General features: G+C 38.4%; 92 protein-coding genes, 2 pseudogenes and 1 riboswitch (1 of these 95 running past the window's edge). Of the genes and pseudogenes, 32 read left to right on the top strand and 62 right to left on the bottom strand.

Annotated elements, in window-relative coordinates:
• Positions 1-1,843 carry the 3' portion of a DNA helicase RecQ gene (gene recQ, locus ACLIBH_RS01680; protein ID WP_439314935.1) on the top strand. Its footprint begins 293 nt before the window's first position, so 1,843 of the gene's 2,136 nt are visible here — the last part of the coding sequence; its start codon lies off the left edge, out of view; it ends in the stop codon at positions 1,841-1,843.
• 528 nt (positions 1,844-2,371) lie between these two features.
• Here the strand turns inward: recQ and ACLIBH_RS01685 are convergent.
• The 3 genes from ACLIBH_RS01685 to cls all read right to left on the bottom strand — a co-directional run bounded on the left by ACLIBH_RS01685 (position 2,372) and on the right by cls (position 5,694).
• On the bottom strand, positions 2,372-3,610 hold the full coding sequence (locus ACLIBH_RS01685) for an aminopeptidase (RefSeq protein ID WP_439314936.1): 1,239 nt from the start codon (positions 3,608-3,610) through the stop codon (positions 2,372-2,374).
• A gap of 38 nt (positions 3,611-3,648) precedes the next feature.
• Positions 3,649-4,170: an acyl-CoA thioesterase gene (locus tag ACLIBH_RS01690; protein ID WP_439314937.1), complete on the bottom strand. Its 522-nt coding sequence runs from the start codon at positions 4,168-4,170 to the stop codon at positions 3,649-3,651.
• Between the two features lie 72 nt (positions 4,171-4,242).
• Positions 4,243-5,694, bottom strand: a complete 1,452-nt coding sequence (cls, locus tag ACLIBH_RS01695) for a cardiolipin synthase (RefSeq protein WP_439314938.1) — start codon at positions 5,692-5,694, stop codon at positions 4,243-4,245.
• Positions 5,695-5,960: 266 nt separating this feature from the next.
• Here cls and ACLIBH_RS01700 point away from each other — a divergent pair, with 266 nt between their 5' ends.
• Positions 5,961-6,479: a hypothetical protein gene (locus tag ACLIBH_RS01700; RefSeq protein WP_439314939.1), complete on the top strand. Its 519-nt coding sequence runs from the start codon at positions 5,961-5,963 to the stop codon at positions 6,477-6,479.
• A gap of 210 nt (positions 6,480-6,689) precedes the next feature.
• On the opposite strand, the gene megL is transcribed toward ACLIBH_RS01700, so the two are convergent.
• Complete coding sequence (gene megL / locus ACLIBH_RS01705; protein ID WP_439314940.1) at positions 6,690-7,874, bottom strand: methionine gamma-lyase; 1,185 nt, start codon at positions 7,872-7,874, stop codon at positions 6,690-6,692.
• A 671-nt stretch (positions 7,875-8,545) separates the two neighbouring features.
• On the opposite strand from megL, the gene rarD reads away from it, so the two are divergent.
• The 4 genes and pseudogenes from rarD (at position 8,546) to ACLIBH_RS01725 (ending at position 13,647) form a co-directional block, all read left to right on the top strand.
• Positions 8,546-9,454, top strand: a complete 909-nt coding sequence (gene rarD / locus ACLIBH_RS01710) for an EamA family transporter RarD (protein ID WP_439314941.1) — start codon at positions 8,546-8,548, stop codon at positions 9,452-9,454.
• 69 nt (positions 9,455-9,523) lie between these two features.
• A riboswitch (SAM riboswitch) is annotated at positions 9,524-9,642 on the top strand.
• A 134-nt stretch (positions 9,643-9,776) separates the two neighbouring features.
• Positions 9,777-11,090 (top strand): annotated as a pseudogene (locus ACLIBH_RS01715) (O-acetylhomoserine aminocarboxypropyltransferase/cysteine synthase family protein); the annotation flags it as partial.
• Positions 11,091-11,990: 900 nt separating this feature from the next.
• Complete coding sequence (locus ACLIBH_RS01720; protein ID WP_439315029.1) at positions 11,991-13,037, top strand: SGNH/GDSL hydrolase family protein; 1,047 nt, start codon at positions 11,991-11,993, stop codon at positions 13,035-13,037.
• On the top strand, positions 13,018-13,647 hold the full coding sequence (locus ACLIBH_RS01725; protein ID WP_439314942.1) for a YpmS family protein: 630 nt from the start codon (positions 13,018-13,020) through the stop codon (positions 13,645-13,647). The genes ACLIBH_RS01720 and ACLIBH_RS01725 overlap by 20 nt, the downstream gene beginning before the upstream one ends.
• 230 nt (positions 13,648-13,877) lie before the next feature.
• Here the strand turns inward: ACLIBH_RS01725 and ACLIBH_RS01730 are convergent, their stop codons facing one another.
• Positions 13,878-14,504, bottom strand: a complete 627-nt coding sequence (locus tag ACLIBH_RS01730) for a hypothetical protein (RefSeq protein WP_439314943.1) — start codon at positions 14,502-14,504, stop codon at positions 13,878-13,880.
• A 393-nt stretch (positions 14,505-14,897) separates the two neighbouring features.
• On the opposite strand from ACLIBH_RS01730, the gene ACLIBH_RS01735 reads away from it, so the two are divergent.
• Positions 14,898-16,520, top strand: a complete 1,623-nt coding sequence (locus ACLIBH_RS01735; protein WP_439314944.1) for an ABC-F family ATP-binding cassette domain-containing protein — start codon at positions 14,898-14,900, stop codon at positions 16,518-16,520.
• 102 nt (positions 16,521-16,622) lie between these two features.
• Here the strand turns inward: ACLIBH_RS01735 and ACLIBH_RS01740 are convergent, their stop codons facing one another.
• From ACLIBH_RS01740 to ACLIBH_RS01750, 3 genes are all read right to left on the bottom strand, one after another.
• Positions 16,623-17,387, bottom strand: coding sequence for a LysM peptidoglycan-binding domain-containing protein (locus ACLIBH_RS01740; protein ID WP_439314945.1), 765 nt, complete (start codon positions 17,385-17,387; stop codon positions 16,623-16,625).
• Between the two features lie 747 nt (positions 17,388-18,134).
• Positions 18,135-19,676 (bottom strand): MFS transporter, encoded by a 1,542-nt coding sequence (locus ACLIBH_RS01745; RefSeq protein ID WP_439315030.1) that lies wholly within the window; start codon positions 19,674-19,676, stop codon positions 18,135-18,137.
• A 285-nt stretch (positions 19,677-19,961) separates the two neighbouring features.
• Entirely contained in the window at positions 19,962-20,882 is a 921-nt protein-coding gene (locus ACLIBH_RS01750) for a DUF1002 domain-containing protein (protein ID WP_439314946.1), read from the bottom strand.
• A gap of 464 nt (positions 20,883-21,346) precedes the next feature.
• Here ACLIBH_RS01750 and ACLIBH_RS01755 point away from each other — a divergent pair, with 464 nt between their 5' ends.
• The 3 genes from ACLIBH_RS01755 (at position 21,347) to ACLIBH_RS01765 (ending at position 24,895) form a co-directional block, all read left to right on the top strand.
• Positions 21,347-22,552, top strand: a complete 1,206-nt coding sequence (locus tag ACLIBH_RS01755; RefSeq protein WP_439315031.1) for an MFS transporter — start codon at positions 21,347-21,349, stop codon at positions 22,550-22,552.
• An 85-nt stretch (positions 22,553-22,637) separates the two neighbouring features.
• Complete coding sequence (locus tag ACLIBH_RS01760) at positions 22,638-22,883, top strand: DUF1450 domain-containing protein (protein ID WP_439314947.1); 246 nt, start codon at positions 22,638-22,640, stop codon at positions 22,881-22,883.
• A gap of 560 nt (positions 22,884-23,443) precedes the next feature.
• A complete protein-coding gene (locus ACLIBH_RS01765) occupies positions 23,444-24,895 on the top strand; it encodes a CPBP family intramembrane glutamic endopeptidase (RefSeq protein ID WP_439314948.1) in 1,452 nt (483 codons plus the stop codon).
• Between the two features lie 97 nt (positions 24,896-24,992).
• Here ACLIBH_RS01765 and ACLIBH_RS01770 read toward each other — a convergent pair whose 3' ends face one another.
• The 6 genes from ACLIBH_RS01770 to ACLIBH_RS01795 form a co-directional block, all read right to left on the bottom strand.
• Positions 24,993-26,165, bottom strand: a complete 1,173-nt coding sequence (locus ACLIBH_RS01770) for an iron-containing alcohol dehydrogenase (protein WP_439314949.1) — start codon at positions 26,163-26,165, stop codon at positions 24,993-24,995.
• Positions 26,166-26,212: 47 nt separating this feature from the next.
• The gene (locus ACLIBH_RS01775) at positions 26,213-26,593 is read right to left on the bottom strand and encodes a RidA family protein (RefSeq protein ID WP_439314950.1); all 381 of its coding nucleotides are present in this window, start codon (positions 26,591-26,593) and stop codon (positions 26,213-26,215) included.
• A 271-nt stretch (positions 26,594-26,864) separates the two neighbouring features.
• Positions 26,865-27,494, bottom strand: a complete 630-nt coding sequence (locus tag ACLIBH_RS01780; protein WP_439314951.1) for a lysozyme family protein — start codon at positions 27,492-27,494, stop codon at positions 26,865-26,867.
• 28 nt (positions 27,495-27,522) lie between these two features.
• The gene (locus ACLIBH_RS01785) at positions 27,523-27,966 is read right to left on the bottom strand and encodes a hypothetical protein (RefSeq protein ID WP_439314952.1); all 444 of its coding nucleotides are present in this window, start codon (positions 27,964-27,966) and stop codon (positions 27,523-27,525) included.
• 40 nt (positions 27,967-28,006) lie between these two features.
• Positions 28,007-29,356, bottom strand: coding sequence for an MATE family efflux transporter (locus ACLIBH_RS01790; RefSeq protein ID WP_439314953.1), 1,350 nt, complete (start codon positions 29,354-29,356; stop codon positions 28,007-28,009).
• A 160-nt stretch (positions 29,357-29,516) separates the two neighbouring features.
• Positions 29,517-29,699: a helix-turn-helix domain-containing protein gene (locus tag ACLIBH_RS01795; RefSeq protein WP_439314954.1), complete on the bottom strand. Its 183-nt coding sequence runs from the start codon at positions 29,697-29,699 to the stop codon at positions 29,517-29,519.
• A gap of 296 nt (positions 29,700-29,995) precedes the next feature.
• On the opposite strand from ACLIBH_RS01795, the gene ACLIBH_RS01800 reads away from it, so the two are divergent.
• Positions 29,996-31,444, top strand: coding sequence for a SulP family inorganic anion transporter (locus ACLIBH_RS01800; protein ID WP_439314955.1), 1,449 nt, complete (start codon positions 29,996-29,998; stop codon positions 31,442-31,444).
• A gap of 43 nt (positions 31,445-31,487) precedes the next feature.
• The gene (locus ACLIBH_RS01805; RefSeq protein WP_439314956.1) at positions 31,488-31,907 is read left to right on the top strand and encodes a universal stress protein; all 420 of its coding nucleotides are present in this window, start codon (positions 31,488-31,490) and stop codon (positions 31,905-31,907) included.
• Positions 31,908-32,125: 218 nt separating this feature from the next.
• On the opposite strand, the gene ACLIBH_RS01810 is transcribed toward ACLIBH_RS01805, so the two are convergent.
• The 12 genes from ACLIBH_RS01810 to ACLIBH_RS01865 form a co-directional block, all read right to left on the bottom strand.
• Positions 32,126-33,469 (bottom strand): aspartate aminotransferase family protein, encoded by a 1,344-nt coding sequence (locus ACLIBH_RS01810; RefSeq protein WP_439314957.1) that lies wholly within the window; start codon positions 33,467-33,469, stop codon positions 32,126-32,128.
• Positions 33,470-33,567: 98 nt separating this feature from the next.
• Positions 33,568-35,028 (bottom strand): CoA-acylating methylmalonate-semialdehyde dehydrogenase, encoded by a 1,461-nt coding sequence (locus tag ACLIBH_RS01815; protein WP_439314958.1) that lies wholly within the window; start codon positions 35,026-35,028, stop codon positions 33,568-33,570.
• 142 nt (positions 35,029-35,170) lie between these two features.
• A complete protein-coding gene (locus ACLIBH_RS01820; RefSeq protein ID WP_439314959.1) occupies positions 35,171-35,839 on the bottom strand; it encodes a GNAT family N-acetyltransferase in 669 nt (222 codons plus the stop codon).
• A 14-nt stretch (positions 35,840-35,853) separates the two neighbouring features.
• A complete protein-coding gene (locus tag ACLIBH_RS01825) occupies positions 35,854-36,174 on the bottom strand; it encodes a DMT family transporter (RefSeq protein ID WP_439314960.1) in 321 nt (106 codons plus the stop codon).
• Positions 36,175-36,302: 128 nt separating this feature from the next.
• Positions 36,303-37,550 carry an MFS transporter gene (locus ACLIBH_RS01830; RefSeq protein WP_439314961.1) on the bottom strand — a complete coding sequence of 416 codons (1,248 nt, stop codon included), beginning with the start codon at positions 37,548-37,550 and terminating at the stop codon, positions 36,303-36,305.
• Between the two features lie 144 nt (positions 37,551-37,694).
• Entirely contained in the window at positions 37,695-39,143 is a 1,449-nt protein-coding gene (locus ACLIBH_RS01835) for an aldehyde dehydrogenase family protein (protein ID WP_439314962.1), read from the bottom strand.
• A 372-nt stretch (positions 39,144-39,515) separates the two neighbouring features.
• Complete coding sequence (locus ACLIBH_RS01840) at positions 39,516-40,664, bottom strand: saccharopine dehydrogenase C-terminal domain-containing protein (RefSeq protein ID WP_439314963.1); 1,149 nt, start codon at positions 40,662-40,664, stop codon at positions 39,516-39,518.
• Positions 40,665-40,705: 41 nt separating this feature from the next.
• Positions 40,706-42,205 (bottom strand): aldehyde dehydrogenase family protein, encoded by a 1,500-nt coding sequence (locus ACLIBH_RS01845; protein WP_439314964.1) that lies wholly within the window; start codon positions 42,203-42,205, stop codon positions 40,706-40,708.
• A gap of 205 nt (positions 42,206-42,410) precedes the next feature.
• A complete protein-coding gene (locus ACLIBH_RS01850; RefSeq protein ID WP_439314965.1) occupies positions 42,411-43,991 on the bottom strand; it encodes a PucR family transcriptional regulator in 1,581 nt (526 codons plus the stop codon).
• Positions 43,992-44,368: 377 nt separating this feature from the next.
• On the bottom strand, positions 44,369-47,530 hold the full coding sequence (locus ACLIBH_RS01855) for an SNF2 helicase associated domain-containing protein (protein ID WP_439314966.1): 3,162 nt from the start codon (positions 47,528-47,530) through the stop codon (positions 44,369-44,371).
• 90 nt (positions 47,531-47,620) lie between these two features.
• Complete coding sequence (locus tag ACLIBH_RS01860; RefSeq protein WP_439314967.1) at positions 47,621-48,823, bottom strand: MFS transporter; 1,203 nt, start codon at positions 48,821-48,823, stop codon at positions 47,621-47,623.
• Between the two features lie 169 nt (positions 48,824-48,992).
• Positions 48,993-49,604, bottom strand: coding sequence for a superoxide dismutase family protein (locus ACLIBH_RS01865; RefSeq protein WP_439314968.1), 612 nt, complete (start codon positions 49,602-49,604; stop codon positions 48,993-48,995).
• 271 nt (positions 49,605-49,875) lie between these two features.
• Between ACLIBH_RS01865 and ACLIBH_RS01870 the strand changes: the two genes are divergently transcribed.
• From ACLIBH_RS01870 to ACLIBH_RS01890, 5 genes are all read left to right on the top strand, one after another.
• Complete coding sequence (locus ACLIBH_RS01870; RefSeq protein WP_439314969.1) at positions 49,876-50,589, top strand: hypothetical protein; 714 nt, start codon at positions 49,876-49,878, stop codon at positions 50,587-50,589.
• Positions 50,590-50,737: 148 nt separating this feature from the next.
• Positions 50,738-51,457 carry a hypothetical protein gene (locus ACLIBH_RS01875; protein ID WP_439314970.1) on the top strand — a complete coding sequence of 240 codons (720 nt, stop codon included), beginning with the start codon at positions 50,738-50,740 and terminating at the stop codon, positions 51,455-51,457.
• 22 nt (positions 51,458-51,479) lie between these two features.
• Complete coding sequence (locus ACLIBH_RS01880; RefSeq protein WP_439314971.1) at positions 51,480-51,869, top strand: GntR family transcriptional regulator; 390 nt, start codon at positions 51,480-51,482, stop codon at positions 51,867-51,869.
• Positions 51,870-51,897: 28 nt separating this feature from the next.
• Positions 51,898-52,755, top strand: coding sequence for an ATP-binding cassette domain-containing protein (locus tag ACLIBH_RS01885; RefSeq protein ID WP_439314972.1), 858 nt, complete (start codon positions 51,898-51,900; stop codon positions 52,753-52,755).
• Between the two features lie 646 nt (positions 52,756-53,401).
• Positions 53,402-56,446, top strand: coding sequence for an efflux RND transporter permease subunit (locus ACLIBH_RS01890; protein ID WP_439314973.1), 3,045 nt, complete (start codon positions 53,402-53,404; stop codon positions 56,444-56,446).
• An 865-nt stretch (positions 56,447-57,311) separates the two neighbouring features.
• On the opposite strand, the gene ACLIBH_RS01895 is transcribed toward ACLIBH_RS01890, so the two are convergent.
• The 6 genes and pseudogenes from ACLIBH_RS01895 to ACLIBH_RS01920 form a co-directional block, all read right to left on the bottom strand.
• Positions 57,312-57,542 (bottom strand): hypothetical protein, encoded by a 231-nt coding sequence (locus ACLIBH_RS01895; RefSeq protein ID WP_439314974.1) that lies wholly within the window; start codon positions 57,540-57,542, stop codon positions 57,312-57,314.
• 154 nt (positions 57,543-57,696) lie between these two features.
• Positions 57,697-58,740: a ribonucleotide-diphosphate reductase subunit beta gene (locus ACLIBH_RS01900; protein ID WP_439314975.1), complete on the bottom strand. Its 1,044-nt coding sequence runs from the start codon at positions 58,738-58,740 to the stop codon at positions 57,697-57,699.
• Complete coding sequence (locus tag ACLIBH_RS01905; RefSeq protein WP_439314976.1) at positions 58,721-59,155, bottom strand: flavodoxin; 435 nt, start codon at positions 59,153-59,155, stop codon at positions 58,721-58,723. The genes ACLIBH_RS01900 and ACLIBH_RS01905 overlap by 20 nt, the downstream gene beginning before the upstream one ends.
• Positions 59,152-61,371 carry a ribonucleoside-diphosphate reductase subunit alpha gene (locus ACLIBH_RS01910; protein ID WP_439315032.1) on the bottom strand — a complete coding sequence of 740 codons (2,220 nt, stop codon included), beginning with the start codon at positions 61,369-61,371 and terminating at the stop codon, positions 59,152-59,154. Before ACLIBH_RS01910 ends, ACLIBH_RS01905 begins: the two co-directional genes overlap by 4 nt.
• Before the next feature lie 1,019 nt (positions 61,372-62,390).
• A pseudogene (locus ACLIBH_RS01915) lies at positions 62,391-62,610 on the bottom strand (IS5/IS1182 family transposase); the annotation flags it as partial.
• A 10-nt stretch (positions 62,611-62,620) separates the two neighbouring features.
• Positions 62,621-63,526, bottom strand: coding sequence for a LysR family transcriptional regulator (locus tag ACLIBH_RS01920; RefSeq protein WP_439314977.1), 906 nt, complete (start codon positions 63,524-63,526; stop codon positions 62,621-62,623).
• Positions 63,527-63,687: 161 nt separating this feature from the next.
• On the opposite strand from ACLIBH_RS01920, the gene gdhA reads away from it, so the two are divergent.
• The 5 genes from gdhA (at position 63,688) to fdhD (ending at position 71,429) form a co-directional block, all read left to right on the top strand.
• Entirely contained in the window at positions 63,688-65,070 is a 1,383-nt protein-coding gene (gdhA, locus tag ACLIBH_RS01925) for an NADP-specific glutamate dehydrogenase (RefSeq protein WP_439315033.1), read from the top strand.
• Positions 65,071-65,161: 91 nt separating this feature from the next.
• Positions 65,162-65,908: an NAD-dependent protein deacylase gene (locus ACLIBH_RS01930; protein WP_439314978.1), complete on the top strand. Its 747-nt coding sequence runs from the start codon at positions 65,162-65,164 to the stop codon at positions 65,906-65,908.
• A 962-nt stretch (positions 65,909-66,870) separates the two neighbouring features.
• Positions 66,871-68,169, top strand: a complete 1,299-nt coding sequence (locus tag ACLIBH_RS01935) for an L-lactate MFS transporter (RefSeq protein ID WP_439314979.1) — start codon at positions 66,871-66,873, stop codon at positions 68,167-68,169.
• A gap of 95 nt (positions 68,170-68,264) precedes the next feature.
• Positions 68,265-70,616, top strand: a complete 2,352-nt coding sequence (locus tag ACLIBH_RS01940; RefSeq protein ID WP_439314980.1) for an FdhF/YdeP family oxidoreductase — start codon at positions 68,265-68,267, stop codon at positions 70,614-70,616.
• A gap of 15 nt (positions 70,617-70,631) precedes the next feature.
• Complete coding sequence (fdhD, locus tag ACLIBH_RS01945) at positions 70,632-71,429, top strand: formate dehydrogenase accessory sulfurtransferase FdhD (protein ID WP_439314981.1); 798 nt, start codon at positions 70,632-70,634, stop codon at positions 71,427-71,429.
• Between the two features lie 30 nt (positions 71,430-71,459).
• Here fdhD and ACLIBH_RS01950 read toward each other — a convergent pair whose 3' ends face one another.
• From ACLIBH_RS01950 to ACLIBH_RS01970, 5 genes are all read right to left on the bottom strand, one after another.
• Positions 71,460-71,906, bottom strand: a complete 447-nt coding sequence (locus ACLIBH_RS01950; RefSeq protein WP_439314982.1) for a hypothetical protein — start codon at positions 71,904-71,906, stop codon at positions 71,460-71,462.
• Between the two features lie 440 nt (positions 71,907-72,346).
• Positions 72,347-74,221, bottom strand: coding sequence for an asparagine synthase (glutamine-hydrolyzing) (asnB, locus tag ACLIBH_RS01955; protein WP_439314983.1), 1,875 nt, complete (start codon positions 74,219-74,221; stop codon positions 72,347-72,349).
• Positions 74,222-74,301: 80 nt separating this feature from the next.
• A complete protein-coding gene (locus ACLIBH_RS01960) occupies positions 74,302-75,186 on the bottom strand; it encodes a hypothetical protein (RefSeq protein ID WP_439314984.1) in 885 nt (294 codons plus the stop codon).
• A complete protein-coding gene (locus ACLIBH_RS01965) occupies positions 75,173-75,718 on the bottom strand; it encodes an RNA polymerase sigma factor (protein WP_439314985.1) in 546 nt (181 codons plus the stop codon). The genes ACLIBH_RS01960 and ACLIBH_RS01965 overlap by 14 nt, the downstream gene beginning before the upstream one ends.
• 303 nt (positions 75,719-76,021) lie before the next feature.
• Positions 76,022-76,693, bottom strand: a complete 672-nt coding sequence (locus tag ACLIBH_RS01970) for a histidine kinase (protein WP_439315034.1) — start codon at positions 76,691-76,693, stop codon at positions 76,022-76,024.
• 438 nt (positions 76,694-77,131) lie between these two features.
• On the opposite strand from ACLIBH_RS01970, the gene ACLIBH_RS01975 reads away from it, so the two are divergent.
• The 7 genes from ACLIBH_RS01975 (at position 77,132) to ACLIBH_RS02005 (ending at position 83,128) form a co-directional block, all read left to right on the top strand.
• A complete protein-coding gene (locus ACLIBH_RS01975) occupies positions 77,132-79,528 on the top strand; it encodes a Na+/H+ antiporter subunit A (protein ID WP_439314986.1) in 2,397 nt (798 codons plus the stop codon).
• Positions 79,518-79,943: a Na(+)/H(+) antiporter subunit B gene (locus tag ACLIBH_RS01980; RefSeq protein WP_439314987.1), complete on the top strand. Its 426-nt coding sequence runs from the start codon at positions 79,518-79,520 to the stop codon at positions 79,941-79,943. Before ACLIBH_RS01975 ends, ACLIBH_RS01980 begins: the two co-directional genes overlap by 11 nt.
• Positions 79,944-80,282 (top strand): Na(+)/H(+) antiporter subunit C, encoded by a 339-nt coding sequence (locus ACLIBH_RS01985; RefSeq protein ID WP_439314988.1) that lies wholly within the window; start codon positions 79,944-79,946, stop codon positions 80,280-80,282.
• Positions 80,275-81,753, top strand: coding sequence for a Na+/H+ antiporter subunit D (locus ACLIBH_RS01990; RefSeq protein ID WP_439314989.1), 1,479 nt, complete (start codon positions 80,275-80,277; stop codon positions 81,751-81,753). The genes ACLIBH_RS01985 and ACLIBH_RS01990 overlap by 8 nt, the downstream gene beginning before the upstream one ends.
• A gap of 268 nt (positions 81,754-82,021) precedes the next feature.
• On the top strand, positions 82,022-82,504 hold the full coding sequence (locus ACLIBH_RS01995) for a Na+/H+ antiporter subunit E (protein WP_439314990.1): 483 nt from the start codon (positions 82,022-82,024) through the stop codon (positions 82,502-82,504).
• Entirely contained in the window at positions 82,504-82,788 is a 285-nt protein-coding gene (locus ACLIBH_RS02000; protein WP_439314991.1) for a Na(+)/H(+) antiporter subunit F1, read from the top strand. The genes ACLIBH_RS01995 and ACLIBH_RS02000 overlap by 1 nt, the downstream gene beginning before the upstream one ends.
• Positions 82,766-83,128, top strand: a complete 363-nt coding sequence (locus tag ACLIBH_RS02005; RefSeq protein WP_439314992.1) for a Na+/H+ antiporter subunit G — start codon at positions 82,766-82,768, stop codon at positions 83,126-83,128. The genes ACLIBH_RS02000 and ACLIBH_RS02005 overlap by 23 nt, the downstream gene beginning before the upstream one ends.
• Before the next feature lie 20 nt (positions 83,129-83,148).
• On the opposite strand, the gene ACLIBH_RS02010 is transcribed toward ACLIBH_RS02005, so the two are convergent.
• The 9 genes from ACLIBH_RS02010 to motA form a co-directional block, all read right to left on the bottom strand.
• Entirely contained in the window at positions 83,149-83,631 is a 483-nt protein-coding gene (locus tag ACLIBH_RS02010) for a small multi-drug export protein (RefSeq protein WP_439314993.1), read from the bottom strand.
• Complete coding sequence (locus tag ACLIBH_RS02015; RefSeq protein WP_439314994.1) at positions 83,625-84,062, bottom strand: hypothetical protein; 438 nt, start codon at positions 84,060-84,062, stop codon at positions 83,625-83,627. Before ACLIBH_RS02015 ends, ACLIBH_RS02010 begins: the two co-directional genes overlap by 7 nt.
• Positions 84,062-84,277: a helix-turn-helix transcriptional regulator gene (locus tag ACLIBH_RS02020; RefSeq protein ID WP_439314995.1), complete on the bottom strand. Its 216-nt coding sequence runs from the start codon at positions 84,275-84,277 to the stop codon at positions 84,062-84,064. The genes ACLIBH_RS02015 and ACLIBH_RS02020 overlap by 1 nt, the downstream gene beginning before the upstream one ends.
• Before the next feature lie 349 nt (positions 84,278-84,626).
• The gene (locus ACLIBH_RS02025; RefSeq protein ID WP_439315035.1) at positions 84,627-85,559 is read right to left on the bottom strand and encodes a DMT family transporter; all 933 of its coding nucleotides are present in this window, start codon (positions 85,557-85,559) and stop codon (positions 84,627-84,629) included.
• A gap of 148 nt (positions 85,560-85,707) precedes the next feature.
• Complete coding sequence (rlmN, locus tag ACLIBH_RS02030) at positions 85,708-86,769, bottom strand: 23S rRNA (adenine(2503)-C(2))-methyltransferase RlmN (RefSeq protein ID WP_439314996.1); 1,062 nt, start codon at positions 86,767-86,769, stop codon at positions 85,708-85,710.
• Positions 86,770-87,130: 361 nt separating this feature from the next.
• Entirely contained in the window at positions 87,131-88,288 is a 1,158-nt protein-coding gene (locus ACLIBH_RS02035; protein ID WP_439314997.1) for a M24 family metallopeptidase, read from the bottom strand.
• Between the two features lie 414 nt (positions 88,289-88,702).
• Complete coding sequence (locus ACLIBH_RS02040) at positions 88,703-89,164, bottom strand: chemotaxis protein CheX (RefSeq protein ID WP_439314998.1); 462 nt, start codon at positions 89,162-89,164, stop codon at positions 88,703-88,705.
• Positions 89,165-89,499: 335 nt separating this feature from the next.
• Complete coding sequence (gene motB / locus ACLIBH_RS02045) at positions 89,500-90,258, bottom strand: flagellar motor protein MotB (protein ID WP_439314999.1); 759 nt, start codon at positions 90,256-90,258, stop codon at positions 89,500-89,502.
• Positions 90,236-91,036 (bottom strand): flagellar motor stator protein MotA, encoded by an 801-nt coding sequence (motA, locus tag ACLIBH_RS02050; protein WP_439315000.1) that lies wholly within the window; start codon positions 91,034-91,036, stop codon positions 90,236-90,238. Before motA ends, motB begins: the two co-directional genes overlap by 23 nt.
• A 295-nt stretch (positions 91,037-91,331) precedes the next feature.
• Here motA and ACLIBH_RS02055 point away from each other — a divergent pair, with 295 nt between their 5' ends.
• A complete protein-coding gene (locus ACLIBH_RS02055) occupies positions 91,332-92,348 on the top strand; it encodes an LLM class flavin-dependent oxidoreductase (protein WP_439315001.1) in 1,017 nt (338 codons plus the stop codon).
• Between the two features lie 46 nt (positions 92,349-92,394).
• Here ACLIBH_RS02055 and ACLIBH_RS02060 read toward each other — a convergent pair whose 3' ends face one another.
• Positions 92,395-93,342: a carbohydrate kinase family protein gene (locus tag ACLIBH_RS02060; RefSeq protein ID WP_439315002.1), complete on the bottom strand. Its 948-nt coding sequence runs from the start codon at positions 93,340-93,342 to the stop codon at positions 92,395-92,397.
• A gap of 603 nt (positions 93,343-93,945) precedes the next feature.
• Here ACLIBH_RS02060 and ACLIBH_RS02065 point away from each other — a divergent pair.
• Both ACLIBH_RS02065 and ACLIBH_RS02070 read left to right on the top strand, forming a co-directional pair.
• Complete coding sequence (locus ACLIBH_RS02065; protein ID WP_439315003.1) at positions 93,946-95,175, top strand: MFS transporter; 1,230 nt, start codon at positions 93,946-93,948, stop codon at positions 95,173-95,175.
• 209 nt (positions 95,176-95,384) lie between these two features.
• Positions 95,385-96,446 carry an NAD(P)/FAD-dependent oxidoreductase gene (locus ACLIBH_RS02070; RefSeq protein ID WP_439315004.1) on the top strand — a complete coding sequence of 354 codons (1,062 nt, stop codon included), beginning with the start codon at positions 95,385-95,387 and terminating at the stop codon, positions 96,444-96,446.
• Between the two features lie 50 nt (positions 96,447-96,496).
• Here ACLIBH_RS02070 and ACLIBH_RS02075 read toward each other — a convergent pair whose 3' ends face one another.
• From ACLIBH_RS02075 to ACLIBH_RS02145, 15 genes are all read right to left on the bottom strand, one after another.
• Positions 96,497-97,498, bottom strand: a complete 1,002-nt coding sequence (locus tag ACLIBH_RS02075) for a metallophosphoesterase (protein WP_439315005.1) — start codon at positions 97,496-97,498, stop codon at positions 96,497-96,499.
• Positions 97,499-97,532: 34 nt separating this feature from the next.
• Positions 97,533-99,326, bottom strand: coding sequence for an ABC transporter ATP-binding protein (locus ACLIBH_RS02080; protein WP_439315006.1), 1,794 nt, complete (start codon positions 99,324-99,326; stop codon positions 97,533-97,535).
• Positions 99,323-100,504, bottom strand: coding sequence for a nucleotidyltransferase domain-containing protein (locus ACLIBH_RS02085; RefSeq protein ID WP_439315007.1), 1,182 nt, complete (start codon positions 100,502-100,504; stop codon positions 99,323-99,325). The genes ACLIBH_RS02080 and ACLIBH_RS02085 overlap by 4 nt, the downstream gene beginning before the upstream one ends.
• Positions 100,488-100,955 carry a lasso peptide biosynthesis B2 protein gene (locus ACLIBH_RS02090; RefSeq protein WP_439315008.1) on the bottom strand — a complete coding sequence of 156 codons (468 nt, stop codon included), beginning with the start codon at positions 100,953-100,955 and terminating at the stop codon, positions 100,488-100,490. Before ACLIBH_RS02090 ends, ACLIBH_RS02085 begins: the two co-directional genes overlap by 17 nt.
• 1 nt (position 100,956) lies before the next feature.
• Complete coding sequence (locus ACLIBH_RS02095) at positions 100,957-101,190, bottom strand: lasso peptide biosynthesis PqqD family chaperone (protein WP_439315036.1); 234 nt, start codon at positions 101,188-101,190, stop codon at positions 100,957-100,959.
• Positions 101,191-101,218: 28 nt separating this feature from the next.
• The gene (locus ACLIBH_RS02100) at positions 101,219-102,169 is read right to left on the bottom strand and encodes an aldolase (protein WP_439315009.1); all 951 of its coding nucleotides are present in this window, start codon (positions 102,167-102,169) and stop codon (positions 101,219-101,221) included.
• 97 nt (positions 102,170-102,266) lie between these two features.
• On the bottom strand, positions 102,267-102,404 hold the full coding sequence (locus ACLIBH_RS02105; RefSeq protein ID WP_439315010.1) for a hypothetical protein: 138 nt from the start codon (positions 102,402-102,404) through the stop codon (positions 102,267-102,269).
• A gap of 26 nt (positions 102,405-102,430) precedes the next feature.
• Positions 102,431-103,363, bottom strand: coding sequence for an aldolase (locus ACLIBH_RS02110; protein ID WP_439315011.1), 933 nt, complete (start codon positions 103,361-103,363; stop codon positions 102,431-102,433).
• Between the two features lie 653 nt (positions 103,364-104,016).
• The gene (locus ACLIBH_RS02115) at positions 104,017-104,727 is read right to left on the bottom strand and encodes a metallophosphoesterase family protein (RefSeq protein WP_439315012.1); all 711 of its coding nucleotides are present in this window, start codon (positions 104,725-104,727) and stop codon (positions 104,017-104,019) included.
• Between the two features lie 19 nt (positions 104,728-104,746).
• On the bottom strand, positions 104,747-105,904 hold the full coding sequence (locus ACLIBH_RS02120; protein WP_439315013.1) for an SAF domain-containing protein: 1,158 nt from the start codon (positions 105,902-105,904) through the stop codon (positions 104,747-104,749).
• A gap of 57 nt (positions 105,905-105,961) precedes the next feature.
• Positions 105,962-107,017: an NAD-dependent epimerase/dehydratase family protein gene (locus ACLIBH_RS02125; protein WP_439315014.1), complete on the bottom strand. Its 1,056-nt coding sequence runs from the start codon at positions 107,015-107,017 to the stop codon at positions 105,962-105,964.
• A gap of 12 nt (positions 107,018-107,029) precedes the next feature.
• Complete coding sequence (gene lhgO / locus ACLIBH_RS02130; protein ID WP_439315015.1) at positions 107,030-108,262, bottom strand: L-2-hydroxyglutarate oxidase; 1,233 nt, start codon at positions 108,260-108,262, stop codon at positions 107,030-107,032.
• The gene (rfbC, locus tag ACLIBH_RS02135) at positions 108,249-108,833 is read right to left on the bottom strand and encodes a dTDP-4-dehydrorhamnose 3,5-epimerase (protein ID WP_439315016.1); all 585 of its coding nucleotides are present in this window, start codon (positions 108,831-108,833) and stop codon (positions 108,249-108,251) included. Before rfbC ends, lhgO begins: the two co-directional genes overlap by 14 nt.
• 89 nt (positions 108,834-108,922) lie before the next feature.
• The gene (rfbA, locus tag ACLIBH_RS02140) at positions 108,923-109,825 is read right to left on the bottom strand and encodes a glucose-1-phosphate thymidylyltransferase RfbA (protein ID WP_439315017.1); all 903 of its coding nucleotides are present in this window, start codon (positions 109,823-109,825) and stop codon (positions 108,923-108,925) included.
• A gap of 604 nt (positions 109,826-110,429) precedes the next feature.
• A partial coding sequence (locus ACLIBH_RS02145) for a hypothetical protein (protein ID WP_439315018.1) occupies positions 110,430-111,066 on the bottom strand: 637 nt, incomplete at its 5' end.

Genomic DNA, 111,066 nt, shown 5'->3' on the forward strand with positions numbered 1-111,066 from the left:
TTGGAAAATGGCTAAAGGAGCGTATACGTTTGTGTACGTTGCTCCTGAACGGTTTAATTCTTATTCCTTTATAAAAAGTCTTCAACGACTCACCATCTCTTTGATTGCTTTTGATGAAGCACATTGCATTTCTCAATGGGGGCATGATTTTCGACCTAGCTACCGTTCGATTATCCCGAGCTTGCAAAAATTAGCACATGTACCTACCATTGTTGCACTTACAGCAACTGCAACAGAACAAGTAATTGAGGATATTTGTTCGCTTTTGCAAATCGAACACATTGTTAAAACGGGGTTCGAAAGGAAAAACTTATCCTTTCACGTCGTAAAAGGAAAAGATAAATCGTCTTATATTCGAGACTACTTGCCCACACAAGAAGAAAAGTCTGGAATTATTTATACTGCAACCCGAAAACAGGCCGACCATTTATACGACCAACTGCAAAAACGAGGCTATCGAGCCCTTAAATACCACGCGGGGTTATCCGAGACCGAACGAAAAAAAGCGCAATCCGCTTTTACATATGAAGATAATGCTCTAATGATTGCTACGAACGCTTTCGGAATGGGGATTGATAAATCGAATGTCCGTTTTGTTATTCATTATGCTATGCCTATGAATATTGAATCGTATTATCAAGAAGCGGGACGAGCCGGAAGAGATGGAGAGCCTAGTGATTGCGTGCTTTTATTTTCGCCACAGGATATTCAATTGCAAAAATTTTTAATTGAACAATCGACCATGGATGAAGCGGCAAAGCAATTGGAATATCAAAAGCTGCAAGCAATGACTAATTATTGTTATACACACGGTTGCTTAACGAACTTTATTTTGGATTATTTTAATGATGCCAACGAACATACGCCTTGTAATCGATGCAGCAATTGCGTAGACCGACAAGAGAAAACCGACATAACAGAAGAAGCACAGATGATTTTATCGTGTGTAAAACGTATGGGGGAGCGGTATGGAGTCAGTATGACAGCAAAAGTATTAAAAGGCTCGAAGGATAAAAGAATCGACAGCTTTCAACTGAATAAACTATCAACGTATGGTATTTTATCGAACTATACAGAAAAAGAACTTACAGAATGGATTCATTTTCTAATAGCGGAGCAGCTATTAGATACCGAGGAAGGCAAATATCCTGTTTTAAGGCTAAATAAACAATCGGTTAACGTGTTAAAAGGAAAACAATCGGTATGGATATACACTGCGCCGATGCCAACAAATGAAGTAATTGATTACAATGAGGCGCTGTTTTCAGGCATGCGGAAGCGACGAAAGGAAATTGCCGATGCCGAACAAGTTCCACCCTATGTTCTTTTCTCGGACGCTACATTAAAAGACTTGTGTCGCTATCTTCCAACATCAAAAGAAGCGATGTTATCAATTAAAGGGATTGGAAATAAAAAATACGAACAATACGGAGAGCCTTTCCTTCAATTAATACATGAATGGAAAGAACAACATCCGGAAGCAAAGCCAAAAATTCAAATTTCCACGAATCGACTCGACAATTCAACGAGAAAAAAACAACAAAAGGAAGAGCCGAGTCACATAGTAAGCTATCAGCTCTTTCAAGCTGGCAAGTCAATATCTGCCATCTCTGTAATTAGAAATATGAGCCATCAGACGATTGAAGGTCATTTATTTAAAGCATTTAAAGCTGGATACCCGATTGCATGGGAAATATTTTTCACCGACATGGAAGAACGTGTCGTTCTTGACGCATATGAACAAAGTGATGATAAGCGATTAACTCCGGTAAAAGACATATTGCCTGAGGAATACACCTTTACGAAGATTAAAGCCGTTCTCGTAAAAAACAATCTTCTTTAAAATAAGCGATGAAGCTTGCGTTCTGAAAAACATAAATAAGGTACAAAAGATGAAGGCTGTGACAACGGCCTACTCGATATGTAAAGGAATGCAGTTTAAACTGAATTCCTTTTGACATTTTAATAAGAAATCCGAATAATGCTTCTACACAAAACATGTTATACAGTGTGTTGTTCATCGCTTTTATTTTTAGTTCAAGTGGGCGCTTTTTCGCGGGCATCGCCTCATCTTTTATAGCTCTCATTCGTGACCGCTATAAAGATTTTCGAACGCATGCTTTTCCCGCCAGTGTCGCTACCTTCCGTTACAATCAACTAGATTTGAGCATTCATATCTCTATGATTAGTAAATGATTTCAAAAAAACTGAAAGCAAAAAGAGCACCTTTTCGTAGGATTAAAGTAACATATACTAACCTACAGAGGTACTCTTATGTTTAAACAGGATACATAGATGTTGAGCCAGATTTTGGATTTTTCGTATATCGCCTCGTATGTACGTATGAGGCCATTCAGAAGTGCATTCGGTTTTAGCTTATATCGAATGCCCATGTTCCGTTACGAAATACAGCTTCTATCGTTCCATCCGTCTTCACACCGTCAATTGATAACTTATTTGATCCAATCATAAAATCAACATGAACAAGGCTGTCATTGACTCCATGGGCATCTAATTCTTTTTCATTCAATGATGCTCCGCCCTCCAAGTTCGTCGGATATGCTTTACCTAACGCTATATGACACGATGCATTTTCATCAAACAACGTGTTATAAAATATTAAGCCAGATTGGGAAATCGGTGACTCATCTGGAACTAACGCTACCTCTCCAAGGCGGCGTGCGCCTTCATCAGTCTCTAGCAAGTGCTTTAACGTCTCTTCCCCTTGCTCCGCTTTAAAATCAATCACTTTTCCATCTTTAAAGGTTAAGCTAAAGCGGTCAATTACGCTACCGCCATAATTTAATGGCTTCGTACTTGCGACCGTGCCGTTCACTTGGTATTTATGCGGAACAGTAAACACTTCTTCTGTTGGCATATTCGGATTAAATGGAATACCCTTTTCGGATTGTGCAGAACCGCCCTTCCATATATGGCCTTTTGGCAAGCCGATCTCCAAGTCCGTTCCTGGCCCTTTGAATATTAATTTGTCATAATTACGTTCATTTAATGCTTCTCTCGCTATTTTCAATGTATTGTTAAGCGTTTCCCAAGCAGCAATTGGGTCATCTTGATCCACGCGAACAATTTTCGCAATCGCCTGCCATAGCTTTTCAATAGCACCTTCTCTCGAATCGTCCGGAAAAATCTTTTGAGCCCAATCCCCAGTTGGAATTGAAATAATCGACCACGTAATTTTATCGTTCATAATATAGCGGCGGAAATTTGTTAATGCTTGGGCAGCAGCTTTATTTGCTGTTGCAATTCGATTTGGATCAATATTTTCCAGCAAATCTGGATTCGTTGAACGTATCGACAATACCGCCCCACCGTTAGTAGCAAATGATTCTTGCATCTTCACACTCCACTCTGGATAGGTAGCGAACACTTCTTCTGCTGCATGCTCATACTTTAATAATGTTAATTCATCGTCTACCCAGCTTACGTGCACATCTTTTGCACCTAATTCATACGCCTTCCGTACAACGATTCGAGTGAAATCAGCTCCTTCTATCGGTGCATTAATTAATAGCGCTTGGCCTTTTTGTAAATTAACGCCTGTACGCAAAGCTAACTCCGCATATTTCTCTTTTGTTTTTTGATCAATCATTTTGTCGCCTCCATTACTTTTAAACTACTAAAGATTTGTTACCTTTCGGAATCCCACGGAAAATCGGTGCCGAACGTTGCTGCCATCTTTTTAGATTGCTTTCTTCTTTCGTTTCGATGTTTTGCTCGAATTGGTGCACCTTCGTGTAGCATTTTTTCTATTTCGGAAACCGGATAAACAGATGGTACCTGTGTCGGCTTGCCTGCATCATCAATCGCAACAAAAGTTAAGAAAGCTGTGGAGCATACTTTGCGATCGCCCGTCAGTAGGTCCTCCGTTACCGCTTTTACAAAAACCTCCATAGATGTGTGATGTGTCCACGTCACAAACGCCTCTACACAAATGGAGTCGCCTTCTTTAACAGGCTCCAAAAAATCAACAGAATCCGTTGAAGCTGTTACGACCGTTTTTCTCGCATGTCGTGCAGCGGCTATTGCAGCAACATCATCTATGTGCGCCATAAGTCTTCCACCAAAGAGTGTGCCATGTGTATTGGCATCTGGTGGTAATACGTGAGCCGTTTTTACGGTTAGCGAATTAGAACAAGGTTTTCTTTCCATATGTCATTCCTCCTTAATTGTAAAGGTGCTTTATACGTCCATTGCTTTTAAGAACGGCGTTTTTTCATCAATTTAAAGAATCGGTGACAGCAAACGCGAGATTGACTCTCTGAACCGAATACCTAACGAGCGTTTTTTATACAGCTCCTTTGTCATCTGCGTTGATAGTGTAATGTCCTGTTGGAACACTTTAACAAGCTCTTTAGCAATATCTTTATCATATAAAAAGGCATTTACTTCAAAGTTAAGCCGGAAGCTTCGCACATCAATATTTGTCGTTCCAACAGATGAAACATTTCCATCAACGACAATTGTCTTCGCATGTAGGAAACCGTTTTGGTACAAATAAACTTCTGCTCCTTCGTTTAATAACTCTCCTATGTACGATAAAGTAGCCCAATACACGAAAGGATGATCTGGTTTATTTGGGATCATAATTTTAATTTTAACGCCGGACAGTGCCGCAATTCTAAGAGCATCCATTAAACTTTCATCGGGAATAAAGTATGGTGTCTGAATATATACATATTCCTTTGCCGTCAAGATCATTTTTATGTATCCATATTTAATTTGTTCCCAATCGGAATCTGGCCCACTGGAAACAATTTGCACACCAACATCTCCTGCTGCTTTCCCTACGTAAAATCGTTCTTCATATGGGATATGATTCCTTGAAGCTTGGTTCCAATCCAATATAAAACGCGTTTGCATATTACGAACGGCATCCCCAGAAATACGTAAATGCGTGTCTCGCCAATACCCAAACCGTTCATTTTTACCTAAGTATTCATCTCCAATATTGAAGCCACCAATGTAGCCGATTTGTCCATCGATAATCGCAAGCTTGCGGTGGTTACGGAAGTTAATTTTAAAATTTACTTTCGGTATTTTCGGTGGAAAAAATGCATCGACGTGAATTCCTTCTGCCTTTAAACGCTGTATGTACTTTCTACTTAGTAAGCGCGAGCCCATATCATCATACAGCAGACGAACTTCAACCCCTTCATGAGCTTTTTTTATAAGGACATCGGCAATTCGAGTACCGAGCTGATCGTGTCTAATAATATAATATAATAAATGAATATGGTCTTTCGCTTGTTCTAAATCCGTAATTAATGAAGAAAACTTAGCAACTCCATCTGTAAAAATATCTACTTCATTATCTTGCGTATAAATTGCATCGTTGTTTTTTAAATGCAAATAATACAAGTCCTTATATTGCATTAATACATCTTGTTTAAAATAAACCGTTTTCTCTTCTAATGTTCGTAACTGAGCTTGAACTTCTTTTAACACACCGAGTCTACTTTTCGTATCCCATGTAAAAATGCGTTTATGACTTAACTTCCTGCCAAAAATCAAATATAAAATAAAACCAAGAATGGGAATAAAAAAAAGTACCATTAACCATGCCCAAGTTGAGCTAGGGTTTTTTCGTTCTAAAAAGATAATCGTAAAAGCCAACACAAAGTTAAAAATCATAATAAGACTAATCAAATATGGTATTAATTGAGCTGCCTGCATGTAACAACACTCCTTCATTCAACCGAACAACTAACCCGAAAGAAATAAGACTTAATAGCTTTCTGTAAAAAAAGCATGATACAGATACTTTATCATACCCTTATCGAGCCAACTAAAACAAAACTGTTTCTACTAACTAATATAGCATAGAACGAAATCGTTCGATAACTTCCGAAACTGCTTTTGAACGACAAAATCAGACTATTTGCTGAATATTTCAGATAATGATATATTTGACCATATGATGAAATGGAGGACGTATTCAATTGAAAAAAGTATTTGCTATTCTAACTAGTTTACTGTTCGTTTTTTCTATGCAAAGCTATGTACAGGCAGAAGATCGGGCAGCAGCATCGAGCACTTTTGAAATGTCCGCAGCAATGAAGGACACACTTGCAATTTCTCTTATTTTAATTGTGACACTGCTATCTTGGATATTAGCCAAAAACTATAATAAGAGCCGGCACAATCCGGCAAGCTTTGATCCGGCCATCGGTATTGAAGAAAAGGCGCAAGCGCAAGGAGATATACGTGCGAGCAAAGCAAGCGAACAAGCCGTTAAAAGCACGCCTGTAACGACGATTTCGTCACCTCCAGCTAAACAGTCAGGAACCCTAGCCATTTCAGCAACAGAGCAAGGGAAAACAAACAAGGAGCTTATAAAGGCGAATGAGGCACCAAAGCAGGAAAAGAAAAGCGGTGTAAATTTATTTACGATTATCGCCCTTGTTTTACTAATTGGCAGTGCCTTTCTTAAAGGACCGAATCAAGATAGCAAAAAATAAGCATACTCACTAGGCACAATCATGTAACTTTCTATTTTGAGTTAAAAATGAACGAATGAAAATGGGTTCGGTTATCAAAGAAGATAATCGAACCCAATTTGTTTGCTTATCCAATGCGTTTTAAAGCACAAATTAATTGCACATATATTATTGCTGAAGCAAATCATATGTACTACATTCATGTGGACTTAATTTTCATACAAACGATTTTTATAGTTTATTTAACGCTTGCTCTAAATCTTCCCAAATATCTTCCCATGCCTCTAGTCCGACAGAAAGACGAATTAACTGATCGGTTATTCCCATAAGCAGACGCTCGTTTTCTGGAATTACTGCATGTGTCATTGTTGCCGGATGTTCGATTAAGGTTTCTGCATCGCCTAAACTGACCGCTACTTTTAGAAATGCTAAATCATTTAACAATGCTTGAGCTGCTTCTTTCGTGCCACCAATTTCAAAAGCGATCACACCACCGCCACGCTTCATCTGCTTTTTAGCAATCGGATAATTCGGATGATTTGTATCATGTGGATAATAAATAGCCTTTATTTTTGGATGCTTGCGCAGCTTTTCAAATATTCTCTCTGCATTATCGCTATGGCGATCCATGCGTAGTGGCAATGTTTTCATTCCTCTAAGCAAAAGCCAAGCGTCAAAAGGCCCTATTACGCCACCGATATCCTTTTGTGTAGTTGCAGCAACTTCGTCTAAAAACTCTCTTTTACCAACTGCCAACCCAGCGATTACATCCCCATGACCGTTTAAGTACTTCGTTGCACTATGAACAACTACATCGCAGCCTAATTCTAGTGGACGTTGTAAATATGGCGAGGAAAATGTGTTGTCCACTACTACAGGTATGTTATATTCTTTAGCTACCTCTGCGACCATTTGTAAATCAATTAACTTCATTGTCGGATTAATCGGTGTCTCCACATAAATACAAGACGTTTCTGGCTTAATTTGCGCGCGTATTTCTTCCTTTGTATCCATCGAAATAAAATCAAAGGACATATTATACTTTTCCTTCATCATCGTCAAAAGTCCAAATGTACATCCATAAATGCCCGATGAACATAAAATATGATCGTTAGCCTTCGTTAATGCGATTAATACAGCTGAGATCGCACCCATTCCAGAGCTAAATGCAAGTCCACGCTCTCCGTTTTCCATTGCAGCGATGCGCTTTTCCAATACAGTTACTGTTGGATTGCCAATTCTAGAATAAATATATCCTTCCTCTTCACCAGCAAATCGGCGCTCACCTTGTTGCGCCGATTCAAATTCATATGTAGATGTTTGAAATAGTGGCGTTGAAATACTTCCGTGCATACCTTTAGCATTATAGCCTTCATGTATAGCAGTAGTTTCAAATCGTTTGTTATCGTTTCCCATGCTTAATCCTCCCTGTAAAAATTGTTTATCTAACTTTTAATCCATTATAAAGGATTCGCGATTGACTTGAAAGCGAAGCTTCTTTACTGATTGAGTCTCGTTTTTATCGTTCTTATTTCAATACGTTAAAAAGCTTCTATTGATCACATCTACTTCCATTTTACGCGGTCTTGATTATGTACAATTGTTATTGCAAGACGATTACGAAAGACGTATGAGTAAAATGTTTGTGGGGGAACAGATGCACGAATCTAATTAGATAATATGTGATCAATTTTACTTCGAACGATATACACATGAATAACACCGTTGATTTTCACTGCAGGTGGATGCTTTCCGCGGGCACGGCTTCAGCCTCCTCGGAAAGCGTAGTGTATATCTACTGCGGTCGGTAGGAATCAATACTAATAGTAACGAATACAAAGAGAGTTTTTTTAACTTCTTAAAATAACACCCACAAATACTTGACTCAATCACGAAAGACGCGGTAATTGCTTTTACGTATAATCCCTTCTAAAATTGTATATGTTTCATGCAACCGTTGATTTTCAATATATTTTTGTTGAAAAATCCTTGCTTGACGAAACAATTGCCGTACACCGAAGGAATTAATTCGCAGCGCGCTTTTAATCGTCACGAACTGTACTTTTATTGGAAAAGAGGGAAACATCATGACAAGTAATAGCAAATCAGGGATTATATATGCATTGGCTGCTTATATATTATGGGGGTTCCTCCCTATTTATTGGAAGCTCGTGAATAACGTTCCAGCAGATACCGTATTAGCGCACCGTATTATTTGGTCTTTTGTACTTATGATGGCCGTAATTCTACTTTTACGAAAAGGATCTTCATTCTTGCAGACGTGCAAGCAATTAATCGCTGATCGAAAAAAATTAATTAGCATCCTATCAGCATCCTTTATCATTAGCTTTAATTGGCTAATTTTTATTTGGGCGGTTAACAGTGATCATGTCATTCAAGCAAGCCTCGGCTATTATATTAATCCGCTCGTTAGTATTTTACTCGGTATTATTGTGCTAAAAGAAAGGCTGACGAGAAGGCAATTATTTTCTATAATTCTTGCAAGTATCGGCGTTTTAAATTTAACAATTAGTTTCGGTGTTTTCCCGTGGGTTTCCCTTCTACTCGCTATAACATTCGCTTTATACGGCCTTTTTAAAAAAATGGTTAATCTTAGCTCCCTCTTTGGCCTTGCAATTGAAACAATGATTGTTATGCCGATTGCACTTATTTATGTATTGTTTTTTTCTAGTGGGTCAACACCCGCTCATACAGCGGATTCTTTAACCGTACTATTGTTAATTGGTACGGGGGTAGCAACAGCTGTACCGCTCCTTTTATTTGGAAGCGCTGTGCGTACGATTCCGTTGTCAATGGTCGGGTTTTTGCAATATATTGCGCCAACAATAATGTTACTTCTCGGTGTGTTCTTGTACGGAGAAACCTTTTCACAAGCGCATCTCCTTTCATTTATTTTTATATGGATTGCCCTCTTTCTTTATATGGGCAGTTCTTTAAGGCACCGTCCTATTCGTAAAGAAAAACAGCAACATTGAATTTTTCAAATCTTTTGTTGACAAATGTATTTTCTTCATGTAACATACATTTTAATCTAATAGTTATATCTCTTATCAAGAGCGGCGGAGGGAATAGGCCCGATGAAGCCCAGCAACCTAAAAGCATTTCGATATGCTTTTGATGGTGCCAAATCCTACAGGTCATCTCTTGATCTGGAAGATAAGAGGAGGAACGGTAGCATTTAACGCCCTCTTCTTATGAAGAGGGCTTTTTGTATCCCTACCCCTTCTCAATCCAGATTCCTGCTTCAAAGCATACGTGCGTTCAGCGCACTACGTGCAAATCTCACAAGGCGGTTAAATGGCCGGCTTAAAAATCCAAGGAGGAATTATTTTGACAAACTTTAATTACGAAGACAAAGAAACAATTTTATTACATGGAGGGCAGTCTGTTGACCCAACGACAGGTTCTCGTGCTGTTCCAATTTATCAAACAACATCGTATGTCTTTAACGACACGGAGCATGCACAAAATTTATTCGGTTTAAAAGAGCCGGGAAATATTTATACGAGAATAATGAATCCAACAGTTGATGTATTTGAACAGCGAGTTGCTTTATTAGAAGGTGGCGTAGCAGCAGTTGCAACCTCATCAGGAATGGCCGCTATTACATATGCTATCTTAAACATTGCTAGTGCTGGCGATGAAATTGTTGCAGACAGCAATTTGTATGGTGGAACGTACAACTTATTTGTACATACATTACCGCGCTATGGCATTAATGTAAAAATTGTTGACGGAACCGATCCTGAAGCAATTCGAGCTGCGATAACTGATAAAACTAAGGCAGTTTTTGGTGAAACAATTACGAACCCTAGCTTAAACGTTTTTGATGTAGAAAAAGTAGCGGAGATTGCCCATGAAAATAACATTCCATTAATTATTGACAATACATTTGCTCCATATTTTGCAAATCCAATCCAATGGGGTGCTGACATTGTCGTCCACTCAGCGACTAAATGGATTGGCGGACATGGGACGACAATTGGCGGGATCGTAGTAGATGCTGGCAGGTTTGATTGGAGTTCAGGGAAGTTCCCTGGCTTTACAGAACCAGATGAAAGCTATGGCGGGATTCGATTTGCTGATCTAGGTGAACCAGCATTTGCCTTAAAGTTACGTGTTCAGCTTTTACGCGATACAGGGGCATGCTTAAGTCCACAAAATGCATTTTTACTTATCCAAGGCCTGGAAACATTGCATTTACGAATTGAGCGTCATAATCAAAATGCTCAAGAAGTTGCAGCGTTTCTACAAGAGCATCCAGCAATAGAGTGGGTCAACTTTCCAGGTCTAGAGGATCATCCATCACATAAACTAGCGAAAAAGTACTTCAAAGATGGATACGGCTCCGTTATTACTTTTGGAATTAAAGGTGGACGTGAAGCAGGCAGACAGCTAATTGACAATGTACAATTATGGTCTCACGTGGCGAATGTAGGAGATGCAAAGTCATTAATTATTCATCCTGCTTCCACTACACACCAACAATTAAGTGCGGAAGACTTAAAGAAAAGTGGCGTTTCTGAGGAACTTGTTCGTCTTTCTGTTGGAATTGAATCAACTAAGGATATTTTAAAAGATTTAGATGAAGCTATTACAAAAGCTGTCGGTAAATAATTAGCACAAAAACATGAACGCTTGCGCTCTGATCTTGCTGACTTGCACTACAGCCGACAGGCTTGCCGCGGTTACTGCCTCCGCTTCTGTAGCTCCTCTAACTGAGTCGCTACAGTGATCTTCGGACGCGTGCTATTTCCGCAGGAGTCCGTCGACTTCCGTTCCAGTCATCTTTAAGAGTGGGAATGTCATAATTGCACACACTTCAATGCTGTTTCATTTGTATTGGAGTGTGTTTCTTTATGTTTTGTATTGTATTTTGTTTCTACAGAGAAATTCATTTGTTTTTTAATATGAAATCAAAATGACGTCCGTAAATTTCCTTCACAGTTCCCTACCAAATAGTAATGTGATTTTTCTTCACCAACGTCCTATATTGTACAACCCATTGAGTTCGCCTTCTTTTGGGGGCGAACTTTAATAATTTGTGTACCGTTCTCGTTCATTTTACTCTTTTTAAAGCTGCTCTCAATTCCTTCTATCCATGAAAATTATCCAATCTGTAAGTTATTGGAACGCCCTAGTAAAACTATCCGATCGAACGAGCAGATAGTCTCGCTATGCCATTTTCTAAAGTAAACGAAAGAACTTTAATATGTGACGAGGAGTTCACCATTCGATTACAAAATCATCGTTCATGTTTACATGGCTGAATTAACGTGTAAAATATATATACACTATTTTTTAATGTCTTATAAGCAAGAATCGGATTCCATGCTTATAATAAATATATCTAAAAGACCTTGTAACGCTACTTAAATAATCAAACGAGTAATTCAATTCCTTTAAATATAAAATACTTTTTTAAACGAACGAGCGGATTATGAACGTAGCTATGCAATGTTAGAAATAACGAAGAAAATTAGTCTTTGTAAGAGCTTATAATTGATTCATGTGCATATATTGACATTTATTAAGAAGTGGATTTTTCAGAAACGGATCGCTTTACGTTCAATTCGGTCGTTGTTAAAGAACATTTGTATAGGTGTGGTTCAAATTAAACAGTTTGCATTTATTATTTTTATTTTATTTCTCGCCGTTGGCATTGGAGCCATTTTTATCATAACGAACGAAAAGAAACCGACCTCTTCCACCGAAACAAACACAAAAAAACAAATACCAATAGTGACAGAACTTGAAGAACAGACCCCGCGTAAAGAAACCGACCCAAGTGCCGAAGTAGTTGAAAACAAGCCAAATTCAGGAGATGAGGTCGTACGTGAACAAGTAAAGGAATTCATTGTTGAATCTGTAAAGGGTGCGATCGATTTCTTTTTTAATAAGGAAACCAAAATCGTAGCGATAGGTGACTCTTTAACCCAAGGTGTTGGAGATCGTACTGGTAAGGGTGGATATGTTGGCATTCTTGATCGGTCTTTAAATGAAACGGAATCCATCGTCCAATTTGATAATTACGGAAAAAGAGGAAATCGTTCAGATCAACTGCTCAAACGTTTGGATGAACCAGAAATATCGGCGTCCTTAAAAAAGGCAGATATTGTACTCATTACAATTGGGGCAAACGATATTATGCAAGTATTCAAGGAAAATTTTACAAATTTAACATTACGCGAATTTGAACACGAACGACTTCAATACGAAAATAGACTTGAAATGATTTTCACTAAAGTTCGTGACATCAACCCTACCATTTCTATTTATTTGCTCGGTTTTTATAACCCATTTGATAAATATTTTAAAGATATTAAAGAGCTTAATATGATTGTTGATGGTTGGAATCGAACTGGCGAGCAAGTAACACAAGCATTTGATCAATCATATTTTATTCCAACGAATGACCTATTTAACGACAAGACGGTGCATTTGCTTGCGGAAGATAATTTTCACCCTAATTACTTAGGGTATCAACGGATTGCCGAACGGGTACTTACGTATTTAACAGAACGAGAAGGTGACATGCATGAAAAACAAACAGAATGATAAACAAATTTGGAAACGACGTTTTTATTGGTTGTTCTTCATTAATGCAAGCATTTTTTTGCTATTCATTTTATTTCTATTATGGCCGGTATCTAGCAATGAGCATCTTCCTTCTGAATCAGCACAAGATGAGGACAGTTCTGAATTCACCGTGCGAACGACAAAAAAGAATTTAAATGAGCTGGCCAATGCGTACATTGATAAATTACTGCAAGGGACAAACCATCATTACCAAATTATATTGGATGAGGATGTTCAATTGTTAGGCGAGCTGCCCGTATTTTCAACGACCGTACCACTCGTTATCCACTTTAATCCATCTGTTCAGGATAATGGGGACATCATCTTAGAGCAGGAGTCAATATCAGTCGGCCTTTTGCAATTACCAAACAAAAAAATTATGGAATATATGAATAAATATTTGCCGATGCCAGAGTGGGTTACTGTCAACCCAAAAAAAGAGGAAATATATGTGGCTGTAACCGAAATGGAAATAAAAAGTAACTTTCGCGTCCGTGTCGAACAATTTGATTTACAGTCGAATCATTTAGCTTTTAAAATAAAAGTACCTTATGAGACGCTCGGGATTGAATCTGCTAAAGAGCATTAGAGCTTAAAGCTACATAACGGAACACTATCCAAGCAATAATAAACACTGCCGCTATAGTTACAAAAAACAGCTCATTACAGACAGAAAAATAAGCAAAATGATAGGAGCTTGGGCTACCCACGCTCCTTTTGTACTAAATTTATTTTAATTTCTTATTTGAAGATGTTAGTGTAGCGCTTTACTAATTTGTCCTTTAAAGAGAAGTGCACTGTTGAATATGCTGTAGTTTTTTAGCGTATAACAAATCGTTTCACTTTTTTTGTTAACAAAATAAAGAATGATTGCCGTCGTTGAATCGGTTTATAAATAAAAACGTTATTGGCACTTTTTCGATCAGTTGTATAATCGCCGAGCCTTCCATGGTAAATAAGCTGCATTCCGATATGATTCCGTATATCTGTTGGCGTTACAAAGCATTCTGGCTTTGGAAAGCGGAAAGAATTCGCATTACTTAACACCGTTGCTACAAATTGAGAACAAAACAGTGCATGCTTTCGGTCAAATTCAATCTGAAGCACAAAACCAATGAGTCCTAAAAAATTATATTTATATATATCTTTTTTCGCTTCGATTTCTTTCGTTTTTAGCACTATATTGTCAAACTCCGCTTGCGTTAATGAATAAGAATAAATAGCGCAGCTCGCATTTTGCAGAAAAGAGCTTTTCGTATCCTCCCGAACAAATCCCCCGCTAAATGGATTATTCGGATTTTTACGCCCGAAGCTATACATTTCATTTAGTTGGTCATCAAAAGCAATGGATACATGGTTTAATGGTTGCCTAGTATATAAGTTTATAAGACGAGATAAATAGGTGCCTGTATTCGTGAACACAAAATAAATCGTTGTTTCCTGCATCTCATCCCCCCATGTGATCATTTGTTTTATTGTTGCATATTTCTTCATATATTCATAGACTTTTCTTTTGCAATGCGCAATTCTTTTTTGCAAGACTGGATCAAATGTACGAGATTGTATTCCTATACTGTATGCAGCGAACGATGGATGCGACTATCGTTGATGAGCAAAAACCCTGCAAATACGAAACCCTTTTTTCGGTAGCGATCACAAGGTAGCGAATATCGTTAATAATCATCAATATGGTCATAAAAATACGTTAGACAAAAATTGGGGGGACAAAGGTGTAAAAGGGGGCGTATACGTGAGTCCCCATCGGAAGTTCTGCATTGACGAAACAGAATAAATCCCGTAAGCTAACGATGATTACTAATTTTGGAGGAAATACTATATATGATTACCGTTACGAATGTAAGTTTACAATATGGCGATAAAAAATTATTTGAAGATGTTAACTTGAAGTTTAATCCGGGGAACTGCTACGGAGTAATTGGAGCGAATGGTGCGGGTAAATCAACATTTCTTAAGGTTTTATCAGGAGATGTTGAGCCACAATCTGGTCATGTATCCATCGGAGCCGATAAAAGACTTGCCGTTTTAAAACAGGATCATTTTGCTTATGAAAATGAGCAAGTGTTAGAAACCGTGCTAATGGGGCATGAAAAACTATATCGTGTAAAACAGGAAAAAGATGCGATCTACACAAAGGAAGATTTTTCAGAAGCGGATGGTATGCGTGCTGCGGAATTGGAAGGTGAATTTGCGGAGCTCAACGGCTGGGAGGCTGAATCCGATGCTGCTGTCTTACTAAAAGGATTAGGAATAGATGAAACATACCATTATATGACAATGGCCGATTTATCAGGCGAACAAAAGGTTAAAGTGTTACTCGCCCAATCATTGTTCGGTAATCCCGATATTTTATTGCTAGACGAGCCGACAAACGGACTTGACATTCAGGCAATCCAATGGCTAGAAGACTTTCTCATTAACTTTGAAAACACAGTAATTGTCGTTTCACACGACCGACACTTTTTAAACAAAGTATGTACGCATATTGCTGATGTAGACTTTGGAAAAATTGAAATTTATATCGGAAATTATGACTTTTGGTATGAGTCAAGTCAGCTAGCAGCTAAAATGGCGAAAGAGGAAAATAAGAAAAAAGAAGAAAAAGTGAAAGATTTACAAGCATTTATTGCACGTTTTAGTGCAAATGCTTCTAAATCAAGACAGGCGACTTCACGCAGGAAGCTATTGGAAAGCATCACACTTGATGACATTAAGCCCTCTTCACGTCGTTATCCATACGTGTCCTTTACACCGGGTCGAGAAATTGGTAATGATTTGCTCCGAGTGGAAGGGTTAACGAAAACAATCGGAGGAAAAAAAGTACTAGATAATGTTAGCTTTACCATTAATAAAGATGACAAAGTAGCCTTTGTAGGTAAAAACGACATTGCTAAAACAACTTTATTTCAAATTTTAATGGGAGAAATTGAGCCGGATGCTGGCACGTTCCACTGGGGAGTTACTACATCGCAATCTTATTTCCCTAAGGATAACTCGGCATTTTTTGAAAACAATGATCTTCCATTGGTTGATTGGCTACGACAGTATTCTCCAGAAGATCAAACAGAGACATTTCTTCGAAGCTTCTTAGGGAGAATGTTATTTTCAGGTGAAGAAGCTCTCAAAAAAGCAAATGTGCTGTCCGGTGGTGAAAAAGTTCGTTGTATGCTATCTAAAATGATGTTAAGCAATGCCAATGTACTTCTATTTGACGAACCGACAAGTCACTTGGATCTTGAGTCAATTACATCACTAAACAATGGGCTTATTAAATTTAAAGGGTCCATTTTATTCACCTCTAGTGATCATCAGTTCGTAAATAGTATTGCTAATCGATTAATCGAGATGACACCTAGCGGAATAATTGATAAAGAAATGAGTTATGACGAATACGTACGCGATCAAAAGTTACAAAAACAAATAAAAGCAATGTACGCGGTATAATCAATTTCTGTAAATATATATTGAATATAAAAAATAAAAAGCACTTGCTCCTTTATATAAGGGCAAGTGCTTTGTTTGGGTGGGTATACAGCTGGTAAATTGTTAATCCATTATTGTTACATTTACAGTTCTTACGCCCCAGCTGTATGCTTGGTCTTTTGTTGGTACATGTATATCAATTTTGTTTCCTTTAATTGCTCCCCCAGTATCTGCAGCGATTGCTTCTCCATAACCTTCTACATATACTTTTGAACCGAGAGGGATAACGTTCGGATCTACTGCGATTACCTTAGCATTCGGATTGCTGTTTAAGTCAACGCCGGTAGCAGTAATTCCCGAGCAACCTGTACACTTAGCTGTATAGGCTGTGGCTGACACAGAAATTGTTTTTCCTTCTGCTTTCTTTTTTGCTGTACTTTCTGCACGCTGTTTATTTTGCTTAACTTGTTTTTCTTTAGGAGCTGTGGCAGTCTGTTCTGCTCGCGCCTTGTCCGCTTGGACCTCTGTTTTTTCTTCATCAATTGTTACATGAATTTCCAACTCTTGTCCAACTGTAATTATGGAGTCTTCCAATTCATTCCACTCTTTAACATCTTCTATCGTTACATCAAATTTATTTGCTATATAAGATAGTGTATCTCCTTCTTCAACAACGTATACTTCGTTAATCAACAGCATTTGCTTTGGCTGAATAACGGTCGTATTTAACTGATTTAGTTCAACTAATACATCAACAGTTGTATCATGTTCTTCTGCTATATTCCAAAGGTTGTCTCCTTCTTGTACTTCATATTCTGCTGCTGAAACATGCGTTACAGCTGTGCCAGCGATCATTCCACCCAGAATAATTCCTGCTAACTTTTTCATAGGTAGCTTCCTCCTTCAAATTCTGACATTGCCTATCGTATCACAGGGATACAGACATTGCAGTTACAGACAAGTTAAGTGTCTGTTACAAGCATTACCAAATTAGGGTAGATATATTACAAGTTTTATAGAATTGTAATATTGGAGGCCTACGTATGTTCGCCATTGACAAAATATGTATATTTTTTATAGAAAACAAGTGGATTTCCCTGTAGAATAAAACTCGTCGAAAACATATCCAGGAGAGAAATCACTTGTCGAGTCGCTTATGGGTACAGAAGCTTCACGAATGATAAGAATCAAATCACGCTTTATTTCAAGCGAAAACCTGTAAAAAAAATTACAAAACATAAAGAAACACTCCAATGCGACTTAAACAGCATTGAAGTGTGTACAATAAGGCTATTAGACCTCTATAAGCTGACTGGAACGGAAGTCGACGGACTTCTGCGTAAATAGCACGCGTCCGAAGATCCCTGTAGCGACTCAGTTAGAGGAGCTACAGAAGCGGAGACAGTAACCGTGGAAAGCCTGTCGGCTGTAGTAGTAAGTCAGCGAAATCAGAGCGCAAGCTTCTATGTTTCGTTCTACTTCATGAGTACGTATTCCTTTACTTAACATACATCACCAGCATCATCCTAACAGAAAAAAAGCCGCTTCCTGTTTTGCACTGAACAGAGAACCGGTTTTAAAACAAATTAATTTCATGAATTTTATAAACGATCGTACTTCTTTTAATTACGCCATCTATCGTTTACGCAGGCGGAGGGATAAGCCGATTAGCAATACAAAAATAGAAAGAGCACCAGAGACGATAAACAACAAATTATAGCCTGTTTCCATTGCGGCTGTCACGAGGTCATAAAGCAAATTGCGTAAATCTGGATCGGTAACTTGTTTAACTTGCTGTAACAATTCTGTAAAGCTTTGTTGATCCTTCTCCAAATGAATGCTTACTTCTTGAGTGTCATCTACGTGCTGAACAACGGACTCCGCCTGATGCAAGCCCCCTGTAATGAAGCTTGCAAAAATAATCGGAAATAATGTTAGTCCAATTTGGCGAACGAGTGATAACGTCCCTAATGCCGAGCCATATTGGGCTTTTTCTGCACTTTCGCCCGCAAGTACATTTAATGGTGCACCGAGCAGTATTCCAAGACCGACACCGGATAAAATACTTGCGATTAAAAAGGAAGAAAAGCCATCTACCCAATAAGGAAATAACAGAAAACCGATCGAACCAACTACACCTGAATAAACGACTGCTCGAATAGCACCGTATTTATCTGTTAAAAACCCACCTAAGCCTGCACCAATTCCTGACGCAACTGCAAGGGGGGTTAGCCAAAATCCAGCACTTTCCGCTGGAACATGCAATACGTGCTGAACATATGACGGTATAAAAATTATCCCTGCCAAAAAACCACCGGATAATAGACCGAGCAGCAATGTCATCTGGAAGCGCGACTTTGTTAGTAATGTGTAGGAGATAATTGGATCGCCTCCAGTACGCTCTAACGTGCGTTCATGGATTATAAGTACAAATAGCAAACCAATTCCAACAATCAAGAATGGCAGAACGGACAATTTCGTTACGCTATTAAGTAGAGCGACGCTGTCTATTTTCGTAATCGCATACATAAATGCTAAAATTCCAAGTGACAATAGCATCGTACCTTTAAAATCCAAAGGTTTAACTTGCGATGCGGTCGTTTCTTCAATTTTTAACAATCCAAAAGCGATTAAAAAGATTGCAATCGGAATATTAATTAAAAACATCCAATGCCACGAACCGGTTAACGTTAATATAAAAGCACCTAAATTCGGCCCTACCACTGCAGCTAATCCGTGCATGCCGCCTAATAAGCCAAGCGCTTTTCCTTGTTTTTCTTTCGGTAGCGTCGCTAAAACGTGTGAGCTACCTATGATAAAAATACCGCCTCCACCGACTGCTTGAATAAAGCGTGCGATAAGTAATACGATAAAGTTCGGACTAAAAGCGACGAGTAGCGAACCAAGGCCGAACAAAGCCACTTCCACAATGAACAGCCGCTTTCTTCCATAGTTATCTGATAACTTTCCGACAATAGGTACACTGATAGCAACACCGAGCGTATATAATGTCACTGTCCATGCGCCCCACGAGGGACTAACTTCAAATGTCTCATAAATGGTTGTTAGCGCTGTACTTATAATGCCGTTATCGATACCAGCCATAAAAACACCAATCGTGAATAAGGCGATTGGCCATTTTTGTGAAACATTGGCTTCTTTTATCATTTTAATCATCTCCAAAGTTAGTGCAAACGGTATGTAATGAAGCAAGTCTGCTTTTACTATGTATATACAGATGAATGAAAAGGGGCTCATTGCAAGCGAGCCCTTTTCATCCTATTACCGAACGTACACAATCGAAATGAACATGCATGAACGGTATCGATTGTATTTCGTAATTTATAACAGGCGACTTAATTATAAGCAATGCATACTTTTCGGCCTTTAAGGTGGTCAGCGAGACAGAGTGTGTAGCTCCACCTGTTTACGACGTATGTTTTACGGTAAAAACAGTCCTTTTTATTCAAATAAGCTCGTTAATTTATTTAGGAGATCTTTAAAGAAATTGCTAACCTTTTCCCAAAACCCTTCGTCAAGTTCAATATTTAAGTCTCCTAATTTGTCTTTGATAGTAGAAGTTATATCTTCGAGCTGGCTTTTTACTTGGTCAAAATCAATATTTAAATTACGCATTTTCTCAAAAAGATCAATTAGTAATTGACGATCTTCCTCGCTTAACGATATTTCTAGTTTGTCAAGCTGCTCTTTTACAATACGCTCGACATCTTCTTTTGTTGCGGGGTTTTGTTCAGCAATTTCCTTTTTAATTTCCGTCAGCAGCTCACTTACTTTTTCTTGACTCATTCCTTCCTTTTCAGCAAGGTCTGTTGCTACGTCTAGTTCTTCATTAGCGAGTTCCATACGTTCCTTATCGAGTGTCTCACCTTCTGCATCGTATGCTTTATAAATCCCCGTTAGCGCAGAATGACCGGTTACCTTGACAGGCGACGCTACATCAACCGTCGCATTTTCAACACCGGCAGTAAGGAGCGCATTCGAGTACATTTCGCTCGTTACTTGTGTAATATTATCTGGCGTAACGATGTTGATTACGAGTCCGTGCCCTTTTTCTTCTCGAACAATTTTAGCTGAAGAAAACATACGTGAATTTGGATCGCCATCAATATATTTCGCCGCATCTTGCCCAGTTACAGAAAATTCCTTCACATTTTCTGAATTTGCAACATTTAATAGTTCGCTCACTTCAGCCTTTTGCGCCTCGTTTAATGTATCTCCATATACAATAATCGGCACTCCAAGCTTTTCATTTATTACCTCTTCATCATTCCCACCATCATCTGCAAATACCGGTAGAGCCATACCGACGAACAAACCGAATAGTACGATGAACAAAATAGATAGCTTTACCTGCTTTTTCATACGTGATCACTCCTCTTTCAAGCGTTCTTTTAATACAACTCTTTCAAAAGGCTATACTTGAATAAAAGCAATGTGTTGCATTTGCTATTCCACATCACCTCCGTAAAACTCCTATTTCCGAAGGCAGCCAAATGAAAAAGCAAGGAAAGTTGTTCCGTTGCCACATGCAACTAAGACTCTCGACTCATTGCTCTTACGGCTTCAAAACAGCTTCCTTTATTACTACTATATGCTTGTACAACATTCCTTCATTACTCATTTCAGCATAACTTTTCGTTATGTTCATTCCGGCACAAAATAGTATGCTGTGCTCTTACTCAAATAATACCATAATCTGCCGGTGAAGCATATTTGTTTCGTTCCCTTTGTAATAGCGATATACTTAGAGTAACGAAGTATTTTACGAAAGAAGTGTGTATACTATCCCATTTCAACAAGCTTTAATTAAACGTAATGTTGTTATTATGTGGGTTGCCAACTTTTTTGTAGCCGGAAGCATGACGATGGTGTTGCCATTTATTTCCCTGTATATTGAAACATTTGGTGATTTTTCTAACGCTTACGTCCAACAATGGTCCGGCTGGATTTTTGGTATTACTTTTGTAACAGCGTTTCTCTTTTCTCCCATCTGGGGACGAATCGGTGATAAGTATGGTCGGAAAAACATTTTGATTATGTCTGCAACTGGACTTGCTGTTTCTGTCTTTTTAATGGGGTTTGCCACATCCGTTTGGCAGCTTTTTTTATTGCGCTTATTTATGGGGATTTTCACCGGCTTTATCCCAATGTCGCAAGCGTTAATCTCAACACAAACACCGAAAAAAATCGCCGGGAGAGTACTCGGAACACTACAAACCGGTAGTGTCACAGGTATGCTAATGGGGCCTTTGCTCGGTGGTGCTTTTGCCGATGTGATCGGTTATGGAGCTACATTCAAATGGGTCTCCATCACCATTTTTTTATCTGCATTTATCGTTTTGTTCGGGATTAAAGAAATGCAAATGACTGTTACGAATACATCTGAACAACAACTTTATTCTAGTAAAGAAGTATTGCTGCACATTATACAACGACCTGTTTTATTCGTCGTTATGCTAATGTCGGCACTTGTACAAATCGCTCACTTTAGTATTCAGCCTATTTTATCGTTGTATGTTGCAGAAATTAATGGTCCGGAAAGTATTGCCTTTTTTTCCGGATTAGCCTTTTCAGTAGCAGGTATTGGGAACTTAATTATGGCTAGACGCTGGGGGATTTTAGGGGACCGAATTGGCTATATTAAAATTATTATTATTCTTTTATTTGTAGCAGGTATTGTATATATTCCTGCGGCATTCGTAAATAATATTTGGCAGCTCATTGTTTTGCGGATGATTTTAGGTACAGCTATTGGCGGGATCGTACCTGTACGGATTGCGTATATTCGTCAAGAGGCACCTCTTTCCATGCAAGGGGAAGTGCTTGGATACAATACAAGCTTACGGTTCTTTGGTAATATTATCGGGCCCGCGCTCGGCGGAATGCTTGCAGGCTTTTACGGGTTTGCAGCTGTATTTTATGCAACAAGTGCACTCTTACTTGTAGGCGGGGTCATTATGCTCGTCGTCTGGTATCGTCATGAATATACAGAAAAAATACCGACGTATTCCAAATCGAAATTTTTCCACTAAAGCTGAAGCGGATCAATTGCGTTGGAATGACAGATATGCTAAAACTAACACAGTTGTTATTTTAAATTAGAAGGCATGTGATACATTGGGAATTGTCATTATTGATATTTGCGATGGAAATGCAATCACAACGCTAGATATAGAAGAAATACTAGAAAGAGAATTTCCAGAAGTCGCCGTTTTAATAAATGAATGTTTATCTTATTGTGGCTTATGCGCCATTCGACCGTACGCCCTTGTGAACGGGAAACGGGTGATTGGAAAAACACCGGAAGATTGTTTGGATAAAATAAGGGCTGCAATTAAAGAGGAATTGTCTGTTTTTATGTAAAGCAGGCAATCCCTCTTTTTTTTGTTAAATTTTAGTCCTTTGTCAAATATAGTATTGTTTTTACACACTCTTTTTGCACGACCCGAGTAAAACATAGTTCAATTAGTATTTTAATTTCAGACACGTATTCATTTTATAAAATTTTTATAAAGTATCATATTAGGTCTCCTCCTTCATGTATGATAAATAGAGACATAGTTACTTTATTCATACGAGGGGCATAAGAATTGTCCACAATAATCCTAAGACCATTGTCTAGGAATATGACGGAACGTCCAAGATGTTTGACATATTGTTCAGATAGGGACTCAATCACTTATACCAATGCTTGCACTTATGAGTTACTTGGAACAAAAGGGGGCGACTCCGGCGGAAAAAGCATGCGTCTTGAGACCTCACAGAAAGTGGTTTTTTCCGAGGAGGCTCAAGCCCTGCTCGCGGAATGCGTCTGCCTGTAGTGCAAAGTAACGAATATAACATACCCAATTGTTGATATAGAAACATTTAGAAACAATAGGCGGAATAACAATACCTAAACATAATATACGAGGGGGATGACAATGCAAAAATATAAATTACACCTATTTAGTGTTGCGGCACTTTTTATATATATTGTCTTGTTAAATTTCACACCGTCCCCGGTTGCCTATCCATTCCCCGAGACATCAAAGGAGGAGTTGTTTCAGCAACTAAAAAAAGAAACAGAAGCATTAAAAATCCCTTACATCCCGCATGAGAAGGTAGATTATTTTGATGTTGTTGCTAACAACAGTATTGGGCGATTTGTCGAGGAGCAAAGGATAGAAGATACCGAATTACTTCAATTACAAAACGAAACACCTCTATATACGATTCAATTAGACAGCTTAAACCATACATACCAGCTAAATCCACAAAGTGGAAAACTTATTGCAGCTACTAATATTTTCATCCCACTTAAGGACGGGAATCCAGAAAGATTTGTCGCTTCTTATTTCGGTGATGGATATGTTTATCATTCTGAAACGATTTCAAAGGATAGTTTGTTTGCAGATTGGGATCTGAAGCGTACGTATACGAAAGATACAGCTTTTTCAAATGTTATAAACGTCGTTGAAGTTCATACCGTTGATAATCATATCGTCCACTTTAAACAATATGGGCAAGCAGATGGCTTTCCGCTACAGCAGTATGAAACAGTTGGACAGATTGTTTTAATTGGAATTATTTTACTGTTTTTATTTATATTGTTTCTTATCGTTACTGTTCAGTTAATTAAACGCTTGATCAAACAGCAAATCGAAGCCTTTCTAGCACCATTCATATTGTCCATAGCTGCTGGTATTGGTTGGTTCTTTCTAACGTATGCAATAAGTGGCACAATAACTGGACTCGGTTTGCTTGAGCCGATTCTACTTACATACTTAACATTAGGTACGCTGCTCATTCGTTGGAAAAAAACTTCGCTTCGATCGACTGAAAAATGGGATCGGTTAAAATCATCGGTCGGAAAAGGGTTTTTGACGGCGATCATTGCGATTACATTAGGTGAGCTTTTTTTCTATGCTGCATCTTTTTTTGATGTGTGGGTTTCACCAGTGTTGAATTTCAGTATGCTGCTTCATATAAATGTATGGCTCCTACCGCTCTTAACATTGTTTATCGGTTTAAGTGCGGCAATATCGGAGGAGGCAATTTTTAGATTGTATATGATTTCATTTTTTGACCGTTTTGGAGTTATCGTATCCATCTTTGCTACCTCTGTTTTATGGGGAATTCTTCACATCGGCTATGATATGTACCCGTGGTATTTATACGTCATCGATTTTATTCTTATTACAGGACCATTTTTTTATTTTGTTTATAAGAAGTACAGCTTCCAAACAGTTATTTTCTTGCACTTTTTTTATAACAGCTGGGTAATGACATTATTTTTATTCGCTTACGATATACGAGCTGCCTTGCTATCATTGGTTATTACATTTGGACCGCTTTTCATTTTATTCAAACGCAAAAAAAGCTCCCGCACTTAACTCGTACTGAAGCTCATTGTAGCGCATCCAAGTGAATGATTTAACGATGTGCATGCGCTACATTGATTAACTAAAGATGTCCTTTTTAGTGATCCAATTATGATATGCTCGCTCTTAAAATAGAAACAACATCCGACCGGTTTAGTTTTTGGAAGTTCCCGATTTCCGATTGGATAGCAACAGCTCTATCTGCTATTGCTTCTATAGTATCTTCTGTAATACCGTAATCGGATAGCTTTTCAGGTGCACCCCAGCTCTTCCATAATTGCCGGAGCTTATAAATTCCTTCCTGCCCGATTTCTAAATCAGACTTTCCATCTGGATTTACTTCAAAGACTGTAATAGCAAGCTGTCTAAAACGGTACGCATTGTCTGGGCTTATTACGTATTCCATCCAATGTGGGAACAATATTGCCATCCCGCCTCCATGCGGAATATCGTGGATCGCTGATACGGCATGGTCAATATGATGGGTTCCCCAATCGCCCATGTATCCCATATTAAGAATATCACTTAATGCAATCGTGCTTGCATACATCGCTGTTTCTCTTAAGTTGTAATTTTTGAGATCGGAAATTAATTGTGTTCCTATGTTTTTCACTGTTTTTAATACACTTTCGCAAAACTGATCTTGTATTGGTGTATTCTGTACGTGATTAAAGTAATGTTCAAGTACATGCGTCATTGTATCAACTAAACCGTTCACTGTTTGCGCTTTAGGTACGGAAAACGTATACGACGGGTCAAGAATTGCAAACTGGGCATAGGAAAAGGATGATCCCCAACCGCGCTTTTCTTTTGTGTCCCAATTGGAAATAACCGACCCTCTGCTCATTTCTGCACCTGTTCCTGCAATGGTTACAACCGCACCGTATGGTAGACCAGCTGTTGCACGTGTTTTTTTTGTAATAATGTCCCATACATCTGCTTCCGTTTTTGCACCGACTACGATTGCTTTAGCGCAATCAATAACACTCCCACCACCAACAGCGAGCACAAAATCAATGTTTTCAGCTTTGCACACACGAACGGCACGTCGTACAGTCGTTACACGGGGATTTGCTTCAACACCAGGAAATTCAACAACCTCAGCACGAGCTTCGGCTAATTGTTCCATCACTTCCATATAAACGCCATTTCGTTTTATACTTCCACCGCCGTATACGAGCATTACCTTTTTCCCGAATTTGGCTATTTCTTTTGAAAGCTTGCTTATTTGTCCTTTTCCAAAAAGTAATTTCGTAGGGTTGTAAAACATAAACGCATCCATTTGAACCACCACTCCTATTTACTTAGTGAATAATGACTTTTTAAGCGTTATTTTCCTAGATAAACAACTGCATCCATTTCAACGAGTACATCCTTCGGCAATCGACTAACCTCAACCGTTGCACGAGCGGGATACGGTTTCTCTAAATAAGAACCATATATATCATTGATTGTTGCAAAATCATCCATTGAATCAATAAAAATTGTAAACTTAACTACTTGTGCAAAAGAAGCGCCTGCTTCCTCCAATACTGCTTTCATATTTTCCATAACTTGTGTCGTTTGCTTCTCAATCCCATCAACTACTTCACCTGTTTCAGGATTCACTGGAATTTGACCAGATACATATAAAAAGTCTCCTGCTTGAATCGCTTGTGAGTAAGGTCCGATTGCTGCCGGTGCCTTATCTGTATAAATTTCTTTTACCATTCGTTGTTTTCCTCCTTTAAAAGTCTGCTATGAAATGTGTTTGCAGCTAATTTCAATTTTCGCTAACACGTATGCCTTCTAAACACACAATGTCGCTCTGAAATCGCCATATACTAATACTTAATTTTCTTTCTTCTATCATACCATTTCTTTCCCTTTGTTTGCTTGTATAAAGATTTTATTGGAGTGAATTACGTAGTTGTATGTCTTATTTAAAAGTCACTCTTCATACGTTCATTTACGTTCTGAAGCTCAAACCTGCAGAAGCAAATTACTTTGAAGAAAATACTTCTCGATACGCCATTACATCCCGTACATAATAAATATCACCGTAGCAGGCATCATATTGCTTTGCCCCTTCACGCATGCAAGAATAAATGGATTGATCTTCCGCTTTTTCATACATTTCACGAGAAAATTGAATTGCAATTTCTTGTGTGAAGCTTCCAGCATGCTCTTTAACATACGTGATAAATCCTTTTCCAAAATTGTATGATTGAATAGCAAGCTCAATATCGCCATTCGCTGCCTTTAGATTTTCGGAGAAGTAGTACACTCCTTGCTGAATAGATTGATCGGGATCGGTTATACAGCCGATATATCCACAATAGCTTTCTGATGATTGCATAGGATCAAGCCCTCTTCCTCCAGATTCCTGCATCATCATCGCTAAAAGCACGTCAATATATGACTCTACTCCATACTTTTCTGCATATAGTTGTACGACCGGTTTGTATTGAAGCACCTCTTTTGATATTGCAGGCGTTTTTGCTGTCTTACGTTCTGTTCGTTGTTCGTTCATTTCGGTAAACGGAAGCAACGAAACACTAATAAGAATACTTAAAATAACGATACTTACAGTGAATGTCTGCTTAATTGCCTTTTTCGTGCTACGTTTCATACGATCCCTCTGTTTAATTATTAATAAACTACGCTGTCTTTAGGCCCTTTTCACGCACCAAATAACGGATACTCACCCCTACAGCTGCCCCGTACACAATATGGGCAATAACCCAATAAAGGATAGATACCCCATCTAATACATGTGGCGTCCGATCGGAAAGTGCTGTCGTAAAGTAGAGCAGCAGCCCAATTAAACCATTCGTAACTACATAGTCGGATACGTGAGCATGTCGATTAAGTTTTCGAAATAAAAAGTAGAGCACATTTACAAGTACGATCGATACAATGAGGTGTAGAGAGAATTCTGCTGCCTCGGACATCTCCCATGCACGGATAATCGGAATATAATCAACGTTTAATAATAGTGTATATACGTATTTTCCAGTAATAAATTGCACTCCTTTTAAAATGGCTCCAAGCAAGAATCCTGTTCCTATTCCGATCAGCATTAATTTGAATACAATACGCATCGCAATGACCCCTTATTTAATATATTTGTAGCAAAAGAGCTTAACCGCCTGATCGTTTAAAAAGCTCCCTTTCTCGCCACTTTCCGTATTTGAAATACGCTGCAGCAATGAAACTACTAACGATAAAGCTTGCCCCCATCCCTAGCGCTATTCCAATCTCTCCATAAACCGAAGAAAATAGAGCGGTCAATGGATAACGGAGTACCCAAAACGAAATAATATTTAAAGCAAGCACTTGATACATCGCTCCCGATGCTCGAACAATTCCATTTAAAATAAAATTAATCCCTAGAAAAGGAAAGCAAAAAGCCATTATACGTAAATAGGTTGCAGCAAACTTTACAGCCTCATCGTCCACGATGAATAGTCGAACAGCATATTCGGCAAAAATAACGATAAGTACGCCAATAAAAATCATGACAGATAGATTGTAGAGTAAGCCATATGTCGCAATCGAGCGAACCCGACCCCAATTCCGAACACCGATATTTTGCCCTGCCATGCTACTTACTGTCGTTCCAAGTGCATGTGCCGGTAGCATAATTATGCTATCCAGCCGTTGGGCTGCCCCAAAGCCACCGACAACTGAGCTACCAAACGTTGTTACAACACTCATAATTGCCGCTGACCCTGCAGAAATTACGCTCATTTGCAAACCAGAAGGAATGCCGAGCTTTAAAATAAGTCCGACTTCGTGACGCTTCGGTAAAGAAGGAATCGTAAAGGGAGCGAGCTTTCGATACAGCACATAAATAAGGCCATACATAAAGGCAATGCCTTGCGCCAAAATCGTTGCCATAGCAGCTCCTTTTATGCCTAAGTTCAAGCCGGCGATAAAAAAGGGATCTAAAATAACATTTAATATAACAGCCAACATAACAAACCGCAATGGCGTCTTACTATCTCCGAGCGCACGCAGTACAGTGCTAATAAAATTGTAGCCGAACAAAAATAAAATACCGATAAAATTTATTTGCAAATAGACACGAGCTGCATCCATCATGACAGCAGGCGTTCCTAATAATTGCAATAGTTTATCTGTAAACAAAAATCCTAAGCCGCTAAGTAAAATCGACAGAAACATTAAGACGACAACAAACGCATTTAAGTAGCTTTTTAACCCTTCTGTATCCTTTCTCCCCTTTTGCTGTGATAAAATAGCTAACGCAGCATTATTTAGGCCGATTACGAATGATAAAATTGTAAAAATGAGCACACTAGAAACAGCGACGGCTCCAAGTGCCTCTGCTCCAAGCAAATTCCCTATCCATAAACTGTCAATAAATTGATAGGACGTTTGCAATACGTTTGTTAGCATAATTGGTCCGGAAAAAACGATTAATTGTTTAACTATATTACCTTCCGTAAAATTATGTTGTTTCTTTTGCACGATCTTCCATTCCTCTCCAGTCCACCTGCATTCCACCACCAATATAAATCTACGTATCTATTTTTAAACTCGTATGCGATAAAGTAGATAAACAAGGGGAATAAGGCACTCATGAACCGCTCCAATTTAAAAAAGGCTCAGGGATAAACACCTAAGCACTTTATAATCTTTCTCCTTTTTTCAGTCTTTCAATAAACTCATTTAAGTCTTCTTTTTTTACACGCCAATGGCGACCAATCTTAAAGCCAGGGATTTTGCCATTCTGCACTAATTTATACGTAGTCATTTCGCTTAATTGTAAATACTCGGCAACTTGTGCTACCGTCATAATTTCTTTTGTCATAAGGAAGCCTCCAAGCAATTAACTTAACAAACCATCATCATAACATAAAAATGAAGCCCTTTAACAAAAACACATCTCATTTATACTCCATTATAAATGGTTATATCCGTTCCTATTCAAAACAACTCTTTTATACTATCCATGAATAAATTGAAGGATTATAAAGTATTTGGTAGAGAACGACGGATGTTTGCGCTTACTTGCCATTTGGCTGTTTGTTCAATTTATGCTATGATCCTTGTTGTCTATCTAATCTAACGCCAAAAATAAACCGCACATATAAAAGAGGTGTACAAATGAACGTTCAACAATTAAAACAACAATGGTTTGGAAATATAAAAAATGATATTTTAGCTGGTATCGTTGTCGCTTTGGCTCTTATACCTGAAGCGATTGCTTTCTCTATAATTGCTGGTGTCGATCCAATGGTCGGGCTGTATGCATCTTTTTGTATCGCAGTCATTATCGCATTTGTAGGTGGCCGGCCTGGTATGATATCTGCTGCTACAGGGGCGATGGCTTTATTAATGCTCCCGCTCGTTAAAGAGCATGGCTTGCAATATTTATTAGCAGCTACAATATTAACAGGTGTTATTCAGTTTCTATTCGGTGTATTTAAAGTAGCAAAAGTAATGAAATTTATTCCTAGAGCCGTAATGATTGGCTTTGTAAATGCGCTAGCAATTTTAATCTTTATGGCGCAAGTGCCACATTTTCTTGGTATATCGAATACAACCTATTTATTTGTGGCAATTACGTTATTAATTGTTTATGTGCTCCCACGCTTTGTTAAATCAATACCTGCACCATTAATAGCGATTGTTTTATTAACAAGTGTGGCTATTTATGCCAACATTGACTTGCGAACTGTTGGTGATTTAGGTACTATTCCTAGCACGTTACCTGAATTTTTCATTCCAAATGTACCATTTAACTTAGAAACACTTGCAATCATTTTTCCTTTTTCTCTTGCACTCGCTATTGTTGGTCTACTAGAATCATTGCTCACTGCTTCCATTGTCGATGACATGACAGATACGGAAAGCGATAAAAACAGAGAATCACGCGGACAAGGTATTGCTAATATAATTACTGGATTTTTTGGTGGTATGGCTGGTTGTGCTATGATCGGTCAATCCGTTATAAACGTAAAATCAGGCGGTAGAGGGCGTTTATCTACCTTTATTGCTGGGGCATTCCTTATGTTTTTAATCATTGTTTTAGGGGATTTAGTTGTTCAGATTCCAATGCCTGTTCTCGTCGGAATTATGATTATGGTATCCATTGGCACATTTGATTGGTCGTCCTTCACTTATGTTGTGAAGGCACCGAAAACAGACGCCGTCGTCATGCTTGCTACTGTCGGTATTGTCGTTGCAACACATGATCTCTCTAAAGGTGTTATTGCCGGTGTAATTTTAAGTGCAATTTTCTTTGTCGCAAAAATTTCCAAAATAAATGTTGTCAAACAAATAGATCATACTGCCGAAGAACTCGCCTTTTCCGTAAATGGTCAGCTGTTCTTTGCTTCTGTCGATGACTTTACACACGCTTTTGACTTTACTGTACAAAACAAGACAATTGTAATAGATTTCACGAATGCACACATATGGGATGATTCTGCCGTAGGTGCAATTGATAAAGTCGTATCAAAATACAAAGAAAACAATAATCGAATTACGTTAAGAGGGTTGAATTCCTCTAGTAAAAAGATTATTGATAAGTTGGCAGTGCATCACGTATAATCAAATATAAACATTTGCCAGCTTTTCAAAAAGGAGTGCAAATATGTATAAAAAAATCCTATTAGCCGTTGACGGATCCGAGCATTCGTTAAGAGCGACCGATGAAGCTGTAAAAATTGCCTCTTTAGGAAAAGAGAGCATCATAGAAGTTGTATTAGTTGCTGATTTTTCAAAAGCAAAAAGTGACATTCTCCATTCTCAAGGAAAAGATGACTTGGAATTATCACGGCGGAAGAAGCTGTTACCTGCTGAAGAAAAGCTACAAGCGAATAATTTAACCTATGAAGTGAACATTTTACACGGAGAGCCGGGTCCGACGATTGTAAATTACGCGAATAATGGCGATCACGAATTAGTTATTATTGGCAGCAGAGGTTTGAATACGCTACAAGAAATGGTTTTAGGAAGTGTCAGTCATAAAGTCGCTAAACGCGTAGATTGTCCAGTGCTTATTGTGAAATAGTCGCTCTTCCTTTATCTTTTTTTATATTTAATACCTTATCAACTCGTTTATTTTATAGGTTATAAATCATTCGATAAGTAATGGGAAATCAGAAGCTTTCCGCCATTTTTTTTGTGTCGAAGATCATTCCTGATTTTCCACAAACTAATCCAAAACCCTAAATATAAATACACCCCTTCAATCTACCTTTGAATTAAGCGATTGAAGGGGTGTTTTATTCATAATTGTGCAATTGACTCGTTTACTGTTTTTATAATAAATGTTAAGTCATCATCCGTTATGCTTAGAGGAGGACTAAGCGTTAATATATTGTTAAAGCCTTCTACTGTATAGCCATTTTTTCCAATAATTAATCCTGCTTGTTTACACAAAGCAATCACCTTATCCACTTTACTAGGAAGTGCCGGCGTTTTTGTTTCTATATCTTCAACTAGCTCGATACCTAACAGCAATCCTTTATATCGAATATCACCTACATTTGGATGATTGTACAGACCTTTTAGCCCGTCATATAACTGCTCACCCATTTTTTTAGATTGATTGATTAAATCTTCTCTTTCTATTATTTCAAGGTTTTTTAGAGCGACTGCACAAGCTGCAGGGCTGCCACCATACGTATTAACGTGTCGGAACATATCATACGTTTCTGTTCCTTTAAACGCATCAAATATTTCCTTTTTAACTGCCGTTGCAGATAGTGGTAAATAAGCACTTGTAATCCCCTTGGCCATTGTAACAATATCTGGTTTAATTCCTGAATGCATATATCCAAATGCCTTGCCTGTACGACCGAATCCATTGATTACTTCATCTATAATAAGTAACGTACCACGGCGATCGCAAATTTCTCTTACATTTTGTAAATAATGATCATGAGGAATTAGAACACCACCACCAGTTATATTTGCTTCCATTATTACGCCAGCAATCGTTTCTTCCAATTCCCAGTTAATAACACGTTCGATTTCATCGGCACTATGCGTACAACAAGTTCCATCCTCTGAGTTAAATGCACTTCGATAGCAATCAGGAGGCGCCACGTGCAGAAATCCAGAGGCTAACGGCTCATACATATACTTTCGTTGAGCTTGGCCTGTTGCAGCTAAAGAGGCTGCTGTATTACCATGATACGATCGATATCTTGAAATAAACTTATATCGATCATGATTTCCCTTTAAACGATGGTATTGACGGGCAATTTTAAAGGCCGTTTCATTTGCCTCTGAGCCACTATTCGAAAAGAAAATAACATATTCATCATCAAGCCACTCATTAAGTTTTTCCGCTAGCTCAATTGCTGGTTTATGACTATGTGTGAGTGGAAAATATGCCATTTCTTTTAATTGGTCATAAGAAGCTTGAGCCAATTCCTCCCGGCCATACCCAACATTGACACACCACAAGCCGGACATTCCATCTAAGTAACGATTGCCTTCTGAATCTGTAACCCATGCTCCATCTGCTTTTGACATTATCATTGTCGCCTTCGGATCAAATGGACGCATGCCATGCCATACATATTTTCCGTCTTTTTCTGATAGATGTTGTGCTTTTACAGCCATTCTTTTAACTCCTTCCTTTTACAAAAAGGCATTCGCTTTTCTATAATAGAACGAACGCCTATGTTGACTCTGCTTAAGCTCATTCTTTATTCGTTAATTTAAAATCGTGATGTGATCATTTTTTTCTGTGTATAAAAATTAACACCATCTTTGCCGTTTGCATGAAGATCACCATAAAAAGAGCTTTTTGTTCCAGAGAATGGGAAAAATGCCATAGGAGCAGGAACCCCGATATTTACACCAAGCATTCCTGGCTCTGCTTCTTCACGGAATTGTCTTACCGCCTTTGCATCTTGAGAAAATAATGTAGCCGAGTTTCCAAATTTAGATCTATTAACAATTTCCAAAGCTTCATCTAAATCTTGCGCGCGCAAAATACTAAGCACAGGGGCAAATATTTCATCTTTTGCTATTGCCATATCCGGTCTAACATGATCAAATACAGTTGGTCCTAAAAAATATCCTTTATCAAAGCTGTCGCAATCTTCCCTTCCATCTCGAAGAAGCTTAGCCCCTTCTTTAATACCTAAGTCAATATATTTGAGTGCGTTTGCTCGACTCTCCTCTCGTATGACAGGAGTTAATACAACGTCATCTTCCATTCCATTTCCCATTTTCACTTCATTTATTTTTTTTGTTAACTGTTCAACAAATTTATCCCCATCTCCAACAACAACAACAGCACTACAAGCCATACACCTTTGTCCCGCACTTCCAAAAGCGGAACTAATTATGTTTTGTATTGCTGTATTTTGATCCGCGTCTGGCATAACAATATGATGATTTTTTGCTCCCGCCAGCGCTTGTACACGTTTCCCGTTTTTAGCAGCTTGTTCGTAAACATATTTTGCTACCGGTTCAGACCCAACAAAAGAAACCGCTTTCACATCCTCATGGGTTAAAAGTCCATTTACGACATCATGCGCGCCATGCACAATATTAAACACGCCATCTGGAAGACCTGCCTCTGTGAACATTTCAGCAACTCTATTTGCTAAAATCGGGGTTCGCTCTGAAGGCTTTAAAACAAACGTATTGCCACATGCAATTGCTAGAGGGAACATCCAGAATGGAACCATCATCGGAAAGTTAAACGGGGAAATGCCTGCTACAACACCTAACGGATATCTAAACATTTGCGAATCAATATCGGTTGCAATCGTAGATAAGTTTTCCCCCATCATTAAGCTTGGAGCGCCTGCAGCAAATTCAACACATTCAATTCCTCGCAATACTTCACCATATGCTTCTTTATAGCTTTTCCCATTTTCCTGTGTTACGAGTTTTGCCAATTCTTCATGATTATCACTTAAGATCTGATGAAATTTAAATAAAACTCTTGCTCGCTTTGGAACGGGTGTTTTCCTCCAACTCTTAAAAGCATTTTTCGCAGATTCTACTGCTTGATCTACATCGCTAAAGGATGAAATTGGTACTCTTGCAATCGTTTCATCTGTTGCTGGGTTTTGTACATTTTGATATTGCTCTGTATTCGAATCAACCCAATTGGAATTAATAAAGTTCTTTAAATCACGTATATCTTGTTTCGTTTCTCCCATATGAATACCTCCTGTTTTGTTGTTCATCTATCTTTTTTGTTATCACTAAGTATACTGATAGAACACTATTTAATCATTAGACAGAAGGTAAAAGGAATAAACAATAGATTTTACGCTGATAACATCATTTATAGTTAAGCGTTCATTTATTATAAGTTGAATTAACCCATTCCATTAATGTAGCATATTTTAACGAGTCATTATCATCTGGCAAATAATTTGGAATAACTTTCTTGAAGGTAAATCCTTGATTCAATTGAAAGGTTAGTGTAGGATCATAAATTATCCCCTTTAATACTTTTTGTACATAATCCATTGCTGTCATATCTTGAGCATATCTGTAATACCCAGGAATACGGCCCCCAAAAATTATAGATTTTAAATTCAATCGCGTACACAGATTTTTCCTAGCCTCGTACAATTTACTTCCCACTTTCATATTTCGATACCTTGGATGGACGACAACATCCACACCATAAAGGTGATGGCCATTAGGATTATGATTTTTAATAGAACCGTAAAATGTAATTTTATCGAAGCTGTCTTCATCCAAATAATCGTCAAAATTAATAATCATGCTTGTACAAGATCCAATTATTTTTCCTTCGTGCTCCACACAATACTGTCCTTGTGGAAAAATATTAAGATGACTTTTAAAATCGGCAGCTGTAAATGGCTCCATTCCTGGGAATCCAACTGTCGATAATTGAACGAGCTCATTAATATCACTATATGTTGAATTACGTATAATCATTTTTTCATATTTTACAAGATGATTACTTATCATTTTAATATAAGCTCCTTTTGACATTTCATTCATCCTATTTATCTCGTTGATGGTACGTTTAATAATATTACTCCGATAACGATTAGTACCATGCCAGTATAACTAGATATTGAAAGCTTTTCCTTCCAAATAAGAAACCCAATTATAGCTGTTCCTGCGGTTCCAACTCCCGACCATATCGCATAACCGATACTAAGCGGAATTGTTTTAAAAGAAATTGTCATAAAAACCAATGCTATCCCAAAACTTATGAAACCCATTATGAACAATGGTATTTTTGAAAATCCCTCCGAAGCTTTTAATAAAGTCGTTCCAATAATCTCCGTTAGTATTGCGAATGATAAAAATATATATGCCAATTTTTTAGTCTCCTAATCCATTTTAATTTATTGCCAATAAGCAAAAGAGCAATGCCGAAAGAAAACTCCGAGAAAATAATTTTCCCGAAGCTTCATTTAAAGTTTTGGCAACGTAATTTGTTCTCGTATTAACTTACAACGCTTTCATCTTGCTGAACTTCTGTTTTATTCGTATCCTTTCCTATTAATGCAAGTAGAAATGTTAATATGAGTGTTGCTATAATTAAACCAACGAACCCCGTCGTATATGCTCCAGTTGTATCCTTTATATATCCCATTATTGAAGGATACGTAAAACCACCTACTAGAAAGCCGATTCCCAAAACAAAACCATTTACAATACCAACGAGTTTACTATCAACTGATTCTGAAGCTAATGCTAATGCTACTGGCATTCCAGTATATACTCCTATTCCAATTAGCGGCATAATAAACGCAGCAAGTCCATATGCCCCATTATAAATCGCAAGTGTTAGGAGGCCTACATTAATTGTCATCCATAATCCAGCAATAACGACAAATATCTTTCTTTTCCCCATTCTATCTGATATTAACCCAAATATAATGGAAGGTACAACACCTATTAAGACATATAAGGATGTAAGAAACCCTGCTAGACTTTCCGACCAGCCGGCATCTTCTATAAGTAATGTAGGAACCCAATAGGCCATTACCGCATACAGACCCCACTCCCCTACAAAGAAAGCAATCGCAACAATAACATTTCGATTTTTAAGTACACCGACATATTCTTTAAAGCTTAATTTCGTATCACTTCTATTTACTTTCTGCTTTTCAAAACTCGGTGGTTCCTTTAATATAAATATAGTCAAAAGAAGGACTATTACGAGAAAGATACCTCCTAAGGCTGAACCGGTTCTCCAACCCATAACTGACAAAATAATAGCAAATAGATAAAGTGCAAAAGCAGTCCCAATCCCATCGGAAGTAAACATAACTCCTAATGCAACACCGTTATTACCTACATCTTCAAACCATTTAATTGCCATTGTATAGGGACCCACAAATAGTAATCCGACACCCAAGCCTGCAAGCGCTCTTGAAAATACTAGAGATGAATAATCTGGCATATAAGCAAATATAACTTGACTGACAGCAGAGATTATTAATCCAATTATAATAATTTTTTTAGCGCCCCACTTCTCAACAATGCCACCAGTGAATGGAAGTATAATTCCTCCAACTAAAGCTGTTACAGACGCTAACAAACCTGCCTGAGTATAATTAATACCTACGTCTTCCATAATTGCAGCAACTTGTGTAGAGTAACCAACATACGGAATAAAGCATGATATTAATCCTAAATACGCTATTAAAAGCATTGTCCACCGTGTTTTATAGCTCGCTTCCTTCATTTAAAGCACCTCCATATTAGTAAACTGATTATTTTATTTAATCTGAAAATTTATTGTATACGTTTTGTGAACAATAATAGGTGCGAATATGTGAATCCAATTCGCACCCACTTCATTTTAATAATTATAAATTTAATTGGCGTTTTACTCTTTAAAGTCCCATACAACTGTACGCAGTTGTGTCATATCAAGCATCGTATACTTACCACCAATACGACCCCATCCTGTATTTGTTCCGGTAGCTGCTCCAAATGGTACGTGAGGTTCCCAGTAATTTGAGTGTTCGTTAATTACGACATTTCCAGTTCGGAAGCTGTTCATATATTTAAACGCTCGGGAAGAATCTCTCGTATATACCGCAGCTTGCAAGCCGAGATATGAATCATTCGCAATTTCAAGTGCTTCGTCATCATTCTTTACGGTAATTATTGGTACAATTGGCCCAAACGTTTCATGTTTATTAATAAGCGTATCCGTACTAACATTATCAATAACCGTTGGTTGAAAATAAAGCTCAGTTGGTCGGCTTGTGTCTCTTTTTCCACCTAAGAGTACCTTTGCCCCTTTCTCTACTGCATCTTTAACGTGAGCTTCCATTTTAGCTGCCGTTGGTTCATTATTCATCGGGCCAACTTTTGTATTAGGATCAAAAGGATCTCCTAACTCCCACATCTTCGCCTCTTTTACTACTAATTCTACAAACTGATCATGTACATTTTCATGAACAATTACTCTTTCAGTTGAGCAACATACTTGCCCTGCACAATAAAAGGCTGCCTCCACTACACCTTTAGCCGCTTTTTCTAAATCTGCATCTTCACATACAACAGTTGGTCCATTACCGCTCGCTTCGAGAATTGACGGCTTTAAACCTGCGCTTCGAGCTATCTTTTCTGCTGTCACATGGGATCCAATAAAACCAAGTGCATCAACCCCTGGATGTTCAACTAACTGCTGCCCTACTTCGCCGCCACCATAAACAAGATTAAATACCCCTGCAGGTAAATCTGTTTCTTCGAATACTTCTGTTAATGCAGCTATTGTTCCTGGAGTCCATTCTGATGGCTTGAAAATAACCGTATTCCCAGCAGCAATTGCAGGTCCCATAAATTCTGACAACATAAGCGTTGGAAAGTTCCAAGGAATAATACACGCATAAACGCCATGTGCCTCACGAAAAGTTAATATACGCTTGTTCTTATCCATTGATGGTATAATTGCTGTTTCTTGTCTTTTTACATCCTCCGCTGCTATTCTAAAGTTTACAGCAGTTTCTTCTAATCCAGGAATTGCCTCGTGAGTATATGGTTTACCTTGTTCCTCAGTTAAAATTCTAGCTATTCTCTCTGCATGCTTATCAATTGCATCTGCAATTTGATGACAGATCTCAGCACGTTCCCACGCAGTTTTAGCAGCCCACGGCCCTTGTGCTTTTCGTGCAGCAGCAACAGCTGCATCAATTTCTTGTTTTGTTGCATCTGGTGCTTTGTACAATTCTTCCCCAGTAACTGGTGATTTTACTGTTTGCATATTTTCACTTGAAGATTTTTGCCATTTTCCATCAATAAAATTTTTAAGAAGTGTTGTCCCCATAATAATCTCCCCTTTTTAATATTAAAATCTGTTTCATTAAAATCTTTAAGAATTAAATTTCAATAAAGGTTGAAGCAACACCCCTTTCGATTAGAGTGAAATTAATGCAATCGCTTTCATATTGAAAATGCCTTACTCATTAATTTTTGTTTCCTTACTTTAATAAAATGAAGAGAATGCTTATATTTTATCTGCTAAACAAATAATAATCATTAGTCAATTAGTAACATCATTTTTATATTTTTTTACAAAGTGTCCTATATATCTTCATATATCTACTATAAAACTAGTCATTAGAATAACGGCTTGGCACACCGTTCTGTTGTATCGTCAATGCACTTGCCGTTATTCTAATGAAGATAAATTGAGTTGTTATACTTCCGTTTCTGTATACGTAATATTTACTTTTACGTTCTTTTGCTTTAAGTAAGAAATAAATGTATTAGCATCCACACATTGTTCAGGAGGTTTAACACCTTTTTCAGTGATCTCTTCATTTAAAAGCATTTGCGCTACAATGGATGCAGGTACAGCGGTAGCATATTGAGTTGGGCTTGCATTCCATTCAGGTTGATAGCCAGTGATCATTTCTAATTTAACAGAAGCTTTATTCCCATTTTTTACCCCTTTTACTTCAACTAGAAGTGCATCTTTACCCCAATTCGGCTTTTCTTTTGCGCCAAGAACTGTTTGCATCATCGAAACCGTTTGTCGACGTGGGATAATAGTTTCTCCTCTAATTTCATAAGAATTTTCATCTAATAATCCTAGTAATATTAAAGTTTTAATTTTTTCAATTGTATTCGGATCCCATGAATCTTTGTATGTTATATGCTTAACATTTGGAAAGCTCGTTGGGAAAGTTGCAAGCTCGGAATGAATAATTGAATAGGTTTGTTGTGCGCCAATATCATCATGAAACACAGTTAGTTCTTCATCACCTAGTGGCGGTATCTCCTGTAAATCGCCGTCTTTTACAACCAATGCTGGATTAATAAATTCATCAATAATTGTATCAATAGCAAATGTAAATGTTGCTCCAGAAGTTGTAGACCCATATCTGACATGTATCTCTTCTGCACCATCCAGATACTCCACACCATATCGGCTAAATACATTTGAAACTCCTGGATCAGATCCCATCCCAACTATGGACAATACATTTGCATCTTTCATTTCTTCGTCGAGCTTCAATTGTTCTTTCGTACGGTTAAACAATCCTCCTAAATCAAGAACACTAACTCCTGCAGCAGCAGATGCTTTCATAACGTTAATGTTAAATATGTAATTCGTAGCGTTTACACATACTTTCCCTTGTTTTAGAAGGTCTATTGTTGCACGCTCATCTTTAATATTTAACGTTTTAACTTCGATTTTTTCTTCTGACCACTTTTTTAATTCTTCTAACTTGGACTGTTCTAAGTCTGCTGCGATCACATCGACGCCACTTCCTACTAAATCCTTAACAATAACACTTCCAATTGTTCCGGTAGCACCTAATACAACAACTTTTTCCATCATAATTCCTCCTATGCTAGTTCTTGATCAATTCTATAACTCTATTAATTAGAAAACCAACCTGTTGGCGCAACATTTAAAGTATTAATCATTTGCTTTACTTCTGTATATTCATCTAAACCATATGTGCCTAGTTCCCTACCAATACCACTCGCTTTATAACCCCCCCAAGGACCTTCAATTAAATTTTGTTCGTATGTGTTAATCCAAGTTACACCAACTCGTAGTTTCCTAGACATTCGTTCTGCTTTCGCTACATCATTTGTAAAAATTCCAGCTGCCAAGCCATAAGGTGAATCATTAGCAATTTGTAACGCTTCTTCTTCTGACTCAAATGGAATAACAGATAGAACAGGTCCAAAAATTTCCTCTTGTGCAATTGTTGCTTTCGGATCAACGTCCATAAAAATGGTCGGTTCTATAAAGTTACCGTTGCTCAACTTGTCGTTAGTAACTTTGTTTCCTCCACATACTAATGTCGCTTCCTTTTTACCTAGTTCAATATAACTTCTCACTTTTTCTAGATGGTTTTTACTTATAAGTGGACCCATTTGTGTCTCTTCATCAAAGCCACTACCTACTCTTATTTTTTCAGTTACTTTGACTAAATCTTTAACAAAATTTTTGTATATACTTTTTTCTACTAATAAACGTGAACCAGCTGAGCATACTTGACCAGAATTATTAAAGATCGCAAATGACGCATGATCTAAAGCAGTCTCATAATCTGCATCCGCGAAAACAATATTGGGAGATTTTCCACCTAATTCGAGTGATACTCTTTTTAAATTGCATACAGAGTTTTGCATTATTCTTTTTCCTGTTTCCGTGCCACCGGTAAATGCAATTTTATCAACCAAATGACTTTCGACTAATGGTTGTCCGGTATCTACTCCTGTTCCATTTATTAAATTAACTACGCCAGATGGAAATCCGATTTCTTCGATCATTTCAAAAAGCCGTATAGCTGTTAAAGGCGTTAACTCGGATGGCTTTAAAACACACGTATTTCCTGCTGCAATAGCCGGCGCTAATTTCCAGGCGGCCATTAAAAGCGGATAGTTCCAAGGTATAATTTGACCACATACTCCAATCGGTTCTCTAACAACCTTTGAAATAAGTGGTTCTTCCACTTGGAGTGTTTCACCCATTGGAGCCATTATAATTGAAGCGTAATAACGAAATGTATCCGCAGCAGCCTCCATATCACCACGTGCTTCATGTAATGTTTTACCATTATTTAATGTTTCTAATTTCGCTAATTCCTCCACGTTCTCTTCAATTTTTTTAGCTGTTTTTTGTAACAATTCTGACCTTTGAAAAGCAGTAAACGTTTTCCAATCTCCATTATCAAATGCATTTCTTGCTGCAACGATTGCTTTTTCTACATCTTCTTTCCTCGCAACTCCAACTTTAGCAATCGTTTCGTTAGTAGCCGGATTTATTACTGGCATAGTTTCATTCTTAACTGAATCTATCCATTCACCATTTATATAAAGCTTGCTTATATTAGTAGAACTTAACCACTTAGTAAGCGCTCTCATTCTATTCCCTCCATTATTATTTTCTCCTAAGAACTTTGCTTGGAAAAATTCTTGAATGCCATCACTATCAATATAGGAGAATTTTAGCAATGTGTCCGTTGATATTTATGATTATAAAGAAAATAGTTATTTAATCATTAGACATTTTACCTTGATATTTGTTTTTGTATTTTACACATTGTACAAAATCTCGGTTACACACTACTCAATTTAAAAACTCCCTAGCATATATTGCCAATTCTAATGCAAGTCGTTTTTCTCCATCCATAAAGTCGTCACCGAGCAATTCCTTTAGTTTATCGATTCGGTGATACAATGTTTGCCTAACAATAAATAAGCGATCTGCCGCATCTTTTCGTGATCCATTGACATCCAGTAAAACCCTTAGCGTTTCTAGTAATTCACCGTTTTTTGCACTATCATTTTCAAGTAGCGGACCTAAGTAATCTTCTATAAATCCCTGTAAGTCTTTTTGCTGGTTTATATTTAGAAACAAACGATGCACGTATAAATCGTCATAAAACATAGTCGTAGTTCTCATCTTTTTTTGAACATACAGCGTTTCTTGAGCATTTTTATAACTGCTTTGAATCTGATTGGATTCATACAACTTACCAACTCCGAACCTCACTTTTCCTTCCTTTCTACCTTTTATTAAATCCGTATCCTTTACTAGTTCAATTGCTTCAGTTAATCGATTCTTCCAATCAGTTCTATTCCTTTTATTTACGAGAGCAAACAATATTAGGTTGCGCTCATAAGAAACTAGTGGATAATATCCCTTTTGTTCAAAAATCATTCGAAAAACCATAATATAATACGTAAAGTCTATTTCTTGTGGGTCTAAATCAAGCTCACATATACACACAGTACAACCGTTACTATTCATGGGAGAATCAAGATGGGAAAAGTATTGTTCGACTTCTTCTTCGCTGTGCTTCCCATGCAACCAATCCATCACCCATTGGTTCTTTTCATGCTTTTTCTTTTCTTCTACGTACAGTAGTCGTAACTGATCTTGGGACAACGCTGTTGCTGCTCGGTCCAGAACCAAATAATCAAGCTCTGTTAAATCTGATTCAGTTGATAAAATAATTAAATCGGCGAATTTGTTACCAAGTGCTTCAACCGGCTTTAAGGCACTTGTAGCTGTTGTATTGACTACGCTCTGAGGCTTAGCTGCTTTTATTCGTTTTTGTATTTCTTTAATTTTATGATTTTTAATAGGAGGGTAAAATATGGGTTCATTTTCGATCGGCTGATAAATTACTTGAACATTTAAAGATTGATGCAATAAACGCAAAATTTTTTGAAAACCATTTGTATTTAGTAGTAATCGGTTAAATTGATTTGAAATCGCTTCCAATTTTACGATCATTTGATTATGTACTTCCATTAATAGTCCATTCAAATCCTGAGTTATATCAATAAAACGAACTTCCTCCTTAAACGAAATAATTGGAAAATTATATCTGTTGGCCATTTCAATCATATCTTTAGGTATTTCTTTTATATATGTACCTAATTCCACGCAAAGGCCTGAAGCTTTCTTATCAATTAATTGCTTCAAAAAGGACAAGCTTAACTTTTCATTCTCCTGCCACCCAACTCCGGTTGTTAAAATAAGCTCATGGCCATTTAACAAGTGCCCAATTTCGGTTATTTCCAATATATGCACCCAACGAATACATTCATTTAAACCACCTTTACCTGCCACTACTTCTGTATTATGGAAATACGTACGATCAAAAACATCACTTACCTTCAGCTGGTACGTGTCTTTCACCTTTTACTTACCTCCTTTTAGTAGAACATACACAAAACGTTTATTCACTTAACGAATCGTACAATTATTTTGTCAAAATGTCAATATTATTTAAATTATTAGTATTATTACACATCTATCTCAACAACTAATTTACATTATGTCAACTGTAAAAAAACAAATTTAACATACTGTAAAAGTTAATGCTCCTTAATTCGGCTAAAAATAAAGCTGAATGGAAACTCCATTCAGCTCTTAATTAAAAATATTATACTACTTTTTTAAGTTTTTTATATTGGTTCTATAATAGGTGGTATTGGTATTAGTGAAGTTCGCCATTATTTTCCAAGTACCCTTCAGGAAATTCTACAGTAAGTATGAATCTCATTGTGCAAGCTCTATATACTCAACAATTCACGTACATCTTCTTCTGAAAGACTCGATAACATCGTCTCTCCTGGTTGAATCACTTGGTCAATCAATTCACGCTTTTTTTGCTGTAATTGATATATTTTTTCTTCAATGGTTCCTTCCGTAATAAATCGAATAACGTGCACTACGTTCTTCTGACCAAATCGATGTGCTCTTCCAGTTGCCTGATCTTCCACCGCAGGATTCCACCATAAATCATATAAAATAACCGTATCTGCTCCGGTTAAGTTTAATCCTGTACCCCCAGCACGTAATGAAATTAAAAACACACTTTTCTCTCCGTTGTTGAAACGCTCACTCATTTGAACTCTTTCTTCCGAAGGTGTACCACCATGTAAATAAAAATAATCAATGTTCAGTTGCTTTAATTTCGCAATCATTATTTCATGCATACTCGTAAACTGAGAAAATATAAGCATTCGCTTTCCATTCTCGATAGAATTTTGGATGGTATCCATTAGTTGCTCCAGTTTTCCCGATTTACCAGCGTAGTTTTCGATAAATAACGACGGATGACAACATATTTGCCTCAATCGCGTCAACCCTGCTAATATCTTCATTCTGTTTTGGTTAAATCCGGCTTCTTTTATCGATTCCGCCGCCTCTTGCTGTAACTGCCGCAAATACCCAACGTACAGATTTTTCTGGTCTTCCGTAAGCTCCGATACGTGAACCGACTCAATCTTTTCCGGTAGCTCCTTCAATACTTCTTCTTTTAGTCTTCGTAATATAAAAGGCTTCGTAATTGATGCAATTTTTTCATGTGCTAATTGCTTAAATTTCCGTTGATTTGGCATGAGGCCTGGCAAAACAACTTGGAAAATAGCCCACAGTTCGTCAATTGAATTTTCAATTGGTGTGCCGCTCAGTGCAAATCGGCGATGCGCCTGAACTTCTCGAACCGCACGCGATGTCTTCGTTGCATAATTTTTAATATATTGTGCTTCATCTAAAATTAATGTTTGAAATGTAACTTCACGATACTGTTCAATATCTTGACGTACCATAGCATAGGACGTTATCCATATGTCGGCTGACTTACTTGCTTCAATACGATTTTTACGTTCCTCTGGTGTGCCAGATAAAACGACAACCTCCAAATGAGGCGCAAATTTTCGACATTCGTTTTTCCAATTGTACAACACAGAGGACGGTGCGATAACAAGATGTGGATTTTCGCTTGGCTCAGAAACCATGTAAGCAATACTTTGCAATGTTTTCCCTAACCCCATATCATCTGCTAATATTCCTCCTAAGTGATACGCACTTAACGATTTAAACCACTGATACCCTGCTTGCTGATAACTTCGCAACGACGCATTGAGATTCTCAGGGATCGGATACGTTTGTTCTTCTGGAGACTTCAATTGATGCAATAGGTTACGAAAGGAAGCATCGTACTTTTTAGGTGTATCAATTAACGCATCAACTTGTGTACTTCGATAAACAAGCATTTGTATCGAGCCGTTATCCAGATCTCGACGTTCTACATCCAAATCCGTAAAAAATTGCTTCAACGACGTAAATCCTTCACTTTCTAATGATACAATTGCTCCGCTATTGAGCCGGTAATATCTCTTTTTTTCAATGACAGCCTGTAGCATTTCATTTACTTCCTCGTCGTTTACACCAGCAATATCAAAGCCAATTTCTAATAAGTTTGAAGCGGATTCCACCCTTACCCGTGTTTGAGGTTCAGGTTCGTGTTCCACATATAATGCTTGGAGTCCAGCGGTTAAAAATAACTCGACATGTTCATCCAGCATCGGAATTATCGTATATAAAAACTCATACAACTGTTCTTCATCAGCTTCAATATAAAGCTCCGTGCCGTTATAATGAAAGTTTGCATGCTCGATTAAATGCATAATATAATTTTCTTTTTTTGTATCATGAATTATCATGACATCTTTATCAACATTCCCAGTAAACGGATCAATTTCATAGTTCCCATAATGATACTGGAGATCTCCGACAATCATATTTTCCTTTAAATCTAAATAAAGCTTGGCACGTAATGGGAAATGAATGATTTCGTCCGCCACTTCTTCCTTAATGTGTACATCACCAGCTTCATTAAGCAGTGGCAGCACTTCAGACAAAAAGACATCGGCTTGATTTTTTAAAATCGGTAGCTTATGATCTTTCATTCCGAGCTTTGCCATTTGCTCCAATACAGGTAGCTGCTCCCTCCTTGGAAAGTAAAAAACACCTTCCGAAAATAACAGCTCGTAATCTTTCATGTACATTCCGCTTACATCGTTCATCTCAAGCAATAATTCATCATTCGTACTTTTTGCTAAGGAGAATTGAAACGGCAATGTATCTTTTTCTATTTCAATTGCTGCATATGTGTTGTCATCCACCTCTACCTTTACGTTCCGTTCAACCAATTTCTCAAGAAGCTGGCGAACAAACATCGGCGGAACAACGATATACCGTTCGCCATGCTTTTTTTCATAAAAAGCTGGAAGCGAATGCGAATTTCTGTAAATACGTTCATTGCGAATAAAAGAGTAAAGTAATTCTAATATGTCCATATCCTGTTGTAAAAAAAAATGACTCTCAGGAAGATATGTGAATTTTTTTGTAAAGTAAAACTCTCTACCTTCCATAACATTTTTTAAAAAATGTTCAATATCACGAATAACATAGCACCTGTTGACACCTGTTTTCAATTCAATTAATATTGTTTCATCGTACGTCCATTTACAATGGTACTCCACTTGCATCGGTACTTTATTTGTTAAAACATCATCTACATCCCTTTGATCGGCTGCAGCTGTAATAGCTTGCATAAAATGATTCGTTGTCTGGTAGCTGAACGCTGGTTCTACAGTGTCTGATCGCTTAGCTATACCGATTAGTACTGCAACGATATGCTTACATGAACCATACGTGTCAAATGCTGGGCAATCACAATAGGCTTTTATTGTTCCATTATGGAAATTGGCCATATTAATTTCTACAAAATACGTATCTGTTCCATGAACAGTCGCCGTCCATACATCATAATTAATATCGAACAGTAAATCACTTACTTGATCGTTATTATAATAAGCCAATCCACGTTTATAAATAAGCGATGGAAACATATTCTGTATACTTGCCTCATGTATCGTTTTCAAAACGAAATACCCTACTTTCTACAATTTGTTTAATATACTATTTTAACGGAATGCCAGCTATTTGTGAAACGGTTCGGCTTAAAATGTATTTTAAAGAGATGCATTGTTTCTTTTCGATTTCATTAAAGCATAGATGTAAAAAGCGAGCGACATTACTACAGAACCAGCAGCAGTAATGTAAATCACTTGATAGGTATACATAAAGGCAAGCTGTCCAAAGACAATTGCACCGATTCCTACACCTAAATCAAAAAATGAAAAAAACGTAGCATTTGCCATTCCCTTCCGATTATTTGGCGCTTTGTCTACGGCCCATGCTTGTAATGCAGGCTGTAAGGTTCCAAAGCCGAGACCATAAAGGCCAGCAGCAAGCAACATGACAGCAGTGCTCGGCAACCAAGCGAGCAATAGCATCGCAATAAAGATAAAGACTGCTCCGGGCGGAAAAACATAAACATGTCCGACACGATCATAAATCTGTCCAGCAAATGTACGTGAAATCATTAAAAAGATGGCAAAACACATAAAATATAACTCGATGCCATCAATGCCCTTTTCTTCTGCATATAGTGGCAAAAAGGAAGCGATTCCTCCAAATGTTACGGTAATAAAAAACAGGAGTACCGCCGGCTCTATTGCACTTCTTTCGAATATATCAAATTTTAACGTAGTTGTTTTATATGGAGATTGCTCGACCTTTTTATATCGAATAACAATGGACAATAAAAAAGCGACAAAGCCAAGTACGGCACATATTAAGTATAATTGCAAAAAGGAGATTTTTCCTACGAGCGTTAACCCAAGCGTTGGCCCAATTGCCAATGCTAAATTGCCGGACAAACCAAAATAGCCCATTCCTTCTCCACGTTTATTTGGTGGAATCAAATCTGTCGCAATCGTACCGGTTGCTGTCGTCGAAAACCCCCATCCAATCCCTTGGACGATTCGCATCATAAGTAAAAAGCCAATGCTTGTAGCAAATGCAAACGAACCAACCGACAGTACAAATAAGCTTAACCCAATCATATACACAACTTGCCTGCCTTTTGAGTCCAATGCATGCCCAGCGTACGGTCGGAAGATGAGTGCTGAAAAGGTGAATATTCCAACAATAATGCCTATTAATTGGTCACTTCCGCCTAATTCCTTCACGAACAACGGAAGCGTAGGCAGAGTCATTTGAAAACCGAGAAAAATAAAAAAATTAGCGCTGCAAATGAGCAAAAAATCCCGCGTCCAAATCTTCCCATCATTTGTACTTGGTTTCATTTGTGAAGCTGATTTTGTTCTCATGAGTAATAATCCCTTCTTTCGGTACTCGAAATTTATTATACATGAATAAAAGAGGGTTTAACATCAATCTGTTTATGAGGAACTACTTGAAGCAACACACTTACTTCGTTAATCTTGCAAAAGAATACCCCGGAGTATTCCGGGGACAATAGCGCGCTCTTTGATACGCTTATTTTGGATCACTAATTACGCCGCATACAATTCGATCTCCGGCATTCCCTGCTGGTTGTGAAATATAATCATCGGCTTTAGAGTGGATAATTAATGCTGTTCCTTCATCACTAAACAGTGTATTTTCCTTACCCTTTTCCAATGTTACAAACTCATTTACAATTTCCTCTTCTACTGTGCCACCTTCTTTCACAGTTATGTTCGGCATATCTCCCGCATGTGGCCCGGCTTCATGATCAAACCCATGCTTTTTGTCGGTAGGATTAAAATGCCCACCGGCAGACTTAAAGTCTGGCGACTCACAGATTCCTTTTTCATGAATATGGAAGCCATGCACCCCAGGAGTTAAGTGATCGGCACGCAAGGATATTTTAACACCTTCATTTTCTGCTTCTACTACTGCCGTTCCTACGGTTGCTCCATCTGTGTTTTTTAACTCTACGGTTACGGTTTGATTCCCTCCACCTTCTGTTTCAATACCTTTATCTACTTCTATTGCTTCGTCTGCCTTTTCCTGTTCTGGTGCGTTATCATCCATATTTCCGCACCCGCTCGCCATTATTGCTATGGATAATGGAAGGATGAACAGCTTCATTAATCTAAATTTCAACTCATCTCTCTCCTTTCGCTCTATTTAGACCTTTCTCCCTTCAACATTTACATATTTGTAAAAAAGTAAACATTTTTGTCGTTGCTTTAATCATTTCCCTCTGCTTCATTAAAAAACTTATTAAAGCATTGACAAGGCAACATCTATCTTATACTGTATATATAGACATACACACATATACAGTCATTACGTTATATACGTAGCAAAATTAACTTTACGACTACGAGTTGTTAAAGCGACTTAGTAGAGGGAGGGGTTCACTATTGGAAAAATGAAGCAAGCATTCTGGCTCGTTAAATTTGAATTAAAACATTCGCCGCTTACGATTCTTTTATTAATCGGCATATTATTGATTTCGCTCCTGCTTGTTAGCCTTTCCTTGCCCGAATATATGGAGGAGCCATCAATGGGGATGGACATCTTCTTCATCTTATTTTTTTCTATCGTTTCACAATGGGCTCGACCGAAAGAGTTCAGAGAGCAAAAGCTAGGAAATAGCCGTTATGCTTCCTACTTTTTAATCGCATTAAATCAGCTTCCAATCCGAAGGGAGATCCTATCAACATATCGTTTCTTAACATTTGCGATCCTATCGATACCGTTTCACATTTCGTTTCTCGTCATTTTATATATTTTAATTCCTGCCTTACGAACAGAAATGACGGGGAGTCAATATGCTGTATTCTGCTTTTTCTGGATTTGTTTTAGCATTTATATCGGAGGAATGCAGCTAATTACCGAAGCAGGATCGGACTTAATAAAGACAATTTTGCTTTCACTTTTTTTGCTTGGCCCGATTTTCTTCATCGTATTTATCTTTTCTTTTTATAAGCTGTATCCGAATGGACTTGTAAATTGGACGATGTTCGTTTCGATTAAGTATCCAGTACAAGTTATCATTTGTTCTTCATTACTCGCTATACTTGGTTGGTTTACGTGGTCAAAGCGCATGCAAAAAAAGATGGCTTCATTTGATTATTTATAGTACATAATGAAGCGCCATCTTGCTTTGTTTAGCTCTCGATTGGAACAGCTAAGAGGCTATAACAGATTGATGCTTTATTCATACTAACGCTCATATACAAATCACGTTCAAATTACATTTAGTAAAGGTAGTAAAGGAGTTTTTTAAAGTGGATTTTGGGAAGCAAGTACTCTCATTAGCATTCGTAGAAGTAAGACAATATAGTAGCAATGTCCTTTTACTTATAGGCTTTTTATCCTTATTTCTTTTATTTATTATAACTTCCATGCCTTCTTATTTAAGCGACATGCATTCAGCGGCTGCTATTGATGTATACTTTATTATTTTCTTCGGTTTAGGTGCTCGTATTGCACAGCCAAAAGAATTCCAACGACAAAAATCACATGTCGATACGTGGGTAAGTCCATATTTAATAGCATTGCAACAACTCGCAATCTCGAAACAACTTATTACGAAAGCACGCTTGCTTGCCAGCCTAATGATATCCATCCCATATAATTTTTTACTATTGCTTATTTTGTACATCACTGTACCAGAATTGCGGGTATTGCTGTCGCCTTTGGGCTATGCCGCTTTTTCTATTTTATGGATCTGCACAAGTGTCATTTTTTCAAGTTGGCATAGAAAGCTTGAAGCTGGTTCGAACTTTATCCTTCAAGTACTCTTTTTCGTCTTTATATTCGCTCCTATTTTATATGGGGGGTTACAGTTTTTTCATGAAGAAAACGGGCTTGTTTACTTGACGATGATTGCTTCCGAACAACATCCACTCAGTGTAATCATACTTTCAATTGTAGTGAGCTTAGGCGCAAGCATCTACTTGCTGCGTCTAAAAGAGAAGAAAATGAATGCACAAGATTATTTGTAATACTTAAGGAGGCAAGCCAAGCGTGAAACTGCCCATCCGATTATCTAAAGATTCAAGAGAACCAATCTACCATCAAATTGAGCAACAATTAGAAGCTTTAATTGCTAGTGGACAGCTAGATGCAGGAACTGCTTTACCTTCCATCCGCAGCCTGTCCAAGGACTTGGAGATTAGTATCATTACAACACGAAGAGTATATCAAAATTTGGAAGCGAAAAGATTTATCAAAACGATACAAGGTAAGGGAACATTTGTAGCAGAAGTGAACGCTGAGTTAAAAGAAAAAGTAAAAATGACTTCAATACAAAAGGCGTTTGAACAAGCGATTGATACTGCCTTACATTACGACTACACAATAGAACAGCTGGAAGGAATCTTTTATGGCGTGCTCAATAAAAAAATAAACGATTAGCTTTCCAACAAACAGAAAGGAGATTATTATGAAAAAATGGGTGTCCGTAGAAAATGTACAGAAAAAAATTGATTCGTTTGAACTTGGTCCAATTGATTTCGTTATCGAACCAGGTACAATTACTGCTTTAGTAGGCAGCAATGGCTCTGGAAAAAGTACACTGCTTAAATTACTTATAAACCTTGCAAAACAAGACACAGGTACTATCGTTCTTTTTGATAAGCAAGTGAGTGGTTCGGATGAAAGCTGGAAAAAACACGTCACTTATCTAGCTCAAACTACAGTTGGTTTTAACACGTTTACCGGTGAAGCATTAAGAGATCTTATTTCCCGCTGGTATCCTAATTGGGATGAAGCTTCATTCAGAAAAATCGTTCAGCAGCTCGATATATCGCTAACAAAGCGGTTCAGCAAGATGTCTCAAGGGGCTCAACAGAAACTAATGCTTGCTTTAGCAATTGCAAGAAATACAGAATTACTTATTTTAGATGAACCGACTTCTTTTCTTGATATTCCATCAAAAAGGGCAATAATCGACTTGCTCGTTAACTGGATGGAGCAAGGAGAACGTTCAATTATTTTAGCAACCCACCAATCTGAGGATATCAAAAAGCTCGCTGACTATATTATCGTTTTAAACGATGGAAAGTCACTCGGTATGTTTGAGAAGGAAACATTAACCGAAGGCTATCAGTATTATTGGTTCCATGATGAGGTTCCTTCTGCATCGGTTCCAGGGGAAATCGCGCGTATTGACAACCGGATTTTATCCAATCAACCGGAAGCTACAGAATTGCATTTGGAAAAAGGTGGGTTACCATGGAGTAACCGCACCGGGATCAGCTTAGAAGAAGCCATTACACGCTTGCTAACCAACAACAAATAAAAGAACACATAGTGCAGGAAGATAGTAAATTAGAAACAATTTCACTTTATGCGTCCAACATTCTGAATGAATTGCTAATTGACATACAGAATCATCCTATAAATCGAGACTGTAATTGTTCTTTTGCTGAAAAAAATAGCACATATCTACTAGCGAACAGTCTCGTGTATGTCGCTTGTTAGCTTATAGAGCGTTATACAAATTTATGCAATGAAACGCATTATGTACAATAAAGATGAACCTTCCCATAGTTTAGTCCGCTTCTACGCCTCCCGATGTACATAAAATACTCCTTTAGTTCATTACATCATCCACCTGTCTAGCTTATGATGAATACGTAACGAAGTGTATCCGTGATCATTCCCATCCATTTCCTAACATTAATTATTTATACCTAATTTTGGATATCCAAAAAATCATTGTAGAGGGTGTGATTTTTTAACATTTTTGCTCATGGAATATACACGCTTTCCGTGGGCGAATAGTGAGCCTCCGCTTGCTATGCGCTGTAGGGTCTCATCGATCTCTTTCTTCCCGCAGGACAACTAATTCTGTTCGTATTGACAAATTACCCATCCACCTATATGGTTAGTCACATAAGTAATCAACTAATTAAATGAATGTTAAGAAAAGGAGTGTTATGCCTATGCTATCGTTTTTATTAAAAAGAAAGGTCATTGTTGGATTATTTATATCATTCATTTTTGTCTTCGGATTTTACGGGTTTACGAAGCTTGACAAGGAATTATTTCCGCCAATTTCATTCGACCAAGCATTGATTATGATCGAAACAGAGGATATGCCCGCAGCAGATGTCGAACAATTTATCAGTAAACCAATAGAACAATCGATCGGAAGTTTAAAGGGAGTGGAGAGATACCGGTCTACGTCATCGATCGGAAATAGTACGTTTTACATATCAATGGAAAAAGGAAATGGGCATGCCATTACAAAAGATATAGAAACAACGGTTTATGGCTTACGCGATGATCTTTACGGAGTAAAAGACATTTATGTAATGCAATTTTCTACCGATCAGCCATTTGAATTTTATATGGACATTTCTGGAGCTAGCAAAGAAGAAATGACGGATGTGGCCCAACAGGTGATTAAGCCACGATTAGAAGCTCTACCAGAAGTACGTGAAGCTTTACTAGCAGGCGTCAGCGAGCGAGAAATCGTAGTAGAATTAAACTCAAAGAAGTTGAAAGAGACTGGGATTGAGCAAGAATCTGTTATACAAGCAATTAATGAAGCACGTATAAATGAATCAATTGGAGAATTAACGAACGAAAAAAACTCTCCATCCCTACGTTGGCATACTGCATTTTCAACAATCGAAGATATACGTACCATATCCCTCCCTTCACATAGTGGTCTTCTACAATTAAGTGACATAGCAACGATTGAAGAAAAGACCAGCGAACAAAATGATATAGCTTGGAAAAATGGCAGCTCTGATTTTATTTTAGTACAAATTGGACGTGTAAATGATGTTACTCAAATTGAAATGGCTGAAGCCGTACGTAATGAAATAAAAAATATAAATAACGAAGGCTTGCTCGGTAACGTCAAAATAGAGGAAATTGTCGCACAAGCCGACTACGTTGAAAATGCAATTGCTGGAATGACAGACAATATCCTTATTGGTGCGATTATCGCTATTGTCGTATTATTACTATTCTTACGAAATATTCGTGCTACATTTATTGTTGCACTTTCCATTCCAGCTTCTATTTTACTTACCGTATTAATGCTACGTCTTTTTGATTACAGTTTAAATCTAGCCAGCTTAATTGGACTAGGATTAGGAATTGGAATGATGGTGGATGCTTCCATCGTTGTGCTTGAATCTATTTATAAAAAGAAAGAGCTAGGACTTAACAACAAAGCAGCCGTTATTAGCGGTACAAAAGAAGTAGCAACTGCTGTATTTGCTTCCATGTTAACAACGATTGTCGTTTTTTTACCAATTGGAATTTTAGATGACGACATTGGAAAAACAGTATTTATATTAGCGATTGTTATTACAATAACGCTCCTAAGCTCTGTGCTTGTTTCCTTCACATGGATTCCTGTTTTATCTGAAAACTTTTTAAAGGTTAGGAAGCGAAAAACAAAAACGAAAAAAAGCGTTATTGATCAGTACGGCCGTACACTTACATGGGTTACTAAGAAAAAACGACGGCGCCTTAGTATTATAAGTCTGTTTCTAGTTCTGTTTATTAGTTCTTTTTTCCTCTTAACAAAGGTACCTATGACTATATTACCGGATATTCTTAATCGTTATGCTGAAGTCATTGTACAATTCGAGCCAGGGACGACACCATCTGAACGAGAGTTAGTTGCTAAAAAAATTAATGAGCAATTGGAGACGATTCAAGATATCGATCGCAACATTACGATTGATAATGTAGAGATGCTCATAACGCTTGTTAATATGACACCAGAAAAAGAGAAGACCCGTGAGCAGGATGAAATAAATGAGGAAATATTGCGGAAAATCCGTGAACTTGAAGCCGATTTTCCTATCGCAAATGTAATGTCTTCTGTGGAAGGTACATCGGACTTCCCAGTCGAAATTACCATCCACGGTGAAAGTTTCAATGAACTAACTGACATTGCAAATGACTTTTCCAATCAATTAAAGCAAGTCGATGGTATTGTTTCTACTACTATTGAAGGAAATAAAGTAATGGACGAATTTGTCGTTGAATTAAACGAGGAAAAGATAGAAGAAGACGAACTAACTGCTCGTTTTATTCAACAGAACGTACGAACTCTATTTGCCAAAATGCCAGCCGGTGAACTCGTGCAACAAGGGAATATTACCCCTATTTATGTAAAAAATGATAGTTCTATTGAGAATAAACGCGATTTATTGAATTACAAAATTGAAACACCGTATGGGGAAGAAAAGCTGTCAACGTATGTTCGTATCGTTAAACAAACTACTCCGACACAGATTGATCGAGAAGATGGCGAACGTTTTATTAAAGTGACAGCTGATTTTGAAGGAAAAGATATGGGGACAATCAATCGAGATATCCAAAAACTTATCCAAGACTTCACTGTAAAAAGCGGATACACACTTGCTGTGAGTGGCGATTTAGAGCAACAGCAACAAACTGCAGAGGATATGATTGTTATTCTAGCGATTTCGTTGTTTCTCGTATTTGTAGTGCTTGCTATTCAATTTAATAGCGTTAAACAGCCATTTATTATTTTGTCTATTGTCCCGCTTACAATGACTGGTGTCATCATAGGTTTGTTTTTAACACAAAAAGAATTAAATGTTATATCCGGAATAGGTGTTATTATGTTAGTTGGTATCGTGCTAAACAACGGGATTCTGCTAATCGATCGAATAAAACAATTAAGAAATGATGGCATCTCTGTAAACGATGCTGTTATAAATGCTGGGAAGGATCGAATTCGACCAATATTCATGACTACTTTAACTACGGTTGGTGGGATGATCCCATTAGCGTTAGCAACCGGATCGTCCAGTGGGTACCAATCGCCCCTTGCTGTCGTCATTATTTCCGGCTTGTTATTTGCAACCTTCATCACATTACTATTAATTCCTTCTGTATATTTGCTATTTGAAGATATCGGCAGAGGAATGCATCGAATTTTTCGCAAAAGGAAACAAAGCCCTATTGTTATAAAAAAAGAACGATCGAGTTAAATGAACTTGTATACTAGACGTTGACGAAAGCACGTACGATTATCGGTTATTTGTCAAATAACGTTTGTGATGTATTTTAAGTCGAGGAATACCTCCTAATAAATAGAACAAAAACATGAAAGGTTACGCTCTAATTTCGCTGACCTGCACTACAGACGATTGCTTTCCATGAGCACGGCCTCCGCTGCTGTAGCTCCTCTATCCGAGTCGCTACAGGGTTCTTCGGGCTCATACTATTTCCGTAGGAGTCCGTCGACTTCCGTTCCAGTCAGCTTTAAAAGTGGGAATAGCCTTATTGCACACACTTCAACGCTGTTTAATTGGGATTGGAGTGTGTTTTTTATGGTTTATGCTTTGTATTGTATTTTTTTCTACAGGTTTTCGTTTGAAATAAAGCATAATTTTGATTCTTCGTAAGCTTCTGTACCCATAAGCGGATTGACAAGCGATTTTCCTCCTGGATATGGTTTTTGACGCCTTTTATTCTACAAGGAAATTCACTTGTTTTCTATTAGAAAATAAAAATGACGTTAATGAAATCCCTTCACATTTCCCTACCAAAAAGTAATGTGATTTTTCTTCACTAACGTCATATATTGTACAGCCCGATTATCGATATTTAGATGATTGTACGTGCTTCTATTTATTGCATTACATTGAATTGGACGGGCACCAACTTCTATGGGAGCAGCAAATACTTTTATGGAAGAATGATTTTCAATCAATTTGCGAATTCTGAAGTATACACAGGCTGTCATTTCCTCAACTCACATGAAGCAATAAGGAGTGAAAACAATCCATCTGAGCACACAGCAACAATTATTGCTGTTGTCCTTCCTGGTTGATAATCTAAACTGTTTTTTCATTAAGCGTTTGTTAATTGTACTATTTGTTCATTGCGCTTCTGTTTTTCCGTCTCAGATGCTAAATCGTATTTTTTCAATAAATGAAATAATTCATTTAACAACAATTGATCTGGTTCGTTTGTCAAAAGGATACGGCACTGTTTTGTAATATGTTCTGGAAGAAATTCACTTTGGTCGCTCAGCTTTTTACGAACGTCTGCTAGCGAATGGTCAATATTGCAAGTCCCCATCTTTATCTCTCCATTCATTTTTTTGTCGGTTCTCGTTTCGGAAATCAACTACGTACGAGTTGGTTTGTTTATATGTTATTTAACGTATAAATTAATCTCTTATATAAAAAGCCCGATCCACTTTAATTGGATCGGGCTTTGCTGCGACTTGAGCTTACAAATCATCAAAGCCGTTCAAATCACTCGTCTTTGTATATTGTCTTGATTTTTGCTCGAAAAAGTCCGTTTTCGTCCCATCGAAATTATCGACGTACGCACGAATCCATTTCATTGGATTTTCCACGTGTTCTGGATAAATTTCATTTAAGCCCATCATGCGTAACATTTTATTCGCACGATATTTAACGTAGCCTGCCATTTCTTCTAGGTCGATTCCTTCTACGTTTGCAAGCACATAGGAGGACCATTCAATCTCAAGTTCTACCGATGTTTTAAAGCTATCATAAACCCAATCGATCAATTCAGCATTATTGTGTTCTAGATTCTCAGCTAATGTTGCGCGAAACAATTCGGAAATAAAACGACCGTGCTCCAGTTCATCTCGGTTTATATAGCTAACCATCGTTGACGTGCCTACCATCTTATTATGTCGTGCTAGGTTGTAGAAAAATGCAAAGCCAGAATAAAAGAACATACCTTCTAACAAGGCAGTGTACACCATTGTTTTTAATATATTTTCTATTGTCGGCTCTTCTACAAATGCATTATAATGCTCGGTTATATACTGGTTTCGCTTTAATAAAACTGGATCCGTTCTCCCAAGATTAAAAGCTTCATTTTGTTCGCCAAGCGAAACGACCGATGACAAAACATAGGAATAACTTTCATTATGCACCGCTTCTTGCTGCGCGATAACAGCCATAATGGACTGCACCGATGCGTCGGTCGCATATAATGATAATAGCAGTGCTGTTCGTGTTTGTGGTGCATCTAATGTTGATAATAAACCGATAATTTTCAAGTAAGCATCTTGTTCTTCTTTTGTTAGGTTTGGAAATTGTTTTACATCACTTGCCATACTTACTTCGTCAGCTTGCCAATAATTCCCAACGAGACGCTTGTACATCTTATACCAATGTGGATAAGCAATATCGTTCCAATTTAATATTCCGCTCGACTTACCTCCAAATAAACCTGTCGATTTGTTCGGGTTGCGAGGGTCTAATGTTTTCGCTTTCTCAAGCAAAGCTTTTGACATCTTGCAGCACTCCTTCCAGCCAATAATCTATACGCTGTTCCTGATAGCCTCGCGGCGATTGTTCAATTTTTAAAGGCTCCCATTTGCTGTTGTAAAAGATGGCTAACTTTTCAGCTGCCTTACAAAATAGGGCGTCCCCACCGAACTGTGTATCACCCGTTCCAAAAACGGCCACATTCTCCGGCTTGTAGCCAACCTCCCGAACGAAATCCTTTACTTCGTCCGGAGTGGCACCTTCCTCCCACGTAAACGTGCCGAGGAAGAGATAGTCATAACGGGAAACATCAACAAACGGGTCGATTCCAATTTCATGCATGTCAACATGAAGTCCATCATCAATCAAACGATTATGAATAAACGTTGCAACCTCTTCCGTGTTTCCGCTATACGACAAATACGCAATTAAAATATTCAACTTTCACACCACTCACATTCCTCAATGTCGTTAGATGTTGAACGTACATAATATGTTGTCTTTAATCCTTCTCGCCATGCCTGTATATGCAAATCGAGTAGAACGGATGCCCGTATCGTATTCGGAACATATAAGTTAAATGAAATACTCTGATCCACATGCTTTTGTCTTGCTGCATTTTGTTTAACAGACCATCTTTGATCAACAATATATGCGGATCGTCGATAAATGTTATATGTTCTATGATCCAAATCAGGTGCTGTAGTCGGAATTTTAAAGTCCTTTTTCTCTTCATTATAAAACGCTTTGAAGATCGGATCGATACTCGCAGTTGAACCAGCAATCATTGACGTTGAAGAGTTTGGAGCAACTGCCATTAAATAGCCATTACGCATTCCGTTCTCTGCAACTGCTTCTTTCAACTCTGTCCACGCTTCATCTTTATACCCTTTGCTTTCAAAATATACACCCGTTTGCCATTTGCTGCCCTCAAACGCTGGATAGCTTCCTTTTTCCTTGCTTAATTCCATACTATTTTTAATTGTTAAATAGGCAATTTTTTCATATAGTTCATCCGCATATGCTACTGCTTCATCTGATTCCCACTCTATATTTTTTAAAGCGAGTAAATGGTGCCAACCGAAAGTACCCAATCCGATTGCACGGTATTTTTGATTTGTTAATTGTGTTTGTTTGATCGGCAATGTGTTGATTTCAATTACGTTATCAAGCATACGCACTTGAACTTTAAGCAGTCTATCAAGCACATTGTCTGGAACTGCTTTACCTAAGTTAATGGAGCTTAAATTACAAACGACATAGTCTCCTGTTTTATATTTCTTAACAATTGTATCTTCGTTTTCAATATATTCTTCGATAAATTCAGTTGGTGACTGGTTTTGTGTAATTTCCGTACAAAGATTAGAGCAGTAAATCATTCCATTGTGTTCGTTATTATTCGTACGGTTTACTTCATCGCGATAGAACATAAATGGTGTTCCCGATTCAAGCTGTGACTTTAAGATTCGTTTCATAATCTCGATTGCTGGAACTTTTTTCTTCGATAGTAAATCCGATTGGACACATTCCTCATACTTTTTCCGCCATGTTCCCGTTCCTCTTTCTTCATCATAAAAGTCTTCAAGTGAGTATCCCATCACTTGACGTACTTCATGTGGGTCAAATAAATACCAGTCGCCACGATTTTCCACTTGCTCCATGAAATAATCAGGCAAACAAACACCAAGGAAGATATCGTGAGCGCGCATCCGCTCATCCCCATTATTCAACTTAAGATCAAGGAAGGATTCAATGTCCATGTGCCAAATATCAAGATATACAGCAATTGCTCCTTTTCTCGTCCCAAGCTGATCGACATTAACAGCTGTATTATTCAACTGTCTAATCCATGGCACAACACCGCTTGACATTCCTTTATACCCCTTAATAGAGCTTCCTCGTGCACGAATTTTACCCATGTACACACCAATGCCGCCACCATTTTTTGATAACTTCGCAATATCAGTGTTGCTGTCATATATTGATTGCAAGCTATCATCTACTGTATCAATAAAACAGCTCGATAATTGCCCATGTGTTTTTCCTGCATTTGTCATCGTTGGTGTAGCCACCGTCATATATAAATTGCTCAATGCCCAATAGGCCTCTAATACTAATTCCGTACGCTTAGTTTTTGCTTCATCTTGCATTAAATACATTGCAATAATCATCCAACGTTCCTGTGGCAATTCAAATGTGTTTTTTGCATGGTCTGTCGCCAAATAGCGCGTAGCAAACGTGTATAAGCCTAAATAATCAAATAAACGATCTCGTTCCGCGTCAATTTGCTCTGCAAAGTGATCAATTTCTGACTTCGTATATTTGTCCAGTATATGAGAAGAGTAAATGCCCTTTGTTGTTAGCGTATCAATCAATTGATAAAAGTCACCATATTTTTCAGCGGCAGCATAGCCTCTATTTTGGGCGGCTTTTTCATATAGACCATGCAAATATACACGGCTAGCAACAAATGTCCAAGCAGGGCTTGCTTCATCAATATTTTCCAATGCATTTTTTACGAGTGTTTCGACAAGCTTATCCGTAGAGGCGTCTTCTGGAACTGTGCGATGTGCTTTCTCAATATATTGCTCCGTCTCAAGCCCTAACCCTTTCACCGCTTCTTCTATTAAGGCATCCAGTTTATGTGTTTGTTTCATTCCTGCTTTTGTCACCATAATAAAACCTCCCAAAGATTAAATAATTTATAATTGTTTGCTTAAAAAATCGACAGAATAGTAGTTTCTACCCTCCCATCCCATCGATTCGATTTCACCTTTGTGTATTTTTAATAAGTAATAGCAAATCTTGTTGTCGTTTGCTATACTATAATAGCTAAACTGTCCATTAATTGGTATGTAATTTGTATTAAATCCTGACTTGCGTACACCTTGATCATCCCTCCGGAAAAATGGCCGAAATCACTACATATAGTAGTTTTATCCCATTTAGTGATCAAGATATTGTATATATAGCCTAGCATAGTTCATCTGCGGTTTCAAGTAGATTAAATTATTTAAGCAGGCCATTTTTACGAAGTTTGCCGAAAACAAAGGTATAGCATAGATAAACGATAATTGATTTTTTAAATTCGAAAAAATTGTTAAAAAGAAGCGCAAAAAAACAATCGACTTATGCTCAAACGCACTTACTTTTCAAATAAGCACATGCATCGAGCAAATCGATGTTTTTTAATTAGACGAGTCAATTTCATAATGGGCATTTTTAAAAAATCTCAAAAGAACATTTTAAAATCCACTTAAAAATTTAAAGCGAGATTGGTGTCTGCTGTGTTCCATCCGAATCCAGTCCGCTTTCCGCAGGCAACGCCTCAACTAATTTTAAAAGGTTACCCCAAAACTTTTAAAATGGATTTTCGGGTATGAGTAAAATGTTTGTGGGGGAACAGATGCACGAATCTAACTAGATAATATGTGATCAATTTTACTTCGAACGATATACACATGAATAACACCGTTGATTTTCACTGCCCACAGAAAGCGTAGTGTATATCTACTGCGGTCGGTAGGAATCAATACTAATAGTAACGAATACAAAGAGAGGTTTTTTAACTTCTTAAAATAGCACCCACAAATACGTGACTCAATCGATTTTCGGCTGTTGCTTTTCCTGCAGAAGTCTGCGTCGATCCAGATTCCACACAGACGAGTTGGCGTTGCTATGCAACTAATTTAGATACATTGTACATTAAGGTGACTATATCAAAATGATTTTTTGCTCGTTTACCTGTTCTGGAACGAACATTGTTTAATTGAAAGAACTCTTTTAAGATACGCATTAATTCGTTTAACGGCTGTACATCGATTATAAATAATTTTCCAAGCTTTTGATCCCCGAGCTGGAGCTGTATATCTTCGAAGATCTTTGGTGTACCGAATTCATCCCGTATTAATATTGAAATTCCTCTAATCTCGTAAAAAATTCCTTTAAAAACGTATAAAATAACCTTTCCGTCGGAAGTAATTGGCGTTCTTTTGGAATAATAACTCCTACCGTTCTACTTATACTCGGCTCTATTATTTGTTTTTTCACCGTTGCACGCGGTAAGCAATCCACTAATGTGATTTCTGGCACCAAAGAAATTCCAAGACCTGCCGACACAAGTCCTTTAATTGCATCAATGTCCTCACCTTCAAACGATATCTTTGGCTGAAATCCAATTTGCTGGCATCCGTTAATAATTATATCTCGCAATACAAAGCCCTCCGGAAACAGAACAAATCCATCCTCTCGTAAATCGTTCAAGTAAACAGTAGAAGCTATTGCCTTAGGGTGATTCGCAGGTAATAAAGCAACAATCTTCTCGGTAAACAAAATCGTTCCGTGCAGCTTTTTTTCATTCATCGGAACAGGCCCAAGAAGCGCCATGTTCACAATTCCTTTAACTACTGCTTCCTTCAATTCATTATACGAACCTTGATGCAATTGAAACTTAACATGTGGATAGCGTTCCCGAAATGCGGATATTGCTGTAGGTAATATATATGTAGCCATACTAGTTGGAAAACCGATATGAATCGTTCCCCGCTCTGGATCTGTATACTCTTCAATGACTTGAGTAGCGTCGTCAATCACATGAATCGCTTGTTCCATATGCTCGAGAAAGATTCGACCAATTGGAGTCAGCTTTACTGTCCTTCCTTCACGAATGAATAAATCAACACCTAGCTCTGCCTCTAAGTTAAATATTTGTCTGCTTACTGCAGATTGGGCTACATGCAATGCATGTGCTGCATCTGTAACATGCTCTCTCTTTGCAACTTCAATAAAATATTTAATTTGCCTTAGCTCCAATTGTTCCCACCCCTTTTTATCATTATCTCATATTGGCATTGATTATATCTATTATTTGTATTGCTTAGATTGTTTTCTCTGTGTAAAATTTAATTACACTGAGCATATATTAATATGTGAATAAACGAACTTGATATTTTGAAAGGAGGCTGCAACTATTGCTGACTCAAACGGAAGATTATGCTGCAGCACAGCATGAAAAAGAGGTAAAAAAATACTTAGATCATATTTTTTCAATCGTTAAACAACGCAACCCTCATGAAAAAGAATTTCTTCAAGCAGTGAAAATGTTCTTGCATTCACTAACCCCTGTATTCATTAAAAATCCGAAATATATACAGCATAATGTGTTAGCACGAATTGTTGAGCCTGAACGAATGATTACTTTTCAGGTTCCATGGGTAGACGACAAGGGAAACATGCAAGTGAATCGCGGATATCGTGTTCAATTTAACAGTGCCATCGGGCCATATAAAGGCGGCCTTCGGTTTCATCCATCCGTTAGTGCTAGCATTATTAAATTTCTTGGATTTGAACAAATATTTAAAAATTCACTGACTGGTCAAGCTATCGGGGGCGGAAAAGGCGGATCTGATTTTGACCCAAAAGGGAAATCAGACAATGAAATTATGCGCTTTTGTCAAAGCTTCATGACGGAGCTCGCAAAATACATTGGTCCCGATATTGATATACCCGCCGGTGATATCGGTGTGGGCAAGCGTGAAATCGGTTATTTATTTGGCCAATACAAACGAATGAGCGGACAATACCATGCCGGCGTACTAACTGGTAAGGGGCTTTCATATGGTGGTAGCTTAGGAAGAACTGAAGCAACAGGTTATGGTACGATTTACTTTGTAGAAGAAATGCTGAAGGATGCTGGTTTATCGTTTAAAGGCCGCACAGTTGTAGTGTCTGGCTCTGGTAATGTATCGATTTATGCAATGGAAAAAGCAATCCGTTTAGGTGCGAGGGTTGTCGCTTGTAGTGACTCCGATGGATACATTTATGATGAAAATGGCATAAATATCGAAACTGTAAAAAAAGTGAAAGAAGAAAATAATGATCGTATACATGCTTATTTAAAAGAGCATAAAGATGCAAAGTATTTTTCAGGCTGCTCTGGAATTTGGGGCATTCCTTGTGATGTTGCATTGCCTTGTGCTACACAAAATGAGATTGGCCGTGAAGAAGCAAATCAATTGCTCATTAACGGGGTTCAAGCTGTTGGAGAAGGTGCAAACATGCCTTGTACTTCAGAAGCGATTCAAGTATTTCAAACAAATGGCGTTTTGTTCGGTCCAGCAAAAGCGGTAAACGCAGGCGGCGTTGCTGCATCTTCTTTAGAAATGGCTCAAAACAGCTCTCGAATTTCTTGGTCATTTGAAGAAGTGGACACGAAGCTACAAGAAATTATGAAAAACATTTACAATAGCTGTGTCACAGCTGCTGCCGCTTATAATCATCCAGGAAATTTAGTTATTGGTGCGGATATTGCTGGATTTACGAATGTAGCCGATACGATGATCGAACACGGCGCGTAAAACAACAATTTTTTAATGCGACCTCTATTATTTTAGTAAGCATTACTTCTCAACATATAGTGCTATACTATATAAGAAAGGAGGTAGCAGTGTGCATACATTGTTAAATCTGCTTACATCTAGCTCCTATCCGGTTATTTATACAGGAGCAGGAATGTCTACAGAGAGCGGATTGCCAGACTTCCGTTCAAAATCACGTGGCTTATGGGAGCGGTTTAATCCGGATGAACTCGCCAATGTACAGGCATTACACAACAATACAAAAGCATTTACTGATTTTTACCGCTATCGGCTATCAGAACTAAACAAATACAAACCACATGAGGGACATTTCATTTTAGGAAAATGGGAAAAAGCAGGTCTTATTAAAAGCATTATTACACAAAATGTCGATGGCTTTCATCAGGACGCTGGAAACGAAAATGTGATGGAATTACATGGCTCGTTTCGCACGCTACATTGTAACGAATGTAAAAAGGAAACAAGCCGCAACGCATACTTATCTGGTACATCCATTTGTTCCTGTGGCGGTACAATCCGGCCAGGTATCGTCCTATTTGGCGAGTCCTTACCGCAAAATGTTTTTAAAAAGGCTGAACAGGAAACGAGAAAGGCTGACTTATTTATCGTGCTTGGATCCTCACTTTCTGTTTCTCCGGCCAATCTACTCCCGCTTGATGCAAAGGAAAGCGGAGCCAAGCTCGTAATTGTAAATCGCGAGCCCACTGAGCTTGATACGTATGCGGATCATCTAATAGGAAGTCGTACTATAAAGGAATTACTTATGGACATTAACGTACATGTGGAGGAATTACTAGCAGACAAAGATGAAACATAGCAAACTTCATCGTTTACTTCTGTTTAAAAATAAAGCAATGCTTGTCCTAAATAGGCATCGAACTAGAATGTGTCACGTATTTATCAATAGATAATTACAATCTTGAAAACACTCTTTTTGTATCGATTTTTTACTAATATGCTGCACGGTTACCGCCGTTGCCATATACTTCGCTTTCAGCGGGCAATGCCTTAACTAATTTAAGAAGTTTTTCAAGCTTCCTAAATCGGTTTTCAGCGATTGCTTTTCCCTCTGGATGCCCGTATATAGCAACGGCTATTATTCTATACGAATAATAGATGGATCGCTTCATCAAACTTATTGTGCATAAAGCAAAATGAGCAGTCTATTAATGCAGCCAAATCGGTGCTGAACTTAGTAACACCTTAATTCGCTCTATATACTACACTCGCTTTCTTACGTTTAACCAAGTATTTATTATATGAAGTTTAATTCAAAAGCGCTTCAGAAACACCCTTGCTTTCCCACTTGAATCTTGTACAGTCCATTCTTCGATAAGATGATTCAAAAAAGGAAAAAAACACGTAGATACATTCACCTCTCAATTTATTCACCTACTAAAACAGTACGTAATATGCTATATTCCCAATCCTTTACACAATTCAACCAAAAATTCATACCGTTCACACTAGTTAGCATTGATTTGTATGCGCTTCCATGTTACCCTTCTCTTAATGGTGATCTGAAATATGCGCATTATACAGGTCTTATGTATTTCGTATAGAGCAGAAAAATACCAAGCTACTTCAGACCTACTCCACAACTTCTATACGTTTTGTCAATTGTACGGCAAATCCTTTCTAACCGCTTTTAACGTCTTACTCCTTTACCTAACCCAACTATGTCTACATATTATTAATTTCAAGCACAAATAATCTCGTTCTTTTAGGGAAGAACGATAGATAAAAAATATACTATATATAACAAAAGGAGAGTAGTAAATGGAAAAAACAAAAAACCGATGGCTAATTGCTGCTTCTGCACTAGGTATTCACTTATCTATTGGATCTGCTTATGCGTGGAGTGTATTTACAAACCCTCTGTCCGACCAATTTGGTTGGAGCCAAACAGAAATATCGCTTGCTTTCAGTATTGCAATTTTTTTTCTTGGGACTTCTGCTGCTTTTATGGGTGGGTTTGTCGAAAAAAAAGGCCCTAAAACATCTGGCATGCTAGCAGCCGTTTTTTTCGGAGTTGGTGTAGCTGGGTCAGGAATTGCTACTGCAACTGGTTCACTTTTTCTATTATATTTATTTTATGGCGTAATTGGCGGGACTGGATTAGGAATAGGGTATATCTCTCCAGTGTCAACGCTCGTTAAGTGGTTCCCTGACCGACGCGGATTAGCTACAGGGCTAGCGATTATGGGATTTGGTTTTGCAGCATTATTAAGTGGTCCAATTGCCGCTAAGTTACTTGAAACAATCGGCCTAACGCTTACCTTCTTTATTCTTGGTGCCGCTTATTTTGTCGTAATGACGCTATCGGCGCAATACTTAGCACCACCACCAAAAGGTTGGTTGCCTGCTGGATTCAAAGAGAAAGAACAATCTGGTCGCATAAAAATTAAAAAAGATTTGTCTCAGCTTACCGCCAATGAAGCAGTAAAAACGAGACGATTTTGGATGCTTTGGTTTATGCTGTTTATAAACGTTACGTGTGGCATTGCCCTTCTTGCTGTTGCATCACCAATGGCGCAGGAAATTACTGGCATGACAGCAATTACAGCAGCTACAATGGTAGGAATAATGGGACTGTTCAACGGTGCTGGCAGATTAGGCTGGGCTAGCTTATCGGATTATATTGGACGTCCAAACGTATATACTGCCTTTTTCATTATTCAAATTGCTGCATTTCTATTACTACCAATTTCATTCAACGCAGTCTTGTTTATGATTTTGCTTTATGCAATTATGACGTGTTATGGGGGCGGATTTGCTTCAATTCCAGCTTACATTGGCGATTTATTTGGAACGAAACAACTCGGAGCGATCCATGGTTATATATTAACCGCTTGGGCAATGGCTGGTGTTGTAGGACCTATCCTGCTATCATTTATTTATGATAAAACGAATAGCTATAACATGACACTTATTATTTTCTCTGCATTGTTCGTAGTCGCCTTTGGTATATCGATTTGGATTCGAGCGGACATTAAAAGACTGCAACAAAACGAGCAAAAAGCACCATTATCTAAGCTTGCTGGTGAAATAAACTATGTAGGTACAGAACAACAGTAATGTACGAATCTATCAGTCTATTATCAGTCTATTATTACTTTAATCAATAAAAAGAGCGCAACGTTAGACATGAATGAAATGGAGTTGAATAATAATTGGGAAAAACAAAACATACAGGGCCCATTCGCTTATCAAAGAAACCAGACCCTAGTTTATGGGCGAGTAAGATTCCATTTGGCCTTGGAAAGATTAAGCCACACCATATTCGCGATACGGTGAAAGTTGCTTGGGAAAATCGTGACAATTTACCGTATGCTACACGGATTATTACAAAAGGCGTATGTGATGGGTGCGCACTCGGTGTACAAGGTCTGAAGGATCAAACGTTGACAGGCCCACACCTTTGTACAACTCGATTAAATGTACTACGCCTTAACACTATGCCTGCAATGAAAGAAGAAGTGCTACATGCGGATATCGATGAACTACGGAAAATGAGTAGTGCAGAATTGCGAACGTTAGGACGCATCCCGTATCCACTTATTCGTAAGCCTGGCGATAAAAAGTTTAGCCGTATTTCTTGGGATGCAGCGCTTGACAAAATTGCCGCAAAAATGAAAAAGCTAGACCCGAAGCAGTATGCTTTTTACTTAACTGCTCGTGGAATTACGAATGAATCGTATTATGTTGCCGGTAAGGTTGCCCGATTTCTCGGAACGAACAACATTGATAATGCCTCACGGATATGTCATTCCCCGTCTAAAACAGCTCTTTCTCGTTCAGTAGGAATCGGGGCATCAAGCTGTAATTATAAAGACTGGATTGGCACAGATGTCCTCGTTTTTTGGGGCTCGGTTGCAGCGAACAACCAACCTGTTTCTACGAAATATATGTATGCTGCTAAACGAAAAGGGACAAAGATTATTATTATTAATCCATACCATGAACCAGCAATGGATCAGTATTGGATACCTTCCGTCGCGGAATCTGCTCTGTTTGGTACAAAAATCGCCGATGATGTATATCAGGTAAATATCGGCGGAGACATTGCATTTATGCACGGAATAATGAAGCATTGGTTTGCAATGGAGGAAGCAACGCATGGATCAGCTATTGATCATGCTTTTGTCGAACAACACGTAAATGGATACGAAGCGTTAAAAGAACAGGTTGCTCAATATAGTTGGGAGCAGTTAGAGAAGTCATCCGGTCTTAGCAAGGAACGTATGATGGAATTAGCAGAATTACTTGCCAAATCTAAGTCTGGCGTTTTTGTATGGTCAATGGGTCTTACGATGCACCGGTTTGCAACTGACAACATTTCACAAGTAGCTAACCTTGCGTTATTACGAGGGTTTTTAGGGAGAGAACATTGCGGTCTTATGCCAATTCGCGGCCATTCTGGAGTTCAAGGCTCTGGTGAAATGGGTGCCGATCCATTCTCTTTGCCGGGTGGTGCAATGGATGCCGAAAATCGCGCACGCCTTAAAGACGTTTGGGGCTTTGAAATCCCTGACTGGCAAGGAGATATCGTCGGTGTTACACTCGAAAACAGTCTACTTCCTGAAGACCATGAACGGAAATTAAAGCTGTATTATATGTCTGGGGGTAACTTCCTAGAAACGATGCCAGATCCTGACTTTGTTAAGCAATGTTTGGAAAATGTAGATATACGTGTGCACCAAGACATTATTTTCAATACGTCTACCTTTGCCGATGCAAAAGAAGCTGTCATTGTTTTACCAGCTATGACAAGGTACGAACAACCTGGTGGTGGCACATCGACCTCGACAGAGCGGATGGTTTACTTTTCACCGGAAATAAAAGGGCCACGCATTCAAGAGGCCCGTTCCGAGTGGGAAATTTACCTCGATTTAGCAAAACGAGTTAAGCCGGAAGAAAGCCATATTATCGATTTCAAGGATGCATATGCCATTCGAGATGAAATTGCTGTTGCAGCACCAAATTATGATGGGATTCAGCATCTAAAGCAGAGTGGCGATGTCTTTCAATGGGGGGGTGCTTGGCTCTGTGAAGGTGGAGAATGTCCTACTGCTGACGGAAAAGGCAACTTAATCCCTGTCGAATTACCTGAACTACGTAAGCCGGAAGGACATTTTTATGTAACGACGAGACGTGGCAAACAGTTTAACTCAATGATTTATGATGAAAAGGATCCATTTAATAATGCAGATCGATACGACGTCTTAATGAATGAAGAAGATGGCAGGAAGCATGACATCGTAGAAGGCGATGCGATTGTCGTCTTTAACAAGTATGGAACGTTTAACGGAAGAGCTAAATTTGTACCCGTAAAAGCAGGCAATATTGAAGTACACTTTCCAGAAGGAAATGCATTAATTCCAATGGGCGTTTATGAACAATTTGCTGGCATACCAGAATACCAAGCTGCAGTAATTGTTGAAAAGGCAGATACGTATTTCGCCCAAAAAGATAGAAAGTATGTAGAGAAACGAATTGAAGAATTAGAATTAGAGACGAGCTAAAGGGATGTTAAAATAATGACCGAAAACGTGCATGTAAACTGGAAAACCGTCCAAATTAATAGCGGCTCACGTACTACGCTCAACGATCACGTTGCAACAGAGTATCCGCTCACTATCTATTTGAACGGAAAAGAGTTTGCAACCATTGTATGCACTCCAACAGATTTGCAAGATATGATTATCGGTTTTCTCGCTTCGGAGGGCATTATTCTCTTCGCCGACGAAATAACAGACCTTACGATTGATCGTGATCGCGGCTTTGCCCATGTAACAATTCGTAAATCTCTCGAAGATTATGAGCATGATCATTCGAAGCGATTTATCGGTTCCTGTTGTGGTAAAAGTCGACAGTTTTACTTCAAAAGCGATGTAAAAACAGCGAAAACCATTACAAGCAAAATGAAAGTAACCGCTAGTGAATGCTTTTCTTTAATGAAAAAAATGCAAACTGCATCTACCCATTTCAGAGACACTGGCGGTGTCCACAATGCTGCTTTATGTACACGCGATCAGTTAATAACGATTCGTACGGATATTGGTAGACATAACGCACTCGATAAAATATACGGGCATATTTTGGCTCAACGAATTCCATTGCACGATAAACTAATCGTTTTTAGTGGGCGCATTTCCTCAGAAGCTCTACTAAAGGCAGCAAAAATAGGGACGGGTATAGTCGTTTCAAAGTCAGCACCAACAGACCTTGCGCTAAAGTTAGCGGAAGATCTAGGAATCACTGCTATTGGTTTTGTACGAAAAGAAAAAATGAATATATATACACACCCGTACCGCATACGTAATGATTTGTCCTGAAACATCCACAATGACCCGCTTCCTCATGTATTATAATGAAGAAGCGGCATTTCTTTTTTTGTAAAAACTCGTTATAACCGTATACCCTAAAATCATTTCAAAAATATACAAGGTCGATGGCACAGCAAGAATTGCTTGATTAAAGGTCACACTTGGTATTGATAAAAACGATAATGGGCCGAAATAAATGAGAAATGGGTAGTAAGCAAAAAAGAATGCCGGTACTGCGAATACGAGTAGCTTGCCTATATTGAGCTGCCACTTTCCTTCCTTTTTTCGCTCTTTACGAATATGCACAAAGCCTACCAGACAGCCGATCAGTGGATAGACTGTAAAGACAAATGTCATTTTAAAAAAGTAGTTAAATGTCATGCTAGCATATTCCGATATTTTGTACTCAGCGATAATTACCCCGAGCATTACAGTAAAAAAGATAACAGCATAGTACCCATACGCTTTTATATTAATAAATGTCACTTCTTTCCCCCTCTCGTATATTATGTTTACGCATTATTATTCCGCCTATTGTTTCTATATCAATAATTGGGTATGTTATACCCGTTACTTTGCACTACAGGCGGACGCTTTCCGCGGGCATGGCTTGAGCCTCCTCGGAAGAAAACCACTTTCTGTGAGGTCTCAAGACGCTTGCTTTTCCCGCCGGAGTCGCCGCCTTTCGTTCCAAGTAACTCATAAGTGCAAGCATTGGTATAAGTGATTGAGTCCCTGTCTGAATAATATGTCAAGCATCTTGGACGTTCCGTCATATTCCTAGACAATGGTCTTAGGATCATTTTGGATTCTTATCCCCCTCATGTATTCAATCTTATGATTTAGTAGTCCAACTTTTGCATTGATGTTACTTATTTCATTTTATCATAACTGCACATGCATTTAGACAAAACATTCAAAATACTTTACGCATAACGTCTCGTTTCAGTAAAAGCGTTGTGCTGTTCTTTTGCAAATTGTTGATGCCACAAGATAAACATAAGGACGGTCCATATTTTCCTGGAATAATCTCCTTTATTTGTACTGTGCTGCTCCAGCAATTTCATGACGTATTCTTTAGAAATAAATTCATCGATTTCGCTTTCTTCGATCAATTGTTTCGCCCATAAATACAATTCCCTTTTTAGCCAAAGCTTTATTGGAACTGGAAAGCCGAGCTTTTTTCGATGTAAAGCTGCATCTGGCACTTCTCCTTTGAATGCGTCCCGTAAAATTGCTTTAGTCGTTCTTCCTTTTATTCGTTCCGAGACTGGAATCATACGAGCTACATCAAATACATTTTTATCCATAAAGGGAAGACGCAGTTCAATTGCATTTGCTTTTGTTAATTTTTCCGCTTTTAGCAAAATATCTCCCGGTAACCATGTATGGAGATCAACAAATTGCATTTGTGTAATGAAATCTTCATCTTGAACACGATTATAAATTTCTTTTGTAATTGTTTGATACGTACAGCTCTCACTATACTCGAGCATAACTTTCCTTTTTTCCTCTTCTTCAAAAATCTTTGCATTGCCGATATACCGCTCAACTAAAGGGGTCGTTCCCCGTATCAGAAAACCTTTGCCCTTTACGCCTTCAGGTAAGATCGCCGCTAAATTCCGAAGCGCTTTATGAATTCCATCGGGTATATAGTTAAATAATTTTAAGGCATGAGGCTCGCGGTAAATTTGATAACCGCCAAAAAGCTCATCTGCCCCTTCGCCGGAAAAAATCGTATCTACATGCTTCTTTGCTTCACGCGCTGCTATAAACAACGGGATTGCAGCAGGATCTGCTAATGGATCACCTAATGCCAACACAACTTCTGGTAATACACGTACAAATTCATCGGGTGTAATGACATGAGAAATATGCTCAAGTCCGAGTTTGTCTGCTGTTTCTTTTGCTGCTTCAATTTCCGAATAACCTTTTTCCGCAAATCCGACAGAAAAAGTTTTTAGTTGCGGATAGACTTCCTTTGCCATTGTCGCTATAATAGCCGAATCAATTCCTCCTGACAAAAATGATCCTACTGCGCCTTCAGCTGGCATTTGCCGCTGAATCGATTCAGCGAGGACTTCTCTCGTACGATGGGCCATCTGATATTTATGAGCTGTTACCGGACGAAACCTCGGGGAAAAATACTGTTGCATCGATACAGTCCCTCCCATACGCTTTTCAAAGTAATGCCCTGGCTTTAGCTTGTATATTCCTCCCGTTAAAGTTAGTGGCTCTGGTACATATTGATAGGAAAGGTAGTGTTGCAAGCTTTTTTTAGCTATACAATGCTCATAGCTATTAAATAATACGCTTTTTTTATCGGTTGCAACAATGATCTCCGCTTCACTATCCAAGTAATATAACGGTTTAATGCCAAAAGGATCTCTTGCTCCGTAAAGCTTTCTTTCTTTGAAATCCACTATTGCAATGGCAAACATTCCATTCAATTCCTCGAATGCGGCTGTTCCTTTTAACTGAAAAAGAGCAGCCACAATTTCCAACACACCGTTACTTTCTAGTACAACTCCTTTATCTTCGACTTGCTTTTGCAAGGAATGTTTATTAAATATTTCGCCAGCAAACATCATGCAATACCGGTCTTGGCCGAACCTATACGGTTGCTCTTTCGATTTATGCACGTCCCCTTTGTAACCAAACGCTATGTTCTTATCATAAAAAACCATCTCTTCATGTTTCATATTCGAGGATAACATCTTAGTTTTCTGTATTATTTCAGACCGATGCTCGGCACTAAAGCATAAATCGTCTTGTAATAGAACGGTTAAAAACCCACTCATTTTTTCACATCCTTGACATATTCATTACGTAAGCAAACGAACACTTTGCTCAAATGGATATAATCGATTTTACATAGCATTTATTCAATAACTTCAAAGCTTTCCAGCATGGCATCAAATCGTGCAGAATGTCCTTCCAATGCTTCAAAAAAGGATTTTTGTGTAATGATGAACACGTCTCCGTCTTTTTGCTTTGCAATATAGTACCTATAAACAGGCGTATCCCAATGCCTAGCTGTTATGCCTAAGTTGTCTGTATATTCTTCGCCATAGGACATCATCATATATCCTGCAATTGGATCCTCTACTTGCTCTTCACGGAAAAGCTCCATATTTTCGTCCTCTATATCTCTCCTAATTTCTGCTCGTGCTTCTTCTACTGTTAGTTCCATCCGCTTGATTTCCATAGCTACTTCCGGATAGTCTTCACCAATAGGGGGATTGGGAACAATGAGATCCCTCGCTTCGCCCTTTTCGAACGTATATCTGGATGTATCAATATAAATGATATAACGGAGTGTATCGTTTGTTTTCAGCTCGGTGTGAACAACTTCTTTTATCCCCTCTAGCTCGATTTCTACCTCTTTTTCCTTAACAAATTTTTCTATTTCTTTTTGAAATTCATCTCTCTCATTTTCTTCTTTATCATCCTCTTGTTCATCTTCTATCGTCGCTTCCGGGTCTGTTTCAGGATGTCGTTCCTTTTCTTCCACAAATAGATCTCTTAACGTATGCATAATTGTCTCACCTTGTGGAGCTGCTGATCCGATCCATACGACTGCGATAACGATCGCTGTAATTGTCGCAGCAGTAATGCTCCATGCTTTTCGCTTAACAGGAACGATTTGCTCTGAAAACAATTCGTTTTCAATTCGATTCCAAGTCAATTGCTTTAGTTCTTCAGCGGGTTCCGTTTCTTTGTTAAGTGTTTTCTTTATTTCCTTATCCAATTTATTCTTTCTCAATATATTCACCTCCAATGACTTCTTTAAATTTGAATCGCGCCTTATAAAGTCGTGACTTTACTGTGTTAACATTCAGTTCTAAAAATGTTGCTATTTCCTGTTCAGTAAAACCATTCATATATTTAAGTGTTAATACGGTTCGATGGTTTTCGTTCAGCTTGCTTAAAACGTCCTGAACAAATTCATTCGGTGTTATCTCATTGCCTGTCGCTTGTTCTTTGAAGTAATCAAGGACATCCACATCATCTATAGCTATCGCCTGTTTATTTTGCTTTTTCATGTAACGCCTGCTTTCATTAAGCAAAATTTTATAAAACCAAGGCTTAAAGGGCTGATCCATTTTAAAAGCATCGATATTGCGATAGACTTTCACGAAGGTCTCTTGGACGATATCGGATGCGTGGTTTGGATTGCGCGTAATCGCATAAGCCGTTCTAAGTGCATAATCGGCATAGGCATTATAGAGTTTGCCAAACGCTTGTTGATCCCCCTTTTTTATTTTTTTTAACCATTTCTTTTCCGAGTCGAACAACAGGCTCAGCCTCCTTTGTGCAACATTCTATAAGATATACCTCATAAGTCTGTAAAAAGTTTTCACATTTCCAAAAAAAAAGTTGCCAACCAGATGAATCAAAACATTTACCGTTGTAGCCATGTTTTAGTTGGGGAGGGAGAGGTGCTCCCCCTCATTGTAAAAGGTTTCCGTTAGCTGGTTGCTTTAGTACAGCTACTACGTCGCAGCAGCAAAAACCTTTCTATTAGTGTGATAGCCTTCAAGTTTTCTAGACAAGAAAAAAGTGAAAGCTGAATTCATACGATTCGCCTTCACTTTACTTTAGTTGTTGTTTGTATTTTTTTCGTTGCAATTCGGTGGTTCTTTAATCTGTTTATTAACGTGGTTTTCCACTACGTTTACTTCATACGTCTTGCCGCCATAAGCGAATTTGAAAATGCCGTTATTAAAATCTGTACCAATCTCTTTGTAAAATACGCCTTCATAATAAATGTCTTTTGACTTTGTAAACCGAAGAACATACCCTTGCTCTGCCTTTTCTAAAAATCCACGAACACCCTTTTCATACGTCGTGTCGCTTTCTCCTTTTAATGTACGATCAACGGCGACGATGTGAATATCAATAAATAAAAGCTCGCGTAGCAATACGTTGACGAAGGAGCCTTTCGTAATCTCTTCCCAACGGTTTTGCGGTGCCTCTCCAATTATTACTTGCGTTATATTGTATTTGTGCGCTACTTCTTTTATCGTTTTAACCGATGATCGCGTTTCATTATCCTTTAAGATAAATTTATCGACTTCTAGTTCCTTGGAAAGGTCTTTCCATTGCTCAATATATGTGAGCTTTTCCGCATCGAATTCATCATATGGCCGCTTATCTACCGTTAATACATATAATGGGCAATCGAGCATTTCTGCCAATTTATGTCCACGTCGAATTAGTCGCTCCCCGTTTGGTCCATAGTAAACACAGACAAGGATGCTTTCATCCATACGACCTTTCTTTTTTCCTCTCCCCACTGTATGTCACCTCTTTTTTCATTGTGCACGTGCCGATTTATACTCCCGTGAAACGCTCGTATAATGTGCACGAACGATAAAAGTACTATATAATTAATTAGGCAGCTCGTTTCCTAATCGTTCCAGTCTAAATCCGTACGTAGTATAAACGCATCACTTGTATAGCCTATTGTAGTCTTTATTTATAAAAATTGCTAGGTAATACACGTTCCTTTTTTTAAACTGTATATACGAACGATCGACATTAGTATTCGATTCTGAGCGCTTAATTTTTTTCAATGAACACGCATGTTCAATAAACACGACCATTTATTTCACCGCTTTACATTTTCCAGTCATTGCACTACCACTCATTTCTATTCATGAATAAAAAAACCTATTATATATAGAAACGAAATAGGAGGCTTCCACTTGTTAACGGTAAACTTGGCTATTTTCGTTCCATTTATAGCTGCCATGCTTATTGTCTTATTATATAAAAGAAATACACACATCCACTTCGGGTGGTTTGTAATCCTTGTTCCTTTTATATTATTTATTTCTCTATTTGCACAGATCCCTAATATTGCAAGCGGCAAGACATATAGTTATACATTACATTGGATTCCCTCTTACAACTTAAATTTAATTACATACTTAGACGGGCTAAGCATCCTTTTCGGCTTATTAATTACCGGAATTGGAACACTCGTTATCTTGTATTCTATTTATTATCTTTCTACTGATGAATCGTTAAAACATTTTTACACGTATTTGCTTTTGTTTATGGGGAGTATGCTTGGCGTTGTTTTTTCAGACCACTTAATTGTTTTGTACGTGTTTTGGGAGCTAACGAGTATATCGTCTTTCTTACTTATTGCCTTTTGGTATCATCGTAAAGGCTCTCGTTACGGAGCAAAAAAGGCATTATTAATTACGGTCTTTGGTGGCTTCGCAATGCTTGCCGGTTTTATTATGCTCGCTTCAATTGCAGACACCTTTCGTATACGTGCCATTGTGGAGGTAGCTTTCCAATTAAAAGATCATGACTTATTTTTACCTGCTGCACTTTTAATATTAATTGGTGCATTTACAAAATCGGCACAATTTCCATTTCATATATGGCTTCCAGATGCAATGGAAGCACCTACTCCGGTTAGTGCTTATTTGCATTCTGCCACGATGGTAAAGGCAGGGATTTATTTGGTTGCACGGTTCACGCCGGTTTTTGGCGGGGAGCAATTGTGGTTTTGGCTCATAAGCAGCATCGGCTTTATCACATTATTATGGGGAGCCTTTAGTGCAATTAAACAAACCGATTTAAAAGCGTTGCTCGCTTATTCAACCGTTAGTCAGCTTGGCTTAGTCATGGGATTACTCGGAATTAGCTCACTTGCACTACAAACGAACGCAACTGTAAATTCCATATTATTCACACAGGCAGCGTTTGCCGCATTATTTCACTTAGTCAACCACTCAACATTTAAAGGTGCGTTATTTATGGTCATTGGAATCCTTGATTTTCGAGTTGGTACACGGGACATTCGTAGATTAGGTGGACTTATGGCCGTCATGCCAGCGTCGTTTACCATTGCTTTAATCGGCAGTTTTTCCATGGCAGGTCTACCGCCATTTAATGGATTTTTAAGTAAGGAAATGTTTTTAACTGCGATTGTGCATGTAGAGCAGTTAACGATTTTTTCCCTTGACTCGCTCGGCTTCGTTTTCCCTGTCATCGGGTGGATAGCTAGTGTATTTACATTTGTCTATTGTTTGATTCTTATTTTCAAAACATTTTTTGGCACATTTCAAAAAGAAGTTAGAGCAGAGGTTAAAGAAGCGTCCGTTGGAATGCTTACTGCGCCAGCCCTTTTAGCTATATTAATCATTGCTATCTTTTTCTTCCCAAACGTACTTGGGGATTACGTATTGCGACCGGCACTTGCAAGTATTTTTCCTGCCGGCACCCCGTTATCGAACGAACCAATTCAAGCATGGAGCGGCTTCTCTGTGGAATTATTAATGACGATCGGCATTTTAATTGCTGGTGTTATTTTATATTTATCGTACCGTTATTGGCGGTCCATTTACCGACTGTTTCCAAAAAAGGCTTCTTTCGACGCATTGTACCATCTGCTTATAACAGGGATAGAGGACGGCTCTCGTTCCTTAACATCTCTTTATATGACGGGGTTTTTACGACACTATTTGGCATCTGTTTTTCTTTTCTTAATCGTAGCAACAAGTATCGCACTAATTAAACTGAAGGCTCTTTCTTTCCACTTCATAAACGATACTGAAATCGGCTTTTTCCATTGGACGTTGAGTATCGTTATGGTCATTACGGCCATTGCAATTTTGTTTGCAAAAACCCGTTTGATCGCAATTTTACTAAACAGCTTGCTCGGATTTTCAATTGCGATGTTTTTCGTTTTATTTCGTGCGCCAGATCTAGCGCTCACTCAGCTTGTAGTTGAAACGGTTACAACTGCATTATTCCTTCTATGCTTTTACTTTTTACCCGCTTGGAAAAGAAATCCGCTTGAAAAAAGCGTGAAAAAAGTACGCTTACTGCTCTCTATTGCAACGGGCGGCGTCTTTACTGCTGTCGCTCTTGCTGTAAAAAGTGAGCACTTGTTCAATTCTATTTCCACCTATTACGAAAATTCGTTTGAGCTTGCAGGCGGGAAAAATATTGTCAATACAATATTAGGAGACTTTCGAGCGTTTGATACGATGCTTGAAGTCATCGTAATCTTTATCGCCGGCATTGGTGTATATACGTTAATTTCGTTTAAAAAAAGCAGAGGTGCACGTAATGAAGATTAATGATGTTATATTACAGTCGATTACAAAAGTCGTCGTCTTTATTATTTTAACGCTTGCCCTCTACCTGTTTTTCTCTGGCCACCACGCACCTGGGGGAGGGTTTATAGGTGGACTTGTGCTTGCGTCTGCATTTGTATTGCTTTATCTCGCCTTTGATACAGAGACGATTGAGAAAAGTATTCCGCTTGATTTTAAAATTGTCGCCGCATTTGGTGCATTGCTTGCAGTAGCAAGTGGAACAGGTGCGTTACTATTTGGCGCCCCTTTTCTAAGTCAATCGTTTGCGTACGTTCAACTTCCTTTTTTTGGAAAGGTTGAGCTTACAACAATAACTATTTTTGAAGCAGGGGTTGCTTTAACCGTTGTTGGAGTCGTTGTAACGATTATTCTAAGTATTAGTAAGGACGTGGAATAGATGGAATCATTAATGATTGTTGTCGCAGGAGTGCTTGTTACTGTCGCTACCTACTTAATGCTATCCAAAAATATCATTCGCATTATCCTGGGAACGGCCATCTTAACTCATGCCGTCCATTTGTTATTGTTAACGATGGGCGATTTAAGTGCTGATAACGTACCTATTATTCGTGAAGGTCGCACTACATATGCGGATGCTTTGCCTCAAGCACTTATTTTAACTTCTATCGTCATTAGCTTTGGAATAACCGCCTTTTTTCTTGTGTTGGCTTACCAAGCATTTAAGAAAACAGGAACCGATAATTTAGATAAAATGAGAGGGAATTATTATGAATAATTTAATTGCTGCACCAATGATACTCCCGCTTTTTATCGGAATCATTCTTGTTTTTCTCCGATCATATATCTCCATCCAAAGGTGGATAACCATTTTAGTCATGGTCGTCATTAGTGTCATTAGTGTTTTTGTTTTAGGAACAATTCAGAAGGAAGGCATTATTCGACTTGATTTCGGAGGATGGACTCCTCCATTCGGTATTCTTTTTGTTGCAGACTCCTTTGCGATGCTGCTCGTTCTATCAACTAGTGTTGTTAGCGTAATTTGTTTAATGTATGCCGCTTTTTCGATTGGAAAAACAATAGAGAAAATGTATTTCTATCCGTTTACTCTTTTTTTAATTTCAGGTGTTAATGGTTCCTTTTTAACTGGGGATTTGTTTAATTTATTCGTTTGCTTTGAAGTAATGCTGTTAGCTTCTTATGTTCTCATCACCATTGGAGGACGCAAACACCAATTTAAAGCTGCTATTACGTACATTGCAATAAACGTTTTATCTTCTTGGATATTTTTAGTTGCGATTGCTTATTTATACGGCGCACTTGGCACGTTAAATTTTGCGCATTTATCAGAAAGGGTATCAGAAGTAGGTCAAACACCTTTGTTAACTGTTATAAGCCTGCTTTTCTTGCTCGTATTCAGTATAAAATCTGGACTCGTTTTATACCAGTGGTTACCTGGTTCGTACAGCGCGCCTCCTACAGCTATTGCTGCGTTGTTTGGTGCATTGTTAACAAAAGTAGGTATCTATGCCTTTATGCGTATGTTTGCACTCATTTTTTACCACGAGCCACAAATAACCCATACCGTCATTGGGATTATGGCTGGCCTTACATTAATTGGGGGAAGCATTGGTGCAATCGCCTTCACTGACATACGCCAAATCGTATCCTATAACGTTATAATTGCTGTCGGATTTATTTTAGTTGGCTTTGCATTATTCACACCAACAGCTATAGAAGGGGCTATATATTATTTCTTACATGATATGGTTGTTAAAGCGTTGTTGTTTTTATTAGCTGGTACTATGATATCACTGACCGGGACAGCTAAAATAGAAGATATGAGCGGACTCATCCGAAATTATCCGCTGTTCGGTTGGATGTTTTTTATTGCCGTACTTTCTTTAGCTGGTATTCCTCCATTAAGTGGATTTATTGGAAAGCTTCTAATTGGTATAGGTGCGGTAGATGCAAAAGCGTATGGATTACTTGCTGTTAGCTTTTTGTCTGGACTGGCTGTTCTATATTCTTTATTACGCATCTTTATGAGCTCCTTTTGGGGAGAAACAATTATTAGCTCCGAGGAGGAAAAGCCATTAAAGCGTGGATTGCTTATTCCCTGTACGATACTTACTGCTGCTACTATTATTCTCGGATTCGGGTCAGAAGGGATTGCTATATACGTAGCGGACGCAGCCCATACGTTAATGAATCCAGACGTATACATTGATGCAATATTATATAAATAAATTCTTACGCTTAAATCGAGTCGATGCACAGCGTTCAAAAGATTGGAAGCTCAGTATCTCTGTGTAATAACTTCGATTTCCTTCCCATTCTTGCATGCTTTTAGCTTAGAAAAAGTGTATGAATCGCTAAGTGGCACTATATATACGTAACAGCGGAGGACTTTTATGTTGCGTACGTATCTACTCATTGGCGCATCATTTTTTGAATACTAATTGTTCTGTGACTTATTTCCATACGGACACATCCGTATTAACGAGGTGAAAAAGGATGCCTGCACAGTTTATTTTAAACTTATTTATAGCCTTGCTATGGGTTCTGTTTCAGGATGAGGAAGTATTTCGTTTTGAAACGTTTGTCGCTGGGTTTATTGTTGGTATTGCGATTGTATTTTTAATGCGTCGTTTTTTTGGTGGGCGTTTTTATTTACATCGATTACTCTCCGTGATAAAACTAATTTTTATATTCATTTGGGAATTAGTCCTGTCAAGTGCTGTCGTTATCAAACAAATAGTGAGTCCTAAAATAGATATTGAACCAGGGATTTTTAAATATGAAACGGTATTAAAAGGAGAGTGGGAAGTACCGACACTTGCTCTTCTCCTCACCTTAACGCCAGGATCTGTCGTAATGGAAGTAACGCCAGAGGGCAATGCGTTTTACATTCATGCAATGGATATTAATCGATACCGCGGCGATTTAGAGCGTTCCTTAAAAAGATTTGAAAAAGCGATTATGGAGGTGACGCGCTAATGATTAAGTCTATTCTAATTCTATCTTTACTCTTATTTGGAGCTGCTATTGCAATTACGTTAATACGAGCAATCGTTGGCCCTACGTTTCCAGATCGTGTAATTGCAATGGATGTTATCGGAGTTAATTTAATTTCAGCGATTGCAATCGTTTCAATCTTATTCCAAACGAAGGCGTTTCTAGAAGTAATCTTAATATTAGGGATTTTAGCATTTATTAGTACGATTTCCTTTTCAAAATTTATCGAAAGAGGTGTTATTATTGAACGGAAACGAAAGCATTGAGCTCATCGGTGCATTACTCATTTTAATTGGAAGCATTATTAGCGTGATTAGCGCAATAGGAATCATCCGCTTTCCCGACGCATATACGCGGGCACACGCCGCAACAAAAACAACGACACTTGCTGTTTTAATTACACTCGTCGGTGCCTTTCTTTATTTTTGGTTTGACGAAGCGTATGTAAGTGTCCGGTTGTTGCTCGGTATTATTTTTGTATTTATTACAGCTCCTGTTTCCGGACACCTCATATTACGTGCAGCCTACCGCGCAAAAGTTCCGATGGCTGACTCGACGGTTGAAGACGAGTTGAAAGATGTCATTTTTCGAAAAGATGCGAACTGAAACGTAGCACTGTAGTAGCATTAATCAATCTTTAATAGCCTTGTAATAAATCCTAAGTTTTCTTCATCAGCAATAAAATAACCGAAGCCAAAATGTGCCGCTGATCCAAGAACGATTGTCCAAGCAAGTAAGCTTGCTGTCATTAAAACAAACGTTTTTTTCCGTGTGCCACCAAAAGTTAATGCTAAAAAAGCCGATAAATGACTGCCGACAAAAAACGGCCCAATGAACGCCAGTCCCGGTAGTCCATATTTATTCCACAATGATTGCGCTCGCTGACCCCTTTTCGATTCTGTCTTTTTCTTTCTACGTTTTTTCATCCAGCTGCGAATTTTATCTAAAAATACGATTAGTAATAGGATCGTCAAAAAGTTGCCCGAAAAAGCGACAATCATCACTGGAATGGCCGGCAATCCCCCAACAATGGCAACCGGAACAATCGTTATTAGTTCAAAAAACGGTATCGCTGCAACTAAGAAAATAATTAAATACGTTATTAACACTCCTCATCCCCCTCTTTCAACAAAGTACGCATTTCATACCAATAAATAAAATATTGGATTACACCTAATACGACCAATATCCATATAGCTATATATGGAATAACAGTATGTAAAATAGTTACGAAAACAATGCTAGCTGGTATAGCAAAATAATAGAATATGTACACTTTACGTGTTGCCTTATAGGTTGCCCACTGCATCCCCTCATCTTCTTCTCTAAGCTCATACGGAATATACGTGATAATATTTATTTTCTTGTTTGGATATTTTTTATTATGATAAATTAAGAGCCCTAAATACGTAACAAAAAAGATAATAACCGGATATAAAAACAGTTCAAAAGCCCATTGTTCCTCTACTCCTACATAAACTACTCCGATCGATATTAACATTGCCATCATTACAAAAGGAGATCGCAATATCCTTTCCATTAATCTGATTCCTCCTTTTCCTTAGCTAACCAAAAAACTTCCTCTAAAGGGAGCTGAAAAACATTGGCAATTTTTAGCCCTAATGTAATCGATGGTTGATAATCGCCTTTTTCAATCAACCCAATCGTTTGCCTCGTTACATCAACTAATCTCCCCAGCTCTGTTTGAGAGTACTGATCGCGAGCTCTTAATTCTCTTACCCGATTACGAAGCATGAACACGTCCCCTTTCCATCGTAGCTTGTCCATTGTATAATAACCTTTACAAAATGTAAACAATCGTTAACATTTTGTTGTATATAATTTACATGTTTGCTTGCGTTAATTTCCTATTATTATAACGAAACAGGCAGCCGTAATTTTTATTTATATTATTTATGGCCTAGCAGCTTAGACTTATTAGGTAATAGCATTTAAGCTAATAACAGGCATTATAAAAGATGACCACGATTCTACATCGAGATCACCTTTTTCGTAAAATAGTTTTATTGAATTGTCTTACTGTTTACATCAATCGATTGAACTACTAACTGCCGATACTCTTTTATTCACCTATACAACATTTTCAACTTACTTGTTTATTTAATTGCTCCTTCCTTCCCGCGCGAGTTCCCATGATTACACCCGTAATAATGAAAAAAGAGCCGATCAACTGAATTGGCTGTACAATTTGGTGCAGGACAATATATCCGATAACCATTGCAGCAAAAGGCTCCATATTTAGAAACAATGATGAAGCAGATGCACCAACTTTTCGTACTGCTCCATTCCATAAAATCGTACAAATACCATTCGTCAAAATAGCTGTACCAATGAGTAGTAACCAATAATTAAGATCAATATGTGTTACTTTCTGAAAATGCTCCAAGCGTAAAAAAGGAAAAAATAATATAAGCCCAAAAAGGCTCGTATACACGGTTATGATCATAGGCTTTAGATGCTTCGATAAATATTCTACAAGTACAAGATAGATTGAATACGTTAGTATCGTAACACCAATAAGCCCTTCTCCTTTTCCTATATGCAGTGTGAACGCACCACCTTCTGATACGACGAGTGAAACACCAAAAAAGCTAATTACAATTCCAATCCAAAAATACACTTTTCGTCTTTCCTTTAAATATATATACGTAATTAACGAGGTTAACAATGGTCCAAGTGCATATATTAATGCAGCTGTGATCGGATCTGTATACATTAAACCGGTATACATACTCCAATGACTGAGTGAAATTCCGATAAACCCTGCTAATGCTAAAACAAGCAACAAATGAAAGGCGATTTTCGCTCGCATCATAAAGCGCCAGCCTACGAATAGTAAAAAGATATTAATAAATACGAGTCGAAGGAAAGCGAGCGCAACCGGATGAAATACATCTACAAGCAACGCACCGAAAACAAACGAACTTGCATAGCATGTTACACAAAATACTAATATCGTATACACTTTAAAAGAATGAACTGGCCGTTCCGTACTGAGCATTGGCTGCTTTAGCATCTCACCCACGCTGGTCCCTCCTAATTTTATACGTAATACTTTATGTACACCTTTACTCCGAACCCTTTATTCAAAATATTCAATCATAAAATGCACTAATTTTGGCCACTCCTATATGAATAGAAGTGACCTTAATTCGTTACCTATTTTATGCTCTTTTGTTCATCTGCTTGCTTCGAAGCTGACCACAGGCAGCATCTATATCTGCACCCTGCTCCCAGCGAACACCACAATTAATTCCATTCTTTTTTAATGTTTCATAGAAGTTTTGGATTGTGGCTGTTTTACTTCGTTGATATTGATTATGTTCATCTACTGAATTGTATGGAATTAAATTTACATATGCAAGATGGCGATGGTTATACAATAGTTTCGAGAGCTCAATTGCTTCCTTCTCATGATCATTCACATCATGAAGCATAATATATTCGTACGTAATTCTGCGGTTCGTTTTTTCTAAATAGTAATCGACCGCTTTCATCAACTTTTCAATTGGAAAAGCACGGTTAATTTTCATGATTTTCGTACGCAACTCATTATTTGGTGCGTGAATGGAAATTGCCAAATTCACTTGAATACCGGTATCGGCAAACTCGTAAATTTTATGCGCCAATCCACTGGTCGATACGGTAATATGTCTTGCCCCGATATTTAAACCGTTATTATCATTAACAATGTAAAGGAAGTCCATTAAATTAGTAAAGTTATCAAACGGCTCGCCAATTCCCATGACAACGATGTGACTGACACGCTCCTCTTTCCCTTGACGATCGAGGTGTGCCTGTACCTTCATGATTTGCTCTACAATTTCACCACTCGATAAATCTCGGCTTTTCTTTAATAAGCCACTCGCACAAAATGTACAGCCGATATTGCAGCCAACCTGAGTCGTAACACAGACAGAAAGACCGTAATTAAAACGCATTAAAACCGTTTCAATTAAATTTCCGTCCTGTAATTTAAATAAGAACTTGATCGTTCCATCGGAGGATTCTTGTTTAATTTCCTGCTCTAACGTTTGCATCACAAAATTATCTTCCAGCAATTGTATGCATCGCTTGTTCACATTTTTCATTTCTGAAAATTGCGCTATACGCTTTTTATAAAGCCAATCCCATACTTGCTGTGCACGGAACTTCTTTTCACCATTTTCCAGTAGCCAATTCGTCAGCTGTGTATATGTCAATCCATAAATGGATGGTTTTGTCATTGTATATCCTCTTTTCTAAAAGTTGCATTACTATCCTATTTTATAGAAGATAAACAGCAGTAGCAACTAGTTTGAATGAATAGTCGATTGAGTCAAGTATTTGTGGGTGTTATTTTAAGAAGTAAAAAAACCTCTCTTTGTATTCGTTAATTTTAGTATTGCTTCCTACCGACCGCAGTAGATATACACTACGCTTTCCGTGGACAGTGAAAATCAACGGTGTTATTCATGTGTATATCGTTCGAAGTATAATTGATCACATATTATCTAGTTAGATTCGTGCATCTGTTCCCCCACAAACATTTTACTCATACTGAATAGTCTACGGAATATACGTTAGATTATAATGGGAATCTTCAACTTATCCAATTTGATGAAGCTCTCTACTCCCACCTGATAAGATTTCGTATCCATCTTTTGTAATTACGATATTTTCTTCCAGCACGAAAGCACCAAGCTCATTAATAATTCCTGGCTCCAAATTAATAATCATTCCCTCTTGCAAAACCGTATGATCATTAACTATGACAGACGGTGGTTCCGTACTCATTAGCCCCATACTATGTCCTAGCCTTCCACATTCAAAGCTGGCAGAAAGCCCAGCCTTCCCCATTTCTCTTGCACATATCGTTGCAACTTCTGAAGTTTGAATGCCTGGTCGTAGGTATTCTGCCGTTCGCATCGTCACTTCATGTATCTTTTGCTGAAAAGCTGTGCGTTTGGAGCATGGTTTTCCAACATACCCTGTTCGACAAAAGTCCGACCAATACCCTTTATATTTTGCACCAAGGTCAAGAAGAATAAAATCCCCTTTGGAAACAATCCGGCTTGTTGCTGTTTTGCTCATTCGTTCATAGTTTCCCTGTCCCGAGGTAATAATTACAAAGCCAGGGTAATGCGCTCCACCTTCCAGCATATACTTTTGCACGATGCGAGCTATTTCGATCTCTGTCATTCCCGAATGTATATGAGCAAACGTTTGATCATGTGCGTAACTCGTTGCAGCACACGCTCGTTTAATGCAAGCAATTTCCTTTTCCGACTTGATCATTCGTTGACTCCATATGAGATCAGATGCGTCAACAAACACAGCTTGTGACAGCTTTTGTTTCAGCGATTCGTACATGTTTATTTGTATTCCTATTAATTGTTCATATCCTTTTTCAAAGCCTATCTTACCTTTTATCATATGTAATGCTTCCATAATACCTATCATTTCTGACAGAGCAGGTCCGCCTATCCCTTCAAAATAACGCACTTCACATCCTTTAGCAATTGCTTTTGCATCCGGGTATTGGAAAACATGAACATACAATACAGGTATTCCAATTACAGGGATAAACAACAGTATCGGACGTGTCATTGTTGTCCACGGCGCGTGCGTATGAAAGTCGGAATAATAATTAATATTAGCTTCTGCTGAAATTACAAGTCCACTATAGCCGGCTGTATCCAACTTTACTTGACAGCGCTTGATTCTATTTTGAATATCGTTTTCAGTAAAATGTATTTCATTCATCGCTTCAACCTGCCTTCGCATTTAATGAACTACTTACTCAGTAATAGTATTGTATTTGTATGTAATATACGACATATTACTGTGTTTCCCTTTAAATAGTTAACATTTTAGGAAATCATTTTTTAAATAGACACATTGAAGCGGTTAGAGGAAAGAAAGGAACAGAAGATTAAACGTTAATAAACATTCCTTCAATAGTTCCTTTCTGAAATATAATAAGTATATATTGTTCATTAAACGCAGCCGGCTTGTGCACCTCCAAAAAACGAATTTTCAAGGCACATGACCATCTGCAAGACAAATGAGTACATCCGGAGCGCAACATCGCTTTATCAAGGAACATATATATTCCCAGAGCTAATCACGTGTATTAATCTGATATTAAACGTAGCGAATCGTTATTAAACATAATCTTTAATCAACGAGCAAATAAATCGCCATATCTCCTGTACCATAAAAATCAACATTCATTTTAATCGCTAATTCATAGCCCGATAATTCAGCGTCACCTTGCAAAATTGTAGGAGCGGTAATATCTATGTTTATTCCATTCTGTTCAATTATGGATGATAAATTTCCTGCCAGCATATTCCCAAGCTCACCGCTAAAAGAACGGAGCATTTCTTGTTCAATAGGCATACCGAACATTGTCTGTCCTATATTCCCAAACGTTTCCATATTGCCTTCTAATATCAGCTTTCCTTTAATATCTCCGGTAATTCCGATGAACACACCAAATTGTAGGTTGAAAGACTTTTGTAGCAACGACGGTTTTGATAACTCGTGCTCTAGTGGTACAACCATTTTTAGTGCGGCTGTCGTTCCATTTAGCAATTCTTTAATTGAATGATTTCTGTTTTCGATTACTTGGGTCATGTAAAGCGCTCCTTTTATGTTTAACCTTGTAGTCATGTGTTTGTATACCTGTTTAACGTTAAAACTGCGGCCATTAATTAATAAGATAAAATGGCCAAGTATGCTCCAAAACGGATTGGTACGTATTAAGCAGTGTGCACGAGCACGTTAGACTCTATAGCTTTTCGGGTTATCTTTTGAGTCGTTTATTTTTTTACATCAATTTATTATTTTTTAATATTATATGAATTTTTGACAAATTACAACAGTTTTCGACACATCTCACTTAAAATCGTTACTACATATAACGACTGTCGGACAGTAATTCGTTCCTCCATCCAAAACGTTTATACTGCTTAATTAGCCAATTCTTTGTTCGGCTCAACCAACACTTCAACACGACGGTTTCTTGCTCGGTTTTCTTCACTTGTATTCGGGACAATTGGACGGTATTCTCCATATCCCTTTGCACTAAATGAACTGGGATCAAGCTTTGTGTCCTTTAATAATAGGTTCATAAATTGAATTGCCCGCATTGCACTTAATTCCCAATTAGAGGCAAACTCTTCATTGTACATCGGTCGATCATCTGCGTGTCCACTAACGACGATCTCTAATGGTGGATCGGTGTGGAGCATTGCGGCTACCTCTTTCGCTATTTCTACTCCTTCTGGTTTGACCGTTGCACTAGCAGTATCGAATGTTACATCTGTTTTAATTGTTATTAATAAACCGTCCCCTGTTAATTTTGTATGTAATACGTCGGTTAAATGATTAGCAGCAATATAAGAATCAACTTGAGTTTGGATCGCTTCGAGTTGATCTGGATTATCTTCCATATATTTTTCTTTATGCTCTTCTTGTTCTTTTTCATCTTTATTCGGCTCAATTGGCCCTTCTTTTGGAACTGGACGCTCTCCATCCTCAATGATGCCCTGTCCACCAGAAAACTCATTTTGGAAAATATGGGATAATTCTTTAAATCGTTTTGTATCTAATTCGCTTAAAGCGAATAAAATTATAAATAAAGCCAATAAAAGCGTTAACATATCGGCATAAGGAAGAAGCCAGGATTCATCGATTTTTGTTTCCTTATTCTGTTTCTTCCGTCTCATTAAATGCCTCCTGTTCCATCTTCTTTATTTCTCGAGAAGATAAATACGAACTCAGCTTATCTTTAATAACTAACGGTGAATCGCCCGTAGTTAAGGATAAAATACCTTCCACCATTACTTCTTTTATTTGCACTTCATTTTTTGATTTTTCTCTTAGCTTATTGGCAAACGGATGCCATAATACATACCCCGTAAATATCCCTAAGAGCGTTGCTATAAAGGCAGCAGATATTGCACTTCCTAATAATTCCATATTTTGCATATTTCCAAGAGCAGCTATTAAGCCGACAACAGCTCCGAGTACGCCTAAGGTTGGTGCATATGTACCTGCTTGGGAAAATACAGCCGCACCTTCTGCATGCCTTTTTTCCATCGCGTCAATCTTCTCAAGCATGACTTCTCGTATAAAGTCTGGCGTTTGGCCATCAATCGCCAGCTGGAGACCAGAGTGTAAAAAAGGATCATCTACCTCCTCCACTTCTCCTTCCAACGCTAGTAAGCCTTCTCTACGTGTAAGCTCTGCCCACGCTGTAAACTGATTAATCATTTGTTTCATGTTCCCGTGTTTTTCTTCAGTGAAAATAATTCGCAGTAGCTGGGGAACATTTTTAATTGTCCGCATAGGAAAGGCTATTAAAACCGATGCTGCTGTTCCAATAAAAATAATTAATAAAGCAGCTGGGTTAATTAATGCTAGTAAGCTTACACCTTTTAACCAAATTCCGATTCCAATCGCAATCATTCCTAGTAAAATACCAATGACTGATGTTTTGTCCATCTTGCTACCCCCTGTACTTACAAAAGCAAATCGTCATGCTCGCTGCCCATTTTTATCTCCACTATAGTTATCGGCATACGTTAAAAAAAATCAAGGCAGCCAATATAAAATCGCTCAATGAATAAGCTAAATAATGGACGATCGATTGTAAAAGGCGTATCCTTCTTAATAAACCGTACACCAAAGCACGGAGTAGACAGCTTATACCAATGCAAACAACCCTACGTTGTCTAAAGATGAACATTATGGCAAATATAAACGGACGTAAACATTTACATACGAGGAGTGAGTTATCGTGAAACGTATAAGTGCACGGAGTTTTAACAATATCCCTTTATCTGTCTTAGACCTTGCCCCTGTCATAGAAGGAAGCACACCGAAGGAAACATTTCCGAATAGTGTCGATTTAGCAAGAAACGTAGAAAATTGGGGCTTCAACCGTTACTGGCTTGCCGAACATCATAATATGCCAGGAATTGCAAGTTCCGCTACATCGATTCTAATTGGACATATTGCTGGTGCAACGAGTGAGCTACGTGTGGGCGCTGGAGGAATTATGTTACCGAATCACGCTACTTTAGTCATTGCTGAGCAGTTTGGTACGCTTGAATCGCTATATCCAGGACGCATTGATTTAGGTCTTGGACGAGCACCTGGAACCGATCAAGCGACTGCATATGCACTAAGAAGAACACTTAATCAAAACCCAGAAGATTTTCCAATGCAAGTTAATGAACTAGAAAACTACTTTTCTGCGAAACCAACTGGCTATGTTCGTGCGATTCCTGGAGAAGGTCTATCCATTCCGATTTGGCTTCTAGGGTCAAGTGGGTTTAGTGCGCAGCTTGCAGCACATAAAGGATTACCTTTCTCATTCGCTAGCCACTTCGCTCCTGATTACATGATGCAGGCGATTAAGCTTTATCGTGACAATTTTCAGCCGTCACCCTTGCTGAACGAGCCGTATGTAATGCTCGGTGTCAATATCATTGCTGGAGAAACGACAGCTGACGCTAAGCGACTTGCGACTTCTCAGCAACAGCAATTTTTAAGTTTACGTAGAGGGCAGCCAACAAAGCTAAAGCCTCCGATCGATTCAAATGAAGCGGACTGGACAGAAGCAGAAAGGGCGACAATTGAACAAACACTACATTCACAGACAACGATTGTTGGCGATCAAAAAGTAGTAAGCGAAAAACTTACTACGTTAATAGAAGCGACACAGGCAGATGAACTTATAATTAATTCACAAATTTATCATCATGCAGATCGTCTTCGTTCCTATGAGATCGTAGCTTCACTAATGAATTAACCAATCTCCCTGCTCGCCTCATGAAATGCTAGCAGGGAGGTCTATTTTAATTATTGAATCCTTCTATATCCGAGATAGTTGGTAATGCTGCCATAGTCCCTTTTTTAGACGCGGTGAGCGCCCCCGCAACAACTGCAAGTCTTGCCATTTTAATCGCATCCTCAATCGATACATTGTTTACACTTTTATGCCCTTTGATGATAGAGTAAATAATACCGGCCATAAAACCATCTCCCGCTCCTGTTGTGTCCACTGCTTTTACACGAGCTGAGGGAACATGTGCATAACCTTCTTTTGTACAAACGTAACATCCTTCTGCTCCAAGCGTAATAAAGAGCAAAGGCAGTTCATATTTTTCTAGTCTTTCCAATCCTTTTTCAATTGAATATACTCCCGTTATAAATTGCAACTCTTCCTTTGAAAGTTTGACAACATCTACCTTGGACAACATAGATGTAATCGTCTCTCGGGCGGAGTTCGCATTTTTCCATAAATCGAGACGCAAATTTGGATCATAAGAAAGAAGCATTTTATTTTCTTTTGCATGCTTAACAGCATATTCAGTCGCTTTTTTAGCGGCAGGAGTAATCATGGAGATCGATCCAACATGCAATATTCGATGACTAACTAAGATCTTTTTATGTATTTCCTTCGCCTGCAAAAATTGATCTGCACTCGGCTTTACAAAAAACTCAAAACTTCGTTCACCATCTCCCGCATTTGTTACAATGGCAATTCCTGTGCGGGCTTTGGAAGTAAACTGCATATGCTCCACTACTACCCCATAATGCTTTAGTGTGTGTTGTAAAAAACGCCCTAAGCTATCGTCGCCAACTTTTCCAATAAACGTAGACCTTTCTCCTAATTTGGCAACTCCAACAGCCACATTTGCCGGAGCACCACCGGCACTTTTGCGATACAATGTATTTTCAGTATTGGTTGGAATCATATCAACCAGCGCCTCACCTAAACAAATTACTCCTTGCTTGTCCACTGCATTCCCTCCTTACGGGCTGGGCTCATTATTATTTAATTATTCTAACTTTAACATGAAAATACAATTAAGAGCTATATTCCTCTAAAATGCTAGCAAGATTTTGTATTTGACTATTTACATACGGAAAATACGATTGTTGAGTCGAAAGCGAAGCATATGTCAACGGTGGTAACCGCAGCATAGTTAAAGCAATTTTTTCATCAGCGACGTAATAATGGATCGTCAGTTTGCTTTAGATAATAAAATTTTTTTAAAGAGCTCTTTCTATCGTTCGTATATGACCACTAGCCGTTGACATAAGCGTAGACTCTAGTGGGAAAAGCAACAGCCGAAAATCCATTTAGGAAGTTTGAAAAACTACCTAAATTAGTTGAGGCGTTGCCCACAGAAAGCGAAGCATATGTCAACGGCGGAAACCGCAGCATAGAAATATCGATACAAAAAGAGAGTCATTCAAGATTTTAAATACCACCTTACAAATACGTGTTTTTATTAAATCAATGTGTAAACTGATTTATTACTTAAAGTGTGATATGTTTTTCTAGTATACCTTTGTATAAACGGAGTTTTATCGGTCGTTAGAAAAAGGAAGGATAAATAATGAACAAAACTATTGCAGGAGCTGAAACAAAGCGTTCCGAAAATCAAACGGTTTACTCGATACTTGTCATTATCGGCCTGTGCCACTTACTCAATGATTCCTTACAAGCTGTCATTCCAGCGATGTTTCCTATATTGGAAATATCATTAGGTTTAACGTTTACGCAGCTAGGACTTATTGCTTTCACATTAAACATGGTCGCCTCTGTTATGCAGCCCGTCGTAGGTATGTATACAGATAAACGTCCAATGCCATATGCGCTTCCAATCGGCTTGACGTCCAGTATGTTCGGGATGCTCGGCTTAGCACTTGCCCCTAACTTTTGGACGATCTTAATTAGTGTTATATTTATTGGGATTGGTTCCGCTACTTTCCATCCAGAAGGCTCTCGCGTAGCCTTTTTAGCAGCAGGAACACGTAGAGGACTAGCACAATCCATTTATCAAGTTGGTGGCAATAGCGGACAAGCACTTGCCCCCCTTATTACAGCTTTAATTCTTGTCCCACTTGGTCAATTTGGAGCAATTTGGTTTACGCTAATTGCGTTTCTTGCCGTTCTATTTCTTATTTATATTGCCAAATGGTACGCACAACAAACAGCTATTGTCTCAAAGAATAAAAAACAACAGCAGCGGGATTATAAAAATAAAAATACGGTTTCCCGCGCTATAAAAAGCGCTGTAATCGTGCTTATCTTTATCGTATTTGCTCGCTCATGGTATCATAGCGCTATTTCTAATTTTTACGCTTTTTACGCAATTGACGGATACAACCTATCGATTGCACAGTCCCAACTATATATTTTCACCTTTTTACTTACAGGAGCGGCTGGCACCTTTTTAGGAGGACCGTTAGCAGATCGCTTTGGCAAACGAACAATTATTATTATTTCACTGCTCGCTCCTGCACCTTTAGCAATTGTGCTTCCGTTTGCTGGACCAGTAATGGCCATTGTTTTACTCGGGCTCATCGGTTTCCTATTGTTATCCAGCTTTTCTGTTGCTGTTGTTTACGCCCAAGAGCTCATTCCCGGAAAAATCGGGACAATGTCTGGATTGATTATCGGGCTTGCATTTGGCATGGGCGCAGTCGGTTCTGTTGCTCTCGGATCGTTTATTGATTGGATTGGCTTAACACCAACAATGATTGCTATATCCTTTCTACCTTTACTCGGGGTACTATCGTTTCTATTACCATCAGATGAAACGATTCAGTCATGGTATGCTTAATTGTTCGCTTAAAAGATGGACAATTACTAGTTTTCTTTTGCCTTTTTTGTTAATCTTTAATTGAGTATTAAAATATAAATTTTTACAGTCTCTGAGGAAAGAGGAGCAATTAACGTAACACCTTTCTACCTTCTTTTCCCTCTGTCAATTTATCGTTTTTGTACGAATGAACGTCTTTAATATTTACTATGAGAAGCGGGGTCATTTCCATGAAGAAATTAGTCATATTGGGCGGAGGCTATGGCGGCCTTAAATTGCTTTTAGCTTTAACAAATCAGCATTTACCAGAGGATTTGCAAATAACCGTCATTGATAAAAACCCGTACCATTCGATGAAAACAGAGTTTTATACAATTGTGGCCGGCACAGCTGCCGATAAAGATGTACGTGCACCTTTTCCTATTCATGATCATGTCCAATATATATTTGCTGAGGTTAATCAAATTGACATAAATAAGCAGCAAATCTCCTTTAAAGATAAAAGTGGAAATGTAGATTATGACTACTTAGTAATCGGACTTGGTTGTGAAGATAATTATCACGGCATTGATGGTGCGGAGGAATTTACAGAAAGTGTTCAAACCTTCTCAAAAGCACGACATGCAGGCCTTGCAATCGGGAATTTAAAAGCATATGGGAAAGTATCTATTGTTGGTGCAGGATTAAGTGGAATCGAGGTTGCTTCTGAAATTAGAGAAAGCAGACCAGATTTAAATATTCGACTACTCGATCGTGGCAGCTCTGTTTTAAGAGCTTTTGACCCTAAGGTCCAGGCGTATGTTGCCGACTGGTTTATTAGGAACGATGTGGAAGTATTGCACCATGCAAATGTTGAATACGTTGAAAAAGATGGCGTTTGTAATAATGGCATTTGTTATGTGAACGATGTGACTATATGGACAGCTGGTGTACAGCCGCACTATCTCGTACGTGCATTGCCATTTGAAAAGGACAATCAAGACAAAATAATTGTAAATGATTTTTATCAAGTACCGGAAAAAGAAAACGTGTATGTAATTGGTGACTGTGCTTCTTCTGAATTCTCACCGAGTGGACAATTAGCCGGTCAACAAGGTGAACAAGTTGCGGAAGTTTTATACGATATATTTCATGGCAAAGAACCGAAAAAGCCAAAAGAAATCCGATTACGTGGTACGCTCGGCTCATTAGGAAAGTCAGACGGTTTTGGGAGTATGTTCCAAAAATCACTCACTGGTCTATTACCAAGACTAGCGAAGACAGGGGTTCTATGGTTGCATAAACGCCATTAATAATACATGCCTTATAAGCACAAACGAGTATAGTTGCTTATGAGGCATGTTTACTTTTGAAGGGTTTCCTTTGCACGCTTTAAAGTGAGTAAGTTAATTTCCGGTGGATTAAATAGGCGAAAGTTTAATACAGAAATAGATTCACTGCTTCCTAGCCCTGTGCTTACATATTGTTTCGCACCATTTACTTCCCATAAACCATTAACTCGGTCGCGTGGGGGAAAAAAACCTTTTGATTCGTACCACGGATCTGGGACAAACAGCGCTCCAATAAACGGAAGTCGAATTTGACCGCCATGATAATGTCCTGCAATTATTAAGTCGTAATCTACCCACTCTGTTTTTCCATCGTTTGCGATATAATCTACGCGTTGATCAGGAATAGGATAATGTGTAAGCGCAATTAAAGTGTCCGTGGATGCCCGACTTTCTACTACGTCTTTAATACTTTGCCATTGCTCTGTTTGATACGCTTTATAGTGTGCATCATGTACATAGGAAGGATAATTCACTCCATTAATCGTTCCAATATCTTTCGCTTCTTTTATAATTGATAATTCAAATGCAACAAAATGAACGATAGCCCCAGCAACAGATATGGATTCAACCGCTTCGACAAATTTGACGCCTCTTTCTTCAATTCCTCTTATAAATTCGCTTTTTTTAATAGGCGAATACGTCTCATGACTTGGTGGATCCGCATTACCAAGCACGAAAAACATGTCCACACCTTGTAATTCATTTAAAAGCGAGAAGAATGGCTGCGCATTTGACTCATCTTCATAATTTACCATATCGCCCGTGAAGACAATCGCATCGTAGTTCAGCGATTTAATTGCTTTCAGGAGCTTTTTCTGGTGTAAGCCGAATTCCTTTTCATGCAAATCCGTAATTTGTAAAATCGAAAACCGATCTAATTGTACGGGCAGGTCATCGATTTCAATATCTTGCTGCACAATTTTGATTCGCTGATTGTCCCAAATCGTATAAAATACAATAAACAAACAGAATAACAATATACTAATTCGTATCTTTTTTCGTACAGTCCTCACACGATCCGCTCCCGTACAGCCTAATTTTCAACATTTATTTCATTGCTTCTACTTGGTTTCGCAGCAGATGATGAAACATACTCTTTCTCTCCTCGGCAAGCTTACGAAATCCGCCTGATTGAATTACTCTACCTTCATCTAGCACAATTACTTGATCCGCATTTCGAATCGTTGATAAACGATGGGCAATTACGATAACCGTCATTTTCCCCTTAAGACGATCTAAGGCAGCTTGGATTTTCGCTTCATTTTCTGTATCCAGTGAACTTGTCGCTTCATCCAATACGAGAATGGACGGGTTTCGTAAGATCGCTCGTGCGAGGACGAGGCGTTGTCTCTCGCCACCTGAGAGCTTCAATCCTTGATCACCAATTAGCGTATCAAGACCATGTGGGAGCTTTTTTACAAATTCTGCAGCTGAAGAAAACGCAAGCGCTTCCCACATTTGTTCTTCCGTTGCAGATGATTTTACTAAGCTTAGGTTTTCCCTGATGGTAGCATGAAATAAAAAAGGCTCCTGTGAAACGTAACTAATGGAACGCCTCCAAGCGATTAAATCGTCTTTTTTTAATGGTTTACCATCAATTAAAAAAAAACCTTTCTCTGGCTCGTTTAGTCCCATAACCACGTCAATTAACGTGCTCTTTCCTGCACCGGATCGACCAACAATCGCCGTCATCTCATTTGCTCGAAGTACAATATTAATGTCTTTTAGAGCATAAAGATCGCGTTGCTTGTCATAACGAAAAAATACGTGTTGACACGTTATTGTACTGTTAAGTGGATACTGCTCTCGGTTACTACTTGATGCATCTATTTCTTTTGCTCGCATACTCTCCGTTTGTAAGCTTTTCACAGCTTCAAATGCTGGTATATTCGTTGCTATCTTTTCAATTGATGCTTGTATATCGGCTATAATTGGCCAAAGTCTAGAAAAAATTACAATAATGAGCAGTAACTGCGCACCTTCTGTTTGAAACAGCAGTACAGCAGCATATATAAAAGTCGCAATGAGTATCGCGGACGCTATTTTATAATATAGCTGGGACGTCATTCTTAATTTTGTATAATTTACTTGTTCGTTTTGCATTTTTTCAGTAATAGACAGAAACCATTTCATTCGAGATGCTTCCAACGTATTGCTCTTTACGTCCTTTATGCCATTGATTTGCTCACTTACCCCTGCAACATAATCTTTTCCAAGTGTATAATTTCTTTTACCTAACGCTAGTGATTTCTTGAAAAACCGCCGATTAAACAAGAGTAACAGCGTTCCACAAAGTAATACGAGTGCGGTAATTTTTGCAGATAGAAAGAAAGCAAGTGCGATTTGGATCGTTGTAAAAATGAAGGTCGCGAAAAATTTTAGCAAGGAAGTGATCCCTGTTGCCGTGCGGTTTATTTCCGTACGAAGTAAGTTTATAATATCGGAATTTCTCCTTTTAATAAAAAAGTCCCAGTTTGAATAAAGGACAGATCGATACGTCTCCGTTCGCAAATATCTAAGGAACCCTTGATGGATAACTGTATTTCGTATTGCCATTTGACGATACAGCAAATGCTGTACTGTAATTAGGAGGACAAACCCACTCAAAAGCAACGGCAAGGCAGTCGAAATTGGCAGTTCTTTAAGAAACGATAATTTATGCAGGAAAGGTATGCTGCTCAAGTTCACATCAACGATTCCAGTTATACTTAACATCGGAACGAGTAGTACGATAACCGCCCCTTCCAAAAAACCCATCAGCATCATGCCAAATAGATTGAAATACATCCTTTTCCCAGCATATCCGTGCATTTTTTTAAGAAAATAGATAATCGCTGTCATGCGGAATTCGCTCCTTCAGCTTCTCCACCTTTTTTCCATTTACGCCATAACACTAGAAACGGACGTAGACCAAAATATAAAAAATGAAACGATTTTGGTAAGGCCAATGTCTCTTTATCTTCTGCATATGGGTATAGAAAGCTCATAATAAATAGTGTTCGCTGTTTAAATGACATATTCCCAAATAAATACGAAGCATGATAGGCGGAGACTTGTTCAGGAAGTGGTTCATTATGTAAGTTAATCATCGTTTCTAAATAAAAAATAGCCGACTGAGCCAATTGCTTAGAGCGACGATGAATCGTAAATGCATGCGCGCTTTTACTTGTCTGTGGGAAAAAGGCGTGTACTAAATAAAGTGCTTGCCCACCAACTTTTTTTGCACCATACTTGTTAAGTAGCCTTGAAATGGTTTTCCAGTCGGGATTTTGCTCAATTAACTGCTTTATATCATAAATCCACCGGAGGCGCGACCATCCATGACGTGCACCATGCTCTACTAGAAATAAAAATAAATATTCCTTGTTAAGCGTATATACGGGTGATCCTGTAAGCTTGACCGCACACTTGGTTTTCCATAATTCCGCAAAAGACGGCTCGCTCGCCGGTCCGGGATTCAACCTCCAATGCACTTCTATTTTCAGCTTTTTTCTCTCATGAAAATAAGTAACATGGTGATGGCGCCACTTCCAATCCCCGAGTACCGTATCGATATAATCATTCTTTTTATACCCATTTGCGCTTAGTACTCTGTCAGCCACGTCGATCTGCTTCATCGGAATGAGGACATCTATATCACTCGATGTACGGTTAGAAATTTCTCCATATAACTGCTGTGCCATTACCGGTCCTTTCATAAAGAGAACACGAATATGCTGTTCGGCAAATAAACGATTCACCCGGACAAGCTCGGCACACGTAAATAGCATTTGAAAGGTATTGTTTTCATAAAGCTGCTTCATGGAACGCTTAATCTCATTCGGAATGTGATTCTTCTCTTTTATCCGAGGGTAAAGCAGCGGAAAAACACGATGATGTTTAGCTTGGTGTAAAAACAAGCTCCAATCAACCGTTTCCAAAAGCTTCTCATCGTATGCACGTTCGCCTAGCAATGCTAAAATATACTTTACCTCTTTTGGTACACGCTCCATATTTAGCCGATTAAACATTTTTTTCAACTCCAGGCTGGTCTTTTGCAAACATTGCAACTGTCGTAAACTTTCTTCTTCCTTCTCGTCCAGTTAAATAATACGGTCCACTTCGTAGCCAAGCATGTGCGATAAACGCACCTGTTTCATCCTTCCCTGTTCCAAGATAAAGGGTGCTCGCTATCTTTCTCCGCCGAAGCATCATCTGTGCTGCGATCGCACGGACTAAGCATGCACTTTCCCAAAAAGTGTATCGGCACATCATATGAATCGATTCGGATACGCTCGCAAGCTGTTCTCTCTCTTCCTTACGTACAGAAAAGCTCGTTTCCTCTGATTTTTTGCCTAATAATGGTGCAATCCGGGACATCGGCAACAGCTTGATAACTCTTGCTAATCCTAGGTAAAAATAGGCTTCTAGCAAGATTGCTTTTTTTCTCCAATTCAAACGGAAAAAAAGCTTTATTTTATGAGCAACCATGTTAAACCGTGCTTTCCTTCAAAAGAATAAGGTTTTCTGCATGTAAATGACTCAAAAATGCGAACACTTCTTGTTTACACGTCTCTTCATCTACATCGTATAAGGAAACGAGACGATCAATCAGCGCCTGAATTGTAATGGATGATTCAATTTGCTCCCAGATTACTCCGCCGATTTGACCGAGATTGTAATATTTGCTGTTGGCGATACTAAGCATGACCTTTTCGCCATCCATATCACTAACAACATTTCCATCCACTTGACTAACCAATTGATGCAGCTGTATTTTGTTTACCACTTTCTTCTTCTCCTCCTTCTGTCATGTGCCGAAGCACAGTACTTGCTAATTCAGTAGCTGTAAATCGATCCATCGGTCGTTTTAACTGAAACATCGGCACATTTTCCCCAAGCCTTGTCATTAATTCAAAATGCCATTGAATCAAATCGTATTGAAATAGAATCGACTTACGAAAGGTATGCTTATAAAGCAAGCGCACTCGATCAAACGAGTTGACCGGCTTCCAAGTAATTGCTTGTTCCTTTGTTTTGATTAGCTCGATAATGCCATGGAGTGGCAACGGGCATTTGACAAATTGCTCATTTATCGGGATGGCATATTTTGAGCCACCATTGACAAGCGGATTGTATTGGACCGCATCCATTCCTGCATAATGCAAGCTATCGTGCCATAGCTTTTGCTGCGGAAAGGCCGGTGTTACATACGGGATGTGCTGTTTATTAAATGTAATAGCAATAAGATCATCGGAAATTAACGGGTAGCCTTTACGCAAAAATGCGGAGCCGATCGTTGATTTCCCTGCCCCTGAACTCCCGACGATACCATATGCTTTGCCATCAATCTCAATCGCACTGCCGTGCAAAGGAAGAATCTGTCGTTGGATTAGAACTGCAGCCATACAAGAGCTGAGCAAATATATTCGAAGACGATTTTCTTCCACCCCATCCATAGGCGAAACGTAAATTTGCGTCCCATCTTTAATCGCATAAATTGCAAGATTCGGCACTTCAAAATAGCATACATTATTGTGTACAACAAACCGTTTCGTGTCTTGTTTTATCTGTTCCCATACGGGCCTTAAATCTGTCTTTTGAATTAACAAATCAATGGATTCCTGATGTTTTGCACATTCAAGCTCTGGCATGCAAAACTCACTCGAAATTGTTAACCCAAAAGCACTGTATATGTAAGTCACAATTGGCTCCTCCTTATTTTACTAAGCCGTGTTAATTGGCTTGTATTAACACGGCTTATGTAATGATGCACACGTCCTCTGTAAACAAAAACCTTACTTAGCTGCCCATTACGTCATCTGTGGAATCTAAAGAATCTCCACTGCTGTCGCTATCATCGCCCATAATGGACATATTCCATCTTGTTTGCTTCATCTCTAATGCTTCCAACGTTGGCTTTTCCCATCTTTTTTTCATTCATTCACCTCCTTTACTTGTTTCTACTATTCCTGCCTGACTTGCTCCAAAATACGATTAACCAATTCATATACAGTAAATCGCTCCATCGGCCGGTATATTTGATAGACGTTTATGTGACTAGCTATTCTTGTTGTATACTCAAAGTGCCATTTCGAGCGCTGTAAATGCTTCATCAAAAACGAACGATATGTATGTTGGAGGAACAATTGCAACACATGCAAACGTGTATAGACAGGACTCAATTGAACGCTGTTCGTTTCTGCTTTGCTTAACTCAAACACGCCAGCCAAAGGAACGCTTTTCTCCATAAACATAGACCGAACGGGTACAGTAAATTTATCTGGTCGGTTAAAAATAGGACGACCTTCCCCTTGTTCAATTCCAAATGCTTTTATGCTGTTCAACCAAAGCTTTTGCTGTGGATAGGACGGTTGCACGATTGGGATATGCTCTTTTGACATTGTAATTGGTAAGATATCGTCACTAAGCAATGGATATCCTTTTTCAATAAATGCGGCAGCTAGTGTTGATTTTCCTGCTCCAGAGTCCCCAACAACCGCATAAGCCTTCCCATCTATTACAACAGCACTTCCATGAAGCGGAAGGATTTTTCGTTGGAGGAGGAGGATTCCCATGCACGTGCCTAGTATAAAAAAGCGCACATTTTCTTCCTTCACTTTTCCGATGGGCGATACAAATATTTCCGTACCGCCCTTGATTAAATAAATAGCAACACGAGGCACATGGAACATTACAAAATCTTCATGAAAAACAAATGGATTATTACCGTTTTTTAATTCCGTCCATAAGGAATTTAAATCGGCTTGAACGATAACTACATCCGTTAATGCATCTTTCGTCGTTCCGTTTGAAAGTTGGGGGAAATAGTAATCACTCGTTATTGTTAGACCAAAAGCCTTGTATACTGTCTTCTTTCTTCCTTCAAGCGTTAGCATAGCCTCCCCCCCTCGTATAGTATGTTTAGGCTTTCTTTTCCGCCTATTAATTCTTACTAATTTACAAAAATCACAAAGACCTCATTGTCAATAACTCTGTTACCTTCCACTACTGGCGGACGCTTTCCGCGGGCATGGCTTGATCCTCCTCGCTCACAAAGGCAGCTCGCTGTGGGGTCTCAAGACGCATGCTTCTCCTGCAGGAGTCGCCACCATCCGTTACTCAGTTTGTGCATGAATAGTCTGTTAAGTAATATGTCAATTACTTGGACGCTGCATAATATTCCTAGGTAATGGTTTTAGGATCATTTGGGACAATTCTTTCCCCCTTGCAGGCTTAACCGCATTAGAAAGACTGTATCCCAGTGTGCGTTTCAACCTTCATACACGCAGGCTGCGATCGGCGTTCACACTAGAGATATCTCAGAGCGTCCAAGTCCAAGAAACATATTCCAATGATTCTAAATCGAAAGGAGTGTTTAATCCCATTTCGGATAGATAAATAAATACTACTTTTATTAGAATGATTTCGTTCTTTATAAAGAACTTTTCTAGCAAAAAAATTACGTGTCACTTCTTGTACTTAATAAAGAACAACTATTAATAATATGACTGATAATTCACTAAATGTCAATACTTTCTTTAAATTCAGTCTAATTATTTCCTAGCAGCTGGATAAGCAGCTTTTTATTAGGATAATTGGAATTTCTAATTTGTTTTATTACACATTGAACATCATAAGCCACCTTATTAATTGCGACAGTTATACTTCCATCTTTTATTTCAACGAGTGCATACGATGCCTTATCCGTACCATCTAAGGGCAATCCAACACTTCCTGGGTTCACTACACACTTTCCATCTATATAACGAACATACGCTTTGTGAATATGCCCGTAGACATACATATGAGCGTTTGATTTCATTAACGCTTCACGTAGCACTTCATCCGTTGCATCCGGTAAGACGATATCAAACAAACTACTTGGTGTTGCGTGAAAAGCATTTATTTTAAAGCCTTTCAACTCCAAGTTTACATTTTGCGGTAAACCATATAAGTAATCGATATCTTCTGCATCTAATTTAGAAGTAGCCCATTTGAGTTCTTCTGTCATTTGAGTCAAGTCTTGTTCTGGAACTTCATTTGCTTTCATTCCTCGAACAACCCATTCATCGGCATTCCCTTTTATAACATGTGTGTTAAGCGACTGAATTAACTTAATCGATCGCCGCGGTTCAACACCTCGGAAACATATATCTCCCAATACAACTATTTGATCTGCACGATTTTTTTCGATATTGTTCAATACAGCTTCTAAGGCGGCTGCATTTCCATGTATATCTGAAATGAAAGCGATTTTCATTTACATGCGCCTCCTATCCCTATTTGCTCAACATTATATCCTGTGGAACTACCTCAAGCCATGCACGAACAGCGAGACTATCCGGAAGTTCCACATCTGCAAACGTAATTACATGACCTGCTGCAATCGGTTGCTTTAAAACTGCATTTACGAGTAGTCCAATTGGTACATGATTGGCATTCATCGAGATATTTACAGCTTCTCCTCTTACTTGAAAGCTGCCAATTCCTTTATCAATTTTCTCCCCAGGGTGCAAGTCTCGCTTCGCAATTGCTGCAACACTTATAGTAGGATTTTCTCCATTATTTAATAATACGCCCTCCCCCTTAATAACACGTTTAATCGTTTTTACGACCTCCAGATGACATAGGTGGTAGTTTTGCAAAATTGTATAATAAGGACCTTCTCCCATTTTGTAATAGCGGAGTGTATCCTTTTGGCGTGGGTCATGCTCTGCTGTAATAAATACACCAGGAGGAGCTTTAGGTGCTACTACAAACTCGCAAATTGCCTTCTTAACCTTTTTTGCCTCGGCCGCAAGCTCCGCCCCAATCTCATGTAAATTATCAGCCGCTGGGGCAAGCAAACCATCCACAGCAATTCCTGCTCCAATTCCATTCGCAACGAGCGCTTGCTCAATCTGTACTTTTGTTCCATCCGTAAAAGAGGTCGTCATATCAAGGCGAACTCCATTTCTGTTTGACCAATATTTCATCTCATCGGGGGTTGGATCTAGTTTTAAAAACCCTTTTATATTTCCGTAAACTAACGGCTTAAACCCCATGTTCACTACATTTTCATGTAATGCAGCCAAACAACCAGGTTGATCTCCTTCTGCCTCGGTTATAAATCCTCTCCGAGCAAAATAAGATCCAGTCGTAACTTGTAGCTCAGCATTCATCGTTATAACAGGCAACGATGCTCGCATTGCTTTATCAATTACTTCTGTTCCATAAATAACGTCCCCGCTGCATTCTACAATTAAATCACAGCTTTCGATGAATTCCTTTACATCGTTCGTTAAAACGTCAGGAAACGGATAGTCTTGCATCGTCCTTAAGCTTCTTCGTGTAAGTACCTTCGTCAACTCCATATCTGCTTGCTTTTCAATTTCATATGCTAATCCCTTTCCAATCAATCCTGTCCCAGCGATACCAACTCTCGTAATTTGGCGCATTAAGAACCCTCCAAAGATCGTAAGCTTTATAATACGTATTGTAAAAAAAGCCAACCTTTATTTTGTTGAAGCGAATGTGTTTGCCCTTTCTATTTCCAAAATACCTCCGTATTTATCTACTTGCTTGACAATCCGTTCCCATTTTACCAATTGCTTATACCAATTTAACGTAATCGTTTGCTCTGTTTTTTCAAGGGTGCCATTTTCAAGCGCCTTGTATATTTGCAACGCACCATCTGCTGCCGTATGTTTTGCTTTCCAGCCAAGCTTTTCTTCAATTTTTCCGAAATCGACCCGATAAGAACGATGATCCGGGTCACCATACCAGTCAATTACTACATCCATTGGCAATGCCGCTGCTATTTCTTTTGCGAGCGTACCGAGCTGATAGTTATTTCGATTGGAGCCTACATTGAAAATTTCACCGTTTATAAGTTCTGGATCTGTTTCCAACAGTAAACACATGACGTCTGTCGTATCCTCGATATGTACCATCGGCCGCCACTGTGTACCATCTCGCATTAGAGGAATGACACCTGTTTTCCATGCACCGAATGTCATCCCATTTACAGCAAGATCAAAGCGCATGCGTGGAGAAGGCCCATAAACAGTCGCCTGACGGAGAACCGTAACTGTGAAAAAGTTGTCGGCAAGCGGCAAAATTTCCTGCTCTGCCTTTTCATTTGCTTTCGCGTACACGGTCAACGGATTGGTCGCGGCGGTTTCATCTACAACGACGTCCCTATCCTGAAAGCCGTATATACTGCAGGAAGAAGGTAAAATGTATTGCCTTACCCCCATCTGTTTTGCAAGCTTTGCAGCCTTAACCCTTGCCAAGTAGTTAATTTCATACGTTACTTCCTTAAACATTTCGCCCGCTGGGTCATTGGATATGGCTACTAAATCAATGACAACATCAACGGTTGTAAAGTATTCCGCTTTTAAGTAGCGACAATCCTCCTGTACAATTGTAAGCTTTGGATGGGGCTTCAGTTTATCCAAACCAAAATAAAAGCGATCAATCGCTGTAACCCGATTGCCGCTGTTCAATAACTTTGGTACCAACACACTGCCAATATAACCGCCGGCACCTGTCACGAGTATATGTTGCATAATAATGCCTCCTTAAGAGATGCTTTCGTGTATATTCGTTAAAGTTTTCTTTTGCTTTTCCATTATTTGATCGACGACATACTTTGAAAAAGGAAAAGCACACGTAAATCCAGGCGAAACCGCATTTAATACATGAAAGGAACGATGATCTCCTTCCACGACAAAATCTTGTGCAAGCTCCATTGTGTCTTTATTTAGCAATTGCGCTCGTATTCCAGGACGCATAAAATTACCAAACCCTTTTTTATCCACCTCATCGACCATTTTTAATGCTAGATTCACAAAATAAGACTTTTTGTACTTTTTCATTTCCTCCTTAGCTAATGACCGAAAATTAAAGGAATTCTTCCTAAACAATCGACTTTCATAAAATAAAATCGTTAAAAATTCCTGTAAGCAAAAGTTTTTCATTCCTTTATAATTTTCCCGCCAAAACGCCGGAGTAGCAGTTGGTCCAATTTTAATCGAGCCATCGACCGTCTTCGTGAAATGGACACCGAGAAAAGGATTATTTAAATTAGGAACTGGGTAAATATTCGTTGTAACATCGGATTTGTTTTTATCATACTTCAAGTAAATACCTTTGAAAGGAATGATCGTGTACTTTTCGCCAAAATGATAATCTTTGGCAATGTGATCCGCATACAGCCCTGCTGCATTAATTACATAGCTTGCCCGAAGCTTTCCATGATTCGTTAATACACCTGTTTCCGTCCTATGTTTATACTTTGTATTACACAGAATTTGCACACCTTGATTGATAATTTCATTTTTTAACGTGTTACAAACCGCGACCGGATCAACAGATGCAGTGGTCGGAGAATATAAAGCCCATCGATACGTATTTGCATTCGGATCAATTTTTTTCACATCTCGCTCGCTCAACAAATCGATTTCTACATGATTCGTTTCCGCACGTTTTTTTAATTCAAATAAACCTTGCAACTCTTCCTCATTCGTCGCTACCACAAGCTTGCCGCACCGATTCAAAGGCAAATTATTTTCCACGCAGTATGCCGTCATCTGTTTGTTTCCTTCTTTCGTAAACCTTGCCTTTAAACTGTTCGACGTATAATAAAATCCTGCATGCAATACACCACTGTTCCGTCCACTAGAGTGATAGGCGACGTGGGCTTCTTTTTCCAGTAAACAAATAGATGCATGTGCAAACCGATTGATTAACTCTCTCGCTATACTTAATCCAATAATGCCTCCACCAACAATAAGATAGTCAAATGTTTTCATATTGAACATCTAGCCTGTTTTCATACGTGTAATTAATCGTTGCTTCCTTTAAAAAAGGCTGGTTCCGGTCTTTTTCCGACAAAATCGGCTTGGATACCGGCCACTGGATTGCGAGCGTTGGGTCATTCCAGCGTATACCCCGATCATTTTCTGCACAATAATAAGCATCTACTTTGTATTGAACATGTGTATGATCGGTTAGCGTACAAAAGCCGTGAGCAAACCCTTGTGGTACGAGCAGCATCCGATGATTATCTCCGCTCAGCTCCACCCCAACCCACTCGCTAAATGTCGGCGATCCTTTCCGAATATCAACAGCGACATCGTAAATGGCTCCGGTTATTACGCGAACGAGCTTCGTTTGTGCCATCGGATTCAACTGATAATGAAGCCCACGAATGACGCCTTTCTCCGTGGAAAGCGAATGATTATCCTGGACAAAGCCATAATCAAGTCCGTGCGCTGTAAATGTTTTCTCATTAAAGCTTTCCATAAAAAAACCCCGGTTATCCGTAAATACTTTCGGCTCCAGGATTTTCACACCAGGTAGTTTTGTATTTAATACTTTCATAAACGATTCACCCATTTCATATAAAAGATTATGCTATTCCTTCCGACCATCGCCTAAATTGTTCCACCCGAATTTACCAGAACGGGTAGTTACTGTGCGAGCAATTGGTTCCGTTTCTTTTCTTTGCTCATTTCAATAATTTGTAATAAATATTGCCCGTATTCGCTCTTTTTTAATGGTTCTGCAAGCTTTCTTAATTGCCCCTCCGAAATATAGCCCTTATGAAAAGCAATCTCCTCTAAGCAAGCGACCTTTAATCGTTGCCGTTTTTCAATGATTTCAATGAATTGAGAGGCTTCAAGCAATGTTTCATGCGTCCCTGTATCCAGCCAAGCAAATCCGCGTCCTAATAGTTCAACGTGTAGCTTACCTCTTCTTGAATATTCATTTAAAATATCGGTAATTTCCAGTTCGCCACGTGCAGAAGGGGTAACCCGTTTTGCAATGTCAATTACCTCATTATCGAAGAAGTATAAGCCAGTAATAGCATGATTGGATTTCGGATGATCCGGCTTTTCCTCAATTGAAAGCACCTTCCCTCTCGAATCAAACTCGACTACACCGAACCGCTCGGGATCCTTCACATTATAGCCAAAAATAGTAGCACCTCTTAACTGATTCCGAACACGCTCGAGATGAAATGTAAATTCATGCCCATAAAAAATATTGTCTCCGAGTATCATGGATACCTCATCCGAACCGATAAAGTCCTCACCGATTATAAATGCTTCCGCCAAACCGTTCGGCTTATGCTGGATCTTATACGTGAGTTCAATACCGAGCTCCGAACCATCCCCAAGTAGTTGCTTAAACCGCGGCGCATCCTCAGGCGTTGCAATGACTAGTATTTCACGAATACCGGCAAGCATTAATACGGAAATCGGATAATAAATCATCGGTTTATCATATACCGGCAACAATTGCTTTGATATCGAACGAGTTAACGGATACAGTCTCGTTCCGTTGCCCCCTGCTAAAATTATCCCTTTCATTCATAGACCTCCTCGTATAGTATATTTAGGCATTAATCATAGCCTATTTATTCTGATTCATTTTTGAGTTATACCGACTTTATAACTCCGTTATCTTATGCTGCAGCCGGACACTTTACGCGGGCACTGCTTGAGCCTCCTCGCTCGCAAAGAGCTCTCAAAGTGAGGTCTCAAGACTCGTGATGCTTTCGCTGGAGTCGCCGCATGCAATGAAAGATAACTCCGTTTGTGCTCTGATTGTAAATAAGCGACCTGTATCATATATCAATCACTTGGACGCTCCGTGATGTTCCTAGGTATTGGGCTTAGGCTCATTTGGACCATTCTTATTCTCCTTGTCGTCATAACCCCATTAAATAGACTGTTTCCGAGTGTACGTTTTGACCTTCAAACACGCAGGCTGTACACCTTGATATTCGAACCTTGGATGTTAGTAGCTCTAGGGCGGCTTTCGATAGAAGGATCGTACGCATAAACGAGACTGCTGATCAGCGTTCACATTTGTTCCAAGATACCTTCCTATTTAATTAGCTTTCTCTTGACATATCACCACAGTTCTTTTTTATAAAAAAGAGCCGTAATTCTCCTATGGAACTGTCCTACTCTAAGCGCTTGTATGTTGCTTCTTTTCCCTTTTATAAACCTCATTCTTGATAAATTCATACATCGGTGGGTGCATCCAGAAAATGATGCACATACATTTCTGCTTCCAACCAATTTCGTTATGTTTTAGCAAGTATCGTAAGCTCTGGTTGAATGTCTTTTTTAATGCCTTTAATTCACTATCTACATCCGTCAAAGTTGACTTAGTTAAAGAATAATACCAAAGGAACTTTTCCATGTACCTTTTTAAAGCCTTTTGATGCAACGCATGCTCTTTTTTTTCTCTAAAGAAAACTTCTCTCTGTTTTAACGCATACACTGCACCCAGTTTATTCAAGTTAAAAGGTGCGTTAACTTGACTATTCTTTCTTTGGACATAAAAATATAAACCCATCCGTAAATAAGTTGTTTTTTTACTGTAATAAAGAAGCTTGTGTATAACCGTTTCATCATCATTAATAATTCCAACGGTATATTCAATACCCTTAAATAAACACCTTCTATACAACTTGTTCCATGGGACTACAAATGTAACAACGTTTTCCAAATAAAGTTGATGAAGTGCTTCTATGTTACTGAAGTGTTCTGTCTTTCCTCCCTTAATCACCTCTTTAGTACTTTTATACTGATCTTCTTCC

This window comes from Virgibacillus sp. W0430, from assembly GCF_051846935.1.
In the GTDB taxonomy this organism is placed as follows: domain Bacteria; phylum Bacillota; class Bacilli; order Bacillales; family Amphibacillaceae; genus JBPYCR01.

Excerpts from the sequence above, each read along its gene's own strand:
- ACLIBH_RS01685 (WP_439314936.1), bottom strand. The coding sequence starts at position 3,610 with ATGATTGATCAAAAAACAAAAGAGAAATATGCGGAGTTAGCTTTGCGT.
- ACLIBH_RS01690 (WP_439314937.1), bottom strand. The coding sequence starts at position 4,170 with ATGGAAAGAAAACCTTGTTCTAATTCGCTAACCGTAAAAACGGCTCAC.
- cls (WP_439314938.1), bottom strand. The coding sequence starts at position 5,694 with ATGCAGGCAGCTCAATTAATACCATATTTGATTAGTCTTATTATGATT.
- megL (WP_439314940.1), bottom strand. The coding sequence starts at position 7,874 with ATGGGAAACGATAACAAACGATTTGAAACTACTGCTATACATGAAGGC.
- rarD (WP_439314941.1), top strand. The coding sequence starts at position 8,546 with ATGACAAGTAATAGCAAATCAGGGATTATATATGCATTGGCTGCTTAT.
- ACLIBH_RS01725 (WP_439314942.1), top strand. The coding sequence starts at position 13,018 with ATGAAAAACAAACAGAATGATAAACAAATTTGGAAACGACGTTTTTAT.
- ACLIBH_RS01730 (WP_439314943.1), bottom strand. The coding sequence starts at position 14,504 with ATGCAGGAAACAACGATTTATTTTGTGTTCACGAATACAGGCACCTAT.
- ACLIBH_RS01735 (WP_439314944.1), top strand. The coding sequence starts at position 14,898 with ATGATTACCGTTACGAATGTAAGTTTACAATATGGCGATAAAAAATTA.
- ACLIBH_RS01740 (WP_439314945.1), bottom strand. The coding sequence starts at position 17,387 with ATGAAAAAGTTAGCAGGAATTATTCTGGGTGGAATGATCGCTGGCACA.
- ACLIBH_RS01745 (WP_439315030.1), bottom strand. The coding sequence starts at position 19,676 with ATGATTAAAATGATAAAAGAAGCCAATGTTTCACAAAAATGGCCAATC.
- ACLIBH_RS01750 (WP_439314946.1), bottom strand. The coding sequence starts at position 20,882 with ATGAAAAAGCAGGTAAAGCTATCTATTTTGTTCATCGTACTATTCGGT.
- ACLIBH_RS01755 (WP_439315031.1), top strand. The coding sequence starts at position 21,347 with ATGTGGGTTGCCAACTTTTTTGTAGCCGGAAGCATGACGATGGTGTTG.
- ACLIBH_RS01765 (WP_439314948.1), top strand. The coding sequence starts at position 23,444 with ATGCAAAAATATAAATTACACCTATTTAGTGTTGCGGCACTTTTTATA.
- ACLIBH_RS01770 (WP_439314949.1), bottom strand. The coding sequence starts at position 26,165 with ATGGATGCGTTTATGTTTTACAACCCTACGAAATTACTTTTTGGAAAA.
- ACLIBH_RS01775 (WP_439314950.1), bottom strand. The coding sequence starts at position 26,593 with ATGGTAAAAGAAATTTATACAGATAAGGCACCGGCAGCAATCGGACCT.
- ACLIBH_RS01780 (WP_439314951.1), bottom strand. The coding sequence starts at position 27,494 with ATGAAACGTAGCACGAAAAAGGCAATTAAGCAGACATTCACTGTAAGT.
- ACLIBH_RS01785 (WP_439314952.1), bottom strand. The coding sequence starts at position 27,966 with ATGCGTATTGTATTCAAATTAATGCTGATCGGAATAGGAACAGGATTC.
- ACLIBH_RS01795 (WP_439314954.1), bottom strand. The coding sequence starts at position 29,699 with ATGACAAAAGAAATTATGACGGTAGCACAAGTTGCCGAGTATTTACAA.
- ACLIBH_RS01800 (WP_439314955.1), top strand. The coding sequence starts at position 29,996 with ATGAACGTTCAACAATTAAAACAACAATGGTTTGGAAATATAAAAAAT.
- ACLIBH_RS01805 (WP_439314956.1), top strand. The coding sequence starts at position 31,488 with ATGTATAAAAAAATCCTATTAGCCGTTGACGGATCCGAGCATTCGTTA.
- ACLIBH_RS01810 (WP_439314957.1), bottom strand. The coding sequence starts at position 33,469 with ATGGCTGTAAAAGCACAACATCTATCAGAAAAAGACGGAAAATATGTA.
- ACLIBH_RS01815 (WP_439314958.1), bottom strand. The coding sequence starts at position 35,028 with ATGGGAGAAACGAAACAAGATATACGTGATTTAAAGAACTTTATTAAT.
- ACLIBH_RS01820 (WP_439314959.1), bottom strand. The coding sequence starts at position 35,839 with ATGTCAAAAGGAGCTTATATTAAAATGATAAGTAATCATCTTGTAAAA.
- ACLIBH_RS01830 (WP_439314961.1), bottom strand. The coding sequence starts at position 37,550 with ATGAAGGAAGCGAGCTATAAAACACGGTGGACAATGCTTTTAATAGCG.
- ACLIBH_RS01835 (WP_439314962.1), bottom strand. The coding sequence starts at position 39,143 with ATGGGGACAACACTTCTTAAAAATTTTATTGATGGAAAATGGCAAAAA.
- ACLIBH_RS01840 (WP_439314963.1), bottom strand. The coding sequence starts at position 40,664 with ATGATGGAAAAAGTTGTTGTATTAGGTGCTACCGGAACAATTGGAAGT.
- ACLIBH_RS01845 (WP_439314964.1), bottom strand. The coding sequence starts at position 42,205 with ATGAGAGCGCTTACTAAGTGGTTAAGTTCTACTAATATAAGCAAGCTT.
- ACLIBH_RS01860 (WP_439314967.1), bottom strand. The coding sequence starts at position 48,823 with ATGAGAACAAAATCAGCTTCACAAATGAAACCAAGTACAAATGATGGG.
- ACLIBH_RS01870 (WP_439314969.1), top strand. The coding sequence starts at position 49,876 with ATGAAGCAAGCATTCTGGCTCGTTAAATTTGAATTAAAACATTCGCCG.
- ACLIBH_RS01885 (WP_439314972.1), top strand. The coding sequence starts at position 51,898 with ATGAAAAAATGGGTGTCCGTAGAAAATGTACAGAAAAAAATTGATTCG.
- ACLIBH_RS01890 (WP_439314973.1), top strand. The coding sequence starts at position 53,402 with ATGCTATCGTTTTTATTAAAAAGAAAGGTCATTGTTGGATTATTTATA.
- ACLIBH_RS01895 (WP_439314974.1), bottom strand. The coding sequence starts at position 57,542 with ATGGGGACTTGCAATATTGACCATTCGCTAGCAGACGTTCGTAAAAAG.
- ACLIBH_RS01900 (WP_439314975.1), bottom strand. The coding sequence starts at position 58,740 with ATGTCAAAAGCTTTGCTTGAGAAAGCGAAAACATTAGACCCTCGCAAC.
- ACLIBH_RS01910 (WP_439315032.1), bottom strand. The coding sequence starts at position 61,371 with ATGAAACAAACACATAAACTGGATGCCTTAATAGAAGAAGCGGTGAAA.
- ACLIBH_RS01935 (WP_439314979.1), top strand. The coding sequence starts at position 66,871 with ATGGAAAAAACAAAAAACCGATGGCTAATTGCTGCTTCTGCACTAGGT.
- fdhD (WP_439314981.1), top strand. The coding sequence starts at position 70,632 with ATGACCGAAAACGTGCATGTAAACTGGAAAACCGTCCAAATTAATAGC.
- asnB (WP_439314983.1), bottom strand. The coding sequence starts at position 74,221 with ATGAGTGGGTTTTTAACCGTTCTATTACAAGACGATTTATGCTTTAGT.
- ACLIBH_RS01970 (WP_439315034.1), bottom strand. The coding sequence starts at position 76,693 with ATGGATGAAAGCATCCTTGTCTGTGTTTACTATGGACCAAACGGGGAG.
- ACLIBH_RS01980 (WP_439314987.1), top strand. The coding sequence starts at position 79,518 with ATGAAGATTAATGATGTTATATTACAGTCGATTACAAAAGTCGTCGTC.
- ACLIBH_RS01985 (WP_439314988.1), top strand. The coding sequence starts at position 79,944 with ATGGAATCATTAATGATTGTTGTCGCAGGAGTGCTTGTTACTGTCGCT.
- ACLIBH_RS01990 (WP_439314989.1), top strand. The coding sequence starts at position 80,275 with ATGAATAATTTAATTGCTGCACCAATGATACTCCCGCTTTTTATCGGA.
- ACLIBH_RS01995 (WP_439314990.1), top strand. The coding sequence starts at position 82,022 with ATGCCTGCACAGTTTATTTTAAACTTATTTATAGCCTTGCTATGGGTT.
- ACLIBH_RS02000 (WP_439314991.1), top strand. The coding sequence starts at position 82,504 with ATGATTAAGTCTATTCTAATTCTATCTTTACTCTTATTTGGAGCTGCT.
- ACLIBH_RS02015 (WP_439314994.1), bottom strand. The coding sequence starts at position 84,062 with ATGGAAAGGATATTGCGATCTCCTTTTGTAATGATGGCAATGTTAATA.
- ACLIBH_RS02020 (WP_439314995.1), bottom strand. The coding sequence starts at position 84,277 with ATGCTTCGTAATCGGGTAAGAGAATTAAGAGCTCGCGATCAGTACTCT.
- ACLIBH_RS02025 (WP_439315035.1), bottom strand. The coding sequence starts at position 85,559 with ATGCTAAAGCAGCCAATGCTCAGTACGGAACGGCCAGTTCATTCTTTT.
- rlmN (WP_439314996.1), bottom strand. The coding sequence starts at position 86,769 with ATGACAAAACCATCCATTTATGGATTGACATATACACAGCTGACGAAT.
- ACLIBH_RS02035 (WP_439314997.1), bottom strand. The coding sequence starts at position 88,288 with ATGAATGAAATACATTTTACTGAAAACGATATTCAAAATAGAATCAAG.
- ACLIBH_RS02040 (WP_439314998.1), bottom strand. The coding sequence starts at position 89,164 with ATGACCCAAGTAATCGAAAACAGAAATCATTCAATTAAAGAATTGCTA.
- motB (WP_439314999.1), bottom strand. The coding sequence starts at position 90,258 with ATGAGACGGAAGAAACAGAATAAGGAAACAAAAATCGATGAATCCTGG.
- motA (WP_439315000.1), bottom strand. The coding sequence starts at position 91,036 with ATGGACAAAACATCAGTCATTGGTATTTTACTAGGAATGATTGCGATT.
- ACLIBH_RS02065 (WP_439315003.1), top strand. The coding sequence starts at position 93,946 with ATGAACAAAACTATTGCAGGAGCTGAAACAAAGCGTTCCGAAAATCAA.
- ACLIBH_RS02070 (WP_439315004.1), top strand. The coding sequence starts at position 95,385 with ATGAAGAAATTAGTCATATTGGGCGGAGGCTATGGCGGCCTTAAATTG.
- ACLIBH_RS02080 (WP_439315006.1), bottom strand. The coding sequence starts at position 99,326 with ATGACAGCGATTATCTATTTTCTTAAAAAAATGCACGGATATGCTGGG.
- ACLIBH_RS02090 (WP_439315008.1), bottom strand. The coding sequence starts at position 100,955 with ATGGTTGCTCATAAAATAAAGCTTTTTTTCCGTTTGAATTGGAGAAAA.
- ACLIBH_RS02095 (WP_439315036.1), bottom strand. The coding sequence starts at position 101,190 with ATGGATGGCGAAAAGGTCATGCTTAGTATCGCCAACAGCAAATATTAC.
- ACLIBH_RS02105 (WP_439315010.1), bottom strand. The coding sequence starts at position 102,404 with ATGAAAAAAAGATGGGAAAAGCCAACGTTGGAAGCATTAGAGATGAAG.
- ACLIBH_RS02110 (WP_439315011.1), bottom strand. The coding sequence starts at position 103,363 with ATGCTAACGCTTGAAGGAAGAAAGAAGACAGTATACAAGGCTTTTGGT.
- ACLIBH_RS02115 (WP_439315012.1), bottom strand. The coding sequence starts at position 104,727 with ATGAAAATCGCTTTCATTTCAGATATACATGGAAATGCAGCCGCCTTA.
- ACLIBH_RS02120 (WP_439315013.1), bottom strand. The coding sequence starts at position 105,904 with ATGCGCCAAATTACGAGAGTTGGTATCGCTGGGACAGGATTGATTGGA.
- ACLIBH_RS02125 (WP_439315014.1), bottom strand. The coding sequence starts at position 107,017 with ATGCAACATATACTCGTGACAGGTGCCGGCGGTTATATTGGCAGTGTG.
- lhgO (WP_439315015.1), bottom strand. The coding sequence starts at position 108,262 with ATGAAAACATTTGACTATCTTATTGTTGGTGGAGGCATTATTGGATTA.
- rfbC (WP_439315016.1), bottom strand. The coding sequence starts at position 108,833 with ATGAAAGTATTAAATACAAAACTACCTGGTGTGAAAATCCTGGAGCCG.
- rfbA (WP_439315017.1), bottom strand. The coding sequence starts at position 109,825 with ATGAAAGGGATAATTTTAGCAGGGGGCAACGGAACGAGACTGTATCCG.